Genomic DNA, 115,343 nt, shown 5'->3' with positions numbered 1-115,343 from the left:
ACATTTTTATTTTGCATACAATTCTTTTATTAATAGAACTTCCCCCTTGCCAATACCAGTTTTCTCAGATATGTCACTTACAGAAATATTATCTTTTAATAATCCTCTTATTTCATCAATTTTAACATTATTTGTATAAGCTTCAGTAACCTTATCTGAATTTTCACTTTTTTTTGGTTCTTCTTCAGTATTGTCTTCATCGCCTTTGATATCTTCAACTTCTTCTTCCACTAATTTTTCCTCTACTTCTTCAGATAAAATAGCTTCATAAGAATCATGATTACCCTGTGTTTTTAAATCTTCAATTTCTTTTTGAAGTTCAAGTATAGTTTCTGCAAATTCCTTCCTCATTTTGCCGATTTCCAGTTCACAGTTTCCCATTTCATTTTGCTTTACATTTAATTTGTCTTGAAAAGATTTTTTTTCTTTACATACTGCATTGAAATTTAATACTACTAAAAGTATTCCTGCTATAATCAATATGATTGGAACCATAAAATTTTCTCCTTCTTAAAAACATCTCTATACATACTTTAATTTAATCATGTTTTTTCTCAAATGTAAAATTGCCCTGCTGTGAAGTTGGCATACCCTAGACTCTGATACATTTAATATATGGCCTATTTCCTTTAAAGTCAATCTTTCATAATAATATAGAGTAATAACTAAATTATCTTTTTCATTTAAAAGTTCTAACGCTTTGGCTAAATACTCCAGCATTTCTTTTTTCTCCAGACTTTTTTCTGGGCTTGGACTTTTAGTATCTTCTACAGTTCCCATAAGTGGAATATCATCATCTTCAGAAAATATCAAATCTTCTAGAGATACTATAGATATATAGTTTATATAATTTTCAATTTCCATCATTTTTTTCAAAGGCATACCTAATTGATTTGCTATTTCTTCACTTCCTGGTTCTCTTCCTAATTTACTTCGAAGGGAATCTATGGCTGCATTGTATTTATTAAGCTTGTCCATGGCGCCTTTAGAAATAGGGCTATTTCTCCTAAGCTCATCTATCATAGAACCTTTTATTCTTATGGACGCATAAGTGGAAAATTTCATCCCTCTGTCCTTATCAAACTTGTTTATTGCGTCCATAAGCCCTAACATTCCATAACTAACCAAATCTTCATATTCAATGTATTTGGTCTTTCCAATTATAACCCTAGAAGCAATGTATTTTACTAAAGGAAGATACTTTTTTACCAATTCTTCTTTTATATCTAATTTATTTGCCAAAGCCATATTTTAATCCTCCTTTGCTCCTTTTTTTATGTGCTGCCTCATAATTTGAAATAATACCCTTATTATTCTTTCTCTACTGATCTTGTCCATATCTATAAAAGATAGTCCACAAGTCAATTTACTTTCATCTTTGTTGTTACTAATTCTCACTAGTTTTCCTTTTAAAGTTAAGCTGTCATTTTCCATTGGAATCGTCACTATAACAATGTCTCCATACTTTAATTTATCTTTCATTTTTACATCTACAACTATTTTCATTCCGCCGCCGCTCATGTCTACAGAACATGCTTTAAACACTTCAATCTGATCATTTAAATGATATAAGTCCTTTTCTAAAGGGAACATGGTACACAACACATCCAAAATCAAAGGTACTCTTACAAAATTCCTCCTTTGACAAATTTGAACTTTTTCAGGTTTTTTCAGCATAATCATAAGTATTCTCTCTATTTTACGTCCTACAACCACAGTATTAAATTTGTATACATTTTTTCCCTCATAATATATAACATCCACCTTTTCACCTTTTGAAAGGGGCATATACTTATGATTGTTTACGGGTATGCTTATACTTATACAATCCTCTGACACATCCTGAATATTACTTTTATATATTTCATTGTCCACGTCTATTTCAATTCTGCTATTAACTGTAAAATCAATGTTGGAATCCATCTCTTTCCTTCTCCTTATGAAAAAGTATTAAAAATCTTTTTAAATAAATCCTGTATACTACTTTTCCTGCTGTCTATTTCAGCTCCTGATAATTTACTAGCTATTAAATTTATATCCTTAGAAGCTTGAGAATTGGGATAATTTATCAAAAACGGTACTTGATTTCTAACAGCCTGAACAAGTTTTTTGTCTTCCAATATACAGCCTAGGTACTTCATTTCTACATCTAAAAATTTATTTACTACACTCTTAAATTTATTAAAGGTTTTCTCTCCTTCTTGAGCATTAGAAGCCTTATTTATAATTATTTGTGCAAAATCGTTTAACTTAAAATAATTTACAGCCTTTGTTAAACTATATGCATCTGTAAGAGATGTAGGTTCTGGTGTAGTAATTATAATAAGTTCCTGACAACAGGCAATAAATCCTAACACATCTCTATTTATTCCAGCACCTGTATCCAGTATTATATAATCCAAATCCTCTAATAATGATACCTTTTTTATAAATTGTTTTTTTTGGGATTTTTTTACATTTGCAATTTTTGAAATTCCCCTTCCCCCTGGAAGTAATTTTACTCCAAAAGGTCCTTGTATAATAACCTCTTCTATATTTCTATTCTCACATATGGCATCATATACACTGTATTTAGGTAAACACCCCATTAAAACATCATCATTACCCATTCCCATATCTGCATCAAATATAAGTACATTTTTTTTCATTTTTTGTAGTGCTATAGATACATTTACTACAAAATTGCTCTTTCCAACTCCTCCTTTTCCAGAAGTAACAGTTATTATCCTAGGTTTTGTACTGCTAGGTACTTTTTCTTTTCTTGTCTTTTTATCCTCCTGAGCTAATTTTCTAAGCTCTTCAGCTTGATCTAGCATATAATATCCTCCCCAAGTACAAGTTTAACTAATTCCTCTGAATTCATAACTTTTATATCTTCCGGCACATTTTGTCCTGTAGTAACAAAGCTTATAGGTTTTTTTGCAGCTTGTAAAATATTTAATATAGATCCATACGTAGATGTTTCATCTAATTTAGTTATTATAACATTATTATAATTAAGCTCCTTGTATCCTTCTACTATCACATCTATATCCCTGTTTTTAGTAGTACAACTTATAACTAAGTGTATATTATCCGTATTTACCTTATCTATAAATGCCCTGAGTTCTGATATCTGCATCTTATTTTTGCTACTTCTTCCTGTAGTGTCTATTAAAATTACATCACAATCTGACATATTCTCTATAGCTTTTCCCATGTCCTTTATGGTAAACACTACTTGAAAAGGTATATTCATTATATCTGCATAAGTTTTAAGCTGTTCTACTGCACCTATTCTATAGGTATCTATAGTTATAAGTCCTACTTTTTTCTTTTCAATAAGAGAAAGTTTACCTGCAAGTTTAGCAATGGTAGTAGTTTTCCCAACACCTGTAGGCCCCACTAACACCACTATATTTTCAAGTACTTTATCTTCTACTTTTATCATACTTGTAACTACTTCTTTTAATTTTTCCTCTTCATCCCTATCATCTTCTATTATATTTACTTTATTTAAAATTGTGCTCACTACTTTACTGTTGAAATCGCTATTTTCAAGTTTTATCTGAAATGCGCTTTTTCCTACATTGCCATAAGAGACCTTCATCATTTCACTTAGCATGCCTTTCATCTGCTGCATTTCTTTTATAATAGAGTCATTATTTTTATCCACTATATTATTTTCATAATTACACTCCGATGCATTGTAATTTTCTTTAGCATCATTATCTATAATTTTATCACCTTTTATGTCATTACATAAGGTGTTATTTTTCATTTTATCATTTACAAGTTTTTTTATTGCTGCAATGCTATCCTGCATATCTGCTTCACGGCTATTTTCCTTTTTCTTGTTGTCTACAGCTGCAGTAACCTCTAAAATTTTTCTAGAGAAAAAACCTAATATGCCAGGTTTTTTTATTTTCCTCTGGCTTATTATTACGGCTTCCTTCCCAAGTTCATACCTAATTCTCGTAATAGCTTCATTCATATTATTGACTTTGTATCTTTTAATGATCATTATATTGAAACCACTCCTTCGGTTTTTATCTCTACATCATTTGGTATTTCATTTAATGATAATACATTTACCGATGGAAATACCATTTCAATTAATCTTCTGAAAGGTGCCCTTATATTAGGTGAAACTAAAATTATAGGTTGATTTTCATAAAAATAGACTGATTCTAGTAAACTTTTAATTGAATTTAATATCTTACTTGTAGTATCCGGATCTACTGCTGGAAAAGAACCCTGCATTGACTTTTGAATATTGCTTCCTATTAAATCCTCTAGCTGTTTAGATAAAGTAACTACTGTAATAACTCCATTTTCATCTATAAGTGAATTGCATATACTTCTTCCTAATGCAAATCTAACATACTCTGTAAGTACTTCTATATCTTTTGTATTTCTTGAATTATCTGCAAGAGATTCCATAATAGTTACCATATCCTTTATAGAAACCCTTTCTCTTAAAAGACTTTGCAGTACCTTTTGAAGTTCTCCTATAGTGAGAAGGTCCGGTATGAGTTCCTCCACTACAGTAGGATACTTTTCTTTCACAGAATCCACAATAAGCTTGACTTCCTGTCTTCCAAGTAATTCATAAGAATGATTTTTAATTGACTCTGTAAGATGAGTTACCATAACCGTAGTAGGATCCACTACTGTAAGTCCTTTTATTTCTGCTTCTTCTCTTTGATCTTTATTTATCCATATAGCAGGGAGTCCAAAAGATGGCTCCGTAGTGCTTATCCCTTGAATATCACTGTTTGAATTAGTAGGATCCATACATAGAAGCATATTTGGCATAAGTTCTCCTTTTGCAATTACTGTACCTCTTATTTTTATTACATAGCTATTAGTATTTAACTGCAAATTATCCCTAATTCTAATTGGTTGAACTACTATTCCCATTTCAATAGCACACTGCCTTCTTACAGAAGTTATCCTCTGAAGAAGATCTCCTCCTGAACTTTCATCTGCTAGTGGTATCAATCCATAGCCTATTTCCACTTCCATAGGTTCTACAGATATTAAGTTCATTACATTTTCTGGTTCTTTATTTTCTATTTGAGTTATTTCCTGTTGTTCTATTTCCTGCTGCTGCATATTATGCTGCAATTCATCTTTGTAAAGTAGATATGCAGCTATCATACAGGATACTGATAAAATTAAGAATGCTGTATGTGGAAGACCCGGCACCATGGCTAGGAACAACAACACTGCACCTGCAATAGCTATTACCTTAGGAAATCCCGTCAACTGTTTAATAGCAAGAGTACCAAAACCTTCAGCACTCCCTGAACGGGTAACAAGTATACCTGAAGCTGTAGATATAAGTAGTGCTGGAACCTGAGATACAAGTCCATCACCTATACTAAGCTTTGCATAAGTTTGGGCAGCTTCAGAAGCTCCAAGTCCTTTAATTACTATACCTATTACAATACCTGCTATTATATTTATTACTACAATTAAAAGCGATGCCACAGCATCTCCTTTTACAAATTTGGATGCACCATCCATAGCTCCATAAAAGCTTGCTTCTTCTTGAAGTTTTTCTCTCTTATCTTTAGCACCTTTTTCATCAATTAAACCAGAGTTTAAATCTGCATCTATACTCATTTGTTTTCCTGGCATTGCATCTAAAGTAAATCTTGCAGAAACTTCCGCAACTCTGCCAGAACCATTTGTTATTACAACAAACTGTATGATAATTATAATCAAAAATATTATTACTCCTACTATATAATTGTCTCCTACTACAAAGTTGCCAAAAGCATTTATAACTTCCCCTGCATATCCATCTCTAAGTATAAGTCTTGTAGAGGATATATTTAAAGCCAATCTAAAAATTGTAGTTATTAAAAGTAAAGTAGGAAATATAGAAAATTGTAATACTTCCGTAGTAAACAAGGTTAAAAGTATAATTATTATAGATAATGTTATATTAAATGAAATCAATACATCTAAAAGTCCTGCGGGCATTGGAATTATAATCATAAACACTACTGTAATAACTACTAATGCCATTATTATATCTAAGTTATCTTTTAGTCTAAACTTTTTTTTACTTCTTTCCAAAATATCACCTCATCTTGTAAACCAACGCAAGTATTTCCGCCACTGCCTGATACATCTCAGCTGGTATTTCCATATCAATTTCAACTTCTTTATATATAAGCCTTGCAAGTGGCCTGTTTTCAATTATTGGCACATCATTGTCCTTTGCTATTTCTTTTATCTTAAGGGCTACAGCATCTAATCCCTTTGCCACAAGGACAGGTGCATTCTGCCCATCTTCATATTTTAAAGCTACAGCAACATGAGTAGGATTTGTAACTACTACAGTAGCCTTTGGAACTTCCTGCATCATTCTTCGCATAGCTAATTCTCTCTGTTTTTGTCTTCTCTTGCCCTTTATTTGTGGATCTCCTTCATCTTGTTTAAATTCTTCTTTAATTTCCTGCTTTGACATCCTAAGGTCTTTATTATATTGATATCTTTGAAACATATAATCAAGAATTGCAATTATAAGCATAATTAAAGTTATTCTAAAAAATATACCCACAGCTAAGCTTCCTATAGCCTTTGCTACAGCCCTAGAGTCCAATTGACCTAAGTTCAATATATACATATAATTGTCTTTTATAAATTTGTACCCTACGTATCCTACTATAGACACTATAGCGGTATCCTTCAAAAGTTCCATGACAGACCTAGCAGAAAACATTCTTTTAAATCCACTTATAGGATTTAATTTTGAAAAGTCTGGTTTTAAAGTTTCAAAAGTTATAAGCCCTCTTGTTTGAACCATATTTGCCAATACTCCTATCGCAAGTATTGGAACCGCTATAGGTAGAAAAACTATAGCTATTCTCCATATGGTTATAAACATTATTTTATTTACACTACTGTAATTAAGCGATGTATTTATATAGTCATTTAAAAAAGCTACCATTGTGGAACCAAGAGATGTTCCAACATATCCTCCTAGAACTGCTATAACTAAAGTTGATGCAAGCAGTGTCATAGTAAGTCCTATTTCCTTACTTCTAGCTATCTGACCTTTTTTCCTAGAATCACTTTTCTTTTTAGGAGTAGCCTCTTCTGTCTTATCATCTTTTGCAAATATCAAAAGCAACGGCAATGCCTTATAAAAACCATCTATGGAATTAGGTATAGCTGTAAATAAGTGTTCTATTAATTTAAGAAAAATTGGAAGTGCAAAACAAAATGATGCAAACCCTATCAGTACTTTAACAGGCAATCCTAATATCATTATATTTAACTGTGGAACTGTCCTTGCTATAAGTGACATTGTTAAATCTGTAAATAGGAGTATTAAAACTATAGGTATTCCTATTTGAATTGCAATGCCAAAATACTCTATGAAGGCTTTAAAAATTATATTAATTGAAGCTTGATTTAAAAAGAAACTTCCAAGTTTTATTACACTAAAACTTTGAATTAAAGATTTTATAAGCATATGGTGTCCATCTACTATAAAGAAAATAACCAAACTAAACCAATAAAGTAAACGCTCAATTAAAGTCGTATTACTATTTGAAGTAGGATCAAACATACTAACCATAGCAAATCCCATTTGCATATCCATAAGATTTCCCGCTATTCTCACCATAGAAAAACATAAGCTAGTTAAAAATCCAAGGGTAAGGCCCGCTGCTACCTCATTCAAGCAATTCATTACAAAAAACATTGTATTATCTATACTGCTTATGGAAGCATAATCTATACCTGGCATCAATATATATGCCATAACTACTGTTAGTCCCACTTTAACTACATTTGGAATTCCACTTGGGAAAAATATTGGAACCAATATGAAAAAAGAAAAAATTCTTATTGATACTAAAATTAAGGCGGTAAAATATAATGTATTTATCAATTTATTCCTCTCCAATTATACTTTGCAGCAATGTTCATTGTGTTATATGGGCTATATACGTAAAAATTCTCTCAGTAAAAGCTACAACCTGCTGTAACATCCAGCTTCCTGTAATAAGTCCTATTACAGCCACTGCAATAAGCTTAGGGACAAAAGTAAGTGTTTGCTCCTGTATCTGAGTAGTTGCCTGAAATATACTTATTATAAGACCTACCACCACTGAAACTATAAGTATGGGAGCTCCTACTATAAGTCCCGTTTGTACTGCATCTTTTATAATACCAATTACCATGTTTTCACTCATTCAATTCACCTCATGAAAAGCCTATAATTAAAGATTTTACAAGTAAATACCATCCATCTACCATTACAAATAAAAGTAGTTTAAATGCCAGAGATATCATAGTTGGTGGAAGCATGAACATTCCCATAGCCATAAGCACACTCGATACCACCATATCTATTACCATAAACGGTATATATATTAAGAATCCTATTTTAAAGGCAGTTTTAAGTTCACTTATCATATAGGCCGGAACTACTACATAGAGTGGAGCGTTTTGTCCATCTGCAGTAACCTTATAATTTAATTTAGCTTGATCTATAAATAGCTGTAAATCTTTTTTATATGTCTGCTTAAGCATGAAACTTCTAATTGGTTTAGCCCCTTCATTTATTGCCTGTTCCTGGGTTATTTTATTTTGCATATAAGGTACGATAGCATTTGTGTTTATTTTTGAATAAACAGGATACATAATAAAAATTGTCATAAATAGTGCAAGTCCAATCAAAATTGAATTTGGAGGTGACTGCTGTGTTCCCATGGCACTTCTCAAAAAACCAAATACAACTATAATTCTTACAAAACTTGTCATCATCATTGCAAAAGATGGAAGCAATGTTATAATTGTCAGAAATATAAGCAATTTTATATTTTGTACATACTGCTGTGGAGTAGAAGTACCTGCATTATCCATAGATACATTTATATTTGGTATTGGCATTGCCTGTGATGCATCTGGAGCTGCATATACACTATGTGCTTTGAAAACAAGAATGACAAATATTAAAATTGAAATAGTTATAAAAATCTTTTTATCTCTACTGTTCATCATTTATCTTCCTTTTTATCTATAAGTTTTTTTAAAGTTAACTTGTCACTTGCTCTTTTAACTAATTGCTCCATTCCTGATCTTGTATAAAAATCTTTTAAATTTTTATATTCTGGTATAGTACTTCTATTTTTGAACTCCGAAACTTCTTCTTCATTCAATTCATATATTATTTCAATTTTTCCTGATGCAGAAGATACAACATGCATTTTTTCTCCTATTTTTACTACAAGTAAACTATTTTCTTTTGACAGTTGCTCTCTTTCCATTATTCTTATAAATTTACCCTTTTGAACATTCTTAAGTTTTTCTCCACCATATTTTGCAGAAATATATATTAAAAAAATTACAAATAGAAGAGCTATTACTGTTCTAAAAATCATCCACATAAATTGTAAATCCATTTATATTCTCCTTTTTAGGGTAAACTTATCAATGAATCTTACTTAGTGGGAGTTTGTTTCTCTCACTAAGTTTAGATGAATTATCTAGGGGCGTAGCTACTGTTAGCTCCCACTTTGATAGAAAAGCAGATATTCCAAATCCTTGATTTGGTATAGTCGCTTTCGCTGTGTGCGTGGGAGTGTTACAGTAGGTAGCCATCAGATAAAAGTACTATTGAATCACAATATCCGTAAAATACACATTGTTTAGCTGTCCCTTTTCCAGCATAGGATTTATTTTCTGAATTATTTCCAATTTTATATTGTTCATATTTTTAGCACTTATATCTGCTGCTTTCTTTGTTCTTAAAACTTGAATAACTGCATCAGTTACAATTGGTTTTTTGGCAGTCAATTCAGATGTAAGCTTTTTTTCATCAAATCCTAAGTAAACTGCAACCTTTAAATATCTATTTCCACCTTCATCTGCTAAGTTCACAGTAACCTCGTCAAGTTGAAAAGTTTGGGAAGATACAACCTGATCTAATGAATTTACAGCTGTCCCCGTGGTTTGTCCATTATTTACCACCTGCTGAGTATTAACTTGTTGTACAGTAGTTTTAGCAGTAGTTTTCTTGTTTTTTAGAAAAGTATTATATCCAAAAAAGGCCCCTCCTGCTACCACTGCCAGTATTAATACGCCTATAGCAATGATTTTAATTTTAGATGAACCTTTTTTTTCTGCTTTATTTTCCATGATGTGTCCTCCTTACTTAATAATTAATAATAGGCGTTTGCGAAACGCTACAACCCGTATAAATGCGGTGTATTTTTTGTTACAAAACAAAATAACTCCTCACTGATTTATGGTAAAATTGAATTGCAAAGAAACAAAATCACCATATACCTCAGAAAGGAGTTATATATTTATGATACCATATAAACAGCTTTCTTTGGCAGATATTTTTTCTGATTGCAAAGAAAAATTTGAAAATAACAAGCCTCAGTTTCTTTCTTTACTTGAAAATACTATTAACCTTGATGATTTAATCCCTGCTTCCTTCATAAATCATTTTTATGCTTCTACTGGAAGGCCCCGTAAATACAGTCTTTACGCCATGCTCCGTGCTTTGATTTTGCAGCACATTTTTTCTATTCCTACGGATTCCCTTTTGATTATTTTTCTTAAATATTCTCAAGAGTTAAGGGATTTCTGCGGTTTCCTTAAAGTCCCTGATGCTTCTAAATTCACACGTTTTAAACAGGATTTTATTCTGGACTTACAATTGATATTTGATAATCTCGTTGATATTACTGAACCAATATGCCAGCAAATTGACCCCAAACTTGCTTCTATGACTATTTTTGATACTTCTGGTATCGAAGCTTTTGTTACTGAAAACAACCCTAAGTATGCTAACCGCATCATAAAACAGCTTAAGACTTTTAAGAAAGTACATGCTTTAGATGATTCTTATGATCCTTATAAAGCTGCCTATGGTTCTATGCCTCCACACGCTTCAGCTAATCCGGCCATTCAACAAATGTACATTAACGGTCATTTTTGCTATGCTTTTAAATTTGGCATTGTAACCAACGGACTTGGTATTGTAAGAGATATTTCATTTTACAATCAGGATTTTCTAAAAGCACATCCTGATATTGTTATTGAGAAAAAATCTGATTCACCGGATGAAGATAAATCTCTTGCTGATTCTAAAGCTCTTATACCTGTTCTTATGGATTTCTTTGCAAAACATCCTTTGATAAATCCAAAAATCTTTTTAGGTGATGCTGCTTTTGACAGCATTCTGATTTATCGATACCTTTTGCATGATTTGAAATTTGAAAAGGCATTCATTCCATTAAAAACTAAACTTGCATCAAAAGAATTCGACTGCCCTTTAAATGAAAATGGTATTCCATGCTGTCCTTATGACCATTCGCTTCCAATGAAACGAGAAGGCAGTAAAACACACTTACGTTCTGGAATTCCATCAATGAAATTCGTATGTCCCAAAATGAAATGGGTATACAATAAAAAAACTAAAAAGAGCAAACGTGTAACTCTATGTGAAAATCCATGTACAAAATCTTCTTGCGGCAGAATGTTTTACATTTATCCTGAAAAGAATCTTCGTGCATATCCTGGAACTACTCGTGGAACTCTCCAATGGGAAAACACTTATAAAATCAGGACTGCTGTCGAGAAAAACATCAACCATTTCAAAGGCAGTTATTGCGTTGCGGATCGTAAGACACAAAATGAGCTAACGCTTCATTCTGACTTACTTCTAGCCGGTATAACTCAGCTAATAACAGTTATTGTAGCAAATAAAATACATAAAAATGAATATATTAGAAGCCTAAAACCATTAATTGCATAAATTTTATTTGTAAAAAATAGAAACCCAACTTTGCTTTATTTCGTGCGCCCTTTTTTATCAATATGGCTATTTCAAATCATAAAAATTTGTCTTTAAACTTCTAACAATACTTTTGCAACTTCTAAACATCTTTTATTCATTTTTATTAGCGAGTTTCGCAATTACCTATAATTAATAATTATTAATTATTAATTAGTCAAAATTTCCTGTGTATATTTTCCTTTTATATTTTATAACTTTTTCTACGATTTCATCAGTAGATTCTTTTACTAAATATTTTTTGCCATTAGTTAAAGTTATTAAACTTTCAGGTATAGCTTCTAATTTTTCTATAATATCTGCATTTACAATAAATTCTTTATTGTCAAGTCCAGTTAATTTTATCATAAAAATCCTCCTAAATGTACTGTTATATATTATATTATAATTTCAATTTGGGCTGATATGTACAATATTTTCATTTAACAAGGATTTAAAACGTCTCTATTATTCTAAAATGTAATTTTTTAGTGATAAGTGACACTCTTTCTCTAACTTTGTCACTTATCACCTTTTACTAAAGAACAAATAACAAAGAGTAAATAACAGATAATGATAATTTTCTTCTTAACACCAGAAAATGTTAAAATAATCATTATTTGAACTTTGATATTTGAACTTTGATATTTAATTAATGCCTATCTCTTTAAATTAATTAAATCTTCAAGTATAGTATCATCTGTAGTTATTATCTTTCCATTGGCTTGGAATGCTCTAGTAGCCACTATCATATCTGTAAATTGTTGTGCCAAATCCACGTTTGACATTTCAAGGGCTCCTTGATTAAGAGTACCATAATTTGCACCAGGGGTGCCGTAAGCTGCCTCACCTGAGTTTGGAGATGATTCGTACAGATTTCCTCCATCTTTTACAAGACCACCTTCATTTTGAAAAGAAGCTAACGCTATTTGGCCCACATTGCATGAACCACCTGCAGTTTTTACAGTTATAATTCCTGTTGATGGCTCTACAGACCAGGAAGTAACCTTTTCCTTATCCGCAGTAGCTTGATCTTGAGGAGCAGGATCAATTGCTCCACTAGTAGCATCATAATACTGTGCAATTTGGAGACATTTTGGCGGCACAATATTATTAGTATCTGAAGTATCTGTAATTGCACCAGTTTTATAATCTACATTATATCCCATAACATGGTAGCCAGCTTGAGTTAAAAGATTACCTGCTTTATCTAAGGTAAAAGCTCCATCTCTTGTATAATAGTAACTTTTATTAGGATTCGGAGTAGCAGTACCATCATCGGCAATAGTATCTCCATTAGGACTAACTACAAAATAGCTTCCTCCCTGATTTGCCATAAAATCCAAACTTCTATTGGTAGTCTGGGTACTTCCTGCACTAAAATCCGTATTTATACCTGCTACTTTAACTCCAAGACCACTTTGTCTCCCATTTATTCCTCCAAGACCGCCGCTTACTGGTGAACTTGGATCCGAAAGATTTTGACTCAGCATATCTTCAAAAATCATATTTTTAGATTTAAAACCCGTAGTAGATGAATTTGCTATGTTATCTGCTGTTACATTTAACTTTTGTTGATTTACTCTAAGTCCGCTAATCGCTGTATATAATGATGGTAGCATATTTTCTCCTCCAATTTTTTATTAATATATTGTTGTCCTGCTTCCTTCACTCCACAGAACATGGCTTCCACTTAGGTCCAGCCATTTTTTATACTATTACTAAACTATCTATGTTAGTAAATATATTGTCGTTATTTGAATTCTTATCCAGCGCTGTAATTACTGTTCTATTTTTTATAGATGTAATAAATATTGAATTTTTATAAAGTAGAGCAGATTCACTGCATCCTTTATTTTCTGCCTTATTTATAGCAGAATTTATATTTTTCATGTCATTTTCATTTAAATTTATATTTCTGCTCTTCAGCCTTTCTGCAGCATGATTTGATATAGTAAAGCCTGAATCTTTATTAATTTCACTAGTTAAAGTATCCTTAAAAGATATTTTACTTTTAGGATCATTTACGTTATTTTTTGTATTATTTTTCCCGTTACATACAGCTTTTAAATCCGCTGCAAAATACAACTTACCATTAATAACTCTATAGCTCATAGATATTCACCTGCTTATCTATGAATTTTCTACGTCTGAGACGTCCTTAAAATCAAAATCCTTCGTACTTCCATCTGAAAGTTTTACTTTTACTGTTACTCCACCAAATAGTCTTGATACTGATTGAACAATCCCACTATAATTATTTCCACTGGAATCTTTCTCATCTACATTAACCTTTTTTCCTATAAGTGAAGTTGCATTTAACAACATGTTATTACTAACAGTGAAATTAGTTGTATCTCCTAAATCAACAATCTTTTTTGCATCATCTATGTTGAACTTTTCATATTTATCAACTATATTTCCATCTTTGTCTTTTCCCTGTCCCATAAGCACATTAAGCTCTATATCATCTCCATCTTTAATAACTCCAACTACCTGTCCACTTATATTATTTCCCTGCTCATCTGTATCACTAAAAGTCACATATTTATTCATAAGTGAATTTGCAGTACCCATCTTAGTTGAACTATTTAAGTTTGCCATCTGTTCTAGAGATGAAAATTGTGCAAGCTGACTTATATACTGAGTTGAACTTTGAGAATCACTGCTAGTTGGATCTTGATTCGCAAGTTCTGCAGATAGTATTTTTAAAAACATGTTTTTGTCTATATCATTTTTCTTTTTAACTACTTTAGTTCCATTTGAAGTAGTATCTGAACTCTTATCAGTAGAAATGGGATAAGAATAACTTTTCTGATTGGTACTAGTGTTATCTGTACCTGGAATAGGCATTTTGTTTTCCTCCTTTACTAAATTTGAAACTAGGCCAGCATATTTACATTGCTGTCACTATAATAGTCATTTTCCTCTGGAGCATCTTCATCTTGTATGCTATTTACGGCTAAATTTTTACTCTTTTTTTCATTATCTTGATTCTGATTTCCATTACTTCCATTTTTGAAGAAAGTTGTGTCTTCATGATATAAGTTCAATGAAAAACTCTGGACTTTTATGTCATTATTCTGAAGTTTATTTGACAAATCCTGCATATTTGAATTTAAAAGATTATAGGCATCTTTGTTTGAAGCTGTAAGAACTGCTTTCATCTTTCCTTCTTCCATAACAAGATTTATAGTTATATCTCCAAGTTCTTTAGGATTAATTTTAACAGTTAACTCTTTAACATTATTCAAATCCATATACTTGAGTGTTTTTATCATATCTGAATTAAAAGTAGCTTTATTTAAATTAAGATTTTGTACATTCTCCCCATTTACAAGTATATTGTCTCCCTTGACATTATTAAATTGCGTCATAAAATTAACTGCTTTAGAAATTTTACTGTCCTTAGTATCTTCTCCATCACCGCCTAGTATTTTATTTAATATGTCAGTACTTTTACTGTTACTTCCAGTAGAGTTTTCGTTACCACTTTCACTATTTGAAGAATTTTGAAGAGAGCTACCTGTTGTATCCAAATTCTCAATCATTTGTCTATTTTGATTTATAATTTGAAACAAATTGTTTCCTGATACATTTTTTCCTGAATTTAAATTGTCTGCTAGTTTGGGATTTAACTTTTGTAAAAGTTCAGTGTATATTTGAGATTTTAAACCACTTATATCATTTTCAGTTGAATTTGCAACAAGACCGGATAATTTTGATACAATATTATCTGTTATTTTTTGAGAAAGCTTTTGAGTAAGTTGTCCACTTTTATCAAAATTATTTAAAACATCCACTAAGAAATCAAGTTTCTTATCTACCGTCTTATTCAAAACATCCTTAATATTAGCTGCTATATCTTTATTTGAAGTATCACTAAGGCTTTTGGATATTTCCTGGTTTAAAATAAATTGCAGATAATTTCCTTTTGATGACCCTGACGAATTTTCATCTTTTAAAATGTTTGAAATTTCATCACTCAATTCTTTAGTCACTGTATTTAAAAAATTATTTGATTTACTTTGAATATCCTGATTATTTCCAAATAGCAAACTTAAAAGTGAAAGTACACTGTTTTTATCTATACTTCCCTCTTTAATCTTCTGTTTAATATCTGCTATTTCTTCATCTGTAAATCCAGCTTTTTTTAAATAAGTTTCAATTTTAGAATCATCATTTTGTTCACTATCTATATCATTTTTATTTTTGCTATGGGAATCTGACGATTGTATTTTTGTTGTATTTCTCTCTACACTTACGCTATTATTTTTATCTATAGATTCATTAGATGCTTTATACGTAGTGTCTTTAGTATCCATCTTACTGCTATTATCACTACTGCTGGATTTAACAAAAGAAGCAAAGTCATTATTTTCACTTAAAGAACTTGATTTAACTTTTGGTGCTTGTACATTCATAGAAGACATCAAATTTAACATATTTACATTCATTTATTTCACCTCCTTTCAAAGTAAAAAACTATTAGGCGTTTGCGAAACGCTACAACCCGTATAAATGCGGTGTATTTTTTGTTACAAAACAAAATAACTCCTCACTGATTTATGGTAAAATTGAATTGCAAAGAAACAAAATCACCATATACCTCAGAAAGGAGTTATATATTTATGATACCATATAAACAGCTTTCTTTGGCAGATATTTTTTCTGATTGCAAAGAAAAATTTGAAAATAACAAGCCTCAGTTTCTTTCTTTACTTGAAAATACTATTAACCTTGATGATTTAATCCCTGCTTCCTTCATAAATCATTTTTATGCTTCTACTGGAAGGCCCCGTAAATACAGTCTTTACGCCATGCTCCGTGCTTTGATTTTGCAGCACATTTTTTCTATTCCTACGGATTCCCTTTTGATTATTTTTCTTAAATATTCTCAAGAGTTAAGGGATTTCTGCGGTTTCCTTAAAGTCCCTGATGCTTCTAAATTCACACGTTTTAAACAGGATTTTATTCTGGACTTACAATTGATATTTGATAATCTCGTTGATATTACTGAACCAATATGCCAGCAAATTGACCCCAAACTTGCTTCTATGACTATTTTTGATACTTCTGGTATCGAAGCTTTTGTTACTGAAAACAACCCTAAGTATGCTAACCGCATCATAAAACAGCTTAAGACTTTTAAGAAAGTACATGCTTTAGATGATTCTTATGATCCTTATAAAGCTGCCTATGGTTCTATGCCTCCACACGCTTCAGCTAATCCGGCCATTCAACAAATGTACATTAACGGTCATTTTTGCTATGCTTTTAAATTTGGCATTGTAACCAACGGACTTGGTATTGTAAGAGATATTTCATTTTACAATCAGGATTTTCTAAAAGCACATCCTGATATTGTTATTGAGAAAAAATCTGATTCACCGGATGAAGATAAATCTCTTGCTGATTCTAAAGCTCTTATACCTGTTCTTATGGATTTCTTTGCAAAACATCCTTTGATAAATCCAAAAATCTTTTTAGGTGATGCTGCTTTTGACAGCATTCTGATTTATCGATACCTTTTGCATGATTTGAAATTTGAAAAGGCATTCATTCCATTAAAAACTAAACTTGCATCAAAAGAATTCGACTGCCCTTTAAATGAAAATGGTATTCCATGCTGTCCTTATGACCATTCGCTTCCAATGAAACGAGAAGGCAGTAAAACACACTTACGTTCTGGAATTCCATCAATGAAATTCGTATGTCCCAAAATGAAATGGGTATACAATAAAAAAACTAAAAAGAGCAAACGTGTAACTCTATGTGAAAATCCATGTACAAAATCTTCTTGCGGCAGAATGTTTTACATTTATCCTGAAAAGAATCTTCGTGCATATCCTGGAACTACTCGTGGAACTCTCCAATGGGAAAACACTTATAAAATCAGGACTGCTGTCGAGAAAAACATCAACCATTTCAAAGGCAGTTATTGCGTTGCGGATCGTAAGACACAAAATGAGCTAACGCTTCATTCTGACTTACTTCTAGCCGGTATAACTCAGCTAATAACAGTTATTGTAGCAAATAAAATACATAAAAATGAATATATTAGAAGCCTAAAACCATTAATTGCATAAATTTTATTTGTAAAAAATAGAAACCCAACTTTGCTTTATTTCGTGCGCCCTTTTTTATCAATATGGCTATTTCAAATCATAAAAATTTGTCTTTAAACTTCTAACAATACTTTTGCAACTTCTAAACATCTTTTATTCATTTTTATTAGCGAGTTTCGCAATTACCTATAAAAAACTATGTATTTTGAACATTTCTAATAAACCCATAAAGGGCAAATTCATCATTTGCCTTCTGTTCTATTCTATTCTGCTCTTTTATAAAGGCAGTTTCTTGCTTTTCCTTTAAAATATCCACTGTTTTCCTATCTATTTGCCTCTTTTGAAGTTCATTTCTCTTCATATCAACTACTTTTTCTTTATCCTTTAGTTCAATTTGGGCATTATCTATACTGTAAACTAAAGCTTTTAAATATTTATGGGTTATTTTTTGCTCAATAACACTTTTAAAGTTAGACATATTATTGTATTTCTCATAATTAGCTTTTAATAAATCTAGTTTTTCTTTTACTTTCAAGCTTTCTCTTTTAGCCTGCTGAAATTCTCTTTTGCTTTCTTCTTCCTTGTCTATTCTTATGTCAAGTAATTTTTGAAGCCTAAATTTATATTTACCCATATATCCCCCTCTATTCAATTCACAGTTCACAATGCACAATTCACAATTTAAGGCTGTTATTGAAATATTTTTTTCAATCCTTCAACACTTTCTTTAAAGGATGAACTTTCATTTACATCTTGCTTGAGATAGGCAATTATTTTATCGTAATAGGCTACAGCCTTATCTATTTTTTCGCTGCTTCCTTTTACATAAGCACCTATATTTATTAAGTCCTCGGAATTTTTATAAGTTGAAAGCATATCTCTTGCAAAAGAAGCCTTTTTTTTATGATCACTTTCAGCTATTTCAGACATAAGCCTACTTATACTTGCAAGTACATCTATAGCAGGGTAATGATTTTTATTAGCAAGAGAACGGGATAATACTATATGTCCATCAAGTATACCTCTTACTGCATCTGCAATAGGTTCATTTAAATCATCTCCATCTACTAGTACAGTATAAAAAGCTGTAATAGATCCTATATCTGATGTTCCTGCTCTTTCCATAAGTCTCGGAAGTTTGGCAAATACGGAAGGTGTATATCCCTTAGTTGCTGGGGGTTCCCCAATAGCAAGTCCTATTTCTCTTTGAGCCATAGCAAATCTAGTTACAGAATCCATCATCAAAATTACTTTCTTACCTTTATCCCTAAAATACTCTGCAATAGCTGTAGCTGTAAAAGCTCCCTTTAATCTAACCAAAGCTGGCTTATCTGAAGTAGCACACACTATGATTGATTTTTTCATTCCTTCTTCTCCCAGGTCCTTTTCTATAAAATCCTTAACTTCTCTACCTCTTTCACCTATTAAAGCTATTACATTTACGTCTGCTTCAGCATATTTTGCAATCATACCAAGAGTAGTGCTCTTTCCCACACCACTTCCTGCAAATATTCCTATTCTCTGTCCTTGACCACAGGTTATCAAACCATCTATTGCCCTTACTCCCGTAGGAATTACTTCAGTTATTCTCCTTCTCTTTAAGGGATCTGGGGGCTCTGTATCAAGTGGATAAGGTTCTCCACTTGATATAACAGCACCATCTAAAGGATTGCCGAGCCCATCAAGTACCTTCCCAAAAAGCTCATCCGAACATCTCACATTTAAAGGCATCCTCTCTGGTACTACTCTGCAACCTGGTGAAATTCCAATAAGTTCCCCAAGAGGCATTAAAATTACATTGCTTTCATTAAATCCAACAACTTCACAGGAAATCTTACTATTTTCCTCACTATAAATATGACATACTTCTCCTACAAAAGCTCTAATACCCTCTACCTCTACAGTTAAGCCAATAACTTTTTTCACAATTCCTTCTTGATAATTATAAGTAGCTTCCTTCACTTTTCTATTAAGCCTATCAAAGTTTATAGTTATCACAAAATATCACCTCTAACTGCAGAAACTTAACTTTCATCCTGAATTATCTTCCTTACTTTCTCATAGGCAATATCTATACCTAGAACCATTTTTCCATTATCTCTTTCTATAACCACACTACCTTCCTCTAAAGATTCATCTGGTATTATAAAAATATCACCTTTAAAAGGCAGCTGTTCCTTCCATAAGGTTACTTGTTTCTTGAATTCACTGCAGTACTTTTCTTTACCTTTTATTATAAAAGTGCTGGTTTTTTTCATTTGATTCAAAGCATCAAATACCTGAGCATTTAAACTATCCGCGTCCCTTACCTCACGTTTTAATATACTTTCTACAGAATTTAATATAAATTCTTTTATTTCCTCTTCCTTTTCCTCTAGGTACTTTTTCTTTTCTTCTACAGCTTTATTTAAAACATCATTTGCATTCTGTTTTATCTGATCTCCCTCTGCTTTTGCTTTATCAAAATTTTTCTTATAACCTTCCTCATAAGCAGTATTATAACCTTCTTCTTGACCTTTTGCATATCCTTTTTCATAGGCTTCATCATAAGCTTTTTTGGAGATTTCAGATGCTCTTTCATAAGCCATAGAGAGAATTTTTTCTTTTTTTATACTAGCATCTTGTAAAATAGTTCTTCCTAAATTTTCATAGCTTTTTAAAATAGAATCATCTTTAGTATTTTTTTCATTGGATGTTTTGCTAAATGTTTCTCTTATTTTAAACTCTGTGTGTATTTTTTGTGTTCCGCAATTGTTTATGCTGTCACCTTTTAATATAGCTTTATACGATGATTGCATCTTCTCCTCCTCTTGCCAGAACTATCTCTCCTGATTCATCCAATCTTCTTATTATACCTACAATTTTCTGCTGAGCCTTCTCCACATCCATAAGTCTAACAGGTCCTAAGAATTCTATATCCTCTTTTAATGCAGCAGAAGCTCTCTTTGATTGATTCCTAAATATTGCATCTGCCACTTCCTCAGAACATCCCTTAAGTGCAAGAGAAAGTTCTTTTGTATCCACTTCTCTGAGTACTCTTTGAATAGACACATCATCAAGAGTAATGATATCTTCAAATACAAACATAGATCCTTTAATTTTCTCAGCCAATTCTGCATCCTCTTTTTCAAGGCCTTCAGTAATATTCTTTTCTGTAGTTCTATCTACTTGATTTAATATGTCTACAATAGTTTGGACACCACCAATTACCTTCATATCTGACTTAACTATAGATGATAACTTGTCATCTAATACTTTCTCTATTTCTTTTACAACCATTTGTGAAGTATTACTCATTGTAGCTATTCTAAATGCTACCTCAGCCTGCACATTTTCAGGAAGTGCTGAAAGAATTTGTCCAGCCTTGTCCGCTTGAAGATAACACAGTACAAGTGCAATAGTCTGCGGATGCTCATCGGATATTATATTTAAAAGCTGAGGAGCATCTGCTTTTCTTGCTATAGCAAAAGGCCTAAACTGCTGGGTTGCCTCTGTAACTTTATCCAATATTTCAATAGCTCTTTGACTTCCAAGTGCCTTTGATAAAAGATCTTTAGCATACTCTATTCCGCCTTCAAGCAAATAATCCTTAGCCTTATTCATCTCTATAAATTCCTGAAGTATTTCCTTTTTTTGATCAGATTTTACAGAGTTGATATTAGCTATTTCATAAGTTATTTTTTGTATTTCTGCTTCTGGCAATTTTTTAATTATTCCTGCAGCAGCTTCCGGTCCAAGAGTTATAAATAGTATGGCCGCTTTTTGTACTCCTGTTAAATTCTTACTGTCCCTAGCCATTTTATCACCTCTCATCCTCTGCTATCCATGCTTTGATTATGTCTGCAACTTGATCCGGTTTATCCTTAGCATATTTCTTTATTTCATTCTCCACATGAGTATCTTCTGTTTCATTTTCAAATTCTACAGGCTTAAATTTAAGCTTATTCTGCTCTTTGGTTAAATCATCGTCTCCTATAACAGCATCAATTCCCTGGGTATTACCAAGCTCTTCATCAAACAATTCTTCCTCATCTTCTGCATGTTTTCTTCTCCATAATATAAATCCGACGATAGCAGCTATTAATAATGCTCCTGCTATAGATGCACCTATAATAATCTTATTACGATTTGCCTGGGCTTCAGCCTTTTGCATTGCATCTAAATCCTTCTTTGCATTGTCTTGAGCCGTAGTATCAAAAGGAATTGCCTCAACATTTATAGTGTCTCCCCTTGTTTGATTATATCCTATAGCAGACACTGCAAGATTTCTAATAGAAGTCTTAGTAGCATCATCTACAGTTCCATCCAGTGCAACCGATGCTGTAAGCCTCTTTACACTGCCCGGAGCCTTTATAGTTTTTTGATCTACCTTAGATACATCATAATTTCTCGTAACCTCATTTTGAGTTGAATTGCCACTATTTGTAGTACTTACAGATGTGTTACTCATATTATTATCTACAGGGCTTGTACTTGCATTATTTGTACCACCTGTATTTGTATTATTTACAGTATGCTCACTTACTACCACATTTTTGGGATCATAAGTAGTGGATTCCTGTTGCACTGCATCAAAATCCAAATCTGCATTTACCTTTACTTTTACTTTGTTCTTACCATATATAGGTTCCAGCATGGCAAGAAGTCTTTTTTCCATATCATTCTCATATTTTTGCTGCAATTCTTGTTGTTTTTCAGCAGGAACAGTAGAGTCACTATCCTTGCCATCTTTATTTTGATATAGATCCCTTGAAAGAAGGTTTAACTTATCATCTATAACTTCAACATTTTCTTTAGGTATACTTTTCACACTGCCAGATACTAGTGCTACCAAAGCTTTTGTTTGATCTTGAGACAAGCTTTGTCCAGATTTCAATTTTATAGTTACAGAAGCACTCCCTGGTTGTGTGTCCTTCACAAATTCAGTATTATCTGGGAGTACTAAATGAACTCTTGCATTTTCAATTTGTGGAAGTGATTTTATAGTTCTCTCAAGTTCACCCTGGAGAGCCCTTTGATAATTTACATTCATCTGCTGATCTGTTTGTCCGAAATTGCTTTTATCCAAAAGTTCAAATCCCTGACTTCCATTAGTAAGCTGTACTTCTGAAAGAGTCTGCATTCTAATTTTGTCCACTTGAGCTTTAGGCACTAATATAGAATTTCCCTGTACTTTTGCATCTACTTTATCACTTTGAAGCTGCTTATAAATTGTAGCTGAATCCGTAGCATCTAGGTTAGAAAATAATACCGCATATTTCGTTTTTCCTAAAGTTAATCCCCCAAATATCAAAGCTGCAACAATTCCTACAGCTATAACACTAAAAGCTATCTTTTTATTTCTGCTTAAATCTTTCCACTTGCCTATTAAATTTTTAAAAATCTGCGATATTTTACCCATTTAATCCGGTTCTCCTTCTATAACTGTGTTCTATTTATCTCCTGATATGCTTCAACAAATTTATTTCTAATTTGTACAGCAAGTTCTAATGACATTTTAGCCTGTTCAGCATCAAGCATAACGTTGTGTATATCGTTTCTGTCTCCTTCTACAAATTCCTGGATACTATTATTCGCCTGTACTTGGTCATTATTAACCCCATTTAATTTACTTTGCAGCAAGTTTGAAAAAGAGGCTATGCCATCTTCATTATTTACTATATTATCTTTGGAATCATTTGATACATTTTGTTTATAAGTATTTCCTCCTACTTTATCAAACACAGCAGTATCTGGAGTAAATTCATTTATCTTCATATTTTGTCCTCCTATTTACCTATCTGTAGGGCTTTCGAAAACATACTTTTTTCAGAATTAATAGCACTTAAACTAGCTTCATAAGACCTAACAGATACCATCATATCAGCCATTTCATTCAATATATTTACATTTGGCTTAGAAACATATCCTGAGGCATCAGCATCTGGATTAGTAGGATCATACTCTCTCTTAAAAGGTGAGGTATCTTCCTTTATTCCTACAACTTTTACCCCCATAGGAACATCTTCATAACTTCCATTGCTATTTAAAGCTTTGCTTAAATTTTCTCCAAAAACTGCAACTTTTCTTCTATAAGGTTGTCCGTTTGCACCACGAGTTGTCTCTGCATTTGCCATATTGGAAGCTATTGTGTCCATTCTCAGCCTTTCTGCTGAAAGGCCGCTGGCACTTATTCTCAATGTATTAAACGCTTGAATCATAAATATCCTCCCTTAATTTCCACTTATTACAGTTTTTCGCATACTTAACCTATTGTTTTCGAGGGTTATAAGTGCATCTTGCATAAGCTCATTTGCAGCTTGATTTACAGTTTCGACCTCAATATCTACATTATTTCCATCTGATCTCATACTAGTTGAATCATCTGTATTCGTATTTATTGCCCCATAATCATTACCTAACTTCATATGCTTTTTACTATCCGTTTTTAATTCTAAATTATCTATACTATTTTTGAGATTTTCTTCAAATGTTACATATTTTCTTTTATATCCAGCAGTATTAATATTAGCTATATTACTTGATATAGCCTTACTTCTAGCTGCAGTTGCATCTAATCCTCTTGTAAGCAAATTATTTACCAATTGGTCATTTGACATACTATTTATATTCAACCTAAATTCCCCCTTTCTAAAAATCATCAAATATGTTACAAGTCTTCTCTAAATAATTTAATTTTAAATTCTACTTTACTTTTAATTAAAATTCTTTTCTATATAGATACATTAACACAATTATAAATTATATTCTATATTTTTGTGACATTTTTATAAGTTTATTATCTTTTAATAGAAATATATTGCATATTGTAAATAATACTGTATTTGTAAGGTATTTTATTGTTTCTTATCCTTTAGTGGATAACCTTAGGGGTAAAACCACAAGAAAGATACCTAGGCTATAAAAGCAAGGTACCTTAACTTAATTTTTCAAATCTATTACTTTCTAAAACTTTGTATTATTTGTAAAACATCCTGAGGCAATTTGTTAGCCTGAGCGATCATTGCATTAGAGGCCTGTATTACTATGCTTTCTTTTGAATAATTCATCATTTCATCTGCCATATCTGAATCCCTTATACTGCTGTACGCATCAGTCATTTTTTCATTTAACTCCTGCATATTATCATAACTACTGGTAAATCTATTTTCCAAAGCCCCATATTTGCTTCTCAAAGATACTATTTTATTTAAAGAACTATCTATAACACTTAAAGCACTATCAGTATCTCCGCTCAATACATCTTTTCCTCCACCAGTCTTAATTTTATACAAGTCCGAAACAACACTATCTGATCCATTAGTCAAGTCTATTTGAGGTATATTTACATCGTCCCCAGCATTAGTTCCTACAGTCATACTAATAGTTTTGTTTTGACCTAATAATTTAAATCCATTAAATTCCGTGTCATTTGCCATTTCATTTATTCCATCCAGCATCTGATCTATTTCACCCTGTATTTTTTGTCTATCCTCATCATTAAAAGAGCCATCTCCAGCTTGCAGCGTAAGTTGTCTAACCCTCTGAACCATACTTGTGATTTCATTTAATCCACCTTCTGCGCTTTGGAGCATACTAACACCATCTTGAACATTCCTAGTTACGGTCTCAAGACTCTTAACTTGAATACTTATGTTCTCGCTTTGTACAAGTCCCGTTGGATTATCTGCAGCACTATTTATTTTACATCCACTGGATATTCTGTCTAAATTTCCACTTTGCCTATCTAAAGCTTGGTTTTGGATCATATGCATTATCAAAGCTGGCATGTTATAACTCAGTCTCATAAAATTTACTCCTTTCTACATACGGTAAGCACTTATTCTGTAGTTAATGAATAAAACTTAACCTTATGAATTATTATCGGAATCTCCTATAGAATGCTTTAGATTAAAACATTTATTCAATGAATTAAAATCATTTTCCATATACGTTACATATGAACTAAAAATTACATCGTAATTTTTTTAAAGAACAAAGTTCAAAGCTCAAATATCAGATAAGGTGAGTTTTCCTCCTTACGTCAGAAAACTAATTTATTTTTAAGCTTGTTTTGCTAATGCAAAACATGGCTTAAGCAGGCTTTAAAATCTGTGATTTTCAGATAATTACTTGCTCAGAAAGTACTTCTTAGAAACAAAAAAACATGAGTTTCTTTTAAATTAAAGATTTTTCGTAGTGCATCGGAGAAAAATATTCCTTCACTGTCCTCTGTCAATTGTCAACTGTCCACTAAAAAAGCTTTGCTTTGCAAAGTTTTTAAACTGCGAAAGTTGAATTAAATTATAGTATAGTTTTGTTATAGGGCTCTATCTTAACATACATTTGAAATAATTCAAGTGCATGTTCTTCAGTAATCTGGCCGCTATCTAAATTACGATATAGTATATACAAATTAGCATTTAAGTTAGGATCTACTCCCTTGCTTTCCTTCATCTTTTCTAATATTTGTTCTTTAAGAGGAATATTTTTTTGACTTAAATCTTCTTGTAGTAAATCTAAGAGTTTATCTACTTCTTTCCGCGTAGCTTTTTCTCTAGTAGTAATTCTTATACTTTTTAATCCTGAAACCAATTTATCTATAGACTCTTTAGGTATAAATATCTTTTCATGTTCACTCAAGTTAAATCCCCCTCTTTTATTCCATACTTTTTGTATCTATTAATTTACTTTTTAATTTAATCAAGTTATATATTATATATTATCAATGTACCAAGCATACTGTCAAATACTAATTCCATTAACTTCAATTCGTAGTATAAACAAATCCCCTTCTGTTAATAATTAGTAATGAAGAATTAATAGCAGTACCCTAAGCTAGCTCTTATACACTTTTATTCTACTTTAAATTTATTTACAACATTTATTAAATTCTTTGATGTAGAGTTTAAATTTTCAGCAGATGATGCCACTTCTTGTATGGATGCACTTACTTCCTCTGTAGATGCTGCTATTTCCTCTGTAGATGTAGTGGTGTTTCTTATTAAATTTCCAAACTGATTCATACTGTCCATAAATTCTTTTCTAGATTGTACTGTGCTATTTGCTGAAATAAAAGTTTTATCAACTAAAGGTTCAATCTCTTTAATTGAATCCACTATCATTTCAAAAGATTTCACCATATTTTCTGCCACTATATTCTGCTCATTTATAGATTCTTCAGCCTTTTTAGAATTTACAATAACCTCATTTGAATCACTATTTATATAACTCAACTTTCGCACATAAAAATTAAGGGGAAAGCCTTGAGAATAAACACATAAAGCAAAGAAACATTCCTTTTGGTATAATAGAATTGCAAAAAACACCACACCAAGGAAAGGAATGTTTCTTATGAATACTATTATATCAAATGATACTAATGATAAACAATTTAATTTTACTATAAATAGATTTTTTAAAGACAACAAAATTGGACATATACTTAAGCAATGCAATTTTTCTAAAGAAAAAGGATTTCCATGTATTAAAATATTTCAATATATTTTTATGCTTGTTTTTACTGGAAAAAACTTATTTAGGAACTTGGAGTCTGGAAAAAATAATCAATTTTCAAAGGATACTGTATATAGATTTCTTAATTCACCAAACTTTAATTGGAGAAAGTTTTTGTTTTTACTTTCTTCATTAATCATAAAAAATATTATCGTACCACTTACTTCAAAAGATAGAGTTAATGTACTTGTAATTGATGATTCTTTATACAGTAGGTGCAGGAGCAAATCTGTTGAACTTCTTGCAAGAGTTCATGACCATGTTGAACATAAATATGTTAAAGGCTTTCGCCTTCTCACCCTTGGTTGGTCAGATGGCAATACTTTTTTACCTCTTGCTTTCACTCTGCTTTCTTCCGAAAAGGAGAAAAACAGACTTTGTCCTGAAAACCACAATATTGATAAAAGAACCAATGGTTCTAAGCTCCGTAAGGAGGCTGTTTTAAAGTCACCTGAGGTTATGATTAGTTTACTTCAACAAGTTTCAAAATATGCTATTCCTGCATCGTACGTTCTTTTTGACAGTTGGTTTACGTACCCAAAAACTCTTATACGGATTCTAGAACTCAAACTTAATACTATTGCCATGGTCAAAGCAATGCCAAGGGTTTACTACAATTATAACGGTAAGTTATTGAACCTTAAAAATCTCTATGCTAATTTAAGAAAAAAGCGTGGTAAGGCAAAAATTCTTTCTTCTGTTATTGTAGGTATTGGCTCTGACAAAAATGGTAATGAGGTAAAAGCAAAAATTGTATTTGTAAGAGATAGAAACAGAAGTAGAAAATGGCTTGCTTTAATTTCTACCAATATATCCTTAGATGACAATGAGATAATAAGAATTTACGGAAAACGCTGGGATATAGAGGTTTTCTTTAAAATGAACAAGTCTTTTCTAAAACTTGCTAAAGAGTTTCAGGGGCGTTCTTATGATTCCATGGTTTCACATACTTCTATAGTTTTTACCAGATACATTATGCTTACTTTAGAAAGCCGTAAGAATAATGATGTTAGAACTATTGGTGGATTTTTTTATCAGTGCTGTGATGAACTTCAAGATATCCAATTTTGTGAAGTAATGAATCTTATTGTAGATATTTTAAAAAATGTATTAACTGAAAAACTTCTTCTTTCAAAGGACGTTATTGACTCAATAATAGATAGTTTTATTGCTGCTTTACCTTGTTACATCAAGGAGAAATTAGTCTTTTTGTCCTGCGAAAGTTGAGTTATATAACTAATTAAATCACTTATTTTTTTAGCTGAATCCTGAGACTCTTCGGCTAAATTTCTTATTTCCTCTGCTACTACTGAAAATCCCTTTCCCGCTTCGCCTGCCCTTGCAGATTCAATAGCTGCATTTAAAGCCAAAAGATCTGTTTGCTCTGCTATTTGTGCTATAACATCAGTTATTTCTCTTACTTTTTTTATAGACTCGTTAAGCTTGTAAACTTTATCAGAAACTACTGTAAAAGAAGAATCTACAGTGACTATTGCCTTTTTCAATGAATCCACTTCATTTTTCCCTAGATCTACTTTATTCACTGCATTACCCGTACTTACCTTTACAGAATTTAATTTATCATTTATGTTTTCCATGTGTTTGTTTACATTTTCTAACAAACTAAACATATTATCTATATACTTTTGCTGTCCTTCAGCACCTTTAGCTAAATCCTGAACTACTGCAGATACTTCCTGGGAAGAAGCTGATATTTCCTCAGAAATTGCATTTAAACCTTCAGCTTGTTGTTCAACATTTGAAGAATTTTTCTTAACATCTTCAACTAATTTCTTTATATTCATATTCATGCTTTGTACGTAATTGCTTATTCTTCCAAACTCATCATTTCTATTTAAAAACTTTTCAGGGATACTGTAAGTAAAATCCCCTTCCCCTACTTTAGCAACTATTACTTTTAACTTTTTTAATATCTTATATGCTGAGTTACCAATTAAAATAGCTACTACTATAGATATTATTATTCCTATAATAACTAAACAGAAAATAAATCTTCTTATACCACTTGTATCACTTATAAATTCAGCATTTTTAGCTGTGCCTACAATTTTCCAAGAATTTTTCTCATTTGTAGTATAAGCATACAGCTTCTCTATTCCATTATATGTATTCTTAAAATAACTAGTTTTATTTGAGCTAATATAGTCCCATTTACTTTTTTTAAGCTCACTGTCTTTCCCTACCTGATTAAAATCTGGATATACTATTATTTTACCTTCTTTATTAGTAATATAAACATATCCTGTGTTTCCTACTTTTATAGAAGCTATATCTTTAGATAAATTTTTCAGAGAAACATCAATAGCAGCTACTCCTACTACATTGCCATCTTTCTCCACAGTTTTTGCTACTGTAATCATAATCTGTGATGTATTTACATCTTTGTATGGATCCGTCCATACAACTTGTCCTTTTTTATTCATAGCGTCTTTATACCACGTTCTTTGTCTAGCATCATATTCTTTAGATGGCTGACGTATGTTTCCATCCATATTTATTCTCATACCACTGAGATCAGCAAAATATACACTTACCATATTTTCATTGCTGTCTTTAGTATTTTTAAGCAATTCTACTGCACTGTTTCTACTCCCATCATTACTAATATCTAATAGGCGTTTGCGAAACGCTACAACCCGTATAAATGCGGTGTATTTTTTGTTACAAAACAAAATAACTCCTCACTGATTTATGGTAAAATTGAATTGCAAAGAAACAAAATCACCATATACCTCAGAAAGGAGTTATATATTTATGATACCATATAAACAGCTTTCTTTGGCAGATATTTTTTCTGATTGCAAAGAAAAATTTGAAAATAACAAGCCTCAGTTTCTTTCTTTACTTGAAAATACTATTAACCTTGATGATTTAATCCCTGCTTCCTTCATAAATCATTTTTATGCTTCTACTGGAAGGCCCCGTAAATACAGTCTTTACGCCATGCTCCGTGCTTTGATTTTGCAGCACATTTTTTCTATTCCTACGGATTCCCTTTTGATTATTTTTCTTAAATATTCTCAAGAGTTAAGGGATTTCTGCGGTTTCCTTAAAGTCCCTGATGCTTCTAAATTCACACGTTTTAAACAGGATTTTATTCTGGACTTACAATTGATATTTGATAATCTCGTTGATATTACTGAACCAATATGCCAGCAAATTGACCCCAAACTTGCTTCTATGACTATTTTTGATACTTCTGGTATCGAAGCTTTTGTTACTGAAAACAACCCTAAGTATGCTAACCGCATCATAAAACAGCTTAAGACTTTTAAGAAAGTACATGCTTTAGATGATTCTTATGATCCTTATAAAGCTGCCTATGGTTCTATGCCTCCACACGCTTCAGCTAATCCGGCCATTCAACAAATGTACATTAACGGTCATTTTTGCTATGCTTTTAAATTTGGCATTGTAACCAACGGACTTGGTATTGTAAGAGATATTTCATTTTACAATCAGGATTTTCTAAAAGCACATCCTGATATTGTTATTGAGAAAAAATCTGATTCACCGGATGAAGATAAATCTCTTGCTGATTCTAAAGCTCTTATACCTGTTCTTATGGATTTCTTTGCAAAACATCCTTTGATAAATCCAAAAATCTTTTTAGGTGATGCTGCTTTTGACAGCATTCTGATTTATCGATACCTTTTGCATGATTTGAAATTTGAAAAGGCATTCATTCCATTAAAAACTAAACTTGCATCAAAAGAATTCGACTGCCCTTTAAATGAAAATGGTATTCCATGCTGTCCTTATGACCATTCGCTTCCAATGAAACGAGAAGGCAGTAAAACACACTTACGTTCTGGAATTCCATCAATGAAATTCGTATGTCCCAAAATGAAATGGGTATACAATAAAAAAACTAAAAAGAGCAAACGTGTAACTCTATGTGAAAATCCATGTACAAAATCTTCTTGCGGCAGAATGTTTTACATTTATCCTGAAAAGAATCTTCGTGCATATCCTGGAACTACTCGTGGAACTCTCCAATGGGAAAACACTTATAAAATCAGGACTGCTGTCGAGAAAAACATCAACCATTTCAAAGGCAGTTATTGCGTTGCGGATCGTAAGACACAAAATGAGCTAACGCTTCATTCTGACTTACTTCTAGCCGGTATAACTCAGCTAATAACAGTTATTGTAGCAAATAAAATACATAAAAATGAATATATTAGAAGCCTAAAACCATTAATTGCATAAATTTTATTTGTAAAAAATAGAAACCCAACTTTGCTTTATTTCGTGCGCCCTTTTTTATCAATATGGCTATTTCAAATCATAAAAATTTGTCTTTAAACTTCTAACAATACTTTTGCAACTTCTAAACATCTTTTATTCATTTTTATTAGCGAGTTTCGCAATTACCTACTAATATCTAAATTTTTCAAAACAGAACTATTGGCAATAACCTGAATCTGACTTTCCATACCGTTTAAAAATTTATTTATAGAACCATTTACATTTATGACAATTTGCTCAGAACTGTTTTGAAACTTTTCATACAATATCCCATAAGATTTTTCATAAATTGATATTCCAAGTATACATAATAATACCGCTGTTGTTGCAGAAATTATCAGTATTAACTTAGTTTTAATACTTTTAAAATTAAACATAAAATATTTTTCCCCCTTAAGTTAACACAAAATTTCAAATATTAATTTCAATTTTTATCTGATGGCTACCTACTATAACACTCCCACACACTCTGTGAAAGCGACTATCATCAAATCAAAGATTTGAGATATCTGCTTGCACACAGCGAAAGCGACTATCACCAAATTATAGATTTGGGATATCTGCTTGCACACAGCGAAAGCGACTATCACCAAATCATAGATTTGGGATATCTGCTTTTCCCACTAAGTAAGATTCATTGATATTTCCCTATCTTTAAGTAACTATGACCAAATTTATACATTTAAAGTTAAAATGTGATTAAAAGTTTTAGAAATCCACTTTTTCACTATATTTTCCTATTATATCATACTCTAGAATAATGTAAAAAACAATAAATAATGCACCTTTAATAGCAATTAAAAATTGGGGTAATCTTTTAATTTTACCCCAACCTATCCTATAACTGTACTTCTTAAATTATGCCAAAGCTTCCTTTTCGCGGTCTAAAAACTGAACCTTGTCTGCTTCTACAGTAGTGAAATATTTTTTTATATCGTCTTTAGTATAGCTTTTAGTAATTATTTTACCATTTACTCCTATAAGTCTTCCTTTTTTTAAATAGGGAAGCATTTTATTTCCATAATTAGTCCAATAGGAAACAGGAATAAAATCTGCTTCTCTTTCTCCAGTTTTACTTACAAAATCTCTGCCTACTGCCAGAATGAATTTAACTACACTTCTATCGTAATTTTCCAGCTGAACCAATTCTGCATCCTTAGTTAACCTTCCAATAAGAGTGACACTATTCAATAGATTTTACCTCCTAGTTATTTTTCTATAATTATATCCAGGAGAGAAGCTTTTATTCATATAACTCAACTTTCGAAGTTTAAAAATAACATGAAGTAATTAATTCTTAACTCTTATCTTGTTCCAGTAGAACCGAATCCTCCTTCTCCTCTTTCAGTGTCACTTAGTTCTTCTACTTCTTGTACATATACTCTTTTCACAGGCTTTATTACCATTTGAGCAATTTTCATACTTTTTTCAACTAAAAAAGGTTCCTGTCCTAAATTAATCATAAGCACTTTTATCTCACCCCTGTATCCTTCATCCACAGTACCAGGTGTGTTTAAAAGAGTTATGCCATGTTTTAATGCAAGACCACTTCTTGGTCTAACCTGAGCTTCTGTATTTGGTGGAAGCTGAATCTTAATCCCGGTAGCTACTAACTTCCTTTCCATTGGTTTTATTAAAACTTCTTCTACTGAAAATAAATCAAGACCTGCATCTCCTTTATGTGCATAAAATGGAGTTACAGCGTCCTCATTAACTTTTTTTATTAATAGCTTCATAAATTACAAACATCCTTTCACAATTAATCTACGTGTTTTTTAACAATTGATAGTTCTTAACTTTTAAGAATATTTATCTATAAGGTGAACTGTTCATATCAATCTAAAAAATTGCTATTGCAACAAGTCCCTTATTAAAATCACAATATAAATACCTAAAGTTTTTCCACTTCGAAATTCTCATTTATCCAAAGACCTATAACTTCAATATTCTTATATAATTTTTTTATTATGCAAACAGACTTTTTTATCTGCTCTAGATGAATTGTCTTATCTACTTTGTTTGCTGCACAGTCATAATGACCTACTACAAATGCAGTAGAAGCTCCATGAGAATTTATGGATATATCCATCTTATACTTTAATGAATTGATAAAATTTTCATCTTCGCTGCAAATTACTTTATCAATTCCTGGTTCTGATATTATATCTACATATTTTACATGAAAATTATCTCTTATCCAATTTATTGCAGGAAGCTGAGTCCTTCCATCCATACAATTTAACAATACAACAAAATCATTACTCAAAGCAATCCACCCCTTATAGTAAAATTAAAATTTTACTATAAGTTTATAGCAGCTTAAAGTAAAAATCAATATAGCTAACTCAACTTTCTCAAATACAAATAAGATTAGATTATTTAATTATATACAAAATATATTGCCTGTAACTATTACATTTTCCTTCAACATTTGGATATACAGATATTCATTTTCTACATAAAAGCCATAGAGTTCAGTTGCATCAGTAATTTCTCCACATTCGCCTATAAATTTTTCAAAAGAATACCTTCCAAATTTCACAGGCAGCTTAATAGAAGTTTTTTCATTATTTATAGATATTATATCTCCCTCAAAAATCTCTCTACCATTCTTATCTTTTAAGCCTGTAAACTCGAGGGATATAAACTTATCTTTTACTTTGCAGCTTTGTTCTGGATAGGGATTTTCACTTATATAAAAACGCTTTTTTTCCTTATCCCATATTTTAAATTTAAATTTTCTCATACTAAATCCCCCCAATCCACATTAAAATATTCCCTATATTGGCCAATATAGGGAATATTTTCATATAATTAAACTAGTATTCAAATTCTTTAACATTTGAGCATAATGATATTTTAAGTTTTTTATCTTTTACTACCTTTTTATAGGAGCACAAAAATTCATTTAACTCGGGATCTTGTAAATCTATATCTTTTTCACTTTTTAAAGTAAGTTTTTCTTCACTTATAAGTATACTAAGACTGTTCAAGGAATTATTTATACTATAAGTAGTTACTAAAGCACTGCCCATGCCTTGCTTATATTTTTCCTGAAATGATACTGTTTTTCTCAAAGATTCATAGTCAACATTTTTATTTACAGAAGGCATGTCAATTCCCATGTCTTTCATCTGCTTTTCTACATCTTCCATATTAAAGCCATATCTTTCCATAAGTTTTTTTTGAATGTTAAATAGCTTTTCTTGTGATATATTATTTTTTTCCATATATTCTTGAATGTCTTTATAAAAATCTCCCATTGATAATTTTCCCTGAGACATATCATAGGAAAGTCCATATACATAATCTTCAAATTTCTCTACATCTTTTTCCCTAGCTCTATTTTTAATTTCATCGAAGTTTACGATTCTATCATCCATAACAAGTTCTCCCCTTAAAAATACATTTTTAATATCTATTAACTAACCCTAATATAACTATTCTATCAAAACATATACTATTATACTATACAATTGAATAACTTTTTTCAATGAAAATTTATTAAAATTATTATAATTTTCCATGAATTATTCTCCTAAATTGCATTTTATTAAGTTGTAAATAGTATATATTATTACTCTGATATTTTGTCACTTTTACTATATGTTATATACTAACCATTGTTTATTATATTTTAGGAGATGATTTAAATGGAATCAACTATAATTTTAGTCATAATTTTAGCAGCTGCAGTTCTTGGAAAAGCAAATTCCGTAGCTCTAGCTGCCTGTATACTTCTATTTCTAAAACTTCTTAATATAGACAAGTATGTATTCCCAACTTTACAGGAAAACGGAATATTCTGGGGAGTAGTAATACTAGTAGCTTCAATTCTAATTCCAATTGCAAATGGAAGTGTGAAATATATAAGTATTAGAAATGTATTTACCTCATGGCTTGGAATATTCGCCCTGCTCATATCCCTTTTTACGACTTATTTAAGTGGTCTTGGCATGCAGTATTTAACTGTACAAGGTCATACTGAAGTAATGCCAGCGCTAATTTTGGGAGCAGTAATTGCCGCTGCCTTTTTAGGCGGTGTTCCCGTAGGTCCTATGATAACATCTGGAATGATTGCTTTGGGATTGAAATTTTTTCACAAAATAGGACTTTAATCTATTAAGGCAGCTGTTACATAAAAAACTTTTTCAAGTAACAACTGCCTTAGGTTAAATTGAATTTATTTAAAATCTTCAATTCTTATAATATTGTCTATTTGCATTACAGATTTCAAATCAACAATTTCTTTAATAGCAGAATTAATCTCTGCTTCTTCTATCTTATGAGTAATCAATACTATAGTTACTTTATCTTTTGACTCTTCCCTGCCTTTTTGCATTACTGAGCGGAGACTTACATTATGTTTTCCTAAAATTGTGGTTATTTCGCCAAGTACACCTGACTGGTCCATTACAGAAAGTCTAATATAAAATTTACTTGCACAATCTTTTATATTTTTTATTTCCCTATGCCATAAATTATTTTTCACTACAGAATTGAAATTTTCTATATCCATATTACTTCTCAATATAGCAATAATATCACTTACTACAGCACTACCTGTTGGTAAGCTTCCCGCACCTCTTCCATAAAACATCAGATCTCCCACTGCATTACCCTTTATAAATATTGCATTAAATGAATCATATACGTTAGCAAGTGGATGTGATTCTGGAATCATGGTTGGATGTACTTTAAGTTCAAGCTTACCTTCATTTTCTTTTGCAATAGCAAGGAGCTTTATTACCATGTTAAATTTTTTAGCATATCTTATATCTACAGATTTAATTTTTGTAATACCTTCTCTATACACATTATCTACATTAATTTTTGTTCCAAAAGCTAGTGATGAAAGTATCGCTAATTTATATTGGGCATCAAATCCCTCAATATCTGACGTAGGATCCGCTTCAGCATATCCCATATCCTGTGCCTGTTTTAAAGCCACATCAAAATCCAACTTTTCCAACTGCATTTTAGTCAAAATATAGTTTGTAGTTCCATTTACTATACCGTATAGTTCTTCAATTTTATTGGCAGTTAAACTTTCATCTATTCCATTTATTATTGGAATTCCTCCAGCTACACTTGCCTCATAGTTAAACATTACTCCTTTGCTGTCTGCTTTTTCAAAAAGTTCATCTCCACCAGTTGCAAGCAGCATCTTGTTTGCAGTTACTATCTGCTTCTTTCTATCCATACATTTGAGCATATATTCCCTCGCAGGATTTATACCACCCATAACTTCAACTACAATTTTAATAGAGTCATCTTCTAATATATCATTAAAATCCGTAGTTACAATTTCATCTGGGACTTCCACATCCCTATGTTTGTTTCTATCTCTTACAAGAATCTTTGCTACCTCTACTTCGTATCCTGATCTTTTCATTATTTCTTTTTTATTAGAATTCAATATTGTCCAAACTCCTGCGCCAACATTTCCAAGACCCATTAATGCTATTCTAACCTTTTTCATTTCGATTCTCCTTTCTAATGCATATTTTTCCTTTTCAGCATGTCATTCATTCCAAGTCTTATAAAGTATAATGAGAATATTTTAGCACATATAGTTGCTTTTTAAAATAGTGCCTGTCACCTCAGTGGGACATTTCTGTTCCATGTCGGTGACAGGCACCTTTCTAATTTAAAGTTACATTCATAATAATGTTATTTTTCGTAGAGCTTACATCCAATGTAGATGTTCCAAGCAATTTTCCACTATTATCATATAAATAGATTTGTAATGTATTTTTTGATACAAATGTAATAGTACTACTATTAATAGCAAAAAAATTATTATTTTCTTCTATTTTGTATTTTGTAACATTTGGTAAATTTGTAGATACCGTTATTTTCCTCAACGGAACCGATGGGGAAACTTCCACATTTGCTGAAGCAGTATAGCTATTATTGTTACTACCATTACCGCCATTATTATTACTACTGTTACCACCACTATTATTACTACTGTTACCGCCAGTATTGATACTACTATTATTAGAAGCTAAACTAAAATTTAGTACAGCAGGTTGTGATAAATGCCTTCCTTTTTTAGATTTAATATTTTTGTCTATGGTTAATTTATAATTATGCGATAATTTGTATCCTCCAGAAGGTGGATTAATCTTTGCTGAATTTTCATCAGTACCTGCTGAAACACTTACACTAACAGTACTACCATTTGTAATATCTTGAAGCTTTATATTGTTATTTAAAGAATTAATATCTACTGGTTCTCCAAATTTCACTGTCCATACTTTGTTTACGTCACTTATAGTTTTAGTTCCCATATCTTTAAAATCTGCTGCTGAAACACTTAAGGACCCATATGAAATACAGCAAATCATTACAAATGATAAAATTAAAGCAGCTCTTTTAATAACTTTTTTCAATTTTTCTTCCTCCTTTTAAGTATCGAATAAACTCAGAAACTCTATATAAACATTCATCTTGATGAAAAAAGCAGTCCTATTACTAGAACTGCTTTTTATATTTTTTAACTAGCACTTGACATCTTAATTAATATTATTAATTTGTTCCTGTAACAGATGTTATATCTGTAAATCCTAATTCAGTACCAATTGATCCGTTTCCCGTTGATGTTCCAGTAAGATCTATTTTAGCTGCGGTTCCTGTTGCTACCGTAGTAAGAGTTAACTTTCCTGTTCCATCATCGCCAACTTTAATAACTCCGCTTCCAATAGATGAATTTATATCTGTTTGTAATGCATTCTCTAACTGAGACAATGTTATTGCAGTCGTACTGCCATCTAATTTTAGAGTATTAGTTAATGCAATAACTTTATTATTTAATTCTAAAGTTGTTCCAGTTAATGTTGAATAGTTATCATTTAATTTAGGCGCTAATGCTGCAGTCTTAACTGCTGATGTTGCTGCTACTTGAACTGGTATATTTGTTATATTACCAGGCATTGCAGTTCCTGTAGCTTTACTTCTTACATCTATAGAACCTGACTGTGTAAATGTAACAGTAGTTCCTGATGAAGTAAAGTTATTCCATGTTGTTCCTGTTGTACTGCCAACATTTATCCTATATTCAAGTCCTGTAGAAAGACTAGTTAATTTAACTCCACCTGATACTTGAGTTGAAGTTACATTAGGTGCTGCTGCTTGAGCTATTGATATTGTTTCAACATTTGAAGCTTTAGTTTGACCACTTGCCTTAGTTCTAAGCTGTACTCCATTAGTTGTATTTATATTATCCGCATCTCCTGATTGCAAATTATTACTTGAATCTACATCTTTCCAGGTTAATCCACCATCTACACTGTATTGAGTAGTACCATTTGAATTATTACTTACATTACCAATCAATTTTCCATTTGTGTCATATCCATTAAATTTAAATGTTAAGCTTGGTGCTGTTGGTGCTGTTGTTAATTGAATAACCTGTGGATCTGAAGCTGGTGTACTTCCATTTGCTCTATACCTTACTTCTACATTAGTAGTAGTAGCCTTATTTAATAAATTCAAATCATTTGTTGAAGTAATTAACTGAGTTCCAGTTGATGTTACAGGTGTCCATGATTGTCCATTATTTACACTGTACTCTTCACTAGTATCTACTCCTGTAAATTGTGCAGTACCATCATTATTAAATGTAAATGCTGCATTTGTTGGTGCTGTCTTCGGATTTTGTGTTGGATTAGTATTTGTATTATCCATTTTAAAGCTAATAGTCTTTTCTACTGTAGCACCATTAATAGTATTAGTTGTATCTAATGTCAATACATAATTACCATTTACTGTTATTTCTTTTCCAGATACATAATCAGTTTTATAACCATCTCTCATTATTGTAGCTTTTGTAACATTATTTTCTACATCTGTTATTGTAATACCTTGTGTAGTAATATTGCTATCTCCATTATAAATTGCGCCATCTGATACTCCTGAAACTGATGGTGATGTTGCTACATCTGTTGTATCAACTCTAAATATCTTTGTAGAAACATTTGTTGCTCCATTTTCTCTGCTTGTAGATGTAACTGTTAATTTATAGTATCCTTCCTGTTGTATAGCAGTTCCTTTTATGAATGCTACTTTAGCAACATTATCCCAAGCTGCATCAGTTGCTGGTGCAGAATCTAATCTCTGAATAACAGTACTAGCTATAGTTCCTGCTAAATCCGTCCATGTTGGTGTTGCCTGATAGTAAGTATCAATAGTAGTACTTGCTGTACCTTTTTTCTCTAACATACTTATATCTACTGGTGCAGGTACTGCCGAGCTTACTGTAAATTTAACAGTAGTACTATTAGTTGCAGAACCCATTCCATCAACAGTTTTTGTTCCAGTTACTGTAAGAACATAATCTCCATTTGCAGTTGTATCTTTTACTAAATCTGTATTTGTAGTACTAGGTCTGCCTATATCAACAGTTGTACCATCAGGTTTAGTCAATTTAGCTGTGTATTTTACATTAGCGGAATCTTCTGACCATGTTACACTTGAAAAACTATTATCTGATGAATCTCCTGGAGTATATGTTCCTCCATCTGTTATTCCATTTATAACAGGTGACTGGAATAGTCCATATGATACAGGTTTACTTTCAAGTACTGGACCACTGCCTAATACTTTAACCGATACTTGTAATGATCTAGTCATAGCAATTGGTGTAGATCCTGCCTGACATGAATACCATGTTGCAGTTGAACTAGTTGGATCATCATAAGTGAATTCCATTCCTGTAGTAGTTCCCGTTATTCTTCCAAGATTTAGATCAATGCCTACATAACTAGGTACTGTTGCTCTGCTTATTTCAATTGGTGATGAAGGAGAACTATCCACATTACCTGCAGCAACTACTCTAAGCATTTGTTTTCCATCTTTATTGCCATCTATCTTAGATATCATATCAGGAACATTTATAACTCCACTGCTATTTGCCTCTGCAGAAACATCATAACTTGTAGGAAGAGCTGGCACTGTTCCATCTGCATTTTCATCTTGTATATAAACCTTATACAACTTATTGGCCTGTAATCCAGTTATATTTTGATTAGCTGCATCTACTGTAAATCCAGTTGGTGCCTCTGCCTGGTACTGAACTCCTATTTTATTACCCTCTTGTCTACCTGTTTTAGTTAAACTAATATATACATTTCCTCCATCAGCAGAAAGATTTAAGCCTGTCATATTTACTTTTCCATTTGCATCTACAACAGCTGATTTTAGTGGTTTTGTGTCAGTCATATTATTATAAACATTTACCACATCACCAGTAGTTAATCCAGTAATATTTATAGTATCCTTACTGCCAGTATTGTTAACAATTTTTACATTATCAGCATTAATAGTTCCAGAATCCAAAGCTACATTCATAGTAACAGCTGTTCCATATCCAAGTATCGTACCCTTAAATGTATAAACACCCTTTGATGCTTTTGGTATAGTTTTATTCCATGAAACCACTAGAGTCTGTTCACTTCCATCACTCATTATGCAAGAAACAGTTTCCGGGAAATTAAATTTTGTTATATCATCTGTAGTAAATGTTGGTATAGGATTGACACTTACTACCTTGCTATTTAATTTAGGTTTCGTTATTGAAACACCTTTTTGAGTTCCATCTCCATCTTTATCTGCAACTGAAATCTTTCCAGCTTTCATATAGTATAGACTATCATTTATTATATTTATATAATCTGCTGAGTCATTTACAACTTTATATCCATTTCCTGTGTTATCTAACTTATATATTTTATTGCCATCTACATAACTTATGTAATAAATATTATTGTCATCAGTAGCACATATAATTGTAGGTTTATCTGTTAATGCCTTATAAGTACTTGTTTTTGCAGATGTTTGTACATTTGTAGTCACACTCATAGGTACTGGAATCTGTCCTTGTGCATTTGTAGATCTATATAACACTCCATCATAGCCTGTATAGAAAACCAGATAATCATTACAAGCATTAATAAATTTTGTATTTATAGTACTTATCTTTGCTTTTCTACTATTTCTTAAATCATAGCTATATAACGTATCTGAATCTCCTGCATTAACATAGAACAAAAAGTTTCCTGTAACACTTAAATATTTGGCTTGGTCACTTAAAACCATTTTTTTACCTGTAGAATCCTGTACATATATTCTATCATTGTCACTATGATTTATATAATATATGGAATCTCCTACTACACTTACACAAGATGCCATATCATCAGAAACCTTTTGTCTCTCAGTTCCATCTATTTTAACCTTATATATCTTTCCACCATCGTTATAATTGCTATAGTATACCCAATCTCCTACTACATTAATATATTTTGCACTGTCATTACTAATGAGCGTATCATCTGTACCTGTTGCACTTCTTTTATAAAGTTTACCACTATCTCCTGTGTTACTGTAGTAAATCCATTTTCCACTTTTATCAATTGTAACAAATCCATTATTAACTATATTATAAGCTTTATTTCCTTGTGTAGAACTATCTACATCTGTTGAGTTTCCAGTTAACGTCAAATTAACTGTTAAATTCTTATCTCCTGATGCAGCCCCATTTGTAACTATATTCAAATATCCATTTGCTAATTCTGTAGCACCATCGCTAGCATATAAATGTACCATATTGCTAGCTCCAGTAGAAAGTTGTCCCATATAAGTAGCTACATCTGTTAAAGGAGTCATTGGACTGCTTCCTACCTGAAAATAAGCTGCTCCACTTACACCTGATAATTGACTGAGCTGACAAGTAAATAAATTTAATCCTTGTGCTAGTAGTTGTTTATAAGTAATATGAGCTATTACATATCCACCAGTAATCGTACTAGGATCTAAAAAATTATTATTTGCATCAGTAACAATTTTTTCCGTAGTTCCATTTCCAGGATAATATGTTAAAGTGTTACCAACTTTAGATACTATCTGACTATCATCTACAGTTGCTTCTGTAAATATATCCTTTGCTACACCTGTAGAATCTACATAGTATAATTTACCTAAATTGTTTGCTAGCTGATCATTTACCTTAGCAGTATTAGTACCACTAGCATCATTTGTAAAATAACTTATATCATAAACATTATTTCCTACTACTATGGAATTAGGTGGCAACTTGGCGTAAACACTAGTACCTATTCCAAGTACAATTGCTGCTGTCATTACCAATAGCCTAGTTTTCTTCATTATTTATTACCTCCATACATTATTGTGTTATAATTATTCACTCGTGAAATTCGCGGGTGTTAATTCACTTAATTTTATAATTTACTAAATATATCCAATAGAGCATTTATATTCTTATAATCGTAACAATTTGTAATTTTTTTACCTTTTTTATATGAAATCTAGCAACAATTTTTACATCATAAGAAAATATATTGTCAACCACTTAGTTAGTTTTCAATTTTTATTGTAACGGTCACAGGTGTGCTATAATGCTCTATAGTTGCCGTTACATAGTATGTACTAGCATCACTTATATCAACAACTGGTGGATCCCAAAGAAGAACATGTACATTTTTTGCTTCTCTAATTCCATTTGGCCCATTTATAACTGCATTTATTCTAGTTGATAACTCACTCATATTAAATACACCATTTGGATAGTAACTTTTCTTAATATTTATAGATACAGCTGGAACGTTGCTAGTTTTTCCATCTACATTAAGAGTAATAATTTTAGGAATTATTCCTATAGTTGCTTTAACCTTTTTATTACCACTTATAGTTCCATTCAAAGTAAATTTAGCAACTCTACAATCATCTAAATATTGATTATCTAAAAAAGTAGAATCAATACTAACAGCATCTGTCCATGTAACTGACACCTGTTTTCCAGTAGTTGGATCTTTCACTGTGGTTGGATATTTTTCATCTTGCATTATAGGTTCCAATTCTCCTAAGTCCATTACATTTGGATCATTAGGGTTAGTAGGATAATTTGGATCATTAGGATCTTTTCCGCCCTCTCCTGTAACTATAAGCATAAGGCCTACTTTTTTGCTATATCCGCTTACTGTTCCTTCGTAAGTATACACTCCAGTAGAATATTTAATTTCATTTGCCCAAGTTACAGATAAACTTTGTGTTGAACCATCAGTCATTATAGCTGATACTGTAGTTGGAAATACATAACTAGATTTAGTAGTTACAGTTGCCTTTATGTTATTTATAGTTTTTATAGTCTTACCTGTTCCATTATCAATTGTCGTTAAAGTAAGCTTAACCTTTTTACTGTATTTATCTACTGTTCCATAAAAGACATAGACTCCTGGTTTATTCCCAGACTGTGTACCGTAATCCCATAACACAGGTACATCAGTTGTTGTACCGTCCGTCATCTGAGCCGAAACAGTAGTTGGAAGTCCAAAGCTTGTCCTGCTAACCGCAGTTTGAGTTAAATCATCAATTTTATATGGAAGAGGTTTTACTGTAAGAGTTGCATATACTGTAGTATCTGTTCCTCTTAATTTTCCTGTAAAAGTATAAGTGCCTGGATTTGCAGTATTTACTTGACTTAAGTTCCAATCTATAGCAACTTCCTTTTTGGTACCATCTGTAGCTGTTATAACCATAGTCGCCCTTGGAGTATATTTCTCACCCTGCCATATAGTATCAGCTATATTATCAATACCGCTTACCCCTAATGTCATATTTTCAACTGAAGTTTCTGAATCATAACTTACAGAACCTGTTCCTCCTAATATTTTTAAATTATTTACTATGTGGGTTTTAAGAAAATTTGATGTAGCCTCATCCATTGGACTATCCACAAATAATACTGGAGATGATGTTTTAGGAGCTAAAGCTGATGCACTCAATGAATCTGGAAAGTTCTTAGCAGAAGCTACATATAAAGTACCAGTATTTACTTCATTTTGAAAGGCTTGTATTATGCTTACATTTCTAGCATATGCATTGCCTCCTGACCCTATTCTTTTAACATTAGATAGCCCACTTATGACATTGTCGCTTATAGTATTTCCATCACCTATTACATATATTTGAGCCATTTTAGCTGTATTACCTAAATATTTTTTAACAGAAGCAGGCATATGTTCTCCATCTGTCAATATTATAGGCATTCCTTTTAAAGCAGCTATCGATGCTATTGTCATTCCATCTCTAAAATCATTTCCATTTACTAATGCCACCTCACTGGTCTTACCAATCTTTGCTGCAACCTGAAGGGCAGTTTCATATCTGTCTTTACCACCAACTCTAACAACCTTCATTCCTTTAGCCACTAGTGAATCTTCTATACTTTGTGATACTACACCTTTTCCACCCACTATAAATACATTTTTTACATTTAATCTAATAAGTTCTGAAGATGTATAAGGATTTATCACTTCTGTGTTTGTTAAAAGTATAGGGGCATTGTACTTTTTAGCAAGAGGTGCAGCTGAAAGAGCATCATGGTAATCATCTCCATTTACTAATACAGCATAATCAGTATTAGTACTCCATCCAGCATCACATACTCTAGCAGATGTCTCATACCTATCCATACCACCATACCTATCTACTGTCGGTGATGCATATACTTTTGTAGTACCTAAAATACCTATAATTGCTGCAGAGGCAACTAATAGAGCCAATCTCTTACTTCTAAGCGTACCCTTCAATTTAAAACTATTCATATTAATATATAGGCAACTCCTTTCTTTAGTTTTGTTCAGAATCCCCATTGCTTGCATTTTTATTCTTGGTGCCTGTCACCTTGATAGGGCAATAAATGTCCCGCTCGGTGCCAGGCACCTAACAAGAAACATTTCCATTATTAATATTATACCTAATTTAATAGCAAATTTCACCATAAAATTAGTATATAATCTCCCACAAATTCCGGGAAAGAGTTTAGCTATTACAGAAATCTAAAATTACACAAATACATTTATGGACTTATCTTTGTCATCTTTACTGTCTTCACCGATATTTTTATCATATTCCTTTAAATTTTTATCTTTAAGTACATTTTGTTTATCACATACTTGCCTCTATGTGGCACATTTGCACTAGTTATCCTTTAATCCCATTATTTATTTTTCGTATAATTTACAAATTACTTTAATAAAAAGGTACCTGTCATCTAAGTGGAGTACTAACGTTCCCACTTAGTGACAGGCACCTTACCTACAATATTTTTTTATCTTCTGCTTTTCTACTTTCTCCATCTAACGCCTTAACCTGTGCTGCCAAATCATTTATTTTATCATTCAAAACTTTTAAGTACTTTTCGTCAATATTATCCTGTTTAGCTTGTTCTGCTATTTTTATCATTCTCAGCAACTTTTTCTCCATAATATCGAGCATTTGCTGCCTATACTTTACCCACTGAAGCTCTTCCTCCAGTTCTTGCCTTAATTGCTCTTTTTGATTCATTACCAATTTTTACACCCCTGGGGTTATGCCATTGCATCTAGATGACTACCTACATTAGGATCTACTGCGGAATTGCTCAACATTTCTGTCATACCAGCTGCCTTTTGTTCTCCTGCATCCATGGCAATTTTTGTAAGTGCTATACCAGCTGACTGCTGTGCACTCGATTGGCTCATTGCCACTGATAGCGCTGCTATATCCATATTTATCCCTCCAATAATTTTTTATACCTATATTATCGTAAATTAGGGAAAAACATTTAGCAATATCTTCTTTTCGATATCTCACGCTTAAGCGGGGCAAAAATGATCCCTTATAGTGACAGGCACCTTAGTGGGATCATTTACACCCCGCTAAGATGCCTGTCCTAATTAGATTTTATGTCTGAAAGCTGATATCCAGAAAATTGCTCATTGTACTTAAACGTATAAGTATAGTGAAAAGTCTTAGTACTAGGAGTAGTACTATCACTTTGATATATATTATAAACTTCCTCTGTACTTACAGTTCCAGATCTTTTATCATCACTTAAGTTGTATGAGATTACATTAAAAGATTTGATATCTTCCTTTATGCCCTTTTCGTAAGTAGTTGCCACATAACTTTTTTGGTCATTATAAAGTGGGCTTCCAGGATATAGATAATTCTCAATATCTTCAAAATCACCGGTATTTACAGCCTGTGTAAAATAGTAGGTGTACCAATATATTAAATTACGCATTCTATACTGATCAATTTGCATACTAGTTTGAGATTGAGTAAAGTCAAGTTTTATATAATCATCATCCTTTTTCAGAATATAGTCGCTGCTTCTCAATTTTTGTCCGTTTACAGCCGCAACACCATATACAGATGAATTAGCAGCCAGTGGTCCAAAATTACTGGCATCCTTTGCTTTAACTCCAGTATCCTTATTATTTAAAAATATTTCTGCATCTGGATAATCACTGTTTATATTGACATAAGAAACATCCTTAAACACTTCTACATTTTCGCTGTCTTCGTTTGAATTCATAAAATCTATATCACGGGATTCATTTAAAGATTCATAACTGTTTTTGTAATCTGCATTAAGTTTATATTTCCCGGGAATAAAAGGGCCGAGCTGCTTAGAAAAATCCTTTGAATCACTTTTTGCTATTTGAGTACTGTTTAAAGAAAATTGAACATCCTTTATTCCAGTTTTTACTGATATAAATGATGGCTTTATTCCTATCTTATAATCCTTGAAAAACAAATACTTTTTTCCTGCATAAACTATATCAAATTTACCTTTGGAATTAGAATTTAAATTTCCATTAGATCTCGCCACTTCATTATTTAATTGACTTACGACTTCATTTAAATAAGAAGGATTGTCCTTAAAATAATTAATTAAAGGAGCTACACTCTTTTCATCTATTTTCAATCTATTATCGCTACAATAAAGAATATCTACTAACTGTCCTTTATTACTGGATGCAACCGCTTTTTGAAATTTTGAAACCACATTAGAAGGTTTGCTGGCTGCATTACCTATTAGAAAAGACACGAATATTGTGATACATAAAACACCTATTCCTATAATTACTGCCACTTTTTTATTCAAACCCAACTTTCTTCTAAATGTATTAAATATACTGTCATCTACTTCTTCTTCATCATTAAAATCTTCTTTATTAAGATCTTCTTTAAACTGAGAATCATTATTTTGCTTATTTATAAGGCCAGTATTAAAAGTTTGAGTATTTCCTACATCATCCTCTTGTCCCTTTTCTACTCCAGATTTATGTCCACATTTTGGGCAAAACATATCATTATCTTCTAGTTTATTTCCACACTTAACACAAAATTTCACTTTAACGCCTCCTCATATCCAAGTTTCGAAATGTTGTAATTTTCGATTAATATTTTATTAAATTTATATTAACATATGTTAATAGTTTATTCTATATGATTTTTTTGCCATTTGGTGCCTGTCACCGCAGTGGGACATTTTTATTCCATTCTGGTGACAGGCACCTTAAAATAAAAAAGAACAACTATATTTAGCTGTTCTTTTTTATTTTACACCCCTATGATATTATTTTAGCAGTTTAGTTCCTTCTATCCAACCTTCAGTTTCTTCAATTCCCTTCTCCAATGTATATTCCGGCTCCCAATTTATAAGGTCTCTTGCCCTCTTATAATTGCACTTTAATTTCATAATTTCACTTTGGGGGTAAATATGCTTTACATGTCTTACTTTAACTCTGTTTTTCGTAATAATTTGGGCTAATTCATTTATAGTAACATCTCTTCCTGTACCAGCATTAACTATCTGCCCATTAACTTTATCACAATACCCTGCCATTGCCAAAAATCTCGCACAATCCTTAACATATAGAAGATCTCTAGTCTGCTCTCCTGAACCATATATATTTATATTTCTACTATGCAGCGAATTGTTTATAAATGCAGCAACTACGCCACCTTCTCCTCCAGTTTTCTGAAATGGTCCATAAGTATTAAAAGGCCTTACAACTACCGCTGGAAGTTTGTATGCATTGTAATAGGAAAGTACCATATTTTCTGCTGCTATTTTACTTCCGCCATAAGGTGACACAGGCTTTACTGGATGCTTTTCATCTATTCCTTCCTGCCCTGACACATCATAAACCATGCACGTACTAGTAAACACAACTTTACATGGATAAGTATCTTCATTAGCATCAAGGACCCAACCGTCTCCATCCATCTTTCCATTTCTACCAAACATTTGAACTCTAGCTCTCTCAAGTATATTAAAAGTACCTACTACGTCGTTATAAAAAGTAGTTCTTGGATCCTCAATGCTTTCTTGAACATTTATAGATGCCGCCAAATGATATACTATATCAAACTTTTTTTTAAATATTTCATCTAACTTATTTTCATCTCTTACGTCTCCACCTATAAACTTGAAATTAGAATTATTTTTAAATTCCTGTATATTCTCAATTCTTCCATTAGATAAATTATCAAAGGCTGTAACCCTATGACCATCTTCCAGCAGTTTTTTTACTATCCAATGTCCAATAAAGCCAGCTCCTCCTGTAACTAATATGTTCATCATATTCTACCTCTTTTCCGCATATAAAAATAATTAATAATTAAGAGTTAAGAATTAATAATTCTAGTTGTGAACTGATTACTTCATATTATTTAATTTATTCTATAAAAGTATTTAATATCCTCTTTTATCTTATCAAGTGATTCTTAGGTTCAGATGGAGTTTGCTTATAAGGATGACTTTCTCCAGCTGAACCTTATTAACAGTATTCTTAGTGTCTTTAGCACTTAGAATACGTTATCCTTTAGGGGAAGAACTTATCCAGGCGTGTAGCAGTGCTTATCCCCCACTTTAATAGAAGATGGGGTGTTAGCAATGATAGCGATCGGATAAATATGGCTTCGTCATATCTAAGCATTGCTAATTCTTCTCCCTTGCCATCATATTAAAGTAATATCCATTACTTTTTCTCTGCTGAGTAAAAGAATTGTACCTATAAAATTAACTTAGAAGCTGTGAAACAGTACTATTTTCTAACCTAGATGATTGACAATCCAGTGCATTAGCTGCATTTTCTAAAATCGCTTTGGAATTATTTAATGCAATACGTGCAGTATACTTATCCATAGCTTTTAATTGGCATAATTTTGTAACTGACATATCTACTACCATATTCTGATACATAGCATCATCTGCAAGTCCTCCTATTTGACTTTTTATATTATCAGAATATTTATCTAAAGGTTTTATCAAATTATTCTCTATTCTATTAGTGTCTTTCAATATATCTCTTATGCCTAGCTTCCCTTCAATGTGAAATTTTCCATCACCATTTTTTTTATTGTCTTTATCCACATCAGCATCTATACTTATATCAAAAGGTTTTAAATCTATAACAATATCAGATCCATGATTAGTTTCTACATTAATCTGATTCTCTCTAAAAGTATTATCTCCAAAAGTGGAGTTTACTACACTATTCATATAACTTATTATTTCATTGGCCTGTTTTTCTGCAGCTTTTCTATCTTCATCTGTCAATTTACCACTATTATATTCGGAAGATATTTGTTTCAATTTCTCAGACATATCTTCTAATGAATTTACAGCTTTATTTTCCTCTTGAAGAAAAGAAACTCCTTCTTGTATATGTTTCTCTGAAGTTTGTGCTTTACTTAATTCAACTTTTAATTCATTTACTTCTAAAGTATCAGCCATTGATTTTTGAGAATCTAGCCTTGTTTTTACTGCATTTGCCAATTTCTTGTTTTGATTATTGTAGATACTTAAAAAACTACTTTTAAATTTAATTTTTGAAATATTCATAATTACACGCCTTTCTACTTAAAAGTTGAGAATTAACAACGGATAGTTAAATACTTCGTTTCTCTTTCATTAACTATTTATGTTATCGTAGATAAATAGAAATCTTTATACCAAAGTAAATAATAAATAGTTAAGTTTCCCATATTTGTAACGATAAACGTTTTGGGAAGGTCTAATTATATAAAACCTGTTTTGGAGATGATTACATGACTATAAACTCAATTCAATCAAAAACTATAAATATAAATAGTTTATCTCGTGATAATAAACTAGACAAAAAAAACAAAAAAAATTCAATAAGTAATATTAAATCTAATAATAATGTAATTCAAGCTTTAGAAAAAGAAAAAGAATCAATTCAGAATCAAATCCAGGGAATTAAAGATAGCAATATGGATGAAAAAAGCAAGCAATCAAATATTAAAGATTTAAACAAACAAATTCAGCAAATAGATTCAAAAATTGCTGAAATCAAATCAGAACAAATAACTCATAAAAAAGAAAATGAAGAAAAACAAAAAAAGAAAGAAAATTCTACTGAAAAAATAGCATATGATGAGAACTCACAGAAATCAATACAATTAAACAATTTAATAAAAATTGCTTCAAATGTTTCTAAATTATCTAAAATGTATACTATTAAAGCTGGTATGAAAAGACAAATGAATGTTATCCTAAGTGAACCTGATCCAATAAAGGGAACCTATTCTAATTCTCAGACCGCTGAAATGGATAAACTATCCTGCAATATAGGAAGGATAGATGAACAGATTTCATCTAAAACAAAAGAAGTTAAAAATGCTGCAAAGAAAAATGTAGGAACTCAAGGAAAACAATCTTCCGAAAAAAGTCAAACGGATAATACGGTAGTCGATGATAATAAGAATATTTCTTCTTCCAAAAAAACTCACAAAAAATCCGGGAAGGATAAAATAAGTACTTATGTATAACTAACTTTCGCAGTTTAAGAATATTGCGAGGCAATATTTTTAATTAATAGTTAAGAATGAAGAATTAATAGTTAATGTGGATTTTTTTCCGTCACACTCTCAAAAAATCTTTGATTAAGCTTTTCACCACTCGTTTTGCTAAATTAAAACATTACTAAGAGGTGACTCATATAAATTTAAAGATTTTTTGCGATAGCTAAAAATCATCCTTCACTATTAATTTTTCATTATTAATTCTTAACTTGAGAAGCTTTGCTTCGCAAAATTATTATATTAAGTCAAAATTTTATATGTGCAAAAGTTAAGTATCTAGTATTATTGCACATACAAATTAAGCTACATTATAAAAGATTTTAATAACTGCGACATCCGTTCTGATGAATTACGATTAGCTTGTACCAGCATTGCCTGTGATGCTTGAGAAAGAATATTGTATCTTGAATAATTTATCATTTCCTTTGCCATATCAGCATCTTCTATTTTAGATTCTGATGCAGATATATTACTTGCTGTATCACCAAGACAATCTATCCTACACTGTAATACATTTTGAAGAGCTGCTCTTAAACCTACTCTAAAACAAGATACCTTTCCTATAGCATCACTATATATTTTAATAGCAGCACTAGCATTTTTAGGATCTGTCATATCTAGTGCATACTCTACAGTTTTATTATCATTTCCATCAGTAACTACATTATCTTTATCATTTGGATTTGCCTCTACAAGTTTTGCTGTTACTTTTCCATCCTTTGATGTAACACTTCCACCTGATTCTCCACTTATATTTAGTGCTTTAGCTTTCATATCTTCTACCTTGATCACATCGCATTGCCCTAAATTAGCTCCAGCTTGAGCCGCAAATTTAGAATTAACTCCATTATTTTTACCATCGAAGCTTAACAGCTTTATAGTATTAAACTCTGTATTGTCACCTATATCGTTAATTTCTGAGGTTAATTGATTGATTTCACATTGAATATTTTTTCTATCTTGATCTTTTAATGTTCCATTTGCAGCTTCAGTTGCTAACTGCTTCATTCTTTGTAATATTGAAGTAGTCACATCTAATGCACCATCTGCAACCTGTACAGCAGAAATATCATCTTGGGCATTTCTTGATGCCTGCTCTAGTCCTATAATTCGTGACTTCATTTTTCGAGAAACTACCAAACCTGACGGATTATCCGATGCACTATTTATGGCTAATCCAGAAGAAAGTCTCTTAGCAGCTTTTGCCATCTTAGACGTATTTATTGACATATATCTCAATGCATTTACTGCATTTATATTATGATTGATTACCATGTGCCTGCCTCCCTCCAATTTCCTCACATTGTAATTTTATCATAAATAATTACATTTAACAAAAATAAGCACCAACAGCTTATATGCTAGCTATCGATGCCTACTTACATTTTCCAGAATTTATACTCCCGGATTACTTTTAAGTAATTTCTCCAAATCATTAAATTCATTAATATACACCTTTTTGACTCTTTCAACTAATCTTTTCATTGTAAAACCTCACATCTGTTGATGTCTCTATTAACGAACTCATATAATCATATATAAGTTGCTCATAAATTCTATTATTTATTTTATAATCTTCAAGCTTGCTATATTTTCCATGTTTCTAGCTGTTACTACCTCAACTGTAGCTAAATCTTTTCTCATATCTTCAACTTTTCCTGAAAGTTGAATCATATCATTACTTAATTTATCATGCTCAGCCTTATTAGTATTAGCCTTATCCTCAAGTATTCTAAGTATAGTACCATGTTCTTTCTGCTGTATTCTTATAAGTTCAATATCATTTTTCATTCCACTAATATCACTTTTCATTCCACTAATATCACTTTTCATTCCACTAATATCACTTTTTATTTCTTTAATATCATCATTTATATATTTTAATTTTTCGTCAAGTAAATTACCCAATGCCTTTAATAATTCATTATCCATATTACACCACCCTATATCTAATATACATTACAAGTTTAACATGTCATTATTGCAAATTCAACATATAAATTTCTAGTGGAGTATCTAACAATAAACTTCCACTATATTCTTTATGTTCTTTTCCCTGCTGCCTACATTAATATTAACCTCATCCACTTTTTCTGATTCGCCCTTAGATTTTCTGAAGTCAAATATTAAAAGATATCCCTGATCCAGACTGTACTGATCCAAGTATTCTCCGAGCTGCATGAGTCCCTTTTTGTGATATTCTTCACCATGCCATATTTTAAGCTCTAATATATACATTTTTTTATTATAAGTTATAACTATATCAAAACGCTTTTCTTCTCCGCCCTGTACTTCTTTAAAAGCAAAGCCTGTGCCATTTATTATAGGACTTATAAAAGCTAAAAATAAGAGTCTTCCATCTGCTTCTAAAAATGACTTTCTTTTTTCTGAATACTCATGCTTCATAAATTGTTGAAATTTTAAAAATATCTTTTTTACATCAAGGTTTCCATCTTCTCTTATAAAATTTGACTTTTCATTGTAAAATCCAACATCAGTTGATGTTTCTATTAATGAACTCATATAATCATATATCAGCTGTTCATATATTCTATTATTTATTTTCAAGCTATTGTCTTCATTTTTAAATATTCCATAAAGCATTCCCATATTTATAATTGGATTACTTATATTGTAATTAATTTTATTTCCATCTATAATTAAACTCTTTACCATTTCTTTCAGTTTACTGTTGTTTTCAATATTTTTAATCAAACTTTGAAAATTCGTATTATCATCATTTAAAAGTATCTTTACAGCTTTATCCATATATTCTTTTTTCCACTCAAGTTCCCCTTCTGGCATTATTTTTTCATCTATTATCTTACATAGTTTACTTATAAGAAAAGGATAACCGGAAGTATAAAAATGCAGCCTTTCTGAAAAATATTCTTTATCAAGTTTTACTCCCTTATCCTTTACATATTCATCCATCATAGTTTCTATTTCTTCCTTTGAAAAACTCATATCCACATCAAACTCCGAGGCTATATTCCATGGACTGTTGTATTTATGTTCTTCATCCGATCTTATTTTGAACCTTAAACTTTTCACATCGTGTACGCCTGCAAGTATTACACTATGGAAAGTAATGTCTTCTTGTTCATTTCTTAGTAAATACTTATTTCGAAGCATTCCTAAAAAACTTAAAAAAAGCTGGTTATTACTGCTCTTATCCACTTCATCTATCATTAAAACTACCTTTTTATCTGCTTTCATAACTAATTTGGTTATAGCATTTGATAAATCATTTAAATTTTGAATCTTAACTCTTTCTTCTTCCAGAAAACCTGATAAATTTTTATTGTTTAATATTAAATTTCTCTCCACTATCTGTAAAAAGGCTCTTGAAAAACTTTTTTCATTTTCAAAAACAGAATCTCCTATGCCCTCAAAGCTTATTTTTATAGGTAAATATTGTTCCTCACTTTTAAGTTTTTTATTAAGTAAGAATAATGTTGTAGTCTTTCCGTACTGCCTTGGTCTGTTTATTACAAAATACTCCTCATTTTCTATAAGATTCATTATCTTTTTTATTTTATTAGAAATATCTACCATATAATGTTTTTCCGGTATGCAAGTTCCCGTTACATTAAACCTTTTTTTCATCACTTTCACACCTCACCTGTATCTATTTTAATAATATGTCTATTACATATTTTATCTGATGACTACCTACTGTAACACTCCTACGCACTCTGTGAAAGCGATTATCACCAAATCATAGATTTGGGATATCTGCTTGCACACAGCGAAAGCGACTATCACCAAATCAAAGATTTGGGATATCTGCTTTTCCCACTAAGTAAGATTCATTGATAATTTCTGCATTTATCTGCTTATCTTCATCTTCTACTTTATTATAATCTATAACAATCATCTTTTTCCATTATAAACAATATATTTTTATTATAGTCATAAAAAATTAATTTTATACAAACATTTGTTCTTTTCGTAATCATTTAGATATACTAAAAAGAGCAGCCATTTCAATGACCGTTCTAAAAATATTATTACATTATTTTACAGGTGCCTGTCACCATTGCTTAATCAAATTTTTAACTCTAATTACAATTTGTTCTCTGCCTATTTTTCTGCTCCCTAAATATATTGTTATATAAGAAGGCATAAATATCAGCACTACTGACATTGTAAAAAATAAGATGACAATACTGTCAGTAGTGCCGATATCCACGGCTGTTTTTGGTTGTCCCTACTATTTTTTCGTAGGATTAGTAGGGTGGAAACTGTGCCCTATTTGCCCTAAGCCTCCATAACAAAATGAGCACTTGACCTAATATTAGATTAGCATAAACAATAAAAATTACAAAGCATCAATATCTTTTATTTTTTACTATTTGAATTTCCTTATATACTTTTAAAAAAATCTTCAACTGTTATATTAGAATCCAAAATTTCTAACAAATTTTTAATAATGTTTCTTATCTTCTCTTTTAGTTCTTTATTATCAGATGCAAAAAATGCAGTTTTATAGTATTCTATTGCTTTATTATAGTTTTGATTCATCTCATAAACGTAAGCTAAATTAAACAATATATCTGCATTATCTGGGTCAACTTTTAGTCCTTCTAAAAGAATTTTTTCAGCTTCGCTATTTTTTTGCTGCATCATGTAAATTACTGCTTTCATTGAATATATTTCAATATCATTTTTCACAATATCTTCGTATTGTGAAATTAAAAATTGTGCATTATCAAGTTTTCCACAATCAATTAACTTTGAAATATTCTGTTTTAATTTAGTCTTATAATTTTCAAATTCTTTTTCTTCTTTGCCTGTTAAGACTTTTTCGTTTTGCATTAAAATTTCTATTCCCTTTTTCATATAAGTATATGTTTCTAAAGCTATTCTCAGATATTTGTAATAACCTTTCATATCATTATTATCTCTGCATTTTTGAGCATGATATAAATAAATAAAAAAAGCATCCTCATTATTCTTTACATCATATACTATTTTATTATCTATACACCACTTACTATATATCGTTGTCACGTAAGAAATACCAAACTTTATATATTTTTTAAATATATATTGATAGCTCTTATCATCTATGTTATCAATTAATAATACATATCTACAAAATAATCTATTAATCCTAACATTATTGTAATTATTAACATCATCATGCGAATTAATATACTCAATTAATAAGTTGGATAAATCCTTATGTGTATCATTTAAATATTCCATAAATTTATTGAGTTTAGAATCCCACACATTATACAACAATGACCCTATATCTCCACCAGCTTTAAGCATATAATATATCAAGTCTCCAAAATAATTTGGCTGCAAATTCATATCCATTTTGTTTACAAAATCAATAATAATTTTCTTTAAATCATTACTAGCTATTGCTTCTGAACTTCTTATTTTATTTAAATACGAATAAGAATTAGAATAGCCTGCAAACCTCTTTATCAAAAGTTCTCTCTTGCCTTTTTCTAATTCATTCATGCATTGTTCTAAAACATAATTAAATTTATTTTCAAACTGTATGCCATTTGGAATCATTACATCTTCATAATACTTGTTAAGTTCCAAATACCTATCTAATTTTATATATGAACTAACAACTGCTCCTATACTATTTTGTATAAATTCCTTTGAAGTTAATAATTTGCTATATTCCAAACATTTTTCATACATTCCAATCCCATAATATCCTACAACAAGATCATTATACGCTTCTTCTATTCTACCTAAAGTATATAGCCCTAAACTTACATTATACCTCAATTTAGAGTTATTGTATTCCTTGACCAGAGTAATATATCTCTTATAACTTTCAATGGATTTCTTAAAAGTTTCACTGAAAGCTTCAGATTTTGCCATATAAAATGCGAGATCAATATAATTATTATCTAATTTTAATCCTTCCCTGCAAACTTCTTCTGCTTCAGAATATTTTTTAAAATCCATTAAACAAATAACATACTGATAATAAACATACAAAAAATCCTTTTTATTAAAATGGCCTTTATTCATAATCTCATAAGTTTTTTTAATCTGATTTAGCGCATCTTTACAATCATCATGCATTCTATATGTAACAGAAAGTTGAAACCCATAATAAATATTATCTGGATCTTTTTCTAATTCCAATTTTAACAATTTGCTAGTTCTTAAAAACTTTCTTTCCATGAGATTTTTATCTTCATTAATATATCCATAATGAACTATCTTAGCATTTATTGTAATTACAGGATTTTTAAATACCGGGTAATTATGAACCACTCCTTTATAATGAAAATCTCCATCATTTTTAAAAAGCCTAGGGGATTGTATTACACTATAATCGTATCTATCCTTTATACTATTTAAATTTTCAACAGGCATAATTGCAGTATTATACTCATTACACTTTTCTGATTTTAAAAAAGTAATTAATTCATTTTCATTTGAAACTTCCTCATCTGCATCAATAATAAATATCCATTCCCCAGCTGCATAATTTATTGTTATGTTCCTCATGGATGAAAAATCATTATTCCATTTATGTAAGTAAACTTTATCTGTATATCGTTTTGCTATTTCTATGGTCCTGTCTTTTGAACCCGTGTCAACTATAATTAATTCTGATTCTATAGTACTCATTATAGTTTTTAAGCTATTTAAACATCTTTCTAAATTTTTTTCTTCATCTTTAACCATCATACATATGCTTAATTTCATATCAATTTATTCCTTTCAAAATATGATAAACAAAAGCCTTTTTGAGAACTGCATTTTCTACTTTATTATAATACATAACAGTTATCTCTTTCCATAACATAAAGTATATTGTTTTATTATGGTCATAAAAATTTAATTTTATATAAATATTTATTCTTTTTTCATTCCTTCAAAATATAAAAAAGAGCAGCCAATTCTAGCTGTTCTAAAAATGTTAAATCCATCTATCATGGAATTTTTTATCTTTCCCTACAACTACAGAACAAATATGTTTTCCACCGAAATTCTCATATCACGCTGTATGTTTTCAATGGACGGAGGATAGATACCAGATATCCTGAGCTTTAGAATCAATTTTATATTCTCTATTATAGGCATCAATTCCATCTCTTTGCATTAATTTTCCGAGACAAAGTGCAAAATCATAATAAGGTTTTAATAGATCTTTATTTTTCAGTAGATTGCAATGATAATTTAAAGAGTAAATAAGAGTCGTCATCATTACTGATTATTTCGCGGAAAAGAATCCAGTACGGAGCATAGCTCCGTACCAGTAATAATCCGTCTTGAATCCAGCAATTCACGGAATGAATCCACTTGAAATTATAGCTTGTGTTTAGCACAGTACTCACGCATGTTCAGGGATCCTGTTTCAACCCAGATTGCATTATGTACTATTCTGTCCATGATGGCATCAGCATGAACACCACCACCAAGTCTTGAATGCCAGTCTTCCTGACGGTATTGCGTGCAGAAGATAGTAGATGTTGAATCGTGTCTGCGTTCAATCAGTTCGAAGATGAAATGCTGTTCTTCTTCAGAGATATCTTCAAGTAGCCATTCATCCAAAATTAGCAATCCATAACAGCTATACTTCTTAAGTAGTTTTGCTGAGCCCTTAGTGACTAGAGAAGCCTCATCATGCTCTACTAATAAGTCTGGAAGTCTTATATACCTAGTTTTGATCTGATATTTGCAGGCTTGCCTTCCAAGTGCACATGCAAGATATGTTTTGCCAGAACCGGTAAAGCCTTGAAAAATGACATTTGAATTGTTTCCAATGAACTGGCATGTGGACAATTCTTGAATCACCTGCTTTTCAATACCACGTTCTGAATAATAGATATCATTTACTTCGGCTTTGGGAAGCCTGAACTTTGAAAGCTTCATAAGTCGCTGAATCTTACTGTTATATTTCTCCTGGTAAAGATAATCCATCAGCCTTTGTATGCGTTCATCAAATTGCAGAGTGACACAGTTGATGTCTCGCTGCTGTATTTCCAATGCAGTAATGAGTTCACTAAGATTCAGTTCACGCAGTTTTCGTTTTGTTTCATCGTTAATCATTACTGCTACCTCCGTAATACTCTGCACCACGTACATATCCACCTGTATTTTTCTTGGGTTTTACGGATGCATTTTTATTTTCTAGATAAATCTGGTCTTGATTAGTAGCAAGAATAGATTTAACATGATGATAGCGGGGCGTTTTGACTCTAGTTAGTGCCAACTCGCAGGCAGTTTCCAGACGGGCTTCTGAATAGGTTTTGCTCAAGCGTAAAACGGACAGGGATGGGTTGTATCCCTGTTCTTTTATTTTTACTCCAGCAAATATCCTATCAATAACCTCACCGGTACTGCTTCCGATAGAATAAGCCCGTCGTCTGATTCGTGTATTATCCCATTCAGGTTGTTGGAACTGATCAGGCATGTCTTCAGCGTGTGTTGAATAACGATTGATTACATAATCAGGAAACTTTGTATGGGTAGCAACACGTTCCCTTGATATATATATTTCCAAGTTAGAATCGGTAACTTTTAGGTCTGCTGTTTTACCAACATATTGATAAGGGCAGGAATATCGATTCTTGTTATAGACCACGTGACAGTCAAGATTTACTTTTCTGCCATAAATCCATTCAGCGATTTCATATGGGATGATTGGAAGATTATGAAGATAACTCTTTTCTTCTTCAAAAACTGCCTTTCGGCTTCCCTCACGTTTTTGGAACTTTTGGTTATTAAAGTCCGTAAGGGCATTTGAGACACCCATCTTTAATTCATGAAATGAGTAATAGAGCTTATTACGAAGTTTAGCAATGATGGCAGTTGCTACCTTTCCAACAGTACCTTCTACTGATGCTTTCTGTTTAGGTTTTCTGACTCCGGTTGGCATGATTGCTGTCATGTAATGAGAACCAAGTGCCTCATAATTGTCGTTAAGTATGATATCGCCTTCTTTAGGATGGGATATAACACCAGTTTTGAGATTATCGCAAACAGTACGGATGGTGACACCACCAAAGAATTCATACATGTGAATATGACATCTAAGCCATGTGTCCTGCTTCATATCAAGACAGGGCTCTACATATGAATACTGGCTATATGGAAGTGTAGCAACAAACAGATATACGGTAATCACTTCACCTGTTGTAGCATCAACATAAGACATCCCTGGTCCTGACCAGTCTACTTCTGTGATGACACCTGGCTTGTGATCCAGATGATTAGTCAGTTTGTTTGCAATCGTATAATCACTGTATCCCTCGCAGAATTTAGTGTAGCCCATAGAGATTTCGTTGGAGCTATTACATTTATCACAGTATTCCTGCCAAAGCAGTTTTAATGTAACACCAACTTTCTTCAATTCTTTGTGAACATACTCATAATCAGGATTCCTATACATATTTTCGATGACATGCTTATCCGGATAGAAAATCCGATATACGATTTCCTCATCCATGTCTTTGACAGTATCGAAGGTAATGCCGAGAGAATCAGCGATGTGAAACACATCACTAACAGAGTTTTTAGACATATGCCTGGTAGCTGCAATTGTGTTACGTGACATACGTGCTGCTCGAAGCTCTAGGATGAGCTTCACTTTGATTTTATTGGCCATAAAAAAGCCTCCCTTCTGTAAAATTAGGTAGCTTTTAGCTCCATATTTATTGTACAGAAGATTTATGAATAAGTGGAATCATTCCACGAATGACCTTATAAAAAACAGAGTGGAATCATTATGCGAATAGGTGGCTCTCAATTGCGTATTGATGGCTCCGTGAACGCGAAATAATCACATTACCAATGTATTTCTAGATTTTATGATATTTTACAGTGACAGAAATTGTTCTTTACCATTATCACTTACATAAAATTCTTCTTTTTCGGAGATATGCATATCTATAATATTAAATAAATCTTGAGTTTCCATTTTATCATTTTTATAATTACATTCTATTTAAATTCATTCTACATAACTTTCCATATTCCTTCTATAAGTTGCATAAAAATAAACGATTATTCGCTAATTAGTATAGTTTATACCTTTAAAATCTCCTAACAGTACTTATACCTCTACGTATATTTCAAAGTAACAATCTAAATTACAATTTGTTCTCTGCCTATTTTTCTGCTCTCCAAATATATTGTTATATAAGGCATAAATATCAGCACTACTAACATTGTAAAAAATAAGATGACAATACTGTCAGTAGTGCCGATATCCACGGCTGTTTTTGGTTGTCCCTACTATTTTTTCGTAGGATTAGTAGGGCGGAAACTGTGCCCTATTTACCCTACAAAATAGGAATAGCCTCCACAACAAAATGAGCACCAATAGCTATTCCCCGCCATTAATACTCATTCAAGTATTCTTCCATCTTCTGTTCTTCTACTTTCACTATCTAATGCTCTAATCTGTGTTGATAAGTCGTTTAGCCTAGCATTCAGTTCTTTTAGTTCTCCTGCAGTAAGATTACCCTTCTTAGCCTGCTCTGCTAGTTGTTTCATTTGTAGTAGCTTTTCTTCCATGATGTCTATCATCTTCTGCCCATACTGTGCCCACTACAGTTCCTTTTCTAATTCTTGCTTTGGTTCTTCTTTTTCATCGATCAATTTATCTCACTTGTTTACTGTTTTTTCCAAGCTACAGTTACCCTATAGAACACTTTCAACATATTGTTTATATAAATCTCTATTACCTTTAAAATATGATAATATAATTTCATTGTGTATTAGTTTTTCTTTTTCTTTACCAATATACATTGAATAGCTACTCCATCTATAATCCTCAGGTTTTTCTACCATCTTTGCTCTTACAGGGTTTAAATAAATGTATCTACTAGCCTCTAATACATATTCATCTTTCTCAATAATTTCTGCATTGTACCTAGATTGAAACAAATGCCCTACATAGTTATATTTGTTATTAAAGTTTCTTGCATAGGATTTATTTATCCTACTTATTAAGTACCATATATGTTTATCTTTTGTTTTTATTTGTAGGTGAACATGATTTGTCATTAGTGTATATGAAATAACCTCATAACTATTCTTATAATATTCTAGTGCTTCTTTTAAATTCTCCAAATACACTAAATAATTCTCTTCTTCTTTAAATATATCACTTCTCCCCTTACATTTATTTCTTTAGGAAGAATTATTGACATCTCTATTACTTTTAATCATTTACTATTTTTCCCAAGTCACAGTTACCCTAGTGGGATGTTTGCAGCCCACTTGCTAATTGGTTAGTTGGAAAATTTAGTTATGCGAAATATGAGCTGAAAATAAACAAAATTGCCTTTATATTAATATAAAAAAGAACAGCCATTTCTGACTGTTTCCAAAATTTACACCCCTGGGGTGCCTAAATAACTGCCTATTTTTTCTATCATATAATCAATTTGTTCATCACCAATTCCAGGCCAAACACCTATCCAAAATGTATTTCTCATGATTATATCTGTGTTCTTCAAGTTTCCAATTACCTTATATCTTACATCATTTTCAGTAAACAAAGGCTGCTTTAATATATTGCCTGAGAATAACAACCTCGTTCCTATTTTATTCTTTTCCAGAAAAGCAATCATACCATTTCTGTTAAATTTAGAATTTTCTTTTATAGTTATAGGAAATCCAAACCAACTTGGGCTACTGTTTTCTGTTGGCTCCGGTAAAATTAAGTACTCCTCAAATTGTTTTAACCCATCATACAATTTTTTATAATTTTCCCTTCTTTTTTTTATAAATTTAGGTAATTTTTCAAGCTGAGATACACCTATCGCTGCCTGCATATCAGTTACCTTTAAATTATATCCAAAATGCGAATATACATATTTATGGTCATATCCAAATGGTAAATTTCCATGCTGCTGTGAAAATCTTTTGCCGCAAAAGTTATCTGTTCCTGGTGGACATATGCAATCTCTTCCCCAGTCTCTTATAGAACGAATTATATTATGTAAATTCAAATCATTTGTAACAACAGCTCCACCTTCACCTATAGTTATGTGGTGTGCCGGATAAAAACTATATGCCGATATATGTCCAAAAGTTCCCGTATATTTACCATTGTATTCAGCACCAAGAGCATCACAATTATCCTCTATGATCCACAAATTATACTTCTTAGCTAATTTCATTATTACATTTAAGTTAAATGGATTGCCTAAAGTATGTGCTAAAATTATGGCCCTAGTCTTATCAGATATGGCATCTTCCATATCATCCGTTTTTATGTTATATGTTTTTAAATCTACATCTACAAATACAGGCACAAGATTATTTTGAATTATAGGCGATACTGTTGTTGGAAATCCAGCCGCAACAGTTATTACTTCATCGCCTGGTTTCAATCTTTTTTCTCCTAATTTATAAGATGTTAAGGCAGTAAGTGCTATCAAATTTGCAGAAGATCCAGAATTCACAAGTGAACAATATTTTACATTTAAAAAATGAGAAAATTTCTTTTCAAACATGTCTGCATATCTACCTGATGTCAACCACATGTCCAAAGATGCATCGATTAAGTTAGCTAAATCATTTTCATCCAATACTTTACCTGATGCTGGTATGTAAGTTTTACCTGGTATAAACTTATTTGTTGACTGCTTATTATTATAAAATTTCCTAGCTCTATTTATAATGTCATCTCTAGCAGATTTTTCATCAAAACTTGAGTTGTCCATTTTCATTCACTCCATATCAAATTATGTATTTTAGCTTGATTTTCATAATCTTCTATTTGTTTCATAGTATAATCATACATATTTTCATTGCTATCTTCATAATACTTTTTATACCATTGCATTGTATTATCCACGGCTTTCTCTACATTATATACTGGATACCACTTCAAATAAGTATTAGCTTTGCTTATATCAAGTTTTAACAGATTTGTTTCATGAGGTTGAACTGATCTATCTATTTCAATTTCGCCTTTTCCTAAATTTTTTACAGCAAGTTTTAAAATTTGCTGAACATTTAATACATCAGTACCTTTTGGCCCAAAGTTCCATCCACCATTATATTTTTCCTTGTTTTGAAGCATTAACGCACCAAGCCATAAGTAACCTGATAAGGGTTCCAATACATGCTGCCACGGCCTTATCGAAATAGGATTTCTTATTACAATTGATCTGTCTTCAGAGACTGCCTTTATAAAATCAGGTATCAATCTATCTTTAGCCCAATCTCCTCCACCTATTACATTTCCTGCCCTGACCGAAGACAAAGCAATACCACTTTTATTATAAAAACTATTTCTATATGCTGAGACAACAAGTTCGGCACAGCCTTTACTCGAACTATACGGATCATATCCACCCATAGGATCTGTTTCTCTATATCCATATACCCACTCTTTATTCTCGTAACACTTGTCTGTAGTAATAACCTCCACAGCTTGTACACTTTCTACTTGCCTTGCTGCTTCTAATACATTAACTGTTCCCATAATATTCGTTTCATATGTTTCTCTAGGTTTCTCATATGAAAGTCTCACAATAGGTTGTGCAGCCAAATGAAAAACTATATCAGGTCTGTATTCTTTGAAAACATTTATTAATCTAGAATAATCTCTTATATCTCCAATTATACTTGTAATCTCACTTTCTAGTTTACAAACTTCAAACATAGAAGGTTCTGTTGGAGGCTCTAGTGAATACCCCATAACCTTTGCGCCAAGTTTTTTAAGCCATATGGAAAGCCATGAACCTTTAAAACCAGTATGCCCTGTTACAAGTACCTTTTTCCCATCGTATATATTATTAAACAAACTATTATCCATGTATTTCATCTGCCTTATATTTATCATAATTTAATTTTACATTTTTAAGTTCTTTATTTATACTTAAAGGTTTAATTTTTAAAAGTAATATCAATTTTTAATCCTGCATTAATCGGTCTATTAGCAACTTGTCCTAAAGATTCTGGTTTTAATGTACTGGCAAGTACGCCTTCAGCATTAACTTTTAGCAAGTTTTTAACCAAAGTTTAAAACAGTCCATATTTGAAAAAAGCTTTGAAAATTTAGTTAAAAAGCCAAAGACATTAGGAATAATAGATGATACTAATATTGCTTTAGATTCTACAAAATAGATACCTACGAAAAATGTAATTCAAAATAAAATATAGTATTGCATAAAATATAAATTTCTAACTATGTAATTTCATCATTTAATAAATGCCTGCTTCATTTTTTAATTTTATTGCCATATTCATACCACTTAAGAAGCTTTGGTCACTCCATAAATAATCCCATTTACCAAATCTTCCAATACAATAAATGCCTACTTTTTTCAGATATCCTTGAATAATTTCTCTATTTCTATATATATCACTATAAAAAATAACATTAGCATAATCCACATTTTTTACATTCATAAAAAGTATATCATTTTTAGATGCTATGTTCATTTTTATTATACATTTTTCTATATACTCACATAAATTGCTATTACTCATGTTAACCTTTTTACAAGGTGATTCATATATTTCAAATTGTATAGAACTACATCCATTAGGAACATTATTCCTAGATTTTAAACTCGGTGAATATGCCCTTGCTGGCAAAATATCTTCATCATATATATAAAACCATAATTTATCAATAATATCTGGCCTATTAAATCCAACTGATACTAATTTCATTGACGTTGCCATTAATTTATTTGAAGCATATATTACCTCTCTTGGAGTATCTTTTAGAATACCAATTAATTCTGGTACTGGAATACTACTTATTAAAGTTTCATAATATACTTTAGTTCCATCCTTAAATTCTATATATTTATTTGTTGCATCTATCAGAATAGCTTTCTTGTTTAACTTTATATTTATATTGTTCACCATAGGATTTAAAAAACTTTTGTATCCTCCTTGTTTTGGATATCTCATTTCTTTAGCATAATATACATTTTCTGTCTTGTCACTCATAGCACCATATAATATTTCATCAATACTTGGCCTATACATTCTATTGTTAATCCATCCAGTTCCTAACTGACTTGCTTCAGTACACCAATATTTCCTTGTATATATTTTAGGAAACTTATCAGAAATATATTTACCATATTGATTATAAAGCCATTCTTCATAATTAGAAAACTCTTTTTTTGTATTTGATCTTTCTAAAAAAGACTTTATGCATTTAATTCTATCTTCAATAGATAATTGATATAAATTATTCTGTATAGGATGCCTAATCCATAAACCTTTATAATAATTATAAGGCTGAGGGTTAAATTTATTATAAGGTGTTTTGTCAAAAATACTTCTAACTATATGTGACTTAGTAAAAGACAAATGAACTGCTTTATCAAAAATAAATTTATTCACTTTTATATTTCCACATAATCCACCATATTCATTATCTTTCTCATATATAGTGACAAATTTATTATCCAAAAAATATCCACAACATATTCCAGCTATACCAGCACCTAATATAACATACTTATTCATATTTGTTTTCTCTCTCATATTTGTTTTCTCTCTCATATTTCTTTTTATACCATATATAAGTATTATATAATCCATATTCCAAACTATACTTTGTCTCCCATTTTGTATATTTTTTTAACTTTGTATTATCTCCTATAAAATGCATAACCTCATCTTTTCTATATGGTATACCTCCAAAAATAAATAATTTTTTATCCGCATTAGAAATTTCTGCGATTTTCAAAATAAGGTCTTTTAACTTAATTCCAATGCTACTACAAATGTTAAACTCTTCATATACTGAAATATCTCTAATTGCCAATTCTATAAAGCCATTAATTAAATCTTTTATATACATATAATCTCTTACTTGCTCTCCTCCTGTTAACTTCAACTCAGTATTCTTAATACAGGACATAATAACCTGAGGCATTAATTTATGTATTCCTTCACCTTCTCCAAAAACTCCAAAAGGTCTCGCAGTAATTAATTTTATGCCTAAATTTTTTGCATATGCTTTAGATAATATAGTTGTAGAAGCTTTAGCAGCAGAATATAAAGATTGTGGATTAATATTATAATCTTCTTTAATCTTTTCACCATGATTAGTACCATATTCAAAGCAAGATCCTACATTTATAACCTTACCTATTCCAACCTTTTTTAAAAACTTTAGTAGGTTTATTGTATATACTACATTTCCATCTATCATTTTATCTATATTCTGTTTTCTATAGTCTACACCATAAGAAGCAAGGTTAAAGCAAAAATCAAAATTCTGATATTTATTCCATCTATAACCTTCATATAATATATCTTCATAATAAATAATATTTAATTTATCTATAATATTTTGGATTTTTTTATAACCAATACTAGTCTTTTTTCTAAGTAAAACATACACTTGAAAATTTCTTTTTAATAATTCTCTGCATAAATTAGAGCCTATAAATCCATTAGCACCTGTCACTAAAGCCTTCATTTCTACACCTCTTTAAAAAATTCTTACAGCATTATTTTGTACTTTATTATTGCCATACTTTCCATGGTGCTTGTCCCTTATCCCAAATTGACTGAAGGGTTGTTTTATCTCTCATAGAATCCATTGGCATCCAGAACCCTTTATGCTTATATGCACACAATTGATTATCTTTCGCAAGTTTTTCAAGCGGTTCTTTCTCCCATATTGTATTATCATTTTCTATATAGTCAAATATCTCTGGCTCAAGCACAAAAAAACCTGCATTTATCCATCCACCATCACCAAGAGGTTTTTCAATAAAACTTTTAACTGAATTATTTCTACTTATTTCTAAAGCTCCAAATCTTCCAGTAGGTTGAACTGCTGTTATTGTTGCATACTTTTTATTTTCTTTATGAAAATCTAGTAATTTATTTATATTTACATTTCCTACACCATCACCATATGTCATCATAAAAGTTTCATTACCAACATACTTTTTTATTCTCTTTATTCTCCCACCAGTAAGCGTAGATAAACCTGTATCAATCAAAGTTACTTTCCATGGTTCACAACAATTACTATGTACTTGAATGCTATTTTTCTTTAAATCTATAGTTAAGTCACATTGATGCAAAAAATAATTTGCAAAATATTCTTTTATAATATATCCCTTATATCCAAGACAAATTATAAAATCATTTATTCCATAATGAGAGTAAGTCTTCATTATATGCCATAGTATTGGATATTCACCTATCTCAACCATTGGTTTTGGTTTTAAAACAGTTTCTTCACTTAATCTTGTTCCAAAGCCACCAGCTAATATTACTGCTTTCATAGTTATTATCACCTCTTACCCCAACATTCTTAGTTATATAATTTTTAAATTATTGCATTATCATTCATAATCTGATTGCTTATAGTATTTTTAAGTTTCATAAGTTCCACTTTTTCATTCTTAGGTATATATTTACTAGCATTTAGTATACACTTTATTATTTCTAGTTTTTCATTTAAATTATCATTAATACTTAAGCTATAATAACACCTATTATTTGCATTTTTATATGCCTGTTGAATTTCTACTTGTGTAAAATTAATATTATCAAGATATTTATCTAATAAGTAATAAAATTCTCTCACTCTAACAATCTTGGATATTTGCTGATTTGTTAACGATTTTCCGTGAGTCCTGATATACATATACTTTCTATTAATAAAATAATAATTGCCTAATTTACATAATTTTATCCACACATTATAATCACCCACATATTTAAATTCTTGCGAAAATAATCCTATTGATTTAAAAGATTTTTTTCTAATCATAACATTAGAAGGACATCCTACTATATTTCCATTAATAACCAATGCTTTAAAAAATACTTTACTTGGATATTTTTCAGAATTCATATGCAAAATTGGTTCACTAATTACTTCATTTTTCTCATTAATATGACAAAAATTAACACCGCATAAAGTTACATCCGGGTTTTTTTCCATTACAGTTACCATTTCTTGTATACAATTTTTATCAATAGTATCATCTGCATAAACATACTTTATATACTTTCCATTGGATAATTCAGCACATTTATTAACATTATTTGTATATCCTATGTTACTTTCATTGTTATACAGTTTTATTCTTTTATCATTATATGACTCAACTATCTTAACAGTATCATCTGTAGAACAATTATCACATATTATTATCTCTAAATTTTTATATGTTTGATTTATTACAGAATCTATAGTGTACTTTATATACTTTTCTCCATTATAAACTGGAATGCATACACTCACTAATGGCAACCTATCTTCTAATACTATATTGGTATTTATACCTTCTCCAACTTCAGATACTATGTTTTTAATTGTAGTTATTTGTTTCTTTAAAGAATAATTAGCTTCAATAAATTTCCTGTATTCCTTTGAATCGTAAATATTTTCATTAACCATTTTTTTAAAGTCATTCAAATCATAATAAATATATTTCTTAGGATAAAAATCTTCAGCTCCTGGAAAATAATGAATAACAGGCTTTAATCCACTAGCCATAGCTTCCATTACACCAACAGGATGTCCCTCTGCTATACTTCCTGTTACTAAATAATTTTTATTTTTTAGCCAGTTACTCATTTTATTATTTTCAATAAATCCGTCAAAATGAATATTATTCTGAATACCAAGTTTTTTTATTATATCATTTATATAATAGTACAATGATTCATCCTGAAATGGTCCTGCTAAATATAACTGATATCTTTTATCCATTTTAACTAATTCATTAAAGTATTGAATAACAAGCATAGGATTTTTCCTTAAATTTAAATATCCTATCCATGCCAAATTAAAGCCTTTTTCACGTTCATGATATTTAAATTTATTTAAATTTACACCATTATATAAAACTTCACACTTATTAACAGGTAATTTTACTTTATTAATAACAATATCTCTTATATGTTTGGCAACAAATATAATTTTATCAACATTATTCCAATTAACATTTTGTATATAATTTGTAAAAGCCTCATACCTATGCAATCTACAAATTATTTTCTTCTCTTTAGCAATAGGTAATTTACTCCCATATCCAATTAATTCATCACACCACTCAAACCAGCAGATATCAGCCCACTCCATACCATGATCTATCTGACTAAGATTTGTAACAATAACCTTTTTAATTTCATATTCATCTGAAATTCCTCTAATTATATCACCTAAGAAACTATCCATGCCTTGTTTTACAAAAAACACTATCTTCTTTTTATTCTCTATTTCCTTAATATTGTTTTCCTTTTGTATCTTTTTAATCATTTCACTAATTTCTTTTGTTGCTTGTTCATTATTACAATTATATAAGGCTTTATTATAATACCATAATGCTTGTTTAAAATTTCTTTCTTGATCATATAAATATCCAAGATTATAATTCAAATCAAAATTATTTTCATCTATATTTAAACCTTCTTTAAGAACTATCTTCGCTTCATCCATCCTATTTTCCATGATCAAAATAACCGCGTCCATAGAATATGCTTCAACACCATCTTTAGCTATATTCCTGTATTGTTCCACAAATAATTTAGCTTCTTTTAAATCTCCAGCATTAATTAAAGTCTGTATATTTTCTTTTATTTGAATTTTTATATCATCCTTCAAATTATCACCTTCTTCCGAATATCTTGATTACATTTTATACCTATTACTTGTTTTTAATTTCTCAATGGAAATCTGCGATTTAAATAAAACTATCTCAGCATCATTATCTACTATATTTTCATATTCTTCAATTAAAGCTTCTGCAGCTTCTATATTTCCATTTTTAATCATATTCTTAATATTTTCCTTGAATTCAACTTTGAGCTTTTCCATTTCTGAATTCGTATGTTGTTGTTTCTCATCTATCTCATTTAACAAAAGTTCTATTCCTCTTTTCATAACAGGAACATGCTCTAAAGCTTTCTTTAAATTTCTTATATAATTCAATTCATCATTTCTAATAATGCAATTATTAGCTTTTCTCATTATTAAAAAGAATATTTCTTCATTATCTTTCATTTCATATAAAAATTCTTCTTCTAAAATCTCAGTATTATACAAATTTTCAACATAACTAATACCATAATTAATATATAATTTGGTTAATTTTAAATAATCCTGGTCACTTAAACCTTCATCTGAAAGTAAAGTTCTAAGCAGTGTTTTTCCAACTTTATAAGCTCCAATATTTTCACTTTTTTCTAACCTTAAATAATTTGTAACGCTACCATTAAAATCTGTATGATATTCTTTAATATATTTTAAATAAGTACCTAAATTTTTTTCACTAACCTTTATAAATAACTTATCTAATGAAAAATTTATCTTTACAGCATAATAAAATATATCACCAAAGAATGCTGGTGCCTTATTTAAATTAATTTTTGATGCCAGATTTTCAATTTCACTACCAATAACTTTTCTATCACCGAGATAATATTCTAACCTAATTTTATTTAACGTACTATAATTAGACTCTTCATCACTGAACAACTTATAAAATCCAAGCCTGATACTTTCTCCTACTTCTTTTAGCAATTCTTCTACACTGTATAAAAAGGATTTATATGCAGTCTCATTTTCTCCTATAGCAAACTTTATATAATAATCTTTTAAAGATTCAAAATCATTATCTATAATGAAACACTTTATTATTTTATCAATATTATCAACTATAAAATTTATATCCTCTATATGATTTAACATTTCTTTAGCTTGTTCATAATTATTCTCTTCGTAATATATACTAAACAAATCTTTATATGCAATTTCAAACTTATCAGCAGTATAAACTATAACTGTCATATTAAGTTTCGATATATCTTCATTTTTTAAAATTTCTAGGTACTTTTTATAATATAGTTTTGCTTCTTCATGAAATTCTGTTACAAATTTCAATTTAGCCATATATAAATATAAATCCAAGTTGTTTTCGTCTATTGATAAAGCTTCTTTCACTATAGTTTCAATTTCATCATACTCTCCACTCTGAAGTAATTGCTTTACATAATTGTTATAAACAAACAAATAGTCTTTATAATCCTCAACATTTAAACCTTTCATGAAATTATATGACTTTCTAGCTTCTTCTAACGATTCTTTAAAATCTTTATGCATAGCATATGATACAGAAAGTTGATATCTATAATATACATTTTGGGGGTCCTTTTTTAATTCATTTATTAGAAGTGTGGATGTTCTTTTAAACTTTTTTTCCATTAATTCTAAATCATCAGATATATATCCATAATGTATAATATCTGATTTAATTGCTGCAGTTGGAAGTTCATAATGAGCTTGATTATGAACTGCACCCGAATAATAAAAGTTTCCATCATTTTTAAATAACCTAGGGGAGACAATAAGTGCATAATCTTCCGTTCGTGTACTTTGAATACTTTTTACCTCTAGTGTAGCAGAGTTATATTTACAATACTGTTTTTTTACAAAAAACTTCACCATTTCCTCACAATTATTTACTACTTCATCACCATCTATTATAAAAATCCAATCACCCTTTGAATAATTTATAGTTATATTTCTCATTTCAGAAAAATTGTTATTCCAATTATGAAAATAAACCTTATCAGTAAATTTTTTTGCTATTTCAACAGTCCTATCTGTTGAACCAGTATCCACAATAATTAACTCCGATTTAATTTTATTCCTTATTGGTTGTAGGCTTTTTAAACATTCTTCAAGATGATTTTCTTCATTTTTTACCATCATTGCTATACTTAAAAGCATAAATTTCATTCCTTTCATCAGTAAAATACTATCTTTATACAAGAACAATTATACAGAAACAGTTTATCATTGTCATTCTATAAAAATAGTAGTTTAAAAAAGAGTCAGAGACAAACCCTGACCCTTTATTCTTTTATTATCTTAAAAGTTGAAGAACCTGCTGTGGCTGTTGATTAGCTTGTGCAAGCATAGCTTGTGCTGCCTGCTGTAAGATATTGTTCTTTGAGTAATTTGACATCTCTTTTGCCATATCAACATCTCTTATTCTTGATTCAGCAGAAGTCAAGTTTTCTGATGAAGTTCCCAAGTTATTTATCGTGTGCTCTAATCTATTTTGATAAGCACCAAGTTGTGATCTTTGTGCTGATACCGCATTAATAGCATTGTCTAAAACCTTTATTGCTGCAGTAGCAGTATCATGTGACGAAATATCAAGAGAAGATTCAATATTATTATTATCAGTTCCATTTGATACTGTTTTAGTTGATGTAAACTTAGCTCCATCAATAATACCTTGATCACCACCTGCTGTTGTTCCTGATATATTAAGTGCTCTAGCTCTCATATCCTTAACATCCATTTCAAAGCTTTGTCCCATATTGGCACCTATCTGGAATACAGCCTTAAATGTTCCACCTATAGCAGATGAACCTGGAACAAAATCACCAAGAAGTTGATTTAAATTATCTCCTGATATTTCAACATCCGGAGCAATTCCCTGAGCATTATCTGCAGCAGCAGTTGTTGTTTTAAATTTAAAGTATGTTTTTGTATCATTAATATTATTTGGATTAGTTCCTATACTAGCAGCAACCGCACCTGATCCAAAAACAGAGCTAAATGCAGTATTAAAGGCAGCCTTCAAATTAGTTACTGATATTGTTCCTGCTGATGAAGTACCAATACTTGCTCCCAATGTAATGTTTGCAGTTTTACCATCATACGTAACTGTAAATGTTTTACCTGCCCAATCATCACGGTTTAACATATCCGTTCCTTGAATTGATTTTGTTCCAATTATTGTAGCTTCTTCTTGAACCGTTCCTTTACCTACAGTTGTTGTTCCTGCAGCTATGCCTAAAAGAGTACCAAACTGAGTAGATGTTGTTTTATAAATTTCTATATCCTTTCCACCTACTTTTGATGAAATAGAGAACTTACCATCATCAGAAACAGTAATATTAGCTACATCTGCAAGGGTAACTTTGCTTAAATTTGTTCCATTCGGCATTGTAAATGCACTTGATGATGATATCTCTCCCAATACTTTCTGTATTGCAGCTCTTCTCATATCATTAGTTGCATCTTTGCCTGCTTTTCCAGCATCTGTCTGATCATATAATGTTTTAAATGAAGCACCGTTTACTGTAAATGTAACAGCTTTAGAACCATTATCAGTAACAAGAAAAGTTAATGTTAATGCAGAATCATTTGTATTTGATATAGCAGAATTACCAATATCAATCGCATTTAAAGCTTTAATTTCTCCACCTTTTGCTGCAACTCCAGTTGCTTCTGTGCTTGAATTTTTAACTCCACTTGCTGAAGCTCCACCATCAAGTAACTTTTGAGTATTGAATTCAGTAGTGTTACCTATTCTGTTAATTTCTGAAGTCAATTGGTTCATTTCAGACTGTATTTGAGATCTGTCATCTCCTACGTTAGTATCGTTGGCTGACTGAGTTGCCAATTGTTTCATTCTTTGAAGAATTGAAGTTGTTTCATTTAATGCACCTTCAGCAGTTTGTATCATTGAGATACCATCTTGAGAGTTAGAAGATGCTTGATCAAGACCATTGATCTGTCCTCTCATTTTTTCTGATATAGCTAGTCCTGCTGCATCGTCTGCTGCACTGTTGATTCTAAGACCTGAAGAAAGTTTTTGCATAGACTTTGATGCATTACCTGAGTTAATATTCATGTTTCTTATAGCATTGTTTGCCATTAAGTTATGATTTATTATCATAATATTTCCCTCCCTGATTTTTTGAGACCTGCACTTCCTTGTGCTAGGTTTGATTTATTTATAGTTAAACCCTAAGGCTTTACTAACAAGTTAATTAATAATTAATAATGAAGAATTAATAGTTATGGATGATTTTCTTCCACTCTGCTTCAGAAAATCTTTTAAAATATTAATTTTAATCTCAATTATTTTTTAAATTTTGTCTTGTTGTCTTAACTATTGAGACCAGTATTTTACTTAACTCTTCACATTCACTTAAAATTATTTTTGATGTATTAATATCTATATAATTAGTTGCTGTTAAAAGTTCTAACCAATACATGGTTTCTGAAGATTCCTTAAGTGCTATGTTCATTTTTGATAGGAAATCTCTTTTACTTTGAGCAAACAAACCTTCCTTAACATTAGCACCTATACTTGTACCAGAACGTAACAGCTGTTTAGAAAGAATAATCTCCTTCTTTTCATTACACAAATATTTGTATAAATTAACTACTTTTATGGAAAATTTAAATGCTTTATTATAAATCAAACTATCCTTCAACTTTTTAATCTCCTAACTTTGTAAATATATCTAAAATTCTAGACATATTAGTTAGGATTTAATCAGTTTTATCTGATTTAACTAACTATTAATTATTAATTCTTAATTATTAACTAAAAAAAGGAGCCAACCATCTCCGCCCCATCAGCATCCTGCTGAATCACGGAAACAATTGACTCCTCCTGAGTTCTTATTTAACAGTTAATAATTAATAGTGAAAAATTAATAGTTATGGATGATTTTATCATCTTTTTCAAATATAATAAAAAACTTTTTCCAATAACTAATTCTTAATTATTAATTCTTAATTATTCACTTACTCTGCTGTTCCCAAACTTCACCTCTTGTGATTTCTACATCTTTAGGAGCATCTATAGCAAGTCTTAAATCTCCTTTATCACTTTTTACAACTTTAACTTTTATATTTTCTCCAATTACCACATATTCTCCTGGCTTCCTGCCTAATACTAACATTTAATGTCCCTCCCTGGATTCTTATAATCAAAAAAGCACAACTAATACACCTACTCACATCTGCCTCCTGCAGAGTATAATAGGTATACTAGTCATCCTGACTTTTTCTTTATAAACTTTTATGTTAAATTTTCGGTATATTTACAGGAAACTTTATATCCATTTGAGATATTTTTTTCTTGTGCTTCCTGTTGTTTCTACTTATTTAAATTTTCGTTTTAAATTTAAGAAACTTTATATAAAAAATAAAAAATTTTTATTTTTAAATAACCAACCTTCGCACATGGGAAAGTTTTGCTTAATAAGCAAAACTTTTAGAAAGTACAAAGTTCAAATACCAAAGAACAAATGTGGATGATTTCCCTCGTACCTCAGGAAATCTATAATTTTAATATTTTCTGACGTTAGGAAGAAAATTATCATTATTTGATATTTGTTCTTTGTACTTTATTCTTTAACTATCGTTTAACCAACACTTTTTTTCCTTCAAAAGCTATGCCAATTTCCTGTATATTTTTTATTCCCATATCTTCAAGTTCTACTCTATATTTCTTTTCCTGTATTTGTTTTAAAGCCTTATCTACCGCTTCTTCTATAGTTTCTTTTTTTCTTACTTTTTTAAACTCAATTATTGTACCTAATTTTTGTTTATCTCTTGGTATAATCATTATATCGTATCTTCCATAGCCACTTTCTCTATTAGATTTCACTTCATATTTATCATTTAAAGCAACAAGCATACCTAAAACAAAGGAATGATAAATTTTTTCGCTTTCATCACCACTTATATCAAAAAAGCTTGAACTTTTTATTATATAATCACCAAATATTTCCTCAAAGGTTTCTATATCTCCTGTAACAAGACTTTTAAGCATTATATTAAACTTGTCGTTATTTATGCTTTCCTTAAACCAACCTAGTATTATCTGCCTGTATAAATAATTTACTTCCATATTTGGTATGCTTAAATTACAATACATCTCTCCCATATCAAGTCTCTTTTTTACAACTTTCAAGTACCCGCTGAAAAGTAAGAAGCTCCAAACATTTTCCGTATCCTTATCTATTTCTCCCATAACTATATCTTCATTTATTCGCTTTTCTATAGGATTGCCTTTAATAAGTTCTTCTAAATCTCTCTTTAAATCAGCTCCACCTTTTGTAACTAGCGTTTTTACTAAGTCATTACTTGAGGTATTGGTCCAGTAAGGTTTAAAGCCATCTTTCCATCTCTTTACATAGTTTAATACAGACCAGGGATTATATATAACTCTATCTCCAAAAATGTATCCGTTATACCAGTTTTTCAACTCTTCCATGTTAGCTTCTATTCCATAATATTTTAGTGTTTCCTCTACTTCTTCCTCTGTGAAGCCAAAATATTCACTATATTCACTGCTTAATATTGTACATACATTTATATTATTAAGCCCGGAGAAAATACTTTCTTTTGCCACTCTGAGTATTCCTGTTAGTATCCCTTTTTCAAGATATGAGTTATCCTTTAAAGCTCCACTTAATAAATTTCTTATAAATTCTATTACTTTGTCATAGTAATTATTTAAATATCCACTTTGTATTGGTACGTCATATTCATCTACTAATATAAAAACTCTTTTATTATAATATTTGCTTAAAAATTTACTCAAATTTTTTAGGCTTAATTCATATTCACCTTCTGATGCTTCCCTATCTATTATTCTTTGAAAATAAGCTTTTTCAGGTTTTTCCAAGATATCAGCATCAAGTAATTTTATATATTTTGTATATTCTTCAATTATTAAATCTTTTATCTTTTCTACAGTTTTATCATAGCTGCTATCTTTTACATCTTTAAATGTTATAAATATAACTGGATACTGTCCCTGCTTTTTCATTATTTCTTTATCCGAATATATTTTTAAACCTCTAAAAAGCTCCCTATTGCTTTCTTCTGTTTTTTCAAAAAAGCATTTGAGCATGCTCATGTTCATACTTTTTCCAAATCGCCTTGGTCTTGGCAGTAGTATAACTGCACTTCCATCCTCCACTACTTCTTTTATGAATAAAGTTTTATCTACAAAATAGTAATTGTCTTCTATTGTTCTTTTAAAATCACTATAACCTAAGGATATTCTTTTCACTATCATCACTTCCCCATTGCTTATTCATTAAAAAGTTCAAAGTCCAAATTAGGTTGATTTTCAGCTAACGCTGAAAATCTTCATTTTTTGTTATTTGTTCTTTGTACTTTATTATTTACCACATACATTTTACCACATACATTTATCTTTAAGCACAAAAAAGGAACTGCAAAATTAAGATTTTGCAGTTCCTTTTTTTCTATAATTTTTAACTCTTAACCCTTAATTCTTTGATAGTATTATCTTAATAACTGAAGAACCTGCTGCGGTTGTTGGTTAGCTTGTGCAAGCATAGCTTGAGCAGCCTGAGATAAAATATTGTTCTTTGAGAAGTTTGACATTTCTTTTGCCATATCAACGTCTCTTATTCTTGATTCAGCAGAAGTTAAGTTTTCTGATGAAGTTCCTAAGTTATTTATTGTGTGCTCTAATCTATTCTGGTAAGCACCAAGTTGTGCTCTTTGCGTTGATACTGCATTAATAGCATTATCAATAACCTTGATTGCTGCAGTAGCAGTATCGTGTGTGGAAATATCAAGAGCAGATTCAACACTTACATTATCAGTTCCATTTGATACGGATTTAGTCGTTGTAAATTTAGCTCCATCAACAACACCTTGGGAAGCTCCTGCAGTTGTTCCAGCTATCCCAAGAGCCTGTGATCTCATATCCTTTACATCCATTTGGAAGCTTTGTCCCTGATTTGCACCTATTTGAAATTTAGCTGTAAATGTTCCACCAACGGCTTCGTTTTTCACACCTGCTGCACTTGTATTAAATGTAAACGTTGTACTGCTTCCAGTAGACAATGATGAAGAAATATCTCCTACATTTATTACAGCCTCGCCTACTCCATCTTGAGCTGTTACTCTAACATTTTGTTGACCTGAAACAACATTTACTGCACTACCTATTGTTCCATCTTTTTCAGTCAATTGTGCTTCATAGTGATTTTGAGTTACCTGGAATGTAACAGCATCTGTACCAACTGTAGCAGTGGCAGTAATACCACCTGTTGCAAGAGCAAATGTTAAATCACCAGCAGTTTGTGCTGAACCTGATATCGAAATATGATCATATCCCGATACAGTTGACCAAGTTGTTCCATCCGATCCTAAAACTTGTAGTTGAGCCATATCTACAGTACCACTACCATCATTAGTCAAACGATAAGTTCCTGTAGCTAAACTTGTATTAGCACTGATGGATAAACCTGTTAAATCACCAGCAGCAACTCCACCACTAACTGCACTACTTGAAGTGCTTGTGCTTGCAGCTTGGTTTGTAATAGTTACTGTTTGCTGTCCATCCTTAAGTCCCTTAGCTGAAACTACACTTTCATTAGTAAGCTTATCACTTCCAATAAAATTTGAAACAGCTACAGTTGAGTTATCTGAAAGCGTATATGCATTTCCTGCTATTCCTGTAGTCTTTGCAGTAATTTGTAATTTGGTTCCATCAGTCTTGCTTACATATTCATTTGGTAGATAAGAATCCCCATCAGCAACACTAACGCCAAACTTGTCAACTGCTGCACCCGTTCCATTGTATAAAGCAGAAACTATTTTATCCACTATTGCCTCAGCATTTCCAGCTCCTTTTAAATCAACTGCAAAATCTGCATATCCACTATAAGCTCCATCAGTACTATCATATAAATCTACTTTCTTACCATCAATTACAAATCCTGTGCCTTTTAAATCAGCTACAGTTTTGCCAGTAAAATCTATTGTAGCACTTGCATTAGCACCAGCTCCAGCAGTTGTAACAGCTTCAGCTACTGTTGCAGTCGCCATAGCAGCACTTGAACTATAAGTTACAGAGCCATTAATTCCAGCATCAGTACCCGTTAATTTTCCATTACTGAAGGATAATGCTTTAGCAACTACAACTACATCAGCATTTGAAGCTACAGTAAGTTGATATTTGCTAGATAAATCAGCATCAGCAGCAATTGCAAGTCCTAAAGCTTTTTCCACTGCATCAGCAGAATTGACATTAGTTGCTGTATCACTAATTCCTATTTGTGTTGCAGTTGAATTTGCACCTGAAATATTTTTGTTTAAGGTAAATGTTAAATCTTTTCCACCTAGATTAAAAGTTATTGTTTTTCCATCATCAGCAGTTGTAAAGTTACTAGTAATGCTAAAGGTCTTAGTTAATTGAGTTACACCAACTTGACCGCCTTCAAGCTGAGAAGGTACAGTCAAAGCACCTGCTTTAGAAGCTAACTTAGGATCAACTCCACCACCATTAAGTAACTTTTGAGTATTGAATTCAGTAGTATTACCTATTCTATTAATTTCTGAAGTTAATTGGTTCATTTCAGCCTGAATTTGAGTTCTATCATCACCTACGTTAGTATCATTGGCTGATTGAGTTGCTAATTGTTTCATTCTTTGAAGAATTGATGTGGTTTCATTTAGTGCACCTTCAGCAGTTTGCAGCATTGAAATACCATCTTGAGCATTAGCTGAAGCCTGATCAAGTCCGTTGATTTGTCCTCTCATTTTTTCGGATATAGCTAGTCCTGCTGCATCATCTGCTGCACTATTAATTCTTAAACCTGAAGAAAGTTTTTGCATTGCTTTACTTGCATTACCTGAATTAACATTCATGTTTCTGATTGCATTATTTGCCGCTAAATTGTGGTTGATTATCATAATAAATTCCTCCTTGAATTTTACTTGGGCGTCCTTGCCCGTTTTATTTATAGTTAAACCCTTAATCAGTTGACAATTGACAGTTGACAATTAATTTCAGGTCTACTAACAAAATCAAAGTTCAGAGTTTAAATATCAAAGTTCAAATTTAGGTTGATTTTCAGCTAAAGCTGAAAACCTTCATTTTTTGTTATTTGCTATTTGAACTTTGTTATTTACTTTACGCTTTGTTATTTATTTTATCGTTGCTATTTTTATTTACTTTACTACTTTTTTCGACTTTTAAATTGTTTTTTATTTATTTCTATAATCTAATTATATTTTTTTACTAAATATAGTAGTACCTATATGTCTACTATAACTTTTTGTTAAAGTTCTTTTTTGAGATATATCATCAATTTTTCTTCTTAAATCTTTTTTCTTTTCAAACATCATTTTTGATAATTTATTCTGAAAATCAATTATTTTAAATTGTTTGACTGCATCATTATATTGTTCTTTTGTACAATTCAACTCTTTTAAATTATCCAACAACTTCTGTCTTTCACTCATTAAACTTTCAAGTCCATCATAATCATCATTCTCAAGTTTATTAATAAGTTCACAGGTGATATTCCTTAAATTCTCCATATCTTTTTCCAAATATAAATCCATCATTTATTCCCCATTCTAATTTTTATATCAACTTCCAAGCATAGAAGATAATGCTGACTGTTGAGCATTTAATTGATTCATTACAGTTTCCAGTTTGGAGAATTGCTGGTAATATTTTTCTTGCTTAGTAGCCATTTTTGTTTTAATATCTTTTATTTTAAGCTGCTGTTCATATATTTGATCTGGAAGTGTATTTTTTCCTCCAGTTCCTGTAAGAGTAAAGTCGTACTGCTTATTTGCAAAAGAAGTCAGTATAGCACTATTAAAAGTCGTATTTGTATATCCAACATTTTTTTGTAATATCTTTGAAATTCTAGTTAAAATTCCATCTTCTTTATATTGTCCAAGGCTGCTGTCGTATTCTACAGTGCCATCTTTTGCTATAGTATTGGGAATAGCAGATATATTGGTAAACATTTTGGATATTTGGTCACCTTTAGTTGCTATAGCCGTTTTTAATTGTTCTGGGTCAACTATATCAATATGAGAAGGTGTAGTATAATCTTTAGATGTATCTATACCAAAATTATTACTGCTATAACGACCTAACGAAAGTCCAACATTATTTACTGCTGTAGTAAATGCCGTTGATAAATCATTGAGCATAGTTTCAAGATTATCATCATTTCTAAGAATGCCCACTTTAGCTTTAGTTTCCCAAGCTGTAATCTGAGAAGTGGTCATCTGTGATTTTTGTGCATCTGTCAAAGGCTTATAGTCCTTGTTTGGCTTTTCAGTGAGTTTTGTTTGAATACCGTCCACTATAGCATTATATTTATCAATAAATGATTTAATTTTGTCATATACCTTGCTCGTATCTGACCCAACATTTATTGATGCAGTGGCATCAGCTCCCTCACTTGATAACATATAATTCATTCCATCTATAGTAAAATTATTAGTAGACTGTGCATTACCATTTGTATCATTTAAAGTAATAGGACTGCCGCCTGGAACAGTAATAGTTACATCTGCATTTTGCGAATTTTGAATTGCAACTTTCGCAGCATCTGTGACTTTATAGTTACTTGCACTTTCACTGGTAATTTTCCAGTCTCCTGCAGTTACAGTACTCGTTGTAGTTACACCATCTTTTGTAACAGTATTAGTAATGGTTCCTGTTCCTTTATTTTCAACTACATCAGTAGAAAATCCAATTATACTAGACAGTGAAGCCGTAGTCCCACTTTTTATCGTTAAAGCTGAAGATTTCCCTGTACCAGCTGAAGATAATGTAAATTTTCCTGTAAGTTCGCTAAATTTCGCTTTTACACTGCCTGTACCTTGATTATTTATTGCAGTAATTAAATCTCCTACTGTAGCTTTTCCATCCGTATTATCTAAAGTAATATTTACATCGCTAACACCTGTATTTACTGTTAAAGTAATAACTTTCTTTAAACTAGTTGCTTCTGCTCCCTCTGCAGTTGTACCTGTTATATCAGTTAATTTTGTAGTAAGTTTTGTTCCTGCTGCTAACGTATTAGTTACTCCTGCACCTTTAGCTAATTGGGCAACTGATACTGTATATTTTCCTGTCTGTGCTCCAACCATTGGAGTAAATGTTGCCACTGATGTATCTACTGTAGACGCCCCATTAGCAGCACTTACAGTAAATGGTGCAAAATTTGATTGTGATAAAATATTTTTATCTGAAGTCCCTGAATCAAAAAAACTACTTTGCAGCTCCTTTATGTTCTTAATAATATCTTGATATGCCTCTTGCTTCCACTGCTCAGTCTGCTGTGTCTGCTGGGCCTCATCAAGTTTTGTCTGTTCCCCTGCCATCATTTTTTTTACTAATGCATCCACATCAAGACCTGATGCCAAACCTGTTAATCTAATCATATTACCGCCGCCGGCACCAGTAGTACCGGATGCTACTGAACTTACATCACTCACATTTATAACCTCCCCTTTTATTTAGTTAATAATTAATAGTCTATAGTTAATAGTTATGGATGATTTTCTTACCCTCTGCTTCAGAAAATCTAAAACTTCCTTAACTCTTAATTATTAACTCTTAGCTTTTACTTGCTTGTTTTAGAAATCTTATAGGCTTCTTCCCATGTGCTTCTAACATCTTCTATTAATGGAATTACCTCATCCATTATTTTTACATCTTTTTTCATATTTGCGTCTACTAATCTTCTAACTATAAAATCATATACGCTCATAAGAGATTGTCCCCATTTTCCTGCCTTGGAAACATCCAAAGATATCATAAGTTCATTAAATATATTCTGAGTCTTGATTATATTTTCGTGAGCTTTTTTTATATCCTTGTCCATCATCGCCTGTCTTGCTATTTTTGAAAACTTTGATGCCCCGTCTACCAGCATCAAAAGGAGCTGTTCCTTTGAGGCATAATTTACGCTGTTACTTTTATACGTTTTATAAGCATTTCCTGCATACATACAATAAACCTCCCTTTTTTAAGTTAAAAATTAATAGTTAAAAGTTAATAATGAATGATATTTTTTCTCCACTATACTACGAAAAATCTTAAACTTAAGTTTTTTCAAAGCTTTGCTTAAATAGTTCCATTTTAGATTTTCTGAAGTTTTAACGTAAGAAAATCATCCATAACTATTAATTCTTAATTCTTAACTATTAATTATTTTTTAACATCTAAAATATTTCCTCTTTCATTATCTATTGAAAGGTTTTCCTTTTCTTCTTTAAAAGCTTTTACTTCAACTTTTTCCACTTTACTTGCTTCTACAAAAATACGTTTTTTATTTTTGCCCTGTTTGTATTTGGTGAGTTCTGACTTAAAATCTCCCTGACTATTTTTTCCCTTACCTTTGTAATCTTTATTTATAAAAATCCCTGATTTATTATGAACTTTCCCTGCACTTGTAGTTTCTTTTACTCTGCGGCGAACTTCCAGGTCTACTTTATTTAACCTAAATTCCATTAAAATCCCCCCTAGAATAATATCAATGTCTTAAACTTTTTTGTCTAGAAAAATTCCAGCCAATTCACAAAGCTTATCTACCATATCCACTATACTCTTAGGTGGTATTTCTTGTATTACTTTATTAGTATTATTATCTACTATGCTTACCATTATATCTTTAAATTTTCCATACACTTCATATTTCAAATGAGTAGGCGTATCTTCCATTAACTTGTTTATTTTATCTACAGCTTTTTTTACATCTTTTTCATTTACATTTTCACTATTTGATAATTTATTATCTACAGTTTTGTTAACTACATCTGCATTTTGCTCAGTTTGCAAAACATCACTAGATGTATTAAAACTTAAAGATAGCTGTCTTCCTTGACCTACATCTTTAACTTCCATGCCAAACACCTCTTTATAATTTTTTAATAAAACTATTTTTTTATCTTTTTTAATACACTCATATCTGAAGCTGCCGCATTTTTATTTTCCTCTTCTACTTCCTTATAAAGTTCTTTTCTAAGTATTGTTATATTTCTAGGTGCAGATATAGAAAGTTTAACACTTCCTTCTTCTATTTTTACAATAGTTATTTCTATATCTTCTCCTATACGAAGCGACTCACCTTTTTTTCTACTTATAACTAGCAATTAAAACTCCCCCTTAAAAAGTGGGTATTTTATTGGATAATCTACATTATCCAGTATTAATTGTTCCCCAATATTTTCATTCTTATTTATTATTATGGGAGCTTTTAAATTAACTGTTATATTTTCTAGTTTAGTACTTAAGTTAACTGTATTTACTACAATAATATCTTTTTTGCTTTTTATATTAAGCTCGCATACCTTAATTTCGTTCAAATCAAATTCATAATTTTTCAATACATTAAAGGGTGAAACTACCACAATTCCTATATTAATATCTTCAATAGAATGAAGTATATAAAATAAATTATTTTCCTCTGCAGGAACCAGTATAAATTTTCTCAAGTTTTCAAAACCAGGAATGCCTTTTTTAAACATTAGTATATCTTCATTTTCATAGTTTAGTACTCCATGATATTTTGTGTTTAATTTCATTATTATCTCCCTCTATGTTTAATTAATAGTTAATAGTAAAGAATTAATAGTTAATGTGGATTTTTTTCCGTTACACTATAAAAAATCTTTAATTAAATTTTTGAAGACTCGTTTTGCTAAAGCAAAACATTACTAAGCGCTGACTTATACAAATTTAAAGATTTTTTGCGACAGCTAAAAATCATCCTTCACTATTAATTTTTCATTATTAATTCTTAACTTGCAAGGCTTTGCTTCGCATCATTTTATATTAAGTCAAAATTTTATATGTGCAAAAGTTGAGTTAATAATTACCTCTATCTAATATAATCTAAAAGCGTAGGCTGTATTACTTTTCCACCAGTTTGGAGACATGCCTGATAAACCGTAATAGACGTATAATATTCTATAGTTTTCTCGGTAATATCTATATCTTCTGTTTTTGAAAGTACTTCTTTTAAGTCAGTTATTGAAGCTGCATTCTGAGTACTCAAATCACTCATTCTCTTTTCTTTTGCACCTATCTTTGAGCGAACTTGAAGGACCTTTTTCGAGGCTGCATCTATATCTACAAGATCCTGCCCTATTAATTCTTTCTTTGCATCATTTTCACTATTTGCATCTTTTGTCCATACACCATATTTACTTATCGCAGTTCCATCATCATTCTTTACTGTAACTAATACAGCACCTGGTGTAGTACTAGTTATGGGATTATTATTACTATCCGTATAACGCATCACTTGTCCTGCTAAATGGTGCTGAACTCTATCCATAAGTGCATTTATACTATCTCCTGAAGTTGTATTATAGTCATTTCCATACTGCATTATATCTGATGCTGTTGCATTATAAGTGAGCACTACTCCCTGAGAAATTTCTATGTTTTTATCTGCACCTATGTTTTCCATAGTCATGTTTGAAAGCTGGGGTGATATATCAGATATATTAGTAGTCATCTTTATGTCACTACCATTTACCATCACTTTTATATTAGTGCCGTCAGTTTGAAAATTAACTTTTCCCTTTAAACTAGATGATTGTATTTGGTTATTTAAATTACTAACTATATCACTTGCAGTTGAACCTGAGGGAGTTAATTTTACTGGTGTATTTGTTCCGTCAGTAAAAGTTATATTTTTATCTGTTCCTTGCCAGTTACTCGATGTAAATCCGCTAGAAACTACTTCTGCTGTTCCAAATAAAGTATTTGTCATATCACCTACAGTAGTATTAGTCGAATCTATATTTATACTATCGCTGCTATTCGCAGCAGTAAATTTTATACTGCCATCTTCAGCTTTTGATATACTTATTTTTCCATTAATTGTAGAATTACTTTTTAACTGACTGCTTAAATCACTAATTACACTGTCTATATCTGTATCTGAGGAACCTACTGTTAATGTAGCCGACGTTCCATTTACATTAAAAGCTATATTTTTTCCTGTCCAGTTGCTTAATATAAATCCATTCGATTGTGCTGAAGAAGTTCCAGAAAAAGTTCTGGACATATCACTTATATCTGTAGACAGTTTTATATTGTCCGAATTGTTCACAGCTATAAATTTCACATTTCCGTCATTCGTTTTTACTACACTGATTTTATCTGTAAGTCCAGTTTTTCCTTGTATCTGGCTATTTAAATCCTTGACAACATCATCTATTCCTGAGTATGAAGACTTTAAATCCACCTGGTAATCAGTTCCACCAACATTAAAAGTTATACTTTTACCTGTCCAATTATTTACGTTAAATCCATTAGACACCACATCAGGAAGATTAGTTACAGCATTTCCATTTTTATCAGCATACTGTAACGTAACAATTCCATTAGCATCAGTAGTTGTAGTTATTGGTTTTGAAAGTCCTGCAGTTCCTCCAAATATATATTCACCCTGAAAGTTCGTATTAAGTAATGTAGCAAGCTGCTGCACTTCCTGGCTCACTGCATCATTAATTTTATCTTTTTCATTTTGTGTATAAACTCCACCTGCTTGCTCCAAATTGTTTCTTATATTACTAAGTACAGTTCCTATTTGTCCTAAAGTGGTGTCTGTCGTTTCCATCCACGTATTTGCAGTTTTTATATTAGAACCATACTGAGTGGTATAATTCACAGAACTTTGAAGCTGCATAGCTCTTTCAACATTTATTGGATCATCAGAAGGCTTTGAAAAATTCTTTGTAGAAGATACCTGCTGCTGTATTTTACTTAAATTTTGAAGATTTCTCTGCATATCTGCTAAAAAATTGTTCGATAGTGTTTTATTCGTTATTCTCAAAACTAAATCACATCCTTTATTTCAAAGTTCAAAGTTCAAATATCAAAGAAAAAATATAAAAAATATAATTGATATTTGATATTTGAACTTTGTTACCTATCGTTTAAGTTGGTTTATAACTACATCCAAAAGTTCATCCACTGTGGATATCATCTTTGCATTTGCCTGATAACAGTGCTGAAATTGAATGAGATTTGTCATTTCTTCATCAATTGAAACTCCAGAGTTCGCCTCTCTAGATTGAATATAGCTTTGACGCTTAACAGATTGCGTATCTACTGTTTGTTTAGCTTCCTGTTCATGGCTACCGACCTTATTTACAAGATCATTAAAATAGTTATCTAAAGTAGATCCTCCATTTACTTTTCCTATAGAATATACATTGTTTATTGTATTATTTGACGTAAATATATCCTTTAATAAATCACTTCTATCACTTCTAGGATCTGATGTTCCAGTTGAAGTATCCTTATCAGTATTTATGCTTCCAATATTCATAATACTATTGGCAAGCTGTGCTACAGCTACAGCTCTATTTCCATCAGTATTAGTGCTTAATGAATTTCCCTTTGAATCATATTTACTATCTACTTTTATTTTAGATGGATCATTCATTATTGCCACATTCACTGTTATATTGGCTGCTGTTATATTGTTTTCATCTGCTGCTGAATATTTAGATGAATCTTTTTGATCCGCATTTACAAAGAAATTATTTATTCCGCCCTCTGCAGAACCATCTGTAGGATTGTCTTTTACCCAGGTGCTGCTTTGACTTATTATTGCATTTACAGAAAGTGCCAGTCCCTTTGCAAATTTATTGAGTTCATCTTGATAATCATCTATATCCTTTTGTACTGATGTATAACCTTTGAGTTCACCTGTTGGAGGTTTAAAAAGAGCAAGCTCACTAAAACTTATGGGATCTGTAGAAGTACCATCTAATTTTCCTCCATCAGCAACTGCTGCTTTGCCTGAAGGATCCTGCCCTCCTGTAACTTTATAAGCAACACCATTTTGATCAGCCCAGAGCACCCTATTTTCATCCATTTCTTTTTCTTGATCAGATGTCATATTCACATATATGCTTACTTTGTTAGCATCTGTGAGGGTATCTCCTTTTTTATAATAATCTACTTTATATTTATATATGGTATTTCCACTACTGTCTTTTGTAACACTATCACTAGAATCCGTTACATTTGTTATACTAGTTATATAGGAAAATGTCGCTACGTTTGTATCATCCGGATTATCTGTTTGAACTATATTAAGTGGTTTGCCATTTAACAAAGGTGCAGATCCATTATCCTTTTCGACGGAAGCACTATTTGAAGTAGTCACATCAATTCCATCAAAGTCTTTATCCGTAATGCTTATTCCAAATTCACTGCTGAGTTGGTCTAAAAGTACATCTCTACTGTCTAAAAGATCATTTGGATTTTGTCCTGACATCTTTGTATCTTTTATCTGCTGATTTAAATTAGATATCTTTCCCAATATAGTATTTACATTTACCACCACATTTTTTATTTCTGTATTAGTATTGGTTTTAATATTTGAAATTTGTGAATAAGTGTGGTTTAATTCATTAGTAAGTTGATAGGCCTGCTCTTTCACTGTACTTACGTTCTGAGATGATGTAGACAGTGACTGCCAGGAACTAAAAAACTTCTGTATAAGTGAGGATATTCCACTGCCTGTTGACCCAGTATCTGTTCCCAGTACGTTTTCTACCTGACTCAAGTATTTATCACGTGCTTTATACTGTCCACTAGCCCCATTTTCTACCCTTATTTGATAATCCAAAAAACTATCCCTTATTCTCTCAATGGAGTCTATAGTTACTCCTGTACCGAGCTGTCCTGCACCAGCTGCACTATCCATACTTGGCAGAGTATAGGGCGTTGTGGTTACCATATCTGCCCTCTGCCTTGAATATCCATCTGTGTTAGCATTTGCTATATTGTGGGATGTTACGTTTATGGCAGTTTGCTGTGCAAAAAGTCCACTTTTTGCCGTATTAAATATTGAAAATAACCCAGGCATTTAATTCAACTCCTTACTTTTTATTTACCTGCTTCTTCCAAAAGCATTATAGGTTTTGGCTTGTTTGTTTGGGTTCAATGCCCTAAGCATTTGATTTGCAAAACCAAGCCACTGTTTTACAAGTGCTTCATTTGTATCTTTTTGAAATTTCATCTTTTCAAGCAAGTCCACTATATCTAAATATACTTTTCCTAATTTTTTATCTCCTGATTCTCTTATAATCTCCCTCATAGGCCTGTCCCCAGTTATCTTCCTTCTTTGAACTTCGAGCCTTGCTACATTTCTACTTCTTTCTTCTATGACTTTAACTATTTTATCTAATAAAAACACCTGTCTTTCCACAAGATATTTATTTTGTTCAATTAAAGCTTCATAAAGTGATTTAAGCATCTCATATTCTTCTAACATAATCTCAGACAGCTGCAGTTCCAACTACATCACCTCCCAGGTATATGAAAATTATACTTTACCCTTTATATTATCTATAATTTTTTGTGCCACAAGCTTAGAATCTACTTTATAAGTTCCATTTGCTACGGACTTTTTTATGCTTTCTACTCTCTCTTTAGAATTTACAAATTTATCATCTAGGGAATAAGGGCTGAGACTCTTTCCTATAGATGATATGTGAATGGAATCCTTGCTGTTTGATTCACTCTTTAAACTTTTCTCTACATTATTCCTATTGTAAAAGTTCACCAGCTTACTGGAATTGATCCCATTTATTTTCATAAAAATACACCCCTAACCATAACTACTTCAAATATCGTTTTTCTTTACTAGTAACATTATCGGGTACATATATTTAATATTTATACTTTGAATTGAAGATAAATTGCTTATTTTAAATAAAAAGTCCCTATATGTTTCCACTTTAATACACAAATAAATTTTATTATATTATAAATTAAAATAAGATGTGTATAGCTTTCACGATACACATCTTATTTCTAAATTTATCCATACCCATAATAATATTATTTTCCTAAAGATCTAATTTTTTCCTCATTGCTCACAATTCCCGTTATTCTAACTCCAAAGTTTTCATCTATTACTACTACTTCTCCATAAGCTACTTTCTTACCATTTACCAGTATCTCCACAGGTTCCTCTGCCAATTTATCCAATTCTATAAGAGAACCCGTTCCCAAATTCAATATATCTTTAATATTCTTTTTTGTTCTTCCAAGTACTACTGATATTTCAAGAGGTACATCCAGTATAAGATCTATATTTTTAGGAACAACTTCTGTATCTTGAGATCCACCAAGAGGCTGAAAAGATGCCTTACTGACTTCTACAGGCTGCCTATTTACATTTGTTTCTATAGGTTTCTCGTACACCGGCGTCCTTTGCTCCATTTGAGGCTGAGCTGGTGCTGGCTGAGGCTGCTGTATAGGTACTTCAGGTTGAAGTTCAGGTTCAGGTTGAGGTTCAGTACTAGTACCATCATTTTCAGGTACACTAGGAGCTGACTCCTCTGGTGCAGTTTCTTCCTGACCCATCATTATAGAAACTACTTTTTTAGCTGTAGCTATAGGTAATACCTGCATTATACTGCTATCTACTAGTTCTCCTATTTTAAGGGAAAATGATACTTTTACAACCGTCTCATCTTCAGATATTCCTTCAGTAAGAGGTTTTGTAATATCATTCCATACTTTAGACACAGGAGGGGATATATTTACCTCCCTCATTAGCATAGTAGCCATAGATGTAGCGGCAGACCCTATCATCTGGTTCATAGCCTCAGATACTGCACTTATTTCTATCTCGCCTAATTCTTTAATATCTGGATCTATTTTACCGTCTCCGCCCATCATAAGACTTGCAATTACAGCTGCATCTGTAATCTTCATTACCAGTAAGTTTTCTCCTATTATACCTTCTGTATATTTAACTTCCAAAGCAACATTTGGAACTTCAAATTCATTTTTCAATTCTTTAAGAGTAGTTACAATTACCACCGGAGTAGTTATATTTACCTGCTGGTTTATTATTGTAGAAAGTGCTGTAGAGGCAGATCCCATAGATATATTTCCTATTTCTCCAAGTAAATCTTTCTCTATATCTGGCAACTGTGGGTCATCTTGAGAATTTGTTTCTGATGGTGGATCCGGCGTACTTTCTCCTCCATTTAAAAGTGCATCTATCTCTTCCTGTGAAAGAAATCCATTACTCATAATTTTCCACATCCTTATCTAAAATATCTAATATCTCAACGCCCATGTTCTTGTCTATTACACCAGGCTTTCCATAATAATACACCTTATCTTCCACCATTAGTTTCACAGGGCTTGTAGTTTTTTCCTTTAGGGTCAATACGTCTCCCACATTAAGGTTCAAAAATTCTTGTACCGTAACATCTACAGTTCCAAGTATGGCAGTGAGTTCTACATCAACTATATCTAACCTATTTCTAAGCTTTTCTCTGGACTCATTCAATATATCTTCATCACTGTCCTGAAACCAGTATTGAACTACTAATTTATCAAGTACCTTTTCTATACTCAGATAAGGAATGCATATGTTTATAAAAGTACTACTGTTTCCCATCTCCACTGAAAAAGTTATAAGTGCAACAGGGTCATTAGGTGCAAGCGTCTGATTTAGTGCAGGATTTGTCTCAAGTCCTTCCACTTCTGTTTCTATAGGCATTACATCTTCCCAGGCCAATTTCAAATTTGATATAAGCCCTGCATTTACAACTTTTATAATATTTTTATCTATATCAGTAAATTCCTTAACTTTGTATTTTCTATTACCACTTCCTCCCAAGAGCAAGTCTATAATTTGAAATACAAATTGAGGATTCACTTCAAACAAAACAGATCCGCTTAAAGGCGGCATTTTAAATATAGTTAAAACAGTAGGATTAGGTACAGAATGAATAAACTCCTCATAAGTTATTTGCTGAACAGATTCCACTTTTACTTTTACATTAGCTCTAACCTGCGCAGTTAAATAATTTGAAATTATTCTGGCATAATTGTCATGAATAAGTTCAAGAGTCCTTATGTGATCTTTAGAAAACTTCTGAGGACTTCTAAAATCATAAGGTTTTACTTTCTGCTTTTCCTCTTCTTTGGGTACTTCATCTGGAGTAAGTTCTCCAGCAGATAAGGCAGCTAAAAGGTCATCTATTTCATTCTGTGATAATACATCTGCCATTCTCTTCCCTCATTTCTTAAGAAAATTCTAATTTGAAAGAAGTTTGTCTATATCAATTAAAGTAACTATACTATCTTTAAAATTTATTATTCCCTCTATATAGACTTTTTTTCCTTCATCATTTATCTTTTCAATAGCATTTTCTTCTACATCTAAAACTTCATCTACCTGATCTACTGTTATTCCCACTAATTCATCTTCCATTTCCAGTATAAGTATACTGTTTTCGCTTATCTCAGCTTTGGGAATATCCATCAAGAGATTTATATCCAGGAGAGATATTACATTTCCCCTTAAATTTATAAGTCCCTTTATGTAAGCTGGCGCCTGTGGGACTTTTGTTATTTCCATAGAATTATTTATACTTTGAACTTTAGCTGTTTCTACAGCAAATTGTTCGTTATTTAATCTAAATATAACAACTTGCATATTTACACCTCCATATGCATAGGTACACAAACTATGTAACAAGTATCTTTGCATAAAATTTCAGATCTTAATTTTCTGCTTACCAGATGAAATCAGAAATTAAATATATGGAGTATACTATCTAGCTATTTAAGGTTTGAAATAAATTTAACTCTACTTGATAGTTTTCGTAATAAACCATATTACCTTTATACTAGCCATAAAATTTTAATTTCTGATTATCTGTTTACATAATTTACAAATAATTATATTCTTATTACTAAGAAGCTACTACTTTATTTATTGCCTCTAAAACTCTATCTGGTTGAAAAGGCTTTACTATAAAATCTCTAGCTCCAGCTTTTATAGCATCCATAACCATAGTTTGCTGACCCATTGCAGAGCACATTATAATTTTTGCACCTGCATCAAATCCTTTTATTGCCTTAACAGCTTCAATACCATCCATATCCGGCATCGTTATATCCATTGTAACTACATCTGGTTTTTCCTTTTTATATAACTCCACAGCTTTTAATCCATTGTTTGCTTCCCCCACTACCTCAAATCCGTTCTTTTCTAATATATCCTTTATCATCATTCTCATAAAAGCAGCGTCATCTACAATTAATATTTTAGCCATTTTCTTCCCTCCAAATTATTTACTACTAAATATTTATCCTATTCCTAAAGCACTTAAAATTTTTTCCATTGAACCGGGCACCGGAATATAGTAAAAATGCCCACTTAACTCTGAATTATTTTGCATAAAAAGTGTTTCTATGTCAAGAACATACTCATCATACTGTCCTGATTCTATAAATGTAGTTGAAAGTATTGCCCCAAGCATATCGCAAGTAGCTGCTGGGACAGATGGTATTACATGCAGTCCAGTAAATTTTGCTATAGAGTTCATATAGGAACTAGATATTATATTGCCTATTTCGCATATAACAGAGTTACCCATATCACTTAATTCCTCTTCCTTCTGACCAGTTAACATAGAAATCAGATCCATAGCAGTATCCTTTTCAAATATAAACAGTATATTTCCAGGTATATCGCCTAAGATTCTAACTATTACGCCTATAACTACCTCACCTTCACCAATATTTGTAAAGATGTCGTCAAAAGGCACTATATTTATAGCAGGTACTGTCATATCAACTTTTCTATTTATGAGTTGAGATAATGCTGTAGCTGCATTCCCTGTACCTATATTCCCAACTTCTCTTAATGCATCAAGTTGAATAGGAGTAAGGTTTTTATAGTCCATTATTTTCCTCCTTATACCAGGGCAGCAACATCCAATATCAAAGTTACAAGTCCATTTCCTAATATGGTTGCTCCCATATATTCTTTCAAATTTTTCAGCGTTTTTCCAAGAGGTTTTATAACAATTTCCCTCTGTCCAAGTAAGGAATCTACCATAAGTCCTACAGTTTTTTCTCCTACTCTAACTATTACTATATAATTTTTGTTGCTGTCTGATTTTTCAACACCAAGTTTTTCATAAAGTCTTATAAGAGGTATTACATTCCCATTATATATTATAACTTCTTTATTATTAGTCATCTTCACTAAATCATCTTTATAATCTATAACTCTGTCTACATAGCTTAAAGATATGGCCATGGTTTCATCCCCTACGCCTACAAGAAGTACTTGAATTATCTGAAGCGTAAGTGGCAGTCTTATTATAAAAGATGATCCCTTGTCTTTTTCACTTACAAGCTCTACTGTTCCACCAAGAGAAGATATTTTTGTCTTTACTACATCCATTCCAACTCCTCTTCCTGATATATCTGTTACCTCAGTATTGCTACTTATTCCCTGCATAAATATTAGATTCTTTATGTCAGCTTCTGTCATTCCTTCAGTATTTATACCTGCATTTTCTGCTTTTTCCCTTATCTTCTCTACAGGTATTCCACTTCCATCATCTTCAACTTTTATTACGGCTTTAGTTCCTTCCTGATAAGCAATAAGTTTTATTTTACCTACAGGATCTTTTCCCTTTGCAATTCTTTCTTCTTTAGATTCTACACCATGATCTGCTGCATTTCTAAGCAAATGAATTAGAGGCTCTCCAATTTCATCTATTACTGTTCTGTCAAGTTCTGTATCTGCTCCTTCAATTATAAGTTCCATCTCTTTATCAAGTTCTACGGATAAATCCCTTATCATCCTAGGAAATCTGTTAAATACAGTATCAAGAGGCAGCATTCTTATCTTCATTACTAAATCCTGTAAATCTGAAGTTGTCCTTGCCACCTGCTCTAAAACTTCATTTAATTCGTTTAACTTATAGCTACTGCTAATTTGCTCCATCCTTGTCCTATTTATAACCAATTCAGATACCATATTCATAAATTTATCTAATCTTTCCAGATCAACTCTTACAGACTGATGCATTTTTTTATGAGGTTCCTTTTTAGGAGGATTTTTACTTTTATTTTGAGCTATTGCTGCTGGTTTTGGCTTTACTACTTCCTGAGTAGCTTTCTTTTCAGCTTTAGCTTTTATCTCTTCTTCTTTTTTAGCTGAATCTGATCCCATTATCTTTGCTTTTTCTGTCTGGATGTCAACATCTTCCACAGTAACTTCTTCCACCTCAGATATGTTCATCAAAATTTTATGGATATCTTCACCAGTACTTTTAGTTAATAAAACAAGGTATATTTCAAATTCAAAATTTTCATTTTCTATATCCTCTGTACTAGGAATAGACTTTATTATTTCTCCTACTGCTTCCAAATCCTTAAATATTAAAAATGCCCTTGCAGATTTCAAAAGAGTACTTTCACTAAGTTTAATTTTTATTTCATAAGCGTTAAATTCCTTGTCCTCAGCTTGTTTAACTACATTTATATCATATTCATTCAATTCTACCATAGAATCTTTACCTTTAGATTCTACTGCAGCATTTTGTTCCTGGACATTATCTTCTTTTTTAGGCTTCTTAGCTTCACTGTCATCTTTTTGACCAGATATACTTTCCAATTCTTCAATGATACCTTGAATAGGGGTTTCTTCATCTACCCCATCTTCTATATTTTTTATCATCTGCTCAAGAGTATCCAGGCACTTAAATAAGACTGTAACTACATCTTGATTTACTTTTAGCTGTCCATCCCTAAATTCAGATAATACATCCTCCATTTTGTGAGTGAGTTCAGCCACTTCATTAAATCCCATAGTAGCTGCCATTCCTTTTATTGTATGTGCTACTCTAAAAATTTCATTTACCTTATCTATGTTATCTGGTTCTTGCTCAAGCTGAAGTAATGATTCATTAAGTGTTTGCAAGTTGTCCATTGATTCCTCTAGAAACATAGACATATACTGCGACGTATCCATTTTATTCCCTCCTTATAGCTTTCTATATATAAAGGTAGAAGCCTTCTCAAAGCCATAATCTCTATAATTGTATATGCTTTCAGTGGCCCCGACAAATAGTAGTCCTCCTTTTTTTAGTGACTTGCTAAACTTTTCATATATTTTATCTTTTACATCTTGATTAAAATATATTACCACATTTCTGCATATTATTAAATCAAAGTTACTTTCATAATTTTGCAATATTAAATCATGCTTTTTAAATGTGATTAAATTTTTTATTATAGGACTTATAATATATTTATCGTCCTTTATCGTAAAATACTTATCTAAATATTCTTTTTTTACATTTTTTACTTCTGATAAAACATATTCTCCTTTTTTAGCTTTTTCAATTATAGTATTATCTATATCTGTTGCAATTATGGTGTGTCTAACTCCATGAGACAATTCATCTAAATACATAGCCACTGAATAAGGTTCGGCCCCAATTGAACAAGCTGCACTCCATATTTTCAAAGTACTATTTCTAGGAAGTAGTTCTTCCTTTAATCTAACTTTTAACTCCTCAAATATATCCGGATTTCTAAAAAATTCAGATACATTTATAGTTATAAAGTCTAAAAACTTCTGTCTTTGCTCTTCATCCCTTTTTAAGAGTTCTATATATTCATCTATACTTTTCGCTCCTACTCTGGACATCAAGCTATTTATTCTCCTATGTAACTGGTTTGGTTTATATGCAGCTAAGTTTATATTGAATTCTCTCAAAACCCACTGCTTAAAATAAGCCATATCCATAAGTCTACCTCCCACCAAACTTTATTATTTTTACTATTTCATTTGCTATTTTGTTTATTGGTAAAACTAAGTCCACTTTCCCCGTGGCATAAGCTGCTTTAGGCATACCATAAATAGTACAGGTTGATTCATCTTCAGAAAGTGTAATTCCTCCATTTTCCTTTATCTCTACAGTTCCCTGTGCTCCATCTCTTCCCATACCTGTCAAAACTACACTTATAATATTTTCTCCATATACTTTTGATGCAGATATAAATAGCTTATCCACTGCAGGCCTTACTCCCCAAATGGCAGGTTCTTTGTTCAAATGTATTCTCTTATCTCTCCATACTTCCATATGAAATCCACCAGGTGCTACATAAACAGTATCCTTTTCAACATTCATACCATCCTCTGCTTCTAATACTTTTATTTTTGAATTAGAATCCAATCTGTCTGCAAAGGCCTTAGTAAATCCTGCAGGCATATGCTGTACTACAAATACTGGTACTCCCATGTTTTGAGGAAATTGTGTTATAACTGAATAAAGTGCTTTAGGTCCTCCCGTAGATGCTCCTATCACCACTGCATTTATATCTTTTTTAATTTTTCTATCTACATTTGAACTTGCAGCTTTTAATGTGGAAGCTTTTTCATTTTTTTGTATAGATAGTTGTATATTTTCTTGTGCTTTATTTGTTTTAACTGTATTTGCCAGGTATGCTCCCTTTATCTTCTCTACAAGCTCAGTTTTAACTTTATTTATATCCAAAGATATTGTACCTGAAGGCTTAGGTAAAAAATCAAAAGCACCCATATCAAGACATTCCATAGTACGCTTTTTCCCTTCTTTGGAGACACTGCTTAAAACTATTACAGGTATATTAATATTACTTTTTTTCAATTCTCCTAGTGCTGTTATTCCATCCATTTTTGGCATTTCTACATCTAAAGTTATTACATCAGGCATATTATTTTTAGTAAAGTTTAACGACAGTTTCTCTAAAAGATCCTTCCCATTTCTAGCAGTTCCTACAACTTTTATAGATTCATCTTCACCTATCATATCCGAAATAATTTTTCTCATTAATGCAGAATCATCTACTACTAAAACCTTAATTTTTTCCAAAGCATTATCACTCCATTAAATTTTTAAATTTCCTTTACCCCAATTCCTACTGTCTTTATCTTGACACCCCCATCATGAGTATCAAATATCATAGTTCTGCCTTTGTTTCCTCCTAGATCTTCTGCTAATATTGAAATAGAATATTCTCTTAATATACTTTTTACAGCTTCTCCATTCCTACTTCCTATATTCATAACTACACTTTTATCTGAGAAATTAAACATAGAAGCCCCACCTGCTATTTTAGCCTTCAAATTTCTTTTATTTACACCTAAGGCTTCTAATTTTTTTATTAAAATAGGAATAGCTAAATCTGCAAATTTCATTGGATTTTTTGTATTTGTAAATTGGGTGCTGTCCGGCAGCATTATATGTGCCAACCCACCTATACATTTTTCTTTATCATATAGAGCTATACCTACACAGGAACCCAAACCAATGGTTATAATTCTATCAGGAGAACTTGCAGTATTCATGTCTGCTATTCCCACTCTTATCTCTTTTATATCCATAAATATACACCTTTCAATTTTTAATTATATGAGTTCCTTTTCTTCCTCCGTAAGTATTTTATCAAGATTTAAGAATATTATTATCTTGTCCTTTATTTTAATAAGTCCTTTTATATATCTTTTTGATATTTGGGATGCTATATCAGGTGCCTCTTCTATATCTGCAGTATTTACATCCGTTACTTCAGATACAACATCAACTATTATTCCTATTTTATTTCCATCCTGTTTTGTAACTATTATCTTGGCCTCATTACTTTCCTCAGCTGAAGCAAAACCAAATTTCTTACTTAAGGATATTATAGGAAGTATATTTCCTTCATAATTTATGACTCCCTCTACAAAGTTAGGAGAATCCGGCAACTTCGTAGTCTCTTCATAACCCAAAATTCTCTCTACTTCCATAATATCTGTAGCATAGTACTCACCATTTATACTAAATATCAATACTTTTATTTCTTTGCCATCCATTTGAAATCCTCCTTAAATAATATTGTTAGCCATCCTTGTAAATCCTTATTTAAATCAATTATTACATAATTATAGCATATATCTACTTAAAATAGCATATATCATGCATTTTGCAACAGGATTTTTATAGAACAAATTTATCGACTACCATATCCCCTTCCTTCAAATATACATGTACATCTTTACTTGGAGAATCTAGAACAATTTCTTTGTTTTCAATTTTAAATACTGTATTGTGATAAGCCACATCTGCCCATATATGGCCATCTTTACTTCCTACTTGAAGTTTTGTAGAAACCCCTGCTACACTTCCTACAATCTTACACTTTATTTCATTTTCAGCTTTTAGTGTTCCCCCTCTTGCCACACTCTTTTCTTGCAAAAATTCAATGGAACCATTGGCAGCAATTTGTGACACATATTCTCCTTTTCCTTTTATTATTATATCACCAGAACTCTGTATATTGGAGTCCTGACAGTAAGATAAAACCACTTTCACAGGAAGTGCCCTTGTGTCTTTTAGTTCCTCTATTTTATCCTCAATAATTTTCATTAACTCATTTAACTCGGAACAACTTTTAATGCTTATGGGTCCCATTCCTATAAGTTTGGTTTTGATATACTTTACAATTTTATCCTCTCGATAATCATCATTTTCAACATTCAAGTCTGCAATTACATTTATGCCCATCTTAATAAGTCCCTTGAATTTACTTTCTAATAATATTTTTATTATTTCTCCATCCTTTTTACTTTTACCAAGCAGGTTATAGTCTTTTATCTCTTTTACAGCCCCCACTAACTGTTCCATATTCTTATTAAATTTGCTCAGGTGTTCCACAGCCTTAATTTTCTTTACGCTGTCACCACCACCACATATTTGAGAACTAACAACAGTTTGTCCTATACTTATATCTCCTTTTACATTTAAAGTAGCCCTTTCTACTTCTTTGTCCACAATAAGGTCATTGCCACATTCTACTTTCATGCCTTCTTTTACATTTCCATGTATAATTACATCACCAATAAAATTTATATTTCCAGTACTTATATCCACATCTCCATTAATCTCATGTACCTGATGGACATAATAAGTGTTACTTTTTATGGAGGGTTTACCATCTATTGATGCTTCAACAGTGTTTTCATCTTTAAGTATACATCCATTTCCAACCTTTACTTTAATTTGTTTTATTGGTTTGCATTTTAAAACCTTTCCAGTAACATCAAATCCATCTTTACCTAAAGTTCCATTATGTTTTACTGCAATTATATCTCCTTTTTTTACAACATTTATAGTACCTATACTTTTAAAGTCTATATTTCCCACTGTATCTTCTTTTAAAACTACCGAGGTTTGAAACTTATTCTCTAGAAAATCATCTTCACCATTTATAGCTTCTTTTCCACAAGCTACTACAAGTTTTTTATCACCGTTTACAGCTTCTTTCAAATTTTCTTCCATTATACCATAAACCACTTTATTATTAGATAATTCGTTCTTAATTTCATTTACTGTATACATGGGAGGCTTTATTGATTGAATTATTTCTCCTTCAAAATTCACTTTATGACTTTCATCTTTGTCTTTTAGTTTGTAAACGTTTTTAGTTATATATTTAACTTCAGCATATGCTTTCATCCTGTCATCAGATAGATATATATTCATTTGTCTTTTTGGTTCATCTTCCTCAAAAACTATTTCTATTTTATTTTTGCTAAATATTTCACATTTATCCTTAACTTCAGCTCCATCTACAAAAATAGATATATTATGTCCCCTATGCAATACTGCAGGTTCCCCATCTTCAATAGGATCCTTTACAATTATCTTACCATTTTCTAATTTTATGGTTCCATCCTTTTCATTTGTTTTTACAATTTCCTTCTCAATCCCAGAATTTACATTACTCTGGTCTTCTTCGCCAAAAGATACTTCTATTATTACTTTTTTTCTAAAAAGCAATTTGCTTTTCTTAACAACCTTATATTGTAATTTATCTTTTGGCAGATTTAGCTTACAGCTGGCAGATTCTAAGCATTCCTCTAGTGAAGTACCATGAAACAATTCTTTCATAATTATCTCCCCCTAATAAAAAACTTCAACACCATATATAATATATCTTAAACCCTCTATTTCTAATCTCTATCAAAACTTTCTATATCATCTCTTACTTCTTTATCGTATGCTTTTATAATTTTAAGCAGTACTTTATTATTTGAAGAATCAAATTTAACGTTTTCCACTTTCTTTATAGGCAGTACTTTTGGTGACGTACCGGATATAAACAACGCATCAAATTTTTCTACATCTTTATAACTTACATCTTTCTCTGACACCTCAAGACCTATTTTGCTGCATATATCCATTACAACCTTTCTCGTAGTTCCAGGAAGCACATTTTTTAATGGTGCAGTTACAATGGTATTACCCTTTATCATAAATATATTGGACTTACTCCCTTCTGTAATATTCCCCCTATTATCCACAAGTATAGCTTCAAACACCTTCTTTTCTTTTATCGTACTGTCTACCTTAGTTCTAAACTTATTATTTATCACTTTTGCATTTGGATTTTCTCTTTCTCCATGATAAAAGATTGTGTCTACTCCTACTTCATACTCTTCTAGAGATGGATAATTATAAGGCAAGAAATAAGCCAAAAATGTATTCTTTTCATAGAAATTAAAAATAATCTTTATATTACCTATGGAAATTTGATTTGCCTTTATAAGTTCTAATATCTTATTTTTAATATCTTTTTCATTAAGCCATAATCTTAAATTAGTTATTCTTGCTGAGTTTTCCATGCGTTTCAAATGTAACTTTAAAAAAAGTGGTTTTCCATCTATAATACGTATTACCTCATATATGGACTTTCCTTGCTTAAATTCACTTTCACTGAATTCCTTTTTATCTTTTAATTCATTATTATATAAAAAAAATTTTTCAATACATTCACTCATGTAAATCCCCTTTTCCTATATTTTATTATTATTTATAACAGAATTTAAGTAAATGTTGCCATTTAATCCTTATTATATTCTATCATTATCTACAAGTTATTTTCTACATTACAATGATTAAACTTAAAAACTTTGCGAAGCAAAGTTTCGCAAGTTAAGAATTAATAATGAATAATTAATAGTGAAGGATGATTTTTAGCTGTCGCAAAAAATCTTTAAATTTATATAAATCAACGCTTAGTAATGTTTTGCTTTAGCAAAACGAGTCCTCAAAAATTAAATTAAAGATTTTTTGTAGTGTAACGAAGAAAAATCCACATTAACTATTAATTCTTCATTCTTAACTATTAATTTAAAATATTGTTTCGCAACTTTTTTTATATTATAATTCTAAACAAAGTTCCCTGCACTAGATAAGGTTTTTAATAGCGGTAAAGTATGATATTATAATTAAATAAGGAAGTGATTTATTTGGAAAGACTCGCAATATTCGACGTAGACTTTACTCTAACAAATAGTGAAACCTTAATGGAATTTTACATATTTATGGTAAAAAGACGTCCTAGACTCATAGTATATGCACCTTTTAGCATTATGTCTGCCCTTTTATTTGTACTGAAGGTTTTTAGTGCTAAAAAAGCCAAAGAAAACTTTATTTCATTTATAAACGGAATAAGTGAAAAGGATATGGAACTTTTGACAAAAGAATTTTACGAAAAAAGATTGAGTAAAATATTTTATAAAGATGCATTGTATACCTTGAAAAAATTAAAAAATAGTGGCTGCAAAATATATCTAATATCTGCTTCTGCAGAATTTTATTTAAAAGAACTCTATAAAATAGAGGAAGTTGATAAAATAATAGGTACACGATTTGAAATTGTAAATGGAAAGCACACTAGAAAAATCCTAGGACAAAACTGCAAAGGAGAAGAAAAAGTAGCAAGACTTATGGAATCTTTAAAAAAAGACAATATAGAAGTTGACTTTAAAAATTCTTATATGTTCTCAGATTCACTATCTGATTTGCCCCTCTTCAAATTGGTAGGCAATCCTTATCTTATAAATTACACAAGAAAAGATAACCAGGGAATTGAAGTTTTAAGATGGAAGTGAAGTCAATTGAAAATCGACTAAATAATAAATATCAAAGAACAAATAACATATAATGATAATTTTCCTCCTAACGTCAGAAAATATTAAAATCATCATTATTTGAACTTTAAACTTTTTAATTGGCAACATATAGTTAAAAAAACTATATGTTGCCAATTAATTATTCTTCTTCCATTAATTTTTCATAGTACTTTGAAACTTCATCAAATTCGTTATCTTCTGGAATAACAAGTTCTCCTTCATTTTCTACTTTAAATAAATAAGTGGAACCATTCTCAGGATTCTCAACTACGGCATATTTTCCTTCTTTATATTCAAAACCATCAACTATTTCGCAGGAAACTATCTCTCCATTTTCATCCTCTAAATCTACTATTAAAGGATCGGAATCTTCACAGCCGCATCCACAGCCGCAGTCATGTTCATGTTCATGTGTTTCTGTGCAGCCACAATTTTCTTCTTTGCTAGTACAACCACAGTTGCATTCATTTAAATTTTCTTTATCCATAAAGTAAACCTGGCATTTATTATTTTAACAGTATGTTACAAATATATTTGCCAGGAATCTTCACCTCCTTTTAACTGTTATGTTCTAATTTTAACCTTAATTGCTCTATAATAAAAGTATTTTTTTAATATTTTTAAATGGACAAACTAATTTTTTAAATAACAAAGTTCAAAAGCTTCGCAAGTTAAGAATTAATAATGAAAAATTAATAGTGAAGGATGATTTTTAGCTATCGCAAAAAATCTTTAAATTTATATAAATCAACAATGTTGCGCTTTAGCGAAACGAGTGGTGAAAATCTTAATCAAAGATTTTTTGTAGTGTAACGAAAAAAATCCACATTAACTATTAATTCTTCATTCTTAACTATTAATTAAAAAAGTACCAGACAGCTTACGCCATCTGATACCTTTTATTAAATTGCTTGATTACTGTTCGCTGTCAAGCTTTTTATATCCTGCAATTCTTTGAAGAGCATCTTTCTTAGTCTTTTCAAATAATGCATCTGCCTGATCTGGGAATTGTTTAGCAAGTGAAGAGTATCTTACTTCTCCCATTAGGAATTCCTTGAAATCTGTAGTTGGTTCTTTTGAATCCAAACTAAATGATTTCTTTCCTTCTTCTTTTAATTCTGGATTGTATCTGTAAAGTGCCCAATATCCACAATCAACAGCTCTCTTAGCTTCTCTCTGGCTCTTTCCCATTCCAACTCTTAAACCATGATTGATACATGGAGCATAAGCTATTATAAGTGATGGACCATGATAAGCTTCTGCTTCATGAATTGCCTTTAATGCCTGATTCTTATCAGCACCCATTGAAATCTGAGCTACATAAACATATCCATAACTCATAGCCATCATTCCAAGATCTTTCTTCTTAGTCTTTTTACCACTTGCAGCAAATTTAGCTACAGCAGCTGTTGGAGTTGATTTTGAAGATTGTCCACCTGTATTTGAATATACTTCTGTATCAAGTACAAGAATATTTACATCTTCATTTGAAGCTAAAACATGATCTACTCCGCCGTATCCTATATCATAGCCCCAGCCGTCTCCACCGATTATCCAGTGAGATCTCTTTACTAAAAAGTCTCTATTTTCATAAATATCATTTAATAAAGCATTATTTCCCTTTTCTTTTTCAAGTAAAGCTGTTATTTTATCAGCTCTTTCTCTTGTTCCTTCACCTTCAGCAAAGTTTTTAATCCAGTCTTCAAAAGCAGCTTTAAGTTCTGCACTTAAACTACCCTTTAAAGCTTCTTCAATTTTATCTTGAAGTCTTTCTCTTGTCTGTTTAACTCCAAGGAACATACCTAATCCATATTCAGCATTATCCTCAAATAATGAGTTAGCCCAAGATGGACCATGTCCTCTATAGTTAGTTGTATATGGAGTTGCTGGTGCTGATGCTCCCCAAATTGATGAACATCCTGTAGCATTTGCTATCATCATTCTGTCACCAAATAATTGAGTTACAAGTTTAACATAAGGAGTCTCTCCGCATCCTGCACAAGCTCCTGAGAACTCAAGTAATGGCTGCTCAAACTGACTTGCTTTTACACTATATTTGTCCTTCATTGGATTATCCTTATGAGATACAGTATTAACAGCATAATCCCAAGCTTCTGTCTTTGACAGCTGAGTATCTACTGGCTTCATAACAAGAGCTTTTTCTTTTGCTGGACATACATCTTCACAGTTTCCACATCCTGAACAATCAAGTGGTGAAATAGCCATTGTAAATTTAAGTCCCTTTGCTCCATTTGCATCTTTAGCTTCAAATCCTTGAGGTGCTTTAGCTAATTCTTCTTCAGTTGTAAGAACTGGTCTTATAGCTGCGTGTGGACATACAAATGAACACTGGTTACATTGTATACATTTGTCTACTTGCCATTCTGGAACATTTATAGCTATTCCTCTCTTTTCATAAGCTGCAGTTCCTGCTGGGAATGTACCATCTTCCATTCCTAAAAATGCACTTACTGGAAGCTTATCTCCATCTTGTCTATTCATAGGGTTAACTATCTTTTCTATGAATGCTGGATCTTTCTTAGCTTCTACTGCTTCATCTTTAGCATCTTTCCATGAAGCTGGAACATCTATTTTAACTACTGCATTTACGCCCTTGTCTATAGCAGCATTGTTCATATCTACAACTTTTTGTCCCTTCTTACCATAAGAAGTTACAACTGCTTCTTTTAAGTACTTAACAGCATCATCTATTGGTATGATATTTGCAATCTTGAAGAATGCAGACTGACATATCATGTTTACTCTTCCGCCAAGTCCAATTTCCTGTGCTATTTTAACAGCATTTAGTGTATAGAAATTTATGTTATTATTTGCTATATATCTCTTCATTGAAGCTGGTAATTCTTTTTCCAATTCTTCTGGGGTCCAGATTGTATTTAATAAGAAGTTACCACCTTTTTTAAGTCCTTCAAGTACATTATACTTGTGAACATAAGATTTATTGTGAACTGCAATGAAATCAGCCTTATCTATAAGATATGGTGATTTTATTGGTGATTTACCAAATCTTAAGTGAGAAACTGTTATTCCACCAGATTTCTTTGAATCATATGCAAAGTATCCTTGAGCATACATATCTGTATGGTCTCCAATGATCTTTATAGCACTCTTGTTTGCTCCAACAGTACCATCTGATCCAAGTCCCCAGAACTTACAAGCTGTAGTTCCTTGTGGTGTTGTATTTATATCTTCTCCTATAGGTAATGAACTATTTGTAACATCATCAACTATGCTTAATGTAAATCTATCCTTAGGTTTATCTGATTTTAAGTTTTCAAATACTGGTAGAATATGTGATGGTAATACATCTTTTGAACCAAGTCCATATCTTCCACCAACTATAACTGGTTGTACTTCTTGTCCATAGAAAGCATTCTTAACATCTAAGTAAAGAGGTTCTCCAATTGATCCTGGTTCTTTTGTTCTATCAAGAACTGCAATTTTCTTAACAGTCTTTGGTATGTATTTCATAAAGTGTTTTATTGAGAATGGTCTATATAAATGAACTGTAAGTAATCCAACTTTTTCACCTTTTGCAGTTAAGTAATCAATTACTTCTTCTACAGTTTCACAGACAGAACCCATAGCTATTATAATTCTCTCTGCATCTTTTGCTCCATAGTAATTAAATAGGTGATATTCTCTTCCTGTAAGTTTAGTCATTTCTTGCATATAATCTTCAACTATTTCTGGAAGTGCTTCATAGTACTTGTTTGAAACTTCTCTTTCCTGGAAATATATATCAGGATTTTGAGCTGTACCACGAGTTACAGGATGATCTGGATTTAAAGCTCTTCTTCTAAAATCATTCAAAGCTTTCTGATCAACTAATTTTGCTAATTCTTCATACTCTAATAATTCGATTTTTTGAATTTCATGAGAAGTTCTGAATCCATCAAAGAAGTTTACAAATGGAACTCTTCCTTTTATTGCAGCTAAATGCGCTACTGCTGAAAGATCCATAACCTGTTGTACTGAACTTTCTGCAAATAGAGCAAATCCAGTTTGTCTTGTTGCCATAACATCTTGATGGTCACCAAATATGTTAAGTGAATTTGCAGCTACTGCTCTAGCTGATACATGGAATACTCCTGGTAATAATTCACCAGCAATCTTATACATGTTAGGTATCATAAGTAATAAACCTTGAGATGCAGTATATGTACTAGTCAATGCTCCTGCTTGTAGTGAACCATGTACGGCTCCTGATGCTCCAGCCTCTGATTGCATCTCCATAACTTTTACTTTTTGTCCAAAAATATTTTTCTTTCCTTTAGCTACCCATTCATCTACATGTTCTGCCATTGGTGATGATGGAGTTATTGGATAAATAGCTGCTACATCAGTAAATGCATAGGAAATATAAGCAGCAGCAGTATTTCCATCCATAGTTTTCATTTTACGCATAAAAATTCCTCTCCTTTTCAAGTATATAATTAAATCTTTTTATTAAACTAGCAATAGTATAACATAACCTACATTGTACTATTTAGATTTAATACAAAACATAATCTTAAATAACTATACTTACTTTTTACATACAATTAATACAGATATAGTACTACCATTAGTACAGTAAATAGCACAGCATTTTTTTACAATTAAAAACTTGTATTAAATATCTAAAAAAGTACATTGAAAAGTACTTAACTATCTTTATTAAATTAAGTATCTTATGTATTCTACTATTTTAATATACATCAAAATTCTAAACATGTAAAATACATTTTGGGAAAATTAAAAATTAATTTAAAACCTTATATTACAGGTGTGCATTTTTCCTAATACAGCTTTATCTTAATTTATAATAGTCTGTAAAAAGGAATACAAGTAATGCTTTTCACCTTCGTTTATAACTCTACATTATTCTCTACTATTTTTCAAGTAATTTATGGTATTTTTTAAATTTTTATGGTTGTTTTGCACTAAATAGCTGTTTAATTGTTAACATTTTTTTATATAACAGCTTTTTAAGACAGTTTTTTTAAGTTATTCTATAAACAGAGTTCTTGGCGTCAGATGGAGTTTTGACTCCATCTGACGCTTAGAAATCGTTATCCAGGTACGTAGCTGTTCTTTACTCCCATTTGAAGAAGGGGAGTATTAGAGCAGGTAGTCATCGGATAAATTTTTAGTATTAAACTTAAATACTGTATTTTTCTATTAAATTTATGATTTTACCTACTGCATCCTGTACAGGGCTTGCCTCCATATTATTTATATATTCATTTCTAGAACTATAGAGTTTAAAAATCCTATCTAAAAGTACCTGAGAAGTAAGTTCATCTTCCTGGAGGACCATACTATACCCACTTTTTTCAAAAGAAGCTGCATTTAAAATCTGATCTCCTCTACTAGATTTTTTAGACAGTGGAATTAGCAAGTTTGGCTTTTTCAAAGCAAGTAATTCAAATATTACATTTGCACCAGCCCTAGATATAACTATATCTGCTGCATTCATTATATGTGGCAGCTCTTCATTTATGTAATCAAACTGTACATATCCCTTTCTCTCCTTAAGGGACCTATCTAAATTTCCCTTTCCACATATGTGAACTATATTATAATTTTTCAAAAGCTCATTTAGTGAATTTCTAACTGTATTATTTATAAACGTAGAACCTAGACTTCCACCTATTATGAGAAGTACTGGTTTCTCATTATCAAATCCGCACATTCTCCTGCCTATTATTCTACTTCCATCTAGAAGTTCTTTCCTTATAGGAGTTCCTGTTAAAACTGAGTTATTGCCCTTTATGTTTTTTAAAGACTCTGGAAATGTAGCACAAATCTTAGTGCAATAAGGTGCAGACAATCTATTTGCAAGTCCGGGCGTTATATCTGATTCATGGGCAATGACAGGTACTTTATTTATATGTGCAGCAATTACTACAGGAACTGAAACAAATCCTCCTTTTGAAAATACTATATTGGGTTTTTCCTTTCTTATTATAAGTATAGCTTGAAGTATTCCCTTTAAAACTTTAAATGGATCAGTAAAATTCTTTATATCAAAATACCTTCGGAGTTTACCACTGGATATTATATGATACTCTATTTTTTGATCTTCTATTATTTTTCTTTCAATTCCATTTTCGGTTCCTATATACTGTATGTTATATCCTAGTTCTTTTAGTCTTGGAACTAAGGCCAGATTAGGTGTAACATGTCCAGCAGAGCCTCCACCTGTAAGTATTATTTTTTTCAAATTCTATTTCCTCCTCGTACAATTTTTCCAACTCTTAAATTTATTATAGTAATTATTTATACTTTGTACAACAATAGAAGCAACATACATATTTATGACTTAGGATTTTACATTATACGGAATCTAAAAAAAGAAAAGACCTATTTTACGAATTCACTTATACAGAAGAATATGTACTTTTCATTGATTAGAAATCATCTTTCTAATTTTTTCAGTCAAATTCAGGGCTGTTTTTTCATCTGTTGTTATTACAAATAATGTATTATTTCCAGCTACAGTGCCAATAACCCCATCGAAAGCCAAAGAGTCTGCAGCTTCTGCTGCTGCCTTGGCTGAACCAGATAAAGTTTTTATTACAACAAAATTTTTCATAGTTTGTACATCAATAACTGTTTGTGAAAATATAGCTACTATTTTATCAGGAAATAGTTTTCCTGTATGCCTTACAACAGAATATTTTGATTTTCCATTTTGGCCCACTACTTTTGTAATTTTTAATTTCTTTATATCTCTTGACACAGTGGCTTGAGTTACTTCTATTCCCGCACTCTTAAGCTCTTCTACTAGCTCCTCCTGTGTTTCTATATCCTTTGAATTAATAATTTCAAGTATTTTTGTATGTCTCGCAGTTTTCATATATAATCTCTCCATTTATCAATTTTAAAAAATATAAATCAAGTTTTATTTCTATTTTATGCTAATCTAAAATCTTTTAATATAAGCTGTATATTCTTATTTCCTTTATACTCATTAACAGAAGGCAAATATATAAAATCCATTTTTAGATTTTTAAAATCATTATTTAAAATTTTATAAGCTGCCCCACTTCCATAAGCTTTAAATACCAATTGTCTAAACTTTTCCCCTCCATCAAAAGATAGTGCATCAATTTTGTTTAAACTATTTTTCAGTCTGCAGAATAGTTTCAAAGTATTTTTGTCCTTACCTATGAAATAAATTCTGAATACATCCACATTTTTTTCTCCAAATACAGGTGTAGAATTTCCTTTACCAAAAGGCTCTAATCTCTTTATATCTTCTATCATTTTAAAAGATATGCTGTTTAAGGGAACCTGTTTATCTATTCTAATCTTAGGTATTATATCCTCATCTGTAAGTTTGCAATTTTTATTTAATCTATCTCTAAGTTTATCTATATTTTCTTCTTCTATAGACAACCCTGCTGCCAAAGGATGACCTCCAAATTGACACATTAGCTCCTTGCATTTTACAAGTTCTTCAAACATATTATAACCTTCAATAGATCTACCAGAGCCTTTAGAAAAATCTTTTCCATTAGTTATTACAATAGAAGGTACATTATATCTTTCTTTAAGCCTTCCTGCAACTATTCCTGCTATACTTTCATGTACTCCTTTTTCATATACCACAAGTACTTTGTCTTTTTTCAAATCTGACTTTTCAACTTTATCTATTATTTTATTTAGACTATCAATCGTCATATCCTGCCTATGAATATTTAATTCATGAAGTTTTTTGGCAAGTTCATGTGCCCTGTCCGGATCTTTACAAAGTAAAAGTTCCAGTGCTAAAACTGCACTTTCGAGTCTTCCCGTAGCATTTATACAAGGTCCGATTACAAATCCTATATGGTAAGAATTCAACATTTTATCTTCTAATGAAGTCTCTTTTATAAGTTCCCTTATTCCTAAGTTTTCTGTGTTATTTAACATTCCAAGGCCTTTTTTAGCTATAATTCTATTTTCACCTATGAGATCCACCACATCACATATAGTTCCAATAGCTGCATACTCTATAAATTTAAGTGCCTCTTCCTTTTTTATATTAAATTTATCATAAAGCACCTGAATAAATTTAAAAGCAACTCCTGCTCCACAAAGTTTTTTAAAAGGATATTTGCAATCTTGCTGTTTTGGGTCAATAACAGCATCTGCTTCAGGAATTAAAAATTTTCTTTTCCCATCTTCATCATCTGAAAAAGGTATATCATGATGGTCAGTTATGACTACCTGCATATTTAATTCCACAGCCCTTTTAATTTGATCCAGTGCTGAAATTCCATTGTCACAAGTTATTATAAGCTGTATTCCATCTTCTTTGAGTTTTTCTATACTATGAATATTTATTCCATAACCTTCTGTAATTCTGTCAGGAATATGATATTTTACCATAGCACCACACCTTAAAAGTCCACAGTATAATATATAAGTGCTCATTACTCCATCCACATCATAATCTCCATATACCGCTATATTTTTTCCCTCTTTTATAGCACTATATATTATATCCACGCCTCTTTCCATATCTTTCATGAGCAGCGGATTCTGGAGATCTCTCATGGATGGATTTATAAAACTTTTTATCTCTTCCTGTGTTTCTATTTCCCTATTTACAAGAATTGAAGCTACAACTTCACTTATCCCTGCCATTTTGGCAATAGCTTTTACATCTTTTTTACACCTTTTTAACATCCACTTTGCCTGCAATAACCACACCCCCTTTTTTAGTAATCAATTCACAATGCACAATTTGTGAATTGATTTAGTTTCCAGTTAAAATCTGTATAGAGGGTTTAACCATAACCTTGTTTGCAACTTCAATTATATCTTCTTCTTGGACATCATCTAAATTATATATATTTGAATAACCATCATATCTGCACCCTCTTTGCATAAGTTCAGAAGTAACAACTTCTTTACAAAATTCAATGGATCTTTCAAATTTTATTTCTCTCTTTAAATTTATACTTTTACTTAAAGCCTTTATTTTATCCTCAGTAAAATATTCTTTTAAACATTTCAATTTGTCTATTGTATCGGAAGTTATAGAAATTGCTTTTTTTACATTTTCAAAAGAAGTGCCCATGTTTATAGAAAGAAGTTTTATTCCCCTTTCATTTTTTATGCTGCTTCCAACTTCATAAGCCAGTGCATTTTCTGTCCTTATCTTATTAAAAAGAATACTATCTGTGCCTTGTCCAAGAGCAGCATTAAAAAGAAGCAGCGCTTTGAATTCCTTATGATTCAATTTTTGTATATCAAATATATATTGAATTTTAGCTCCAGTTATGCCTGGTACAATTTCTTCAAATACTCCAGTTCTCACTGGTTCGCACAAACTTTTTTCATGCACATATTTTTTAAAATCACTTTTCCATAATCCAAAATATGTGCTTATTATATCTATAATAAAATTAATATTTAAAGACGAACATACACAAATGGTACAATTTTCAGGAAAATAAAAGTCATCATAAAAACTTTTTATTTCATCTAAAGTAATTGATTCTATGCTGCTTTTATTACCTACTATAAGTTCTCTTATCCTTCTTTTTTTAAAGGAATTTCTAAAAAGAGTACTCTCACAATGCCTATACATATCATCTTCCCATTCCTTAATTTCCTGAAGTATTACATTTATCTCTTCTTTAAAACCTTTAGTTGAAAAAAGAGGATTCAAGAGCAAGTCGCTGTAAAGTTCAACTGCTCTTTCCAAATCCTCTGAGAGACAAGTACCATAGTAAATTGTATAGGGATAATTTGTCATAGCATTTTCAAATCCAAATATACTTTCAATTTCAAAATTTATCTGATTTTCACTTCTATTTTTACTTCCCTTAGATATAAGGTGTTCTACTGCATGAGCTGTACCTAAATGAAATTTTTTTTCTTCCTCTAATGCCCCTGCATTAAAACCTATACAGAGAGAAGTTAATTTTCCTGCTCTATATTCATATAACAATTTCAACCCATTATCTAGTATATATTCTTGCAAGTTTTGCCTCCATATGTATTTCATATTTTCTATTTACATTATAATACTGTTAAACTAAATTAAAAAGCATATCTTTCTTTAACTTTTCCAAAGTGTCCTTATCTGCTAAGTTTTCTAAAATTTTAAAGGCAAAATGCATAGCAGTGGCAGGGCCCCTACTTGTTATAATATTTCCATCTTGGACCACTACATCTTCACTATAGCTTACAGGTGCTATATCATTTTCATATCCTGGATAGGAAGTTACCTTTTTATTTTCAATAATACCTGCTTTTTTTAATACTATAGGTCCTGCACAAATAGCAGCTACTATCTTTTTAGAATTATTAAAGTCTTTTACAACTTGTATAACCTCACAGCTATCCCTCAAATTAGCTGCTCCAGGCATTCCACCAGGTATTATTAAAGCATCGTATTTATCCGTATCTGTTTTTTCTAACAGGCCGTTAGCTTTTACATGTATCTCATGGGTACCCATTACATCATCTTCCGAATTTATAGAACAAGTTATACAGTGTACCCCACCTCTCCTCAAAACATCTACACAAGTTAAAGCCTCTACTTCCTCAAAACCTCTTGCAAGTAAAACTATAGCCTTTTTCATAATACAATCACCTCAAATAAATTATAACACAGTATTAAATTGATAATTATACATGTAAAATTATAAAAACAATTTCATAAAGTCATCATTAGTTAGTTTTAAAACATACTTTGACACATCATTTTTTTCTATAATACTTTTTATCTCTGCAATATTAAACTTTTTATCAATAAATAGATCTTCCATTTCCTTTATAGGATTTTCCTCAAAGAAATCTCCCTCTACTTTAAATTCCTTCATTATTCCATCAATTACATTTACCTTTACACATATACTTCCTGCATCAAATCTCATTTCTTTATTATAATTAAACTTAGGAGATTTTCCAAAATTCCATTCCCAGGTGCCATACTTATTGTCAACAAGTTCATTTATCTTTTTCGTATCTTCCTCACTTAAAACATAATTTTTAGGATTTTCTTTTCTGCTTTCAAAAAAACACTGAATTAACATATCTTTAAATTTTATAAGTGATAATCCCTTATCAATATTTTCACTTATATTTGTAACTCTGCTTTTTACTGATTTTATTCCCTTAGATTCAAATTTTTCTTTTTTTACTTTTAATGCCTTTGACAATATAGTTAAATCACTTGAAAATAAAATCGTTCCGTGATGCAATAACTTTTCCTTATGAAAATACTGTGAATTACCAGAAAACTTTTTTCCATCTATTAAAATGTCATTTCTGCCGCTGAAAGTTGCTTTAACTCCCAGCTTATTTAGACAGGATACTACTGGCAGTGAAAAGAAAGAGAAATCGTTTTTATGCAGTTTGGATTTATTTTTTATTATAGTAAAATTCAAATTGCCAAGATCATGGTATACTGCGCCTCCACCAGACAATCTTCTCACAACTTTAATATTGTTTTTATCTACATATTCCAGATTTAATTCTTCATAAGTATTTTGATTTTTACCAACTACTATAACTGGTTCATTCTGCCACAATATTAATATATCTTCTCCTAAATCTTTATATTTCACAAAATACTCCTCAAGGGCAAGGTTAAAATATGGATTATTTGAATTATTAACAACGTTTATCATTATTTTTTCTCCTTTTCGCATATGTAATACATAATGATTTCTAGATTGAAA

General features: G+C 31.1%; 99 protein-coding genes and 3 pseudogenes (1 of these 102 only partly in view). 7 read left to right on the top strand and 95 right to left on the bottom strand.

The features are described 5' to 3' along the window. The 12 genes from B5S50_RS16605 to B5S50_RS16550 all read right to left on the bottom strand — a co-directional run. Positions 1-4, bottom strand: the 5' portion of a protein-coding gene (locus tag B5S50_RS16605) for a hypothetical protein (RefSeq protein WP_217303839.1). 191 nt of this gene lie to the left of the window's left edge; the window shows 4 of its 195 coding nt (coding positions 1-4); it begins with the start codon at positions 2-4; its stop codon lies off the left edge, out of view. A gap of 2 nt (positions 5-6) precedes the next feature. Next, positions 7-495, bottom strand: coding sequence for a hypothetical protein (locus B5S50_RS16600; RefSeq protein WP_217302363.1), 489 nt, complete (start codon positions 493-495; stop codon positions 7-9). 27 nt (positions 496-522) lie between these two features. Then, positions 523-1,248, bottom strand: coding sequence for a FliA/WhiG family RNA polymerase sigma factor (locus B5S50_RS16595; RefSeq protein WP_217302362.1), 726 nt, complete (start codon positions 1,246-1,248; stop codon positions 523-525). 3 nt (positions 1,249-1,251) lie between these two features. Next, positions 1,252-1,923: a flagellar brake protein gene (locus B5S50_RS16590; protein ID WP_217302361.1), complete on the bottom strand. Its 672-nt coding sequence runs from the start codon at positions 1,921-1,923 to the stop codon at positions 1,252-1,254. Positions 1,924-1,937: 14 nt separating this feature from the next. Next, entirely contained in the window at positions 1,938-2,816 is an 879-nt protein-coding gene (locus B5S50_RS16585; RefSeq protein ID WP_217302360.1) for a MinD/ParA family protein, read from the bottom strand. Further along, positions 2,810-4,003, bottom strand: a complete 1,194-nt coding sequence (flhF, locus tag B5S50_RS16580; RefSeq protein WP_217302359.1) for a flagellar biosynthesis protein FlhF — start codon at positions 4,001-4,003, stop codon at positions 2,810-2,812. Before flhF ends, B5S50_RS16585 begins: the two co-directional genes overlap by 7 nt. Next, a complete protein-coding gene (gene flhA / locus B5S50_RS16575) occupies positions 4,003-6,069 on the bottom strand; it encodes a flagellar biosynthesis protein FlhA (RefSeq protein WP_217302358.1) in 2,067 nt (688 codons plus the stop codon). Before flhA ends, flhF begins: the two co-directional genes overlap by 1 nt. A gap of 4 nt (positions 6,070-6,073) precedes the next feature. After that, on the bottom strand, positions 6,074-7,894 hold the full coding sequence (locus B5S50_RS16570; RefSeq protein WP_217302357.1) for a fused FliR family export protein/FlhB family type III secretion system protein: 1,821 nt from the start codon (positions 7,892-7,894) through the stop codon (positions 6,074-6,076). A gap of 34 nt (positions 7,895-7,928) precedes the next feature. Next, the gene (gene fliQ / locus B5S50_RS16565) at positions 7,929-8,198 is read right to left on the bottom strand and encodes a flagellar biosynthesis protein FliQ (protein ID WP_013237700.1); all 270 of its coding nucleotides are present in this window, start codon (positions 8,196-8,198) and stop codon (positions 7,929-7,931) included. Positions 8,199-8,208: 10 nt separating this feature from the next. Beyond that, positions 8,209-9,009 carry a flagellar type III secretion system pore protein FliP gene (gene fliP, locus B5S50_RS16560; RefSeq protein ID WP_154104945.1) on the bottom strand — a complete coding sequence of 267 codons (801 nt, stop codon included), beginning with the start codon at positions 9,007-9,009 and terminating at the stop codon, positions 8,209-8,211. Next, a complete protein-coding gene (locus B5S50_RS16555) occupies positions 9,006-9,410 on the bottom strand; it encodes a flagellar biosynthetic protein FliO (protein WP_217302356.1) in 405 nt (134 codons plus the stop codon). Before B5S50_RS16555 ends, fliP begins: the two co-directional genes overlap by 4 nt. A gap of 211 nt (positions 9,411-9,621) precedes the next feature. Next, positions 9,622-10,146, bottom strand: coding sequence for a flagellar basal body-associated protein FliL (locus B5S50_RS16550; RefSeq protein ID WP_217302355.1), 525 nt, complete (start codon positions 10,144-10,146; stop codon positions 9,622-9,624). Positions 10,147-10,318: 172 nt separating this feature from the next. Between B5S50_RS16550 and B5S50_RS16545 the strand changes: the two are divergent. After that, a pseudogene (locus B5S50_RS16545) lies at positions 10,319-11,663 on the top strand (transposase). A gap of 305 nt (positions 11,664-11,968) precedes the next feature. Here B5S50_RS16545 and B5S50_RS16540 read toward each other — a convergent pair. From B5S50_RS16540 to B5S50_RS16520, 5 genes are all read right to left on the bottom strand, one after another. Next, complete coding sequence (locus B5S50_RS16540; RefSeq protein WP_217302354.1) at positions 11,969-12,163, bottom strand: flagellar FlbD family protein; 195 nt, start codon at positions 12,161-12,163, stop codon at positions 11,969-11,971. Positions 12,164-12,453: 290 nt separating this feature from the next. Further along, positions 12,454-13,416 carry a flagellar hook-basal body protein gene (locus B5S50_RS16535; RefSeq protein WP_217302353.1) on the bottom strand — a complete coding sequence of 321 codons (963 nt, stop codon included), beginning with the start codon at positions 13,414-13,416 and terminating at the stop codon, positions 12,454-12,456. 88 nt (positions 13,417-13,504) lie between these two features. After that, entirely contained in the window at positions 13,505-13,909 is a 405-nt protein-coding gene (locus B5S50_RS16530) for a TIGR02530 family flagellar biosynthesis protein (RefSeq protein ID WP_217302352.1), read from the bottom strand. Between the two features lie 18 nt (positions 13,910-13,927). After that, the gene (locus B5S50_RS16525; protein ID WP_083985579.1) at positions 13,928-14,647 is read right to left on the bottom strand and encodes a flagellar hook capping FlgD N-terminal domain-containing protein; all 720 of its coding nucleotides are present in this window, start codon (positions 14,645-14,647) and stop codon (positions 13,928-13,930) included. Positions 14,648-14,676: 29 nt separating this feature from the next. Beyond that, entirely contained in the window at positions 14,677-16,251 is a 1,575-nt protein-coding gene (locus B5S50_RS16520) for a flagellar hook-length control protein FliK (RefSeq protein ID WP_217302351.1), read from the bottom strand. Between the two features lie 174 nt (positions 16,252-16,425). Between B5S50_RS16520 and B5S50_RS16515 the strand changes: the two are divergent. Beyond that, positions 16,426-17,770, top strand: a pseudogene (locus B5S50_RS16515) (transposase). Positions 17,771-18,058: 288 nt separating this feature from the next. On the opposite strand, the gene fliJ reads toward B5S50_RS16515, so the two are convergent. From fliJ to B5S50_RS16460, 11 genes are all read right to left on the bottom strand, one after another. After that, a complete protein-coding gene (fliJ, locus tag B5S50_RS16510; RefSeq protein ID WP_065077634.1) occupies positions 18,059-18,496 on the bottom strand; it encodes a flagellar export protein FliJ in 438 nt (145 codons plus the stop codon). Positions 18,497-18,552: 56 nt separating this feature from the next. Next, on the bottom strand, positions 18,553-19,860 hold the full coding sequence (fliI, locus tag B5S50_RS16505) for a flagellar protein export ATPase FliI (protein WP_065077635.1): 1,308 nt from the start codon (positions 19,858-19,860) through the stop codon (positions 18,553-18,555). Between the two features lie 26 nt (positions 19,861-19,886). Then, entirely contained in the window at positions 19,887-20,660 is a 774-nt protein-coding gene (locus tag B5S50_RS16500; protein ID WP_217302350.1) for a flagellar assembly protein FliH, read from the bottom strand. Continuing rightward, positions 20,644-21,660, bottom strand: a complete 1,017-nt coding sequence (gene fliG, locus B5S50_RS16495) for a flagellar motor switch protein FliG (RefSeq protein WP_065077637.1) — start codon at positions 21,658-21,660, stop codon at positions 20,644-20,646. Before fliG ends, B5S50_RS16500 begins: the two co-directional genes overlap by 17 nt. 4 nt (positions 21,661-21,664) lie before the next feature. Then, a complete protein-coding gene (gene fliF / locus B5S50_RS16490) occupies positions 21,665-23,263 on the bottom strand; it encodes a flagellar basal-body MS-ring/collar protein FliF (RefSeq protein ID WP_065077638.1) in 1,599 nt (532 codons plus the stop codon). Between the two features lie 17 nt (positions 23,264-23,280). Next, positions 23,281-23,619 carry a flagellar hook-basal body complex protein FliE gene (gene fliE, locus B5S50_RS16485; RefSeq protein ID WP_065077639.1) on the bottom strand — a complete coding sequence of 113 codons (339 nt, stop codon included), beginning with the start codon at positions 23,617-23,619 and terminating at the stop codon, positions 23,281-23,283. A gap of 11 nt (positions 23,620-23,630) precedes the next feature. After that, positions 23,631-24,062: a flagellar basal body rod protein FlgC gene (flgC, locus tag B5S50_RS16480; protein WP_065077640.1), complete on the bottom strand. Its 432-nt coding sequence runs from the start codon at positions 24,060-24,062 to the stop codon at positions 23,631-23,633. A 12-nt stretch (positions 24,063-24,074) separates the two neighbouring features. Next, positions 24,075-24,476: a flagellar basal body rod protein FlgB gene (flgB, locus tag B5S50_RS16475; RefSeq protein ID WP_065077641.1), complete on the bottom strand. Its 402-nt coding sequence runs from the start codon at positions 24,474-24,476 to the stop codon at positions 24,075-24,077. 324 nt (positions 24,477-24,800) lie between these two features. Further along, positions 24,801-25,649, bottom strand: coding sequence for a flagellin (locus B5S50_RS16470; protein WP_065077642.1), 849 nt, complete (start codon positions 25,647-25,649; stop codon positions 24,801-24,803). A gap of 496 nt (positions 25,650-26,145) precedes the next feature. Further along, on the bottom strand, positions 26,146-26,484 hold the full coding sequence (locus tag B5S50_RS16465) for a hypothetical protein (RefSeq protein ID WP_065077643.1): 339 nt from the start codon (positions 26,482-26,484) through the stop codon (positions 26,146-26,148). 212 nt (positions 26,485-26,696) lie between these two features. Further along, on the bottom strand, positions 26,697-27,077 hold the full coding sequence (locus B5S50_RS16460; protein ID WP_217302349.1) for a hypothetical protein: 381 nt from the start codon (positions 27,075-27,077) through the stop codon (positions 26,697-26,699). Between the two features lie 118 nt (positions 27,078-27,195). Between B5S50_RS16460 and B5S50_RS16455 the strand changes: the two genes are divergently transcribed. Further along, on the top strand, positions 27,196-28,584 hold the full coding sequence (locus B5S50_RS16455) for a transposase (protein ID WP_217301860.1): 1,389 nt from the start codon (positions 27,196-27,198) through the stop codon (positions 28,582-28,584). Here B5S50_RS16455 and B5S50_RS16450 read toward each other — a convergent pair. Continuing rightward, positions 28,542-30,050: a methyl-accepting chemotaxis protein gene (locus B5S50_RS16450; protein ID WP_217302348.1), complete on the bottom strand. Its 1,509-nt coding sequence runs from the start codon at positions 30,048-30,050 to the stop codon at positions 28,542-28,544. The genes B5S50_RS16455 and B5S50_RS16450 overlap by 43 nt on opposite strands. A gap of 82 nt (positions 30,051-30,132) precedes the next feature. Here B5S50_RS16450 and B5S50_RS16445 point away from each other — a divergent pair. Further along, positions 30,133-31,477: pseudogene (locus B5S50_RS16445) on the top strand (transposase). Between the two features lie 274 nt (positions 31,478-31,751). Here the strand turns inward: B5S50_RS16445 and B5S50_RS16440 are convergent. The 6 genes from B5S50_RS16440 to B5S50_RS16415 all read right to left on the bottom strand — a co-directional run bounded on the left by B5S50_RS16440 (position 31,752) and on the right by B5S50_RS16415 (position 35,012). Then, on the bottom strand, positions 31,752-32,006 hold the full coding sequence (locus tag B5S50_RS16440) for a hypothetical protein (RefSeq protein ID WP_217302347.1): 255 nt from the start codon (positions 32,004-32,006) through the stop codon (positions 31,752-31,754). A gap of 481 nt (positions 32,007-32,487) precedes the next feature. Then, entirely contained in the window at positions 32,488-32,820 is a 333-nt protein-coding gene (locus B5S50_RS16435) for a single-stranded DNA-binding protein (protein WP_065077645.1), read from the bottom strand. 113 nt (positions 32,821-32,933) lie between these two features. Then, entirely contained in the window at positions 32,934-33,365 is a 432-nt protein-coding gene (gene dut, locus B5S50_RS16430) for a dUTP diphosphatase (RefSeq protein WP_065077646.1), read from the bottom strand. Positions 33,366-33,520: 155 nt separating this feature from the next. Beyond that, positions 33,521-33,895 carry a carbonic anhydrase gene (locus B5S50_RS16425; RefSeq protein WP_065077647.1) on the bottom strand — a complete coding sequence of 125 codons (375 nt, stop codon included), beginning with the start codon at positions 33,893-33,895 and terminating at the stop codon, positions 33,521-33,523. 117 nt (positions 33,896-34,012) lie between these two features. Then, complete coding sequence (locus B5S50_RS16420; RefSeq protein ID WP_065077648.1) at positions 34,013-34,375, bottom strand: YopX family protein; 363 nt, start codon at positions 34,373-34,375, stop codon at positions 34,013-34,015. 73 nt (positions 34,376-34,448) lie between these two features. Next, positions 34,449-35,012, bottom strand: coding sequence for a DUF3867 domain-containing protein (locus tag B5S50_RS16415; RefSeq protein ID WP_065077649.1), 564 nt, complete (start codon positions 35,010-35,012; stop codon positions 34,449-34,451). A gap of 270 nt (positions 35,013-35,282) precedes the next feature. On the opposite strand from B5S50_RS16415, the gene B5S50_RS16410 reads away from it, so the two are divergent. After that, positions 35,283-35,747 carry a DUF441 domain-containing protein gene (locus B5S50_RS16410; protein ID WP_013237675.1) on the top strand — a complete coding sequence of 155 codons (465 nt, stop codon included), beginning with the start codon at positions 35,283-35,285 and terminating at the stop codon, positions 35,745-35,747. A gap of 65 nt (positions 35,748-35,812) precedes the next feature. Here the strand turns inward: B5S50_RS16410 and B5S50_RS16405 are convergent, their stop codons facing one another. From B5S50_RS16405 to B5S50_RS16365, 9 genes are all read right to left on the bottom strand, one after another. Then, complete coding sequence (locus B5S50_RS16405) at positions 35,813-37,111, bottom strand: homoserine dehydrogenase (RefSeq protein WP_065077650.1); 1,299 nt, start codon at positions 37,109-37,111, stop codon at positions 35,813-35,815. A gap of 163 nt (positions 37,112-37,274) precedes the next feature. Then, a complete protein-coding gene (locus B5S50_RS16400) occupies positions 37,275-38,027 on the bottom strand; it encodes an Ig-like domain-containing protein (protein ID WP_217302346.1) in 753 nt (250 codons plus the stop codon). A gap of 136 nt (positions 38,028-38,163) precedes the next feature. Then, the gene (locus B5S50_RS16395) at positions 38,164-42,798 is read right to left on the bottom strand and encodes a DUF5050 domain-containing protein (protein ID WP_217302345.1); all 4,635 of its coding nucleotides are present in this window, start codon (positions 42,796-42,798) and stop codon (positions 38,164-38,166) included. Positions 42,799-43,007: 209 nt separating this feature from the next. Beyond that, positions 43,008-45,215: a cell wall-binding repeat-containing protein gene (locus B5S50_RS16390; protein ID WP_254306615.1), complete on the bottom strand. Its 2,208-nt coding sequence runs from the start codon at positions 45,213-45,215 to the stop codon at positions 43,008-43,010. Between the two features lie 535 nt (positions 45,216-45,750). Next, the gene (locus B5S50_RS16385) at positions 45,751-45,999 is read right to left on the bottom strand and encodes a hypothetical protein (RefSeq protein ID WP_065077734.1); all 249 of its coding nucleotides are present in this window, start codon (positions 45,997-45,999) and stop codon (positions 45,751-45,753) included. A 23-nt stretch (positions 46,000-46,022) separates the two neighbouring features. Beyond that, positions 46,023-46,202, bottom strand: coding sequence for a YjfB family protein (locus B5S50_RS16380; RefSeq protein WP_065077654.1), 180 nt, complete (start codon positions 46,200-46,202; stop codon positions 46,023-46,025). A gap of 164 nt (positions 46,203-46,366) precedes the next feature. Next, positions 46,367-47,836, bottom strand: a complete 1,470-nt coding sequence (locus tag B5S50_RS16375; RefSeq protein WP_217302344.1) for a zinc ribbon domain-containing protein — start codon at positions 47,834-47,836, stop codon at positions 46,367-46,369. A 225-nt stretch (positions 47,837-48,061) separates the two neighbouring features. Beyond that, on the bottom strand, positions 48,062-49,069 hold the full coding sequence (locus tag B5S50_RS16370) for a dTDP-glucose 4,6-dehydratase (protein WP_065077735.1): 1,008 nt from the start codon (positions 49,067-49,069) through the stop codon (positions 48,062-48,064). A 441-nt stretch (positions 49,070-49,510) separates the two neighbouring features. Continuing rightward, positions 49,511-50,335 (bottom strand): hypothetical protein, encoded by an 825-nt coding sequence (locus B5S50_RS16365; RefSeq protein ID WP_065077656.1) that lies wholly within the window; start codon positions 50,333-50,335, stop codon positions 49,511-49,513. Between the two features lie 206 nt (positions 50,336-50,541). Here B5S50_RS16365 and B5S50_RS16360 point away from each other — a divergent pair, with 206 nt between their 5' ends. Continuing rightward, the gene (locus tag B5S50_RS16360; RefSeq protein ID WP_065077657.1) at positions 50,542-51,285 is read left to right on the top strand and encodes a hypothetical protein; all 744 of its coding nucleotides are present in this window, start codon (positions 50,542-50,544) and stop codon (positions 51,283-51,285) included. A 336-nt stretch (positions 51,286-51,621) separates the two neighbouring features. Here B5S50_RS16360 and B5S50_RS16355 read toward each other — a convergent pair whose 3' ends face one another. The 43 genes from B5S50_RS16355 to B5S50_RS16140 form a co-directional block, all read right to left on the bottom strand. Further along, entirely contained in the window at positions 51,622-52,593 is a 972-nt protein-coding gene (locus tag B5S50_RS16355; RefSeq protein WP_217302343.1) for a flagellin, read from the bottom strand. A 288-nt stretch (positions 52,594-52,881) separates the two neighbouring features. After that, entirely contained in the window at positions 52,882-53,250 is a 369-nt protein-coding gene (locus tag B5S50_RS16350; RefSeq protein ID WP_065077659.1) for a hypothetical protein, read from the bottom strand. A gap of 84 nt (positions 53,251-53,334) precedes the next feature. Continuing rightward, positions 53,335-54,927 (bottom strand): AAA-like domain-containing protein, encoded by a 1,593-nt coding sequence (locus B5S50_RS16345; protein WP_065077660.1) that lies wholly within the window; start codon positions 54,925-54,927, stop codon positions 53,335-53,337. A 759-nt stretch (positions 54,928-55,686) separates the two neighbouring features. Beyond that, positions 55,687-58,017 carry a glycosyltransferase family 2 protein gene (locus B5S50_RS16340; RefSeq protein ID WP_217302342.1) on the bottom strand — a complete coding sequence of 777 codons (2,331 nt, stop codon included), beginning with the start codon at positions 58,015-58,017 and terminating at the stop codon, positions 55,687-55,689. A gap of 603 nt (positions 58,018-58,620) precedes the next feature. Further along, a complete protein-coding gene (locus tag B5S50_RS16335) occupies positions 58,621-59,364 on the bottom strand; it encodes an ATP-binding protein (protein WP_217301826.1) in 744 nt (247 codons plus the stop codon). Beyond that, positions 59,357-60,922, bottom strand: coding sequence for an IS21 family transposase (gene istA / locus B5S50_RS16330; RefSeq protein ID WP_217301825.1), 1,566 nt, complete (start codon positions 60,920-60,922; stop codon positions 59,357-59,359). Before istA ends, B5S50_RS16335 begins: the two co-directional genes overlap by 8 nt. 740 nt (positions 60,923-61,662) lie before the next feature. Beyond that, positions 61,663-61,845: a hypothetical protein gene (locus B5S50_RS16325; RefSeq protein WP_254306614.1), complete on the bottom strand. Its 183-nt coding sequence runs from the start codon at positions 61,843-61,845 to the stop codon at positions 61,663-61,665. A gap of 114 nt (positions 61,846-61,959) precedes the next feature. Beyond that, positions 61,960-62,397 (bottom strand): transposase, encoded by a 438-nt coding sequence (locus B5S50_RS16320; RefSeq protein WP_254306613.1) that lies wholly within the window; start codon positions 62,395-62,397, stop codon positions 61,960-61,962. 257 nt (positions 62,398-62,654) lie between these two features. Continuing rightward, complete coding sequence (gene rfbH, locus B5S50_RS16315) at positions 62,655-63,992, bottom strand: lipopolysaccharide biosynthesis protein RfbH (protein ID WP_217302341.1); 1,338 nt, start codon at positions 63,990-63,992, stop codon at positions 62,655-62,657. Positions 63,993-63,994: 2 nt separating this feature from the next. After that, positions 63,995-65,092: a CDP-glucose 4,6-dehydratase gene (gene rfbG, locus B5S50_RS16310; protein ID WP_217302340.1), complete on the bottom strand. Its 1,098-nt coding sequence runs from the start codon at positions 65,090-65,092 to the stop codon at positions 63,995-63,997. Positions 65,093-65,481: 389 nt separating this feature from the next. Next, positions 65,482-66,768, bottom strand: coding sequence for an NAD(P)/FAD-dependent oxidoreductase (locus B5S50_RS16305; RefSeq protein ID WP_217302339.1), 1,287 nt, complete (start codon positions 66,766-66,768; stop codon positions 65,482-65,484). After that, positions 66,761-67,729, bottom strand: a complete 969-nt coding sequence (locus tag B5S50_RS16300; RefSeq protein WP_217302338.1) for an NAD(P)-dependent oxidoreductase — start codon at positions 67,727-67,729, stop codon at positions 66,761-66,763. The genes B5S50_RS16305 and B5S50_RS16300 overlap by 8 nt, the downstream gene beginning before the upstream one ends. A 46-nt stretch (positions 67,730-67,775) precedes the next feature. Beyond that, entirely contained in the window at positions 67,776-68,549 is a 774-nt protein-coding gene (gene rfbF, locus B5S50_RS16295; RefSeq protein ID WP_217302337.1) for a glucose-1-phosphate cytidylyltransferase, read from the bottom strand. 44 nt (positions 68,550-68,593) lie between these two features. Further along, positions 68,594-70,882: a glycosyltransferase gene (locus B5S50_RS16290; protein ID WP_217302336.1), complete on the bottom strand. Its 2,289-nt coding sequence runs from the start codon at positions 70,880-70,882 to the stop codon at positions 68,594-68,596. Between the two features lie 27 nt (positions 70,883-70,909). After that, a complete protein-coding gene (locus B5S50_RS16285) occupies positions 70,910-73,009 on the bottom strand; it encodes a glycosyltransferase family 2 protein (RefSeq protein ID WP_217302335.1) in 2,100 nt (699 codons plus the stop codon). A 136-nt stretch (positions 73,010-73,145) separates the two neighbouring features. Beyond that, complete coding sequence (locus B5S50_RS16280) at positions 73,146-74,975, bottom strand: flagellin (RefSeq protein WP_217302334.1); 1,830 nt, start codon at positions 74,973-74,975, stop codon at positions 73,146-73,148. A gap of 181 nt (positions 74,976-75,156) precedes the next feature. After that, complete coding sequence (locus tag B5S50_RS16275; RefSeq protein WP_217302333.1) at positions 75,157-75,519, bottom strand: four helix bundle protein; 363 nt, start codon at positions 75,517-75,519, stop codon at positions 75,157-75,159. A gap of 312 nt (positions 75,520-75,831) precedes the next feature. After that, positions 75,832-75,993 (bottom strand): carbon storage regulator, encoded by a 162-nt coding sequence (locus B5S50_RS16270; protein ID WP_065077665.1) that lies wholly within the window; start codon positions 75,991-75,993, stop codon positions 75,832-75,834. A 458-nt stretch (positions 75,994-76,451) separates the two neighbouring features. After that, the gene (locus tag B5S50_RS16265; protein ID WP_254306612.1) at positions 76,452-78,122 is read right to left on the bottom strand and encodes an AAA family ATPase; all 1,671 of its coding nucleotides are present in this window, start codon (positions 78,120-78,122) and stop codon (positions 76,452-76,454) included. Positions 78,123-78,355: 233 nt separating this feature from the next. Beyond that, positions 78,356-80,779, bottom strand: a complete 2,424-nt coding sequence (locus tag B5S50_RS21965) for a flagellin (protein WP_368041487.1) — start codon at positions 80,777-80,779, stop codon at positions 78,356-78,358. Between the two features lie 315 nt (positions 80,780-81,094). Continuing rightward, positions 81,095-81,433: a flagellar protein FliT gene (locus B5S50_RS16250; RefSeq protein WP_065077667.1), complete on the bottom strand. Its 339-nt coding sequence runs from the start codon at positions 81,431-81,433 to the stop codon at positions 81,095-81,097. A gap of 27 nt (positions 81,434-81,460) precedes the next feature. Next, positions 81,461-83,335: a flagellar filament capping protein FliD gene (gene fliD / locus B5S50_RS16245; RefSeq protein ID WP_217302332.1), complete on the bottom strand. Its 1,875-nt coding sequence runs from the start codon at positions 83,333-83,335 to the stop codon at positions 81,461-81,463. Between the two features lie 128 nt (positions 83,336-83,463). Beyond that, positions 83,464-83,850, bottom strand: coding sequence for a flagellar export chaperone FliS (gene fliS / locus B5S50_RS16240; RefSeq protein ID WP_127720195.1), 387 nt, complete (start codon positions 83,848-83,850; stop codon positions 83,464-83,466). A 200-nt stretch (positions 83,851-84,050) separates the two neighbouring features. After that, positions 84,051-84,353, bottom strand: a complete 303-nt coding sequence (locus B5S50_RS16235) for a hypothetical protein (RefSeq protein ID WP_217302331.1) — start codon at positions 84,351-84,353, stop codon at positions 84,051-84,053. Between the two features lie 30 nt (positions 84,354-84,383). Beyond that, on the bottom strand, positions 84,384-84,746 hold the full coding sequence (locus B5S50_RS16230) for a flagellar protein FlaG (protein WP_217302330.1): 363 nt from the start codon (positions 84,744-84,746) through the stop codon (positions 84,384-84,386). A 32-nt stretch (positions 84,747-84,778) separates the two neighbouring features. Continuing rightward, positions 84,779-84,994, bottom strand: a complete 216-nt coding sequence (csrA, locus tag B5S50_RS16225; protein ID WP_063600793.1) for a carbon storage regulator CsrA — start codon at positions 84,992-84,994, stop codon at positions 84,779-84,781. Next, positions 84,995-85,426: a flagellar assembly protein FliW gene (gene fliW, locus B5S50_RS16220; RefSeq protein ID WP_217302329.1), complete on the bottom strand. Its 432-nt coding sequence runs from the start codon at positions 85,424-85,426 to the stop codon at positions 84,995-84,997. Between the two features lie 296 nt (positions 85,427-85,722). Beyond that, entirely contained in the window at positions 85,723-87,690 is a 1,968-nt protein-coding gene (locus B5S50_RS21675; RefSeq protein WP_242872098.1) for a hypothetical protein, read from the bottom strand. A gap of 96 nt (positions 87,691-87,786) precedes the next feature. Then, positions 87,787-89,739, bottom strand: a complete 1,953-nt coding sequence (flgK, locus tag B5S50_RS16210) for a flagellar hook-associated protein FlgK (RefSeq protein ID WP_065077673.1) — start codon at positions 89,737-89,739, stop codon at positions 87,787-87,789. A 24-nt stretch (positions 89,740-89,763) separates the two neighbouring features. Continuing rightward, on the bottom strand, positions 89,764-90,171 hold the full coding sequence (flgN, locus tag B5S50_RS16205; protein WP_065077674.1) for a flagellar export chaperone FlgN: 408 nt from the start codon (positions 90,169-90,171) through the stop codon (positions 89,764-89,766). Between the two features lie 27 nt (positions 90,172-90,198). Then, the gene (gene flgM / locus B5S50_RS16200; protein ID WP_065077675.1) at positions 90,199-90,471 is read right to left on the bottom strand and encodes a flagellar biosynthesis anti-sigma factor FlgM; all 273 of its coding nucleotides are present in this window, start codon (positions 90,469-90,471) and stop codon (positions 90,199-90,201) included. 245 nt (positions 90,472-90,716) lie between these two features. Continuing rightward, on the bottom strand, positions 90,717-91,922 hold the full coding sequence (gene fliY / locus B5S50_RS16195) for a flagellar motor switch phosphatase FliY (protein WP_065077676.1): 1,206 nt from the start codon (positions 91,920-91,922) through the stop codon (positions 90,717-90,719). Further along, the gene (gene fliM / locus B5S50_RS16190; RefSeq protein ID WP_065077677.1) at positions 91,915-92,910 is read right to left on the bottom strand and encodes a flagellar motor switch protein FliM; all 996 of its coding nucleotides are present in this window, start codon (positions 92,908-92,910) and stop codon (positions 91,915-91,917) included. Before fliM ends, fliY begins: the two co-directional genes overlap by 8 nt. A gap of 27 nt (positions 92,911-92,937) precedes the next feature. Next, entirely contained in the window at positions 92,938-93,339 is a 402-nt protein-coding gene (locus B5S50_RS16185; protein WP_013237611.1) for a chemotaxis protein CheW, read from the bottom strand. Between the two features lie 259 nt (positions 93,340-93,598). After that, positions 93,599-93,961, bottom strand: coding sequence for a response regulator (locus B5S50_RS16180; protein WP_013237610.1), 363 nt, complete (start codon positions 93,959-93,961; stop codon positions 93,599-93,601). A 33-nt stretch (positions 93,962-93,994) separates the two neighbouring features. Beyond that, positions 93,995-94,594 carry a chemotaxis protein CheC gene (locus B5S50_RS16175; protein ID WP_063556772.1) on the bottom strand — a complete coding sequence of 200 codons (600 nt, stop codon included), beginning with the start codon at positions 94,592-94,594 and terminating at the stop codon, positions 93,995-93,997. Between the two features lie 11 nt (positions 94,595-94,605). Further along, positions 94,606-96,678 (bottom strand): chemotaxis protein CheA, encoded by a 2,073-nt coding sequence (locus tag B5S50_RS16170; protein WP_065077679.1) that lies wholly within the window; start codon positions 96,676-96,678, stop codon positions 94,606-94,608. Between the two features lie 12 nt (positions 96,679-96,690). Then, positions 96,691-97,458, bottom strand: coding sequence for a protein-glutamate O-methyltransferase CheR (locus tag B5S50_RS16165; RefSeq protein ID WP_065077680.1), 768 nt, complete (start codon positions 97,456-97,458; stop codon positions 96,691-96,693). Positions 97,459-97,462: 4 nt separating this feature from the next. Beyond that, complete coding sequence (locus tag B5S50_RS16160; protein WP_217302328.1) at positions 97,463-98,566, bottom strand: chemotaxis response regulator protein-glutamate methylesterase; 1,104 nt, start codon at positions 98,564-98,566, stop codon at positions 97,463-97,465. A 23-nt stretch (positions 98,567-98,589) separates the two neighbouring features. Next, positions 98,590-99,078, bottom strand: a complete 489-nt coding sequence (locus B5S50_RS16155; RefSeq protein WP_065077682.1) for a chemotaxis protein CheD — start codon at positions 99,076-99,078, stop codon at positions 98,590-98,592. Between the two features lie 24 nt (positions 99,079-99,102). Continuing rightward, entirely contained in the window at positions 99,103-99,549 is a 447-nt protein-coding gene (locus B5S50_RS16150; protein ID WP_065077683.1) for a chemotaxis protein CheW, read from the bottom strand. A 124-nt stretch (positions 99,550-99,673) separates the two neighbouring features. After that, positions 99,674-101,626, bottom strand: a complete 1,953-nt coding sequence (locus tag B5S50_RS16145; RefSeq protein WP_065077684.1) for a DUF342 domain-containing protein — start codon at positions 101,624-101,626, stop codon at positions 99,674-99,676. A gap of 62 nt (positions 101,627-101,688) precedes the next feature. Further along, positions 101,689-102,516 (bottom strand): aminotransferase class IV, encoded by an 828-nt coding sequence (locus B5S50_RS16140; protein ID WP_065077685.1) that lies wholly within the window; start codon positions 102,514-102,516, stop codon positions 101,689-101,691. 471 nt (positions 102,517-102,987) lie between these two features. Between B5S50_RS16140 and B5S50_RS16135 the strand changes: the two genes are divergently transcribed. Further along, on the top strand, positions 102,988-103,632 hold the full coding sequence (locus tag B5S50_RS16135; protein ID WP_065077686.1) for an HAD-IB family hydrolase: 645 nt from the start codon (positions 102,988-102,990) through the stop codon (positions 103,630-103,632). A gap of 160 nt (positions 103,633-103,792) precedes the next feature. On the opposite strand, the gene B5S50_RS16130 is transcribed toward B5S50_RS16135, so the two are convergent. The 8 genes from B5S50_RS16130 to B5S50_RS16095 form a co-directional block, all read right to left on the bottom strand. Continuing rightward, the gene (locus B5S50_RS16130) at positions 103,793-104,140 is read right to left on the bottom strand and encodes a DUF1292 domain-containing protein (protein WP_065077687.1); all 348 of its coding nucleotides are present in this window, start codon (positions 104,138-104,140) and stop codon (positions 103,793-103,795) included. 428 nt (positions 104,141-104,568) lie between these two features. After that, complete coding sequence (gene nifJ / locus B5S50_RS16125) at positions 104,569-108,081, bottom strand: pyruvate:ferredoxin (flavodoxin) oxidoreductase (RefSeq protein ID WP_065077688.1); 3,513 nt, start codon at positions 108,079-108,081, stop codon at positions 104,569-104,571. Positions 108,082-108,817: 736 nt separating this feature from the next. Next, positions 108,818-109,882, bottom strand: a complete 1,065-nt coding sequence (locus B5S50_RS16120) for an undecaprenyldiphospho-muramoylpentapeptide beta-N-acetylglucosaminyltransferase (RefSeq protein WP_065077689.1) — start codon at positions 109,880-109,882, stop codon at positions 108,818-108,820. A gap of 180 nt (positions 109,883-110,062) precedes the next feature. After that, the gene (locus B5S50_RS16115; protein WP_065077690.1) at positions 110,063-110,518 is read right to left on the bottom strand and encodes an arginine repressor; all 456 of its coding nucleotides are present in this window, start codon (positions 110,516-110,518) and stop codon (positions 110,063-110,065) included. 56 nt (positions 110,519-110,574) lie between these two features. Continuing rightward, positions 110,575-112,350 carry a single-stranded-DNA-specific exonuclease RecJ gene (gene recJ / locus B5S50_RS16110; RefSeq protein WP_065077691.1) on the bottom strand — a complete coding sequence of 592 codons (1,776 nt, stop codon included), beginning with the start codon at positions 112,348-112,350 and terminating at the stop codon, positions 110,575-110,577. A gap of 55 nt (positions 112,351-112,405) precedes the next feature. Continuing rightward, the gene (locus tag B5S50_RS16105) at positions 112,406-113,638 is read right to left on the bottom strand and encodes a pitrilysin family protein (protein ID WP_065077692.1); all 1,233 of its coding nucleotides are present in this window, start codon (positions 113,636-113,638) and stop codon (positions 112,406-112,408) included. Between the two features lie 49 nt (positions 113,639-113,687). Then, positions 113,688-114,242 (bottom strand): DJ-1 family glyoxalase III, encoded by a 555-nt coding sequence (locus B5S50_RS16100; protein ID WP_065077693.1) that lies wholly within the window; start codon positions 114,240-114,242, stop codon positions 113,688-113,690. Between the two features lie 60 nt (positions 114,243-114,302). Further along, positions 114,303-115,292, bottom strand: coding sequence for a lipoate--protein ligase (locus tag B5S50_RS16095; RefSeq protein WP_065077694.1), 990 nt, complete (start codon positions 115,290-115,292; stop codon positions 114,303-114,305). Positions 115,293-115,343: the final 51 nt, after the last annotated feature.

The sequence above is a fragment of the Clostridium sp. 001 genome (assembly GCF_019056555.1).
In the GTDB taxonomy this organism is placed as follows: Bacteria; Bacillota; Clostridia; order Clostridiales; family Clostridiaceae; genus Clostridium_B; species Clostridium_B ragsdalei.
This window is presented reverse-complemented; position numbering and strand designations above follow the sequence as displayed.

Coding starts and splice junctions, on each gene's coding strand:
- B5S50_RS16600 (WP_217302363.1), bottom strand. CDS start 495: ATGGTTCCAATCATATTGATTATAGCAGGAATACTTTTAGTAGTATTA.
- B5S50_RS16595 (WP_217302362.1), bottom strand. CDS start 1,248: ATGGCTTTGGCAAATAAATTAGATATAAAAGAAGAATTGGTAAAAAAG.
- B5S50_RS16590 (WP_217302361.1), bottom strand. CDS start 1,923: ATGGATTCCAACATTGATTTTACAGTTAATAGCAGAATTGAAATAGAC.
- B5S50_RS16585 (WP_217302360.1), bottom strand. CDS start 2,816: ATGCTAGATCAAGCTGAAGAGCTTAGAAAATTAGCTCAGGAGGATAAA.
- flhF (WP_217302359.1), bottom strand. CDS start 4,003: ATGATCATTAAAAGATACAAAGTCAATAATATGAATGAAGCTATTACG.
- fliQ (WP_013237700.1), bottom strand. CDS start 8,198: ATGAGTGAAAACATGGTAATTGGTATTATAAAAGATGCAGTACAAACG.
- fliP (WP_154104945.1), bottom strand. CDS start 9,009: ATGATGAACAGTAGAGATAAAAAGATTTTTATAACTATTTCAATTTTA.
- B5S50_RS16555 (WP_217302356.1), bottom strand. CDS start 9,410: ATGGATTTACAATTTATGTGGATGATTTTTAGAACAGTAATAGCTCTT.
- B5S50_RS16550 (WP_217302355.1), bottom strand. CDS start 10,146: ATGGAAAATAAAGCAGAAAAAAAAGGTTCATCTAAAATTAAAATCATT.
- B5S50_RS16540 (WP_217302354.1), bottom strand. CDS start 12,163: ATGATAAAATTAACTGGACTTGACAATAAAGAATTTATTGTAAATGCA.
- B5S50_RS16535 (WP_217302353.1), bottom strand. CDS start 13,416: ATGCTACCATCATTATATACAGCGATTAGCGGACTTAGAGTAAATCAA.
- B5S50_RS16530 (WP_217302352.1), bottom strand. CDS start 13,909: ATGAGCTATAGAGTTATTAATGGTAAGTTGTATTTTGCAGCGGATTTA.
- B5S50_RS16525 (WP_083985579.1), bottom strand. CDS start 14,647: ATGCCTATTCCAGGTACAGATAACACTAGTACCAATCAGAAAAGTTAT.
- B5S50_RS16520 (WP_217302351.1), bottom strand. CDS start 16,251: ATGAATGTAAATATGTTAAATTTGATGTCTTCTATGAATGTACAAGCA.
- fliJ (WP_065077634.1), bottom strand. CDS start 18,496: ATGGGTAAATATAAATTTAGGCTTCAAAAATTACTTGACATAAGAATA.
- B5S50_RS16500 (WP_217302350.1), bottom strand. CDS start 20,660: ATGCAATCATCGTATAAAGCTATATTAAAAGGTGACAGCATAAACAAT.
- fliG (WP_065077637.1), bottom strand. CDS start 21,660: ATGGCTAGGGACAGTAAGAATTTAACAGGAGTACAAAAAGCGGCCATA.
- fliF (WP_065077638.1), bottom strand. CDS start 23,263: ATGGGTAAAATATCGCAGATTTTTAAAAATTTAATAGGCAAGTGGAAA.
- fliE (WP_065077639.1), bottom strand. CDS start 23,619: ATGAAGATAAATGAATTTACTCCAGATACTGCTGTGTTTGATAAAGTA.
- flgC (WP_065077640.1), bottom strand. CDS start 24,062: ATGATTCAAGCGTTTAATACATTGAGAATAAGTGCCAGCGGCCTTTCA.
- B5S50_RS16470 (WP_065077642.1), bottom strand. CDS start 25,649: ATGAGACTGAGTTATAACATGCCAGCTTTGATAATGCATATGATCCAA.
- B5S50_RS16455 (WP_217301860.1), top strand. CDS start 27,196: ATGAATACTATTATATCAAATGATACTAATGATAAACAATTTAATTTT.
- B5S50_RS16440 (WP_217302347.1), bottom strand. CDS start 32,006: ATGTTTAATTTTAAAAGTATTAAAACTAAGTTAATACTGATAATTTCT.
- dut (WP_065077646.1), bottom strand. CDS start 33,365: ATGAAGCTATTAATAAAAAAAGTTAATGAGGACGCTGTAACTCCATTT.
- B5S50_RS16420 (WP_065077648.1), bottom strand. CDS start 34,375: ATGAGAAAATTTAAATTTAAAATATGGGATAAGGAAAAAAAGCGTTTT.
- B5S50_RS16415 (WP_065077649.1), bottom strand. CDS start 35,012: ATGGATGATAGAATCGTAAACTTCGATGAAATTAAAAATAGAGCTAGG.
- B5S50_RS16410 (WP_013237675.1), top strand. CDS start 35,283: ATGGAATCAACTATAATTTTAGTCATAATTTTAGCAGCTGCAGTTCTT.
- B5S50_RS16405 (WP_065077650.1), bottom strand. CDS start 37,111: ATGAAAAAGGTTAGAATAGCATTAATGGGTCTTGGAAATGTTGGCGCA.
- B5S50_RS16395 (WP_217302345.1), bottom strand. CDS start 42,798: ATGAAGAAAACTAGGCTATTGGTAATGACAGCAGCAATTGTACTTGGA.
- B5S50_RS16385 (WP_065077734.1), bottom strand. CDS start 45,999: ATGAATCAAAAAGAGCAATTAAGGCAAGAACTGGAGGAAGAGCTTCAG.
- B5S50_RS16380 (WP_065077654.1), bottom strand. CDS start 46,202: ATGGATATAGCAGCGCTATCAGTGGCAATGAGCCAATCGAGTGCACAG.
- B5S50_RS16370 (WP_065077735.1), bottom strand. CDS start 49,069: ATGAACATATTAGTTACAGGAGGAGCTGGCTTTATTGGACATTGGATA.
- B5S50_RS16365 (WP_065077656.1), bottom strand. CDS start 50,335: ATGAATATTTCAAAAATTAAATTTAAAAGTAGTTTTTTAAGTATCTAC.
- B5S50_RS16360 (WP_065077657.1), top strand. CDS start 50,542: ATGACTATAAACTCAATTCAATCAAAAACTATAAATATAAATAGTTTA.
- B5S50_RS16355 (WP_217302343.1), bottom strand. CDS start 52,593: ATGGTAATCAATCATAATATAAATGCAGTAAATGCATTGAGATATATG.
- B5S50_RS16350 (WP_065077659.1), bottom strand. CDS start 53,250: ATGGATAATGAATTATTAAAGGCATTGGGTAATTTACTTGACGAAAAA.
- B5S50_RS16345 (WP_065077660.1), bottom strand. CDS start 54,927: ATGAAAAAAAGGTTTAATGTAACGGGAACTTGCATACCGGAAAAACAT.
- B5S50_RS16340 (WP_217302342.1), bottom strand. CDS start 58,017: ATGAAATTAAGCATATGTATGATGGTTAAAGATGAAGAAAAAAATTTA.
- B5S50_RS16335 (WP_217301826.1), bottom strand. CDS start 59,364: ATGATTAACGATGAAACAAAACGAAAACTGCGTGAACTGAATCTTAGT.
- istA (WP_217301825.1), bottom strand. CDS start 60,922: ATGGCCAATAAAATCAAAGTGAAGCTCATCCTAGAGCTTCGAGCAGCA.
- B5S50_RS16325 (WP_254306614.1), bottom strand. CDS start 61,845: ATGATAGACATCATGGAAGAAAAGCTACTACAAATGAAACAACTAGCA.
- rfbH (WP_217302341.1), bottom strand. CDS start 63,992: ATGGACAACTCAAGTTTTGATGAAAAATCTGCTAGAGATGACATTATA.
- rfbG (WP_217302340.1), bottom strand. CDS start 65,092: ATGGATAATAGTTTGTTTAATAATATATACGATGGGAAAAAGGTACTT.
- B5S50_RS16305 (WP_217302339.1), bottom strand. CDS start 66,768: ATGAATAAGTATGTTATATTAGGTGCTGGTATAGCTGGAATATGTTGT.
- B5S50_RS16300 (WP_217302338.1), bottom strand. CDS start 67,729: ATGAAGGCTTTAGTGACAGGTGCTAATGGATTTATAGGCTCTAATTTA.
- rfbF (WP_217302337.1), bottom strand. CDS start 68,549: ATGAAAGCAGTAATATTAGCTGGTGGCTTTGGAACAAGATTAAGTGAA.
- B5S50_RS16285 (WP_217302335.1), bottom strand. CDS start 73,009: ATGCTTTTAAGTATAGCAATGATGGTAAAAAATGAAGAAAATCATCTT.
- B5S50_RS16280 (WP_217302334.1), bottom strand. CDS start 74,975: ATGATAATAAATCATAACTTAATGGCAAACAATGCTATAAGAAACATG.
- B5S50_RS16270 (WP_065077665.1), bottom strand. CDS start 75,993: ATGTTAGTATTAGGCAGGAAGCCAGGAGAATATGTGGTAATTGGAGAA.
- B5S50_RS16265 (WP_254306612.1), bottom strand. CDS start 78,122: ATGATAGTGAAAAGAATATCCTTAGGTTATAGTGATTTTAAAAGAACA.
- B5S50_RS21965 (WP_368041487.1), bottom strand. CDS start 80,779: ATGATAATCAACCACAATTTAGCGGCAAATAATGCAATCAGAAACATG.
- B5S50_RS16250 (WP_065077667.1), bottom strand. CDS start 81,433: ATGGATTTATATTTGGAAAAAGATATGGAGAATTTAAGGAATATCACC.
- fliS (WP_127720195.1), bottom strand. CDS start 83,850: ATGTATGCAGGAAATGCTTATAAAACGTATAAAAGTAACAGCGTAAAT.
- B5S50_RS16235 (WP_217302331.1), bottom strand. CDS start 84,353: ATGGAATTTAGGTTAAATAAAGTAGACCTGGAAGTTCGCCGCAGAGTA.
- B5S50_RS16230 (WP_217302330.1), bottom strand. CDS start 84,746: ATGGAAGTTAAAGATGTAGGTCAAGGAAGACAGCTATCTTTAAGTTTT.
- fliW (WP_217302329.1), bottom strand. CDS start 85,426: ATGAAATTAAACACAAAATATCATGGAGTACTAAACTATGAAAATGAA.
- flgK (WP_065077673.1), bottom strand. CDS start 89,739: ATGCCTGGGTTATTTTCAATATTTAATACGGCAAAAAGTGGACTTTTT.
- flgM (WP_065077675.1), bottom strand. CDS start 90,471: ATGAAAATAAATGGGATCAATTCCAGTAAGCTGGTGAACTTTTACAAT.
- fliY (WP_065077676.1), bottom strand. CDS start 91,922: ATGAGTAATGGATTTCTTTCACAGGAAGAGATAGATGCACTTTTAAAT.
- fliM (WP_065077677.1), bottom strand. CDS start 92,910: ATGGCAGATGTATTATCACAGAATGAAATAGATGACCTTTTAGCTGCC.
- B5S50_RS16185 (WP_013237611.1), bottom strand. CDS start 93,339: ATGCAAGTTGTTATATTTAGATTAAATAACGAACAATTTGCTGTAGAA.
- B5S50_RS16180 (WP_013237610.1), bottom strand. CDS start 93,961: ATGGCTAAAATATTAATTGTAGATGACGCTGCTTTTATGAGAATGATG.
- B5S50_RS16175 (WP_063556772.1), bottom strand. CDS start 94,594: ATGGACTATAAAAACCTTACTCCTATTCAACTTGATGCATTAAGAGAA.
- B5S50_RS16170 (WP_065077679.1), bottom strand. CDS start 96,678: ATGGATACGTCGCAGTATATGTCTATGTTTCTAGAGGAATCAATGGAC.
- B5S50_RS16165 (WP_065077680.1), bottom strand. CDS start 97,458: ATGGATATGGCTTATTTTAAGCAGTGGGTTTTGAGAGAATTCAATATA.
- B5S50_RS16155 (WP_065077682.1), bottom strand. CDS start 99,078: ATGGATATAAAAGAGATAAGAGTGGGAATAGCAGACATGAATACTGCA.
- B5S50_RS16150 (WP_065077683.1), bottom strand. CDS start 99,549: ATGGATGGCAAAGAAATAAAAGTATTGATATTTAGTATAAATGGTGAG.
- B5S50_RS16145 (WP_065077684.1), bottom strand. CDS start 101,626: ATGAAAGAATTGTTTCATGGTACTTCACTAGAGGAATGCTTAGAATCT.
- B5S50_RS16140 (WP_065077685.1), bottom strand. CDS start 102,516: ATGAGTGAATGTATTGAAAAATTTTTTTTATATAATAATGAATTAAAA.
- B5S50_RS16130 (WP_065077687.1), bottom strand. CDS start 104,140: ATGGATAAAGAAAATTTAAATGAATGCAACTGTGGTTGTACTAGCAAA.
- nifJ (WP_065077688.1), bottom strand. CDS start 108,081: ATGCGTAAAATGAAAACTATGGATGGAAATACTGCTGCTGCTTATATT.
- B5S50_RS16115 (WP_065077690.1), bottom strand. CDS start 110,518: ATGAAAACTGCGAGACATACAAAAATACTTGAAATTATTAATTCAAAG.
- B5S50_RS16100 (WP_065077693.1), bottom strand. CDS start 114,242: ATGAAAAAGGCTATAGTTTTACTTGCAAGAGGTTTTGAGGAAGTAGAG.
- B5S50_RS16095 (WP_065077694.1), bottom strand. CDS start 115,292: ATGATAAACGTTGTTAATAATTCAAATAATCCATATTTTAACCTTGCC.